This window comes from Actinoplanes sp. NPDC026670 (genome assembly GCF_040638175.1).
GTDB lineage: Bacteria > Actinomycetota > Actinomycetes > Mycobacteriales > Micromonosporaceae > Actinoplanes.
The window spans coordinates 56,832-142,830 of sequence record NZ_JBEZXU010000001.1; the positions used below are offsets into that span (position 1 = coordinate 56,832).

73 protein-coding genes (1 of these 73 running past the window's edge) are annotated in these 85,999 nt (G+C 71.0%); 40 read left to right on the plus strand and 33 right to left on the minus strand.

Going from position 1 to position 85,999, the window contains the following annotated elements:
* On the minus strand, positions 1–263 hold the start of the coding sequence (locus AB0E94_RS00250) for a hypothetical protein (RefSeq protein ID WP_360320010.1). It extends 586 nt beyond the left edge of the window; 263 of the gene's 849 nt are visible here — the first part of the coding sequence; it begins with the start codon at positions 261–263; its stop codon lies off the left edge, out of view.
* 158 nt (positions 264–421) lie between these two features.
* Here AB0E94_RS00250 and AB0E94_RS00255 point away from each other — a divergent pair, with 158 nt between their 5' ends.
* On the plus strand, positions 422–655 hold the full coding sequence (locus AB0E94_RS00255) for a hypothetical protein (protein WP_360320013.1): 234 nt from the start codon (positions 422–424) through the stop codon (positions 653–655).
* A 142-nt stretch (positions 656–797) separates the two neighbouring features.
* On the opposite strand, the gene AB0E94_RS00260 is transcribed toward AB0E94_RS00255, so the two are convergent.
* Positions 798–2,222 carry an FAD-dependent oxidoreductase gene (locus tag AB0E94_RS00260; RefSeq protein WP_360320016.1) on the minus strand — a complete coding sequence of 475 codons (1,425 nt, stop codon included), beginning with the start codon at positions 2,220–2,222 and terminating at the stop codon, positions 798–800.
* Positions 2,223–2,376: 154 nt separating this feature from the next.
* Between AB0E94_RS00260 and AB0E94_RS00265 the strand changes: the two genes are divergently transcribed.
* A complete protein-coding gene (locus AB0E94_RS00265) occupies positions 2,377–3,045 on the plus strand; it encodes a TetR/AcrR family transcriptional regulator C-terminal domain-containing protein (protein ID WP_360320019.1) in 669 nt (222 codons plus the stop codon).
* A gap of 40 nt (positions 3,046–3,085) precedes the next feature.
* Here AB0E94_RS00265 and AB0E94_RS00270 read toward each other — a convergent pair whose 3' ends face one another.
* Entirely contained in the window at positions 3,086–4,222 is a 1,137-nt protein-coding gene (locus AB0E94_RS00270) for an acyl-CoA dehydrogenase family protein (protein WP_360320022.1), read from the minus strand.
* A complete protein-coding gene (locus tag AB0E94_RS00275; RefSeq protein WP_360320025.1) occupies positions 4,222–4,860 on the minus strand; it encodes a TetR/AcrR family transcriptional regulator in 639 nt (212 codons plus the stop codon). Before AB0E94_RS00275 ends, AB0E94_RS00270 begins: the two co-directional genes overlap by 1 nt.
* A 123-nt stretch (positions 4,861–4,983) precedes the next feature.
* Here AB0E94_RS00275 and AB0E94_RS00280 point away from each other — a divergent pair, with 123 nt between their 5' ends.
* From AB0E94_RS00280 to AB0E94_RS00290, 3 genes are all read left to right on the plus strand, one after another.
* Positions 4,984–8,019 (plus strand): crotonase/enoyl-CoA hydratase family protein, encoded by a 3,036-nt coding sequence (locus AB0E94_RS00280; RefSeq protein ID WP_360320028.1) that lies wholly within the window; start codon positions 4,984–4,986, stop codon positions 8,017–8,019.
* 2 nt (positions 8,020–8,021) lie between these two features.
* Complete coding sequence (locus tag AB0E94_RS00285) at positions 8,022–9,644, plus strand: acyl-CoA synthetase (protein ID WP_360320030.1); 1,623 nt, start codon at positions 8,022–8,024, stop codon at positions 9,642–9,644.
* 239 nt (positions 9,645–9,883) lie between these two features.
* Positions 9,884–10,318 (plus strand): DUF6232 family protein, encoded by a 435-nt coding sequence (locus tag AB0E94_RS00290; RefSeq protein WP_360320033.1) that lies wholly within the window; start codon positions 9,884–9,886, stop codon positions 10,316–10,318.
* Between the two features lie 47 nt (positions 10,319–10,365).
* On the opposite strand, the gene AB0E94_RS00295 is transcribed toward AB0E94_RS00290, so the two are convergent.
* On the minus strand, positions 10,366–11,265 hold the full coding sequence (locus AB0E94_RS00295) for a helix-turn-helix transcriptional regulator (RefSeq protein ID WP_360320036.1): 900 nt from the start codon (positions 11,263–11,265) through the stop codon (positions 10,366–10,368).
* A 169-nt stretch (positions 11,266–11,434) separates the two neighbouring features.
* Between AB0E94_RS00295 and AB0E94_RS00300 the strand changes: the two genes are divergently transcribed.
* On the plus strand, positions 11,435–11,620 hold the full coding sequence (locus AB0E94_RS00300) for a DUF397 domain-containing protein (protein WP_360320039.1): 186 nt from the start codon (positions 11,435–11,437) through the stop codon (positions 11,618–11,620).
* 8 nt (positions 11,621–11,628) lie between these two features.
* Here the strand turns inward: AB0E94_RS00300 and AB0E94_RS00305 are convergent, their stop codons facing one another.
* Complete coding sequence (locus AB0E94_RS00305) at positions 11,629–12,252, minus strand: DUF5753 domain-containing protein (protein ID WP_360320042.1); 624 nt, start codon at positions 12,250–12,252, stop codon at positions 11,629–11,631.
* A gap of 163 nt (positions 12,253–12,415) precedes the next feature.
* Here AB0E94_RS00305 and AB0E94_RS00310 point away from each other — a divergent pair, with 163 nt between their 5' ends.
* Genes AB0E94_RS00310 through AB0E94_RS00320 form a run of 3 tightly spaced genes read left to right on the plus strand, consistent with a single transcriptional unit; the run spans position 12,416 to position 15,798 of the window.
* Positions 12,416–14,428, plus strand: coding sequence for a histidine kinase (locus AB0E94_RS00310; protein ID WP_360320045.1), 2,013 nt, complete (start codon positions 12,416–12,418; stop codon positions 14,426–14,428).
* A complete protein-coding gene (locus AB0E94_RS00315) occupies positions 14,428–15,102 on the plus strand; it encodes a response regulator transcription factor (RefSeq protein ID WP_360320048.1) in 675 nt (224 codons plus the stop codon). The genes AB0E94_RS00310 and AB0E94_RS00315 overlap by 1 nt, the downstream gene beginning before the upstream one ends.
* Positions 15,103–15,108: 6 nt before the next feature.
* Positions 15,109–15,798, plus strand: a complete 690-nt coding sequence (locus AB0E94_RS00320; RefSeq protein WP_360320051.1) for a LamG-like jellyroll fold domain-containing protein — start codon at positions 15,109–15,111, stop codon at positions 15,796–15,798.
* 52 nt (positions 15,799–15,850) lie between these two features.
* On the opposite strand, the gene AB0E94_RS00325 is transcribed toward AB0E94_RS00320, so the two are convergent.
* Positions 15,851–16,432, minus strand: coding sequence for a TetR family transcriptional regulator (locus tag AB0E94_RS00325; RefSeq protein WP_360320054.1), 582 nt, complete (start codon positions 16,430–16,432; stop codon positions 15,851–15,853).
* Between the two features lie 130 nt (positions 16,433–16,562).
* On the opposite strand from AB0E94_RS00325, the gene AB0E94_RS00330 reads away from it, so the two are divergent.
* A complete protein-coding gene (locus AB0E94_RS00330; RefSeq protein ID WP_360320057.1) occupies positions 16,563–17,570 on the plus strand; it encodes a YbhN family protein in 1,008 nt (335 codons plus the stop codon).
* Between the two features lie 6 nt (positions 17,571–17,576).
* On the opposite strand, the gene AB0E94_RS00335 is transcribed toward AB0E94_RS00330, so the two are convergent.
* Positions 17,577–18,119 (minus strand): hypothetical protein, encoded by a 543-nt coding sequence (locus tag AB0E94_RS00335; protein WP_360320060.1) that lies wholly within the window; start codon positions 18,117–18,119, stop codon positions 17,577–17,579.
* 72 nt (positions 18,120–18,191) lie between these two features.
* Between AB0E94_RS00335 and AB0E94_RS00340 the strand changes: the two genes are divergently transcribed.
* From AB0E94_RS00340 to AB0E94_RS00350, 3 genes are all read left to right on the plus strand, one after another.
* Positions 18,192–18,758 carry an HAD family acid phosphatase gene (locus AB0E94_RS00340; RefSeq protein WP_360320063.1) on the plus strand — a complete coding sequence of 189 codons (567 nt, stop codon included), beginning with the start codon at positions 18,192–18,194 and terminating at the stop codon, positions 18,756–18,758.
* Positions 18,759–18,822: 64 nt separating this feature from the next.
* Positions 18,823–20,007, plus strand: coding sequence for an MFS transporter (locus AB0E94_RS00345; RefSeq protein WP_360320066.1), 1,185 nt, complete (start codon positions 18,823–18,825; stop codon positions 20,005–20,007).
* Between the two features lie 1,337 nt (positions 20,008–21,344).
* Positions 21,345–21,911 (plus strand): hypothetical protein, encoded by a 567-nt coding sequence (locus AB0E94_RS00350; RefSeq protein ID WP_360320069.1) that lies wholly within the window; start codon positions 21,345–21,347, stop codon positions 21,909–21,911.
* Positions 21,912–21,921: 10 nt separating this feature from the next.
* On the opposite strand, the gene AB0E94_RS00355 is transcribed toward AB0E94_RS00350, so the two are convergent.
* From AB0E94_RS00355 to AB0E94_RS00365, 3 genes are read right to left on the minus strand one after another with little or no spacing between them, the layout of a single operon-like run.
* Positions 21,922–22,692: a hypothetical protein gene (locus tag AB0E94_RS00355; RefSeq protein ID WP_360320072.1), complete on the minus strand. Its 771-nt coding sequence runs from the start codon at positions 22,690–22,692 to the stop codon at positions 21,922–21,924.
* A 16-nt stretch (positions 22,693–22,708) separates the two neighbouring features.
* The gene (locus AB0E94_RS00360; RefSeq protein WP_360320075.1) at positions 22,709–23,581 is read right to left on the minus strand and encodes a hypothetical protein; all 873 of its coding nucleotides are present in this window, start codon (positions 23,579–23,581) and stop codon (positions 22,709–22,711) included.
* A 13-nt stretch (positions 23,582–23,594) separates the two neighbouring features.
* A complete protein-coding gene (locus AB0E94_RS00365) occupies positions 23,595–24,170 on the minus strand; it encodes a DUF4232 domain-containing protein (protein ID WP_360320078.1) in 576 nt (191 codons plus the stop codon).
* Positions 24,171–24,236: 66 nt separating this feature from the next.
* On the opposite strand from AB0E94_RS00365, the gene AB0E94_RS00370 reads away from it, so the two are divergent.
* On the plus strand, positions 24,237–25,454 hold the full coding sequence (locus AB0E94_RS00370) for an MFS transporter (protein ID WP_360320081.1): 1,218 nt from the start codon (positions 24,237–24,239) through the stop codon (positions 25,452–25,454).
* A gap of 67 nt (positions 25,455–25,521) precedes the next feature.
* Positions 25,522–26,316: a PepSY domain-containing protein gene (locus AB0E94_RS00375; protein WP_360320084.1), complete on the plus strand. Its 795-nt coding sequence runs from the start codon at positions 25,522–25,524 to the stop codon at positions 26,314–26,316.
* Positions 26,317–26,919: 603 nt separating this feature from the next.
* On the opposite strand, the gene AB0E94_RS00380 is transcribed toward AB0E94_RS00375, so the two are convergent.
* Together AB0E94_RS00380 and AB0E94_RS00385 are read right to left on the minus strand one after the other, a co-directional pair.
* Positions 26,920–28,203, minus strand: a complete 1,284-nt coding sequence (locus AB0E94_RS00380) for a HAMP domain-containing sensor histidine kinase (RefSeq protein ID WP_360320087.1) — start codon at positions 28,201–28,203, stop codon at positions 26,920–26,922.
* On the minus strand, positions 28,200–28,880 hold the full coding sequence (locus AB0E94_RS00385; RefSeq protein ID WP_360320090.1) for a response regulator transcription factor: 681 nt from the start codon (positions 28,878–28,880) through the stop codon (positions 28,200–28,202). The genes AB0E94_RS00380 and AB0E94_RS00385 overlap by 4 nt, the downstream gene beginning before the upstream one ends.
* Before the next feature lie 101 nt (positions 28,881–28,981).
* Here AB0E94_RS00385 and AB0E94_RS00390 point away from each other — a divergent pair, with 101 nt between their 5' ends.
* Positions 28,982–29,425 carry a hypothetical protein gene (locus AB0E94_RS00390; protein WP_360320093.1) on the plus strand — a complete coding sequence of 148 codons (444 nt, stop codon included), beginning with the start codon at positions 28,982–28,984 and terminating at the stop codon, positions 29,423–29,425.
* Here AB0E94_RS00390 and AB0E94_RS00395 read toward each other — a convergent pair whose 3' ends face one another.
* Together AB0E94_RS00395 and AB0E94_RS00400 are read right to left on the minus strand one after the other, a co-directional pair.
* Entirely contained in the window at positions 29,426–30,421 is a 996-nt protein-coding gene (locus tag AB0E94_RS00395; RefSeq protein ID WP_360320096.1) for a hypothetical protein, read from the minus strand.
* Positions 30,418–30,936 carry a sigma-70 family RNA polymerase sigma factor gene (locus AB0E94_RS00400; protein ID WP_360320815.1) on the minus strand — a complete coding sequence of 173 codons (519 nt, stop codon included), beginning with the start codon at positions 30,934–30,936 and terminating at the stop codon, positions 30,418–30,420. Before AB0E94_RS00400 ends, AB0E94_RS00395 begins: the two co-directional genes overlap by 4 nt.
* Before the next feature lie 100 nt (positions 30,937–31,036).
* Here AB0E94_RS00400 and AB0E94_RS00405 point away from each other — a divergent pair, with 100 nt between their 5' ends.
* The 6 genes from AB0E94_RS00405 to AB0E94_RS00430 all read left to right on the plus strand — a co-directional run bounded on the left by AB0E94_RS00405 (position 31,037) and on the right by AB0E94_RS00430 (position 37,865).
* Positions 31,037–31,642, plus strand: a complete 606-nt coding sequence (locus tag AB0E94_RS00405) for an MBL fold metallo-hydrolase (RefSeq protein WP_360320099.1) — start codon at positions 31,037–31,039, stop codon at positions 31,640–31,642.
* Positions 31,643–31,693: 51 nt separating this feature from the next.
* The gene (locus AB0E94_RS00410; RefSeq protein WP_360320102.1) at positions 31,694–33,868 is read left to right on the plus strand and encodes a hypothetical protein; all 2,175 of its coding nucleotides are present in this window, start codon (positions 31,694–31,696) and stop codon (positions 33,866–33,868) included.
* Positions 33,869–34,124: 256 nt separating this feature from the next.
* A complete protein-coding gene (locus AB0E94_RS00415; protein WP_360320105.1) occupies positions 34,125–34,637 on the plus strand; it encodes a hypothetical protein in 513 nt (170 codons plus the stop codon).
* Positions 34,638–34,650: 13 nt separating this feature from the next.
* The gene (locus AB0E94_RS00420; protein WP_360320108.1) at positions 34,651–34,926 is read left to right on the plus strand and encodes a hypothetical protein; all 276 of its coding nucleotides are present in this window, start codon (positions 34,651–34,653) and stop codon (positions 34,924–34,926) included.
* 72 nt (positions 34,927–34,998) lie between these two features.
* Positions 34,999–36,915, plus strand: a complete 1,917-nt coding sequence (locus AB0E94_RS00425) for a S8 family serine peptidase (protein WP_360320111.1) — start codon at positions 34,999–35,001, stop codon at positions 36,913–36,915.
* Positions 36,916–37,211: 296 nt separating this feature from the next.
* Entirely contained in the window at positions 37,212–37,865 is a 654-nt protein-coding gene (locus tag AB0E94_RS00430; protein ID WP_360320114.1) for a DUF3159 domain-containing protein, read from the plus strand.
* Positions 37,866–37,873: 8 nt separating this feature from the next.
* On the opposite strand, the gene AB0E94_RS00435 is transcribed toward AB0E94_RS00430, so the two are convergent.
* Both AB0E94_RS00435 and AB0E94_RS00440 read right to left on the minus strand, forming a co-directional pair.
* Positions 37,874–38,464 (minus strand): hypothetical protein, encoded by a 591-nt coding sequence (locus tag AB0E94_RS00435; protein WP_360320117.1) that lies wholly within the window; start codon positions 38,462–38,464, stop codon positions 37,874–37,876.
* Entirely contained in the window at positions 38,461–38,982 is a 522-nt protein-coding gene (locus AB0E94_RS00440) for a sigma-70 family RNA polymerase sigma factor (RefSeq protein WP_360320120.1), read from the minus strand. The genes AB0E94_RS00435 and AB0E94_RS00440 overlap by 4 nt, the downstream gene beginning before the upstream one ends.
* Positions 38,983–39,074: 92 nt before the next feature.
* Here AB0E94_RS00440 and AB0E94_RS00445 point away from each other — a divergent pair, with 92 nt between their 5' ends.
* Together AB0E94_RS00445 and AB0E94_RS00450 are read left to right on the plus strand one after the other, a co-directional pair.
* A complete protein-coding gene (locus AB0E94_RS00445; RefSeq protein WP_360320123.1) occupies positions 39,075–41,213 on the plus strand; it encodes a molybdopterin oxidoreductase family protein in 2,139 nt (712 codons plus the stop codon).
* A gap of 496 nt (positions 41,214–41,709) precedes the next feature.
* Complete coding sequence (locus AB0E94_RS00450; protein WP_360320126.1) at positions 41,710–42,369, plus strand: HAD family hydrolase; 660 nt, start codon at positions 41,710–41,712, stop codon at positions 42,367–42,369.
* A 359-nt stretch (positions 42,370–42,728) separates the two neighbouring features.
* Here AB0E94_RS00450 and AB0E94_RS00455 read toward each other — a convergent pair whose 3' ends face one another.
* The 5 genes from AB0E94_RS00455 to AB0E94_RS00475 form a co-directional block, all read right to left on the minus strand.
* Positions 42,729–43,322, minus strand: coding sequence for a response regulator transcription factor (locus tag AB0E94_RS00455; protein ID WP_317787186.1), 594 nt, complete (start codon positions 43,320–43,322; stop codon positions 42,729–42,731).
* On the minus strand, positions 43,319–44,515 hold the full coding sequence (locus AB0E94_RS00460) for a histidine kinase (protein ID WP_360320130.1): 1,197 nt from the start codon (positions 44,513–44,515) through the stop codon (positions 43,319–43,321). The genes AB0E94_RS00455 and AB0E94_RS00460 overlap by 4 nt, the downstream gene beginning before the upstream one ends.
* A 16-nt stretch (positions 44,516–44,531) precedes the next feature.
* The gene (locus tag AB0E94_RS00465; RefSeq protein WP_360320133.1) at positions 44,532–45,269 is read right to left on the minus strand and encodes an ABC transporter permease; all 738 of its coding nucleotides are present in this window, start codon (positions 45,267–45,269) and stop codon (positions 44,532–44,534) included.
* On the minus strand, positions 45,266–46,198 hold the full coding sequence (locus AB0E94_RS00470) for an ABC transporter ATP-binding protein (protein WP_360320136.1): 933 nt from the start codon (positions 46,196–46,198) through the stop codon (positions 45,266–45,268). The genes AB0E94_RS00465 and AB0E94_RS00470 overlap by 4 nt, the downstream gene beginning before the upstream one ends.
* Positions 46,199–46,266: 68 nt before the next feature.
* Positions 46,267–48,219 (minus strand): ATP-binding protein, encoded by a 1,953-nt coding sequence (locus AB0E94_RS00475; protein WP_360320139.1) that lies wholly within the window; start codon positions 48,217–48,219, stop codon positions 46,267–46,269.
* Positions 48,220–48,282: 63 nt separating this feature from the next.
* On the opposite strand from AB0E94_RS00475, the gene AB0E94_RS00480 reads away from it, so the two are divergent.
* On the plus strand, positions 48,283–59,355 hold the full coding sequence (locus tag AB0E94_RS00480; protein WP_360320142.1) for an amino acid adenylation domain-containing protein: 11,073 nt from the start codon (positions 48,283–48,285) through the stop codon (positions 59,353–59,355).
* Here the strand turns inward: AB0E94_RS00480 and AB0E94_RS00485 are convergent.
* The gene (locus AB0E94_RS00485) at positions 59,317–60,039 is read right to left on the minus strand and encodes a GntR family transcriptional regulator (protein ID WP_360320145.1); all 723 of its coding nucleotides are present in this window, start codon (positions 60,037–60,039) and stop codon (positions 59,317–59,319) included. The genes AB0E94_RS00480 and AB0E94_RS00485 overlap by 39 nt on opposite strands.
* 68 nt (positions 60,040–60,107) lie before the next feature.
* Between AB0E94_RS00485 and deoC the strand changes: the two genes are divergently transcribed.
* Both deoC and AB0E94_RS00495 read left to right on the plus strand, forming a co-directional pair.
* Positions 60,108–60,803 (plus strand): deoxyribose-phosphate aldolase, encoded by a 696-nt coding sequence (gene deoC / locus AB0E94_RS00490; protein ID WP_360320148.1) that lies wholly within the window; start codon positions 60,108–60,110, stop codon positions 60,801–60,803.
* Positions 60,804–60,990: 187 nt separating this feature from the next.
* On the plus strand, positions 60,991–61,896 hold the full coding sequence (locus tag AB0E94_RS00495; protein WP_360320151.1) for an aminotransferase class IV: 906 nt from the start codon (positions 60,991–60,993) through the stop codon (positions 61,894–61,896).
* Positions 61,897–62,121: 225 nt separating this feature from the next.
* On the opposite strand, the gene AB0E94_RS00500 is transcribed toward AB0E94_RS00495, so the two are convergent.
* The 3 genes from AB0E94_RS00500 to AB0E94_RS00510 form a co-directional block, all read right to left on the minus strand.
* Positions 62,122–62,580 (minus strand): hypothetical protein, encoded by a 459-nt coding sequence (locus AB0E94_RS00500; protein WP_360320154.1) that lies wholly within the window; start codon positions 62,578–62,580, stop codon positions 62,122–62,124.
* 360 nt (positions 62,581–62,940) lie between these two features.
* Positions 62,941–63,645 (minus strand): HAD family hydrolase, encoded by a 705-nt coding sequence (locus AB0E94_RS00505; RefSeq protein WP_360320157.1) that lies wholly within the window; start codon positions 63,643–63,645, stop codon positions 62,941–62,943.
* 19 nt (positions 63,646–63,664) lie between these two features.
* Positions 63,665–64,126, minus strand: a complete 462-nt coding sequence (locus AB0E94_RS00510) for a cupin domain-containing protein (RefSeq protein ID WP_360320160.1) — start codon at positions 64,124–64,126, stop codon at positions 63,665–63,667.
* Between the two features lie 193 nt (positions 64,127–64,319).
* On the opposite strand from AB0E94_RS00510, the gene AB0E94_RS00515 reads away from it, so the two are divergent.
* Positions 64,320–64,832 (plus strand): flavin reductase family protein, encoded by a 513-nt coding sequence (locus AB0E94_RS00515; RefSeq protein WP_360320163.1) that lies wholly within the window; start codon positions 64,320–64,322, stop codon positions 64,830–64,832.
* A 22-nt stretch (positions 64,833–64,854) separates the two neighbouring features.
* Here the strand turns inward: AB0E94_RS00515 and AB0E94_RS00520 are convergent, their stop codons facing one another.
* A complete protein-coding gene (locus tag AB0E94_RS00520) occupies positions 64,855–65,727 on the minus strand; it encodes a LysR substrate-binding domain-containing protein (protein WP_360320166.1) in 873 nt (290 codons plus the stop codon).
* Positions 65,728–65,931: 204 nt separating this feature from the next.
* On the opposite strand from AB0E94_RS00520, the gene AB0E94_RS00525 reads away from it, so the two are divergent.
* The 8 genes from AB0E94_RS00525 to AB0E94_RS00560 all read left to right on the plus strand — a co-directional run bounded on the left by AB0E94_RS00525 (position 65,932) and on the right by AB0E94_RS00560 (position 74,122).
* The gene (locus AB0E94_RS00525) at positions 65,932–67,233 is read left to right on the plus strand and encodes an LLM class flavin-dependent oxidoreductase (RefSeq protein ID WP_360320169.1); all 1,302 of its coding nucleotides are present in this window, start codon (positions 65,932–65,934) and stop codon (positions 67,231–67,233) included.
* Positions 67,233–68,726 (plus strand): ABC transporter substrate-binding protein, encoded by a 1,494-nt coding sequence (locus AB0E94_RS00530; RefSeq protein WP_360320172.1) that lies wholly within the window; start codon positions 67,233–67,235, stop codon positions 68,724–68,726. Before AB0E94_RS00525 ends, AB0E94_RS00530 begins: the two co-directional genes overlap by 1 nt.
* Positions 68,726–69,682, plus strand: coding sequence for an ABC transporter permease (locus AB0E94_RS00535; protein ID WP_360320175.1), 957 nt, complete (start codon positions 68,726–68,728; stop codon positions 69,680–69,682). The genes AB0E94_RS00530 and AB0E94_RS00535 overlap by 1 nt, the downstream gene beginning before the upstream one ends.
* Before the next feature lie 57 nt (positions 69,683–69,739).
* Positions 69,740–70,597, plus strand: coding sequence for an ABC transporter permease (locus AB0E94_RS00540; RefSeq protein WP_360320178.1), 858 nt, complete (start codon positions 69,740–69,742; stop codon positions 70,595–70,597).
* On the plus strand, positions 70,578–71,375 hold the full coding sequence (locus AB0E94_RS00545; RefSeq protein ID WP_360320181.1) for an ABC transporter ATP-binding protein: 798 nt from the start codon (positions 70,578–70,580) through the stop codon (positions 71,373–71,375). The genes AB0E94_RS00540 and AB0E94_RS00545 overlap by 20 nt, the downstream gene beginning before the upstream one ends.
* A complete protein-coding gene (locus AB0E94_RS00550) occupies positions 71,362–72,189 on the plus strand; it encodes an ABC transporter ATP-binding protein (protein ID WP_360320184.1) in 828 nt (275 codons plus the stop codon). The genes AB0E94_RS00545 and AB0E94_RS00550 overlap by 14 nt, the downstream gene beginning before the upstream one ends.
* Positions 72,186–73,205, plus strand: coding sequence for an LLM class flavin-dependent oxidoreductase (locus tag AB0E94_RS00555; RefSeq protein WP_360320187.1), 1,020 nt, complete (start codon positions 72,186–72,188; stop codon positions 73,203–73,205). Before AB0E94_RS00550 ends, AB0E94_RS00555 begins: the two co-directional genes overlap by 4 nt.
* A 146-nt stretch (positions 73,206–73,351) precedes the next feature.
* Positions 73,352–74,122 (plus strand): alpha/beta hydrolase, encoded by a 771-nt coding sequence (locus AB0E94_RS00560; RefSeq protein ID WP_360320190.1) that lies wholly within the window; start codon positions 73,352–73,354, stop codon positions 74,120–74,122.
* Between the two features lie 872 nt (positions 74,123–74,994).
* On the opposite strand, the gene AB0E94_RS00565 is transcribed toward AB0E94_RS00560, so the two are convergent.
* The 6 genes from AB0E94_RS00565 to AB0E94_RS00590 all read right to left on the minus strand — a co-directional run bounded on the left by AB0E94_RS00565 (position 74,995) and on the right by AB0E94_RS00590 (position 82,141).
* Positions 74,995–75,753: a sulfite exporter TauE/SafE family protein gene (locus AB0E94_RS00565; RefSeq protein WP_360320193.1), complete on the minus strand. Its 759-nt coding sequence runs from the start codon at positions 75,751–75,753 to the stop codon at positions 74,995–74,997.
* A 2-nt stretch (positions 75,754–75,755) separates the two neighbouring features.
* Positions 75,756–77,567, minus strand: a complete 1,812-nt coding sequence (locus AB0E94_RS00570) for an aldehyde dehydrogenase family protein (RefSeq protein WP_360320196.1) — start codon at positions 77,565–77,567, stop codon at positions 75,756–75,758.
* 255 nt (positions 77,568–77,822) lie between these two features.
* The gene (locus AB0E94_RS00575; protein WP_360320199.1) at positions 77,823–78,950 is read right to left on the minus strand and encodes a mandelate racemase/muconate lactonizing enzyme family protein; all 1,128 of its coding nucleotides are present in this window, start codon (positions 78,948–78,950) and stop codon (positions 77,823–77,825) included.
* Positions 78,951–78,953: 3 nt separating this feature from the next.
* Positions 78,954–80,276 (minus strand): enolase C-terminal domain-like protein, encoded by a 1,323-nt coding sequence (locus AB0E94_RS00580; RefSeq protein WP_360320202.1) that lies wholly within the window; start codon positions 80,274–80,276, stop codon positions 78,954–78,956.
* Positions 80,273–81,190, minus strand: coding sequence for a 5-dehydro-4-deoxyglucarate dehydratase (gene kdgD / locus AB0E94_RS00585; protein WP_360320205.1), 918 nt, complete (start codon positions 81,188–81,190; stop codon positions 80,273–80,275). Before kdgD ends, AB0E94_RS00580 begins: the two co-directional genes overlap by 4 nt.
* 63 nt (positions 81,191–81,253) lie before the next feature.
* Positions 81,254–82,141 carry a LysR family transcriptional regulator gene (locus AB0E94_RS00590; protein WP_360320208.1) on the minus strand — a complete coding sequence of 296 codons (888 nt, stop codon included), beginning with the start codon at positions 82,139–82,141 and terminating at the stop codon, positions 81,254–81,256.
* Between the two features lie 104 nt (positions 82,142–82,245).
* Here AB0E94_RS00590 and AB0E94_RS00595 point away from each other — a divergent pair, with 104 nt between their 5' ends.
* From AB0E94_RS00595 to AB0E94_RS00610, 4 genes are read left to right on the plus strand one after another with little or no spacing between them, the layout of a single operon-like run.
* Positions 82,246–83,235: a tripartite tricarboxylate transporter substrate binding protein gene (locus AB0E94_RS00595; RefSeq protein ID WP_360320211.1), complete on the plus strand. Its 990-nt coding sequence runs from the start codon at positions 82,246–82,248 to the stop codon at positions 83,233–83,235.
* A complete protein-coding gene (locus AB0E94_RS00600) occupies positions 83,232–83,684 on the plus strand; it encodes a tripartite tricarboxylate transporter TctB family protein (protein WP_360320214.1) in 453 nt (150 codons plus the stop codon). Before AB0E94_RS00595 ends, AB0E94_RS00600 begins: the two co-directional genes overlap by 4 nt.
* 15 nt (positions 83,685–83,699) lie before the next feature.
* Complete coding sequence (locus AB0E94_RS00605) at positions 83,700–85,394, plus strand: tripartite tricarboxylate transporter permease (protein ID WP_360320217.1); 1,695 nt, start codon at positions 83,700–83,702, stop codon at positions 85,392–85,394.
* On the plus strand, positions 85,391–85,789 hold the full coding sequence (locus AB0E94_RS00610) for a universal stress protein (protein ID WP_360320220.1): 399 nt from the start codon (positions 85,391–85,393) through the stop codon (positions 85,787–85,789). Before AB0E94_RS00605 ends, AB0E94_RS00610 begins: the two co-directional genes overlap by 4 nt.
* Positions 85,790–85,999: the final 210 nt, after the last annotated feature.

Genomic DNA, 85,999 nt, shown 5'->3' on the forward strand with positions numbered 1-85,999 from the left:
CGGGGGCCGACGTTGCTGGCCAGGAAGCAGCTGACGCCCACGGTGTTGCCGGACTCGTCGTCGGCCGCGGTGGTGATCCGGCCGGCCGGGGTGGAGACCACCAGCGGGGCTGCCGGGACGGTGGTGTCCGGCTCCGGCAGTGCGGCGGCCGGCTTCGCGTCGTCGCCGCCGGTCATCAAGAAGAAGACGGTGCCACCGACGGCCAGCAGAGCGGCGGTCAGGGCGACCGGGAAGAGCCAGGAGGTGGAGCGGTGTGCCGACAAGTGCGGTCTCCCCGGGGGCCTTGGGATCGATGCATCAGCATGTATGTCTATGTCCCTGCGGGGCCAGCGTTGCGGCATGATCGTCGGCGGAAAAGATCCGTTCGGCCGACCTGCCCGGGGGTGCAGATCATCGGAAATGGGGCCGGTAGGTTGATCCCATGAGCGATCCAGCGGACGGGCCGGTCACCGCGGCACGTGTGGAGTGGACCGGCGCGCGATACCGGGTTCATCTGGTGCGCGGCAGCGGCGGCGGGATCAGCGTGGTCGACGGCGGGGCGCGGCCGGCTGAGGCGATGGCGGCGCTGACCGCCCGCGGGGTGCCGCCCGAGGACGCGGAGCACTGCGTCCGCGAGGTCGAGCCGGGCTTCCGCGCCACCGGGCCGGCCTCGTAGGAGACCGGCCCGCCAGCCGTCGCTCACCGCGGTATTGCGGGCTGCGAAAGCGCTGTCTGCGACGGCTGGGCCCGCCGGCCGTCGCTCACCCCGGGAATCCGGGTCGCGAGACCGCGGTGAGCGACGGCCGGCGGGCTGCCGGTCAGGAGTCGAAGGAGAACCCGAAGGCGTTGGCCGCCTTCAGGATGAAGCCGTCCCGGCCGCCGTTGCGGTCCGAGCGGGCGATCGCGTTACGGATCACCTGCACGGCCGGATAGAGCACCGGCTCCGGCGGGATCGGCAGCGGCTTCCGTTTGGCCATCTTCACCCGGGTACGGACGGTGTCCCTGCCGTCCAGCAGATCCAGCATCACCGTCGCCCCGTAGCGGGTGGCGGCGACGCCCAGCCCGGTGAACCCGCTGCTGTAGGCGACCTTGCCACCCATCGCGCGGCCCTGGAACGCGGCCAGCTGGGTGCACATGTCGATCATGCCGCCCCAGGCGTGGCTGAACTTCACGTCACCGAGCTGCGGGAACGTCCGCATGAAGTGGTCGGCGAGCCGGGTGAACGTCTCCGGGTTCTGGTCGTGCTCGGGCCGGATCGCCCCACCCTTGTGGTAGACCGCGTCGTAGCCGCCCCACAGGATCCGGTTGTCCGAGGTCATCCGGTAGTAGTGGAACTGCCGCGAGGTGTCCGAGATACCGAACCGCCTGGTCCAGCCGATCTCCTCGACCTGCGCGGCGGTCAGCGGCTCGGTCATCAGCACGTAGTCGTAGATCGGGACGGTCAGCAGCCGGTTGCGCTTGAGCAGCGACGGGAAGCCGTTCGTGGCCAGCGCCACCTTGCGGGCACGCACGCTGCCGGCCCAGGTCGCCGCCCGTACCGTAGCGCCCTGGTCCTTGATGTCGGTGACCGGCGTGTTCTCGAAGATCCGCACGCCCAGGCGCAGGCAGGCCGCCTTGAGACCCCAGGCCAGCTTGGCCGGGTGCACCAGCGCGGCGCCCTCGTGCTGCATCAGGCCGGCCCGGTAGAGCGGCGACTTCACCAGCGCGCCCAGCTCGTCACCGGAGTAGAAGGTGGTGCTGTCGGTGACCGCCTCGCGCAGCTCGTCGACCTGGTGCGGCTCGGTGGCGACGGCGAGGACGCCCTCCTTCTGGAACTCGGCGTCGATGCCGTGCCGGGTCAGGGTGGCCTCGAAACCGGCGAAGTTCTCGGCGGCCAGCGCGTCCAGGATCGGCAGCTCGTCGGCGAAGTGCCGGCGGCCGTTCTCGGTGCCGTGGGTGAGGCTGGCCTCGACGAAACCGCCGTTGCGCCCGCTGGCGGCCCAGGCGATCTCGTTGCCCTCGACCAGCACCACGTCCAGCGACGGGTCGGACTCCTTGGCGATCAGCGCCGTCCACAGCCCGCAGTAGCCGCCGCCGACGACCAGCAGGTCGGCGTCGGTGGAGCCGTTCAGCGCCGGCTGGGGGGCCGGCCGACCCGGGTCCTCCAGCCAGAACGGGGTGCGAGCGGCGCCGGCCAGGGCCTTGCGGATGCGCTGCTCGTCGGTGCGGATCGCCAGATCGTAAGCGGGGGGTGTGACCGCCATGGTGAGTCCCTTCAACTCTCTCGAGACCTCCCGGGTGTCGGCCGATTGGAGATCTCGTGAACAGATGAAACCGTCCCCCGCATGCTTATGTCAATGCGTTGACATAAGAAGCGCCTAAGGTGGTGACGTGCCTGGAACAGAACGTGTGCGCAGCGTGGGGGCCCGACGCCGGAAGACCCGCACGGGTGTGGTGCTGACCGCCGACATGATCGTCGACACAGCTCTGCGGCTGATCGACGCGCCCGGCGGCGACAAACTGAGCGTCCGGCGGCTCGGCGCCGAGCTGGGCGCCGACCCGACCGCGGTGTACCGCTACTTCCGCGACATGGACGCGCTGCTGCTGGCCCTCGCCGACCGGCTGATCGGTGACGCGTTCGCCGAGTTCGTCCCCCGCGAGCACTGGGCCGACTCACTGCGCGACCTGGCCGCCTCGCTGCGCCGGTCGATGCGGCTGCACCCGCGCCTGGCCCACCTGCGGGCCATCCGGGTCACCGCCGGCCCGCACGAGATGCGGGTCGTCGACACCGGCATCGGCATCATGCTGAGCGCCGGGTTCGCCCCGGCCGACGCGGTCCGCCACTACCGCGACTTCGTCGACACCGTGCTCGCGGTGGCCGCCGTCGACGCGGCCGAGCTCACCGAGGAGCAGGAGGCGGCCGAGCAGAAGGCGTGGTCCCGGGTCTACACCTCGCTGCCGGCCGACGGTTACCCCAACGTGCACCTGGTCCGCGAGCATCTGCCGTCGATGTACAACTCGGCCTTCCCCGGCACCATCGACAAGCTGATCGACGCCCTGGTTCAGGCGGCGCCGGAATCCGCGTAGGCGGCGACCGCCTCCGCGAGCCGCCCGCTCCTCGACTGGATCACTGGTAGCCGAACATCTTCGCCGCCAGGTCCACCATGATCTCGGTGGCGCCGGCCCCGATGCCCAGGATCCGGGAGTCCCGGTAGTTGCGCTCGACCTCCGACTCGCGCATGTAGCCCATCCCGCCGTGCAGCTGGACCGCCTCGTCGACGACGTGCTTGCAGGCCTCCACCGCGGCGTTCTTGGCCAGGCAGACCTCACCGATCATCGCCTCGCCGGCGGCGTGCCGCTCGGCCACCCAGCGGGTGTACTGACGGGAGTGGTCGATCCGCATCCGCATGTCGATCAGCTTGTGCCGGACCACCTGGCGGCTGATCAGCGGACGCCCGAACGTCTCCCGGTCACGCACATACGCCAGGGTGAGGTCGAGCGAGCGCTGCGCCACCGAGTAGGCGTGCACCGCCGCGATGATCCGCTCCGACACGAACGCCTGGCCGATCAGCGCGAACCCGAAGTTCTCCGGCCCGACCAGGTTCGCCACCGGCACCCGGCAGCCGTCGAACGACAGCTCCGCGGTGTCCGAGCAGAGCCAGCCCATCTTGTCGAGCTTGCGGGACACCGTGAAACCGGGTGTGCCCTTCTCGATCACCAGCATGCTGATGCCCGACGCGCCGGGGCCGCCGGTACGCACCGCGGCGGTCACGAAGTCGGCCCGGACCCCGGAGGTGATGAACATCTTGGCGCCGTTCACCACGTAGACGTCGCCGTCGCGGACCGCCGTGGTGCGCAGCGAGCCCACGTCCGACCCTGCCTCCGGCTCGGTGATGCCGAGCGCGCCGATCATCTCCCCGGCCAGGGTCGGCCGGACGAACCTGTCGATCAGGCTCTCGTCACCCGAGGCGATGATGTGCGGCAGCGCGATCCCGTGGGTGAAGAGCGAGGCGTGCGCGCCCGACGAGCCGCCCGCCTCCAGGAACGCCTCGGTCGCGACGACCGTGTCGACGCTGTCACCGCCGTCGCCGCCGTGCTCCTCGGCGAACCCGATCCCGTAGAGGCCCGCCTTCGCCAGCTTGGCGTGCACGTCACGGGGGATCTCGCCGGACCGCTCCCAGTCCGGCAGGTACGGGTGGATCTCGCGGGACACGAACTGCTTCATCGAGCCGGCGAGGGTGACGCGTTCCGGGGTCAGGGTCATCAGCTCTCCTTTGAGCGGGCACGTTCGACGAGGGTGGACGGGTCACGGCGGCCCAGCAGGATCGCGGCCGCCCGTTTCCAGCGACGGATGAGCAGCTCACGACGGCCCAGGTCGCCGCTGACGATGCCGGTCATGGCCAGGCCGGTCAGCACCTCGTAGCTGAACTCGACCACGGTCGGCACCCGGGGATCGCCTGGCGAGCTCTCGCTGAGCAGCGTACGGGCCCGGTCGTGCAGAACGGCGAAGATCTCCTTCTCCACCGGCAGCAGGGCGGTCCGCACCTCGGCGTCGGTCCGGGCCGCGTTCCACAACTCGAGCGCCGCCCAGAACAGCGGGGACGAGAAGTGCCGCCAGATGATGTCGATCAGCGCGTCGAGCCGGTCGGTGCCGGCCGGGATCGCCGCGAGCTCCGCGGTCAGCGCCTCGACGCGCCGCCCGGCGATGTGGTGCACCGCGCCGACCAGCAGATCCGCCTTGGTCGGGAAGTGGTGCAGCAGCGTGCCCCGGGGCACGTCGGCGCGGGCCAGGACCTCGGCGGTGGTGGTCTCCGCGTAGCCACGCTCGACCAGGCACTGCAACGTCGCCTCCAGGATCTTGCCCCGGGTGGCCCCGCTGCGTTCGGCCTGCGTTCGTTTCACGACGTTTACCGTACGACTTGACGGTTAGTTGCGTCCATACAGGTTGTTCTCAGAGATCGCCGGGCTCTTGCCGTGACCCAGGTCACCCCCTTACCGTCACGTCAGACTGTTAGGGGAGCGTCGATGCCCGCTGTTGTCCCACCCCGGCTGCGTGCCGGGCTCGCTGTCGTGCGCGCCGCGGCCGGGAGCCTGCTGAGCCGGGCCCGCCCGGAACCGGCCGCACCGCCGGCGGCGATCGAACCGCCCCGCCGGTTCACGCACCCGTGCAGCGTGCAGGTGACCGCCGCGGCCGGGGCGGAGCGGGTGTTCGCGGTGCTCGCCGACCCGGCGCGGATGCCGCAGTGGGTGCTCCAGCACGCCGGATGGATCGACGGCCCGCCGGGTTCATCCCCCTCGTCCGCCTCGCCCGCCTCGCCGGGTTTGTCCCCCTCGCCTGCCTCGTTTGTCGAGGGGGAACGGTTCCGGCAGCGGATCAAGCTGATGGGAGTGCCGAGCGAGGTCCGCTGGACAGTCACCGGGGTGGTGCCGGGCCGGGCCGTCTGGTTCGAGGGCACGGCGCCGATGGGCATCTCGGTCGGGTTCTACCTGTCGGTCACGCCGGCCGGCGACGGATCGGTGATCAGGTTCGACGGCGGAGTCGAAGGCGGGTCGGCGGACGGTCCGCTGGGGGCGATGCTCGCGCGCAATCTCGCGGACGCCATGCGCAAGTCACTGAACGAACTCGGTGCGGTTGCCGCAGCTTCCGGTCGTACCGCCGCGGGGTCCTCGCCGACGTCTCACCCCGGCTCCGGTTCCTCTTCGGCCGGCGCGGCTCGCCCCGGAGCCCCTTCCGCGGCGCCTTCTCTCCCGCAGCCCGGGCCCAAGCCCGCGCCGATCGTTTTCGGTCGCACCGGTGCGGAGATCGATGCCTGGACGCCGGTGATCGTCGGGGTCGGGCAGGTCTCCGACAGGTCCACCGAGCCCGCCGGCGCCGACCCGGTCTCCCTGGCCGTGCGGGCGCTGCGGCTCGCCGCCGACGACAGCAAGAAACCGGAGATCCTTCAAAAAGCAGACCTTGTGGGGTACGTCGCCAGCGTCTCGTGGCTATATCCGGACGGCGGTGCGCTGATCGGAAGTGCGGTAGGCGCGACCCCGGCGCAGACCCTGCAGACCACCACGTTCGGTGGCGACGGCTCGCTCCGGCTGCTCAACGATGTGGCCGCCGTGATCGCTTCCGGTCACGCCTCGATCGCTCTGCTCGGTGGCGCCGAGGCCGCCTCGACCGCTGCGGCCGCCGACCGGTCCGGCGGCGACCTCGACTGGCCCCGGCAGCCGGACGGCACGGCGCCGACCCGGATCGTCGGCGGCGACGCCCCGGCCAACAACGATCCGGAGACCGCGGCCGGTCTGGTCGCGCCGATCCACCTCTACGCGCTGATCGAATCGGCGGTCCGCGCGCGGCTCGGGCTCAGCCCGGCCGAGCATCAGGAGCGGATCACCCGGCTCTGGGCCGGTTACTCGGAGATCGCCGCCGCCAACCCGCACGCGTGGCAGCCGGCCGTGCACACCGCCGCGGAACTGGCCGAGCCGACCGCCGCCAACCGGATGATCGCCGCCCCCTACCCGAAGCTGCTCACCGCGAACGTGCAGGTGAACCAGGGCACCGGCATCATCGTGTGCAGTGCCGCGGCGGCGCAGGAAGCCGGGATCGACCAGGACCGGTGGGTCTTCGTGCACGCCGGGGCGCACGCCACCGACGAGTGGTACGTCACCGAGCGCGCCGATCTCGCCTCGTCGCCCGCGATCAGGGCGATCGGCGACGCTGTTCTCGGACATGCCGGGATCGGCATCGGCGACGTCGAACACCTCGACCTGTACGCCTGCTTCCCATCGGCCGTGCAGATCGCCGCCCTCGAACTCGGCCTGCCGATCGACGACCCGGCGCGGCCGCTGACCGTGACCGGCGGCCTGACCTTCGCCGGCGGTCCGGGCAACAACTACGCCAGCCACGCGATCGCCAACCTGGTGCCGCTGCTGCGATCAGATCCGGACAGCTACGGCCTGGCGACCGCCCTCGGCTGGTACCTCACCAAACACGCCGCGACCGTCCTGTCCGGCCGGCCGCCCCGCTCGGAATACCGCGACATCGACGCCGGCCACCGGCTACGGCGGCCACCGGCGCGCCGGGCGCTCAGTTCGTGGACCGGCCCGGCGGTCCTGGAGGCCTGTACCGTCCCGTACGGCCGCGACGGTACCCCCGAGGCGACGATCATCACCGCGATCACCCCGGACGGCGACCGGGTGGTCCTCCGCCTCACCGGCGTCCCGGACATCTCCGACCTGATGGGCCGGTGGGTGGATGTGGTCGGTACCGCTTTCACCGTCGACGGTGGAGCACGGGCCGAGCTGCCGGCGCCGCCCGAGCCGCCGCTGATCGTGGAGTGGCATGGGGCGGTGACCGTGTTCCGGCTCAACCGGCCCCGGGTTCGCAACGCGATCGATCTGGCCACCGCCCGCGCGCTGGAGAAGGCGATCGACGAGTTCGAGGCCGACCCGGACGCCCGGGTGGCGATCCTGACCGGCTCGGACACCGTGTTCAGCGCCGGCATGGACCTGAAAGCCGCCGCCCGTGGCGAATACCCGGTGACCGAGGGCCGTGGCCTGCTCGGCATCACCGCCCGGCCGCCCGCCAAACCGCTGATCGCCGCCGTCGAGGGCGCCGCCCTGGCCGGCGGATGCGAGCTGGCGCTGGCCGCCGACCTGATCGTCGCCGCCGAGGATGCCGCCTTCGGCATCCCGGAGGTGAAGCGCGGCCTCGTCGCCGCGGCCGGCGGGGTGCTCCGGCTCGCGCAGAGCCTGCCCCGCAGCACCGCCCTGGAACTGGCCCTGACCGGTGAGCCGATGCCCGCGCGCCGGCTGCACGAACTCGGGCTGATCAACCGCGTCACGTCACCGGGCGCAGCGTTCGGCACCGCGCTGCAACTGGCCCAGGACATCGCCGCGAACGCGCCCCTCGCTGTACTGCTCTCGAAACGCATCGTCGACGAACACCGCGACTGGGGCGCCGCGGAGGCCTTCGACCGTCTCTCCGACATCGCCAGCGAGGTGATCGGCTCCGCGGACGCCCAGGAGGGCATCCGCGCGTACGCCGAGAACCGGACCCCCATATGGAAGGGCTGATCGTGAGCGCTCTCGAACATCTGCACGCGGTTCTGCGGATGCATCAGATAGGCATCGTCAACCTCCTGCGCCCGGACCGGCTGATCAAAGCGGCCGGGAACAACGCGAAACTCGGCCCCCAGGCGGCCCTCACCGAGAAGGCCGCCAACGAGCACCCGAACCTGCCCGCCCTCACCGACGAACGTGGCACCTGGACGTACCGTCAGTTCTTCGAGCGTTCGAACGCCCTCGCGCACGCGCTGCGCAAGGTGGACCTGCCGCCGAAATCGGTGATCGGCGTGCTGGCCCGGGACCATCGCGGCCTGGCCCTGGCCATCACCGGCACGGCCCGCGCCGGCCTGCGCCTGGCGATGCTCAACACCGGGCTCGCCGCGTCCCAGCTGGCCGAGGTGATCAAGCGGGAGAACGTCCGGTTCCTGATGTACGACAGCGAGTTCGCCCCCGCCGTCGACCTGTTGCCGGCCGACATCCCGCGCTACCTGAGCTGGGCCGACGACGACTACGAGCGGCCTGCCGGGGTGCTCACCGTCGAGGAGCTGATCGCGGCCGAGCCGACGACCGTGCCGCTGCCGGTCCCGGAGAAGCCCGGTGGTTTCATCATCCTCACCAGCGGCACCACCGGCCTGCCCAAGGGCGCGCCCCGGACCAAGGTGTCGCCGCTGGCCAGCGCCCTGATCGCGGACCGGGTCGACTTCCCCCGGCAGGGCGCCGCGGTGATCGCGTCGCCGCTGTTCCACAGCACCGGCTTCGGCGCCTGGACGGTCGGCCTGTCGCTCTCGAACCACGCGGTGCTGCTGCGGCGCATCACGGCGGAGGGGATCCTCGCCGCGATCGCCGAGCACCGGGCGCACATGCTGGTGGCCGTGCCGACCATGCTGAACCGGATCCTCGCGCTCGGCCCGGACGTCATCGCCAAGTACGACACGTCGTCGCTGAAGACCGTGTTCCTGGCCGGTTCGGCGCTCGCGCCCGAGCTGAGCACCCGTTTCCAGGACGTGTTCGGTGACGTGCTGTACAACGTGTACGGCTCCACCGAGGTGGCCGTCGCGTCCGTGGCCCAGCCGCACGAGCTGCGCAAATCACCGGGAACCGTGGGAAAGCCGCCGGTCACCGTGCATGTGGCGCTCTACGACGCCGAGGACAAGCCGGTCACCACGGTGGGGGAGAAGGGGCGGATCTTCGTCCGTACCGGCATCCCGTTCGAGGGGTACACCGACGGCCGGCACAAGCAGGTCATCGACGGTCACATGGCCACCGGCGACCAGGGGCACTTCGACGAGGACGGCCTGCTCTACATCGACGGCCGCGACGACGACATGATCATCTCCGGCGGTGAGAACGTCTACCCGCTCGAAGTGGAGAACCTGCTCGCCGAGCGGCCGGACGTGATGGACGCCGCGGTCATCGGGGTCGACGACGCCGACTTCGGCACCCGGCTGCGCGCCTTCATCGTGCCCAGCGAGGACTCCGCCCGGGATCCGCAGGAGATCCGTGACTTCGTCCGGGCCAACCTGGCCCGTTACAAGGTGCCGCGGGACGTGGTGTTCGTCGACGATCTGCCGCGCAACCCGACCGGCAAGCTGGTGCGGCGGGAGCTGCCGACCGGCCCGCTCGACGAGGCCTGACACCGGTGTCGTTGCGACCCGCCCGTGCGGGTCGCAACGGCGCACGGATCGCGATTTCGGGAACAGGCCTTCCAACTATCACTTAACGGGCGGTTGGCTAGCCGTACAAATATCAATTAAACGGTCTTATCTCCTTGTCTGCACGACGCAGATAGCTATGCGCTGACGGGAAGGCGTCGAGTGCCTGTTGCTGACAGCTGAATCCCTGCTCACGATAGGTGGCAGGGAAGGTGGTCACCATGGCACTCAGGCCGGAGATCTGGGTCATCGTCTACTACCGCGGTCCGGGCATCGTCGTCACCAGTCACTACATCGAGACCGGGGAGGCACGGCACCGCATCCGCGACCTCCGGGCGATCCGCCGGGCCGAAGCCGCCGAACGGTACGCCCACCTGCTGGCGCTCGGCTTCGGGGTGGTGGAGGTCGGCGTGTCCGCCGGTCTCGCCGTCGCCTACGGTTCGGCGCTCGTCATCGTGGCCGGACTGATCGCCGCGGCGGCCACGGCGGCCGCCCTGATCCTCCGTGAGCGGCGTGACGCCCGGTGGGCGACCCTGGAGGCGACGAGCGGCAACCGCCGGGTCGTCCTCTACCGCTCTCGGAGCACCCGGGAGTTCCAGCGGGTCCGTCGCGCGGTGATCCGGGCGGTCGAGGCCGATCGTGACCCCCGCCCGTGACCCTCTCGCCGGGCCGGACGAGACCCGGCCCGGCGAACTGGTGAGGCTCAGGCGCCGGGCAGGGCGGCCCGCCTCGCCCGAATCACCTCCAGCGCGTCCTCGCCGGTCAGCCCGTACCGGAGAAGGTCCTGGAAGATCGTGTTGAAGAGGCCGGTCTGCTCCTCGTCGGTGGTCAGCGAGTCGGTGCCGGCCGCGGTCTCCACGAACAGCACGTCGCCGTGCTCGGAGCCGGCGAACTGCAGCAACTCGAAGATGCCGCCCACCCCGGAGTGATGTGCCAGGTTCAGCGGGGTCACCCCGAAGGTGTAGGTGTCGCTCTGCGCCGCCAGCGCCAGTAGGTGGTCGAGCTGCCGGCGCAGCACATCCGGGCCACCGAGGGGCCGGTGCAGAACCGACTCGTCGATCACCGCCACGATCCGTGGCGCGCCCGGCTGGCCGAGACGCTCCTGGAACGCCCGCTGCCGGTCCATCCGGAGTTTCACCTTGGCCAGCACGTCCTTGTCGCCCGGACTCCGGCGCATGGACAGCGCGGTGACCGCCGCGGCGTACTCCTCCGTCTGGAGCATGCCCGGCACGAACAGGGCCTGCCAGATGTTGATGACCGCGGCCTCGTGCTCGAATGCCACGAATCGCTGGAAGTCGCCGGCCAGCCGATACCTGCTGTACCACTGACGCGTGCGGGACGCCTGCGAGAGCCGTGCCAGCGTGTCGACGAGGCTCTTGTCCTCGACGCCGTAGAAGCGCAGCAGGGCCCGCACCTCCAGCGGCTGCACGGTCACGTCGCCGCTCTCGATCCGGTTCAGTTTCGACAGCGACCAGCCGGTCAGCTCGGCCACGGTCGCCGGGGACAGCTCGCTCGCCTCCCGCAACTCCCGCAGCCGTTGCCGGACCAGGTGCCGGGCGATCGTGGGGCCCACTTCCACCGGGGGGTCAGCCGACGTGGCCACGACCGGTCCTCCCGGAATCTGCAAGATGCAGGTGGCGATTTTCCATCCGCGAAACCCTATCGTACGGACCGGTCTGTGCCTGATTGTGCGAGTCATCCACAGGTCTGGATTTCCGGTACTGTGTGTGGTTGATCGGCTCCACTGAGGTGCTTGATCTACGGGAGGCGTCATGACTGACCCGGATCTGCTCACGTGGCGAACGAGTCGTAGAAGCAGTGGTGGCAACTGTGTCGAGGTCGCGGACCATGGCGGGTCGGTCTTCGTACGGGACTCCAAGAACCCCTCCGGACCGATCCTGGCCTTCGACGTCGCGGCCTTCCGGATCTTCCTCGCCGACCTCCGGCAGCGCCCGTGAGGCCGGCCTCATAGCTCGTCGCTGATCTTCTCCAGCAACTGCCGGGCCTCGGAACCCGTCACCGACGACGCGGCGAGGCCCTCCACCAGGGTCCGGTGGGCCAGCGCGCGCTCCTGATCGGACACGACCAGCTCGTCGCCGGCGGCGCCCTCGAAGAAGAGCGCGGCCTGGCCGTCGGCGGCCCCGTGCACCTCGAACGAGCCGGTCTGGCCCGGGTAGGCGCCCGCGCCGAAGGGGACGATCGCCAGCTGAACGGTCTCGCGCCGGGAGAGCTCGATCAGGTGGGCGATCTGGTCACGCATCACCGCGGCGCCACCGACCCGGCGGCGGATCACCGACTCGTCGATCACGGCCACCAGTCGCGGCGGGTTGGGCCCGTCGAGCCGCTCGGCGAAGGTGGCGGCGCGGCGCATTCGCACGTTCACCCGCTCGGTCAGCTCCGGGTCGTCTTTCGGCAGGCCGGTGATCCCGCCGAGGATCTCGGCGGCGTAGTCCCGGCTCTGGAGCAGCCCGGGAAGGTGCAGAGGCTGATTGAGGAAGATCTGGGCGGCCTCCCGTTCCAGCTCGATGAGCTGGCTGAAGGCTTCCGGGCCGCGGGTGTCGTGCGCCTTTGCCGAATCCCCGGCACTCATCATCGTCAGTCTCCTCGTTTGTCCGGCCCGGTCGAGTCTAGGCCGACGGCGCTCAGCAGGTAGCGGAACGCAGGTTACAAGATATGCCCGATTCTGTGGCATCGGCCTGAGGACGAGCGCGGGTCAGGCGTCCGGAGGGACCGTCCCGCTAGAGTCTGCGGTCATGGCCAGGTGGATGCTTCCCGGACTGCTCGTCGTGGGTCAGCTCCTCTACTGGCCGTTGCTGCCGCTGATCGGTGGCGACCCGGTCGGGCCGCTGGCTGCGTTCGTCGTCGCCGGGGCGTGTCTGCTCGCCGGGGGCGGGCTCGTGCAGCGCCGGGAGAAACCACTGCCGGCCCTGGTCGCGGTGCTGGCCGGCAACGTCATCGCGGTTCTCGGCGCGCCCGTCGACGCGCAGTGGATCGAGGTCGGCGACGCCCTGATGATCCTCGCGATCACCCCGTACGTCGCGCTGTTCAGCGTCGCCGTGCACGCCCCGGGCCGCCTGCTGCCGGCCGCGTTCGCCGCCGCCGTCGCCGAGCAGGCGCTCGCCTCCGTGGTCCAGGACGGGGAGCCCGGCGTCGACTGGACCTACCAGGCGCAGATGCTCGCGCTCGGAGTGCTGCTCTACGGGCTGGTCGTCCTGTTCGGACGCCGCCGCCGGCGGTTCCACGCCGAGCGCGCCGAGGCGGCCCGCCGGCTGGACGCCGCACGGCAGGCCGGGCTCGGCGCCGCCGACACCGAGCGCCGCCGTCTCGCCCGTGAGCTGCACGACGTCACCGCGCACCACCTGACCTCGATCGTGGTCAACTCGTCGGCCGCCGAGATGCTCGGTGACCAGCGGCCCGAGCTGCGGGCCGAGGCGCTGGACTTCGCGGCCCGCACCGGGCGGGAGACGCTCGACGCGCTACGCCGGCTGGTCGCGATCCTGCCGGCGACCGTGGGACGCGACGACACCCCGTCGCTCGGTGACCTCGCCGACGGCTTCCGGGCGCTCGGGCAGCGGATCACCGTCGAGCTTCCGGACGGCGATCCGCCGCCGGAGCGGGCCGCGGCGGTCTACGGCATCGTCCGGGAGGCGCTGACCAACACCCTGCGGTACGCCCCAGGCGGTCACGTGCTGGTCCGCTACACCACGACCGAGCTGCTGGTCGAGGACGACGGCGGCGCCGCGCAGGTCACCGGGCTCGGCGGCGGGCGCGGGGTGAGCGGGATGCGGGAGCGGGCCCAGTCGCTCGGCGGGGACTGCACGGCCGGGCCCCGCGCGGGCGGCGGCTGGCGGGTGCACGTCGTCCTGCCGGGCGAAGGCGGTGCCGTACGTACGGCGTACCCCTGGCTGCGGGGTCAGGTTGCGGCCTCGGCCGCTCTCGTCTTCCTGTTGATCCTGGTGCAGGCCGGCATCATGACCGTCGCCGGCGAGGACGGCCTGCCCCGGACGGCGGCCGCGCTGATCCTGCTGGCCCAGGTGGTGCACGCCGTCCCGTTGCTGTGGCGGCGGCGGAGCGCGTGGTGGGCGTTCGCCGCGGTGGTGCTCACCGGCCTGCTCGGGCCGCTGCTGGTGGTGCCCGGCCCGGTCCCCGCCGAGTACGGCTACCTGCTGCTGTTCGGCTGTGCCGTCGACTTCGCGGCGATTCACGCGGTGGCCGCCCGTGGCGCCCGCCCCGGCCTGAGCTGGCTCACGGTGCCGGCCGGCGCCGGGGCGCTCGCGTTCGTGATGGCCGTGCTCCTGGCCGTCGACGACTCCGACAAGGAGGTCGCGCTGAGCGGGGCGGGCGAGCGGGTGGCGTTCGTGACGGTGATGACGCCGCTGATCGCGATCCTGTTCGCGATTCCGGCCGCCGCCTGCTGGGGTCTCGGTTTCGCCGGTCGCCGGCGCCGGGACCGGCTGCGCGAGCGGGAGGCCGACGGGCTGGCCACCGAGCTGGAACAGGCCGCTTTCCAGGCCCTGCTGGAGCGCAACCGGATCGCCAACGGCCTGCACGAGGACGTGCTGCGGCACGCCGCCGAGGTGCCCGGCGCGGCCGAGCGCGGCGATCTGACAGGTGTGCTGGCCGCCGCCCGCCGGGCGCTGACCGCGATGCGGTCGTTGCTGGACGGGCTGGGTGGCCGGGCCGAGACAGCCCCGACACCCGCTCCGGCGCCGGTCTCCGGCCCGGCATCCGCTCCCACGGAGGTGACGTCATCGCGGTCCGAGTGATGGTCGTGGACGACCAGGTGATGGTCCGGGCCGGGCTGGCCGCCATCGTCGGCTCACAGCCCGGCCTGGAGGTGGTCGGCGAGGCGGGCGACGGGGCGGCCGCGGTCGAGATGGCCGGCGCGCTGCGACCCGACGTGATCCTGATGGACATCCGGATGCCCGGTGTCGACGGGCTCACCGCGACCGCCCGGCTCACCTCCGGGCCGAACCCGCCCCGGGTGCTGGTGCTCACCACGTTCCACCATGACGCCTACGTCTTCCAGGCGCTCCGGGCCGGCGCGTCCGGGTTCCTGCTGAAGGACTCCGAGCCGGCCGAGCTGGTGGCCGCGGTCCGTACCGTCGCCGCCGGTGACGCCATGCTCAGCCCGGCGGTGACCCGCAGCCTGATCGACGCGTTCGCCTCGGGCGCGGTGTCCGCCGCGCCGGAGGCGGACCCGCGCATCGAGGCGCTCACCCCACGCGAACGGGACGTGCTGATCGCCGTCGCACGGGGACTGTCCAACGCTGAGATCGGCGTGCAGCTCGGCATCACCACGGGCACGGTGAAGGTGCACGTCAACGCCCTGCTCGGCAAGATCGGGGTGCGGGACCGGGTGCAGGCGACGATCGTGGCCTACGACACCGGTCTGGTCAGCCCCGGTCCCCGACACCCGGGCGGCGGCCCCGGCGTTTGACCGGGTGTGAGGTTCTGCCGTCAGCTCCTGGTGATCGCCCTGCTGCTCACCGTCGCGGTGCTCGCGCGCCGGCCGGTCCCGCCGCCCGTGGTGACGATCGCCGGGTACGGCTTCGAGGGCGCCCAGCCGTGGGGCGACCTCACCCCGTTCACCGGTAATCAGGCCCGGATCCGGTTCGTCGCGCACGACGCCGGGCAGGCGGTGCAGTTTCCGCCGCCGTGCCGCCGGGAGCCCTGCCCGCGGCTGATCCTGCGGGTGCTGAGCCGGCCGGCGCTGAACCCGGGGCGGGACCTGTTCAGCTTCGGCGCGACCGTGCGCCTGTCCCCGCGGCACACCACGGACGGGCAGAACGTGCTGCAGAAGGGTTACGCGGCCGAGGGCAGCCAGTACAAGCTCCAGATCGACGGCACGGCCGGGCAGCCCAGCTGTGTGCTGGTCGGCGAGGACTCCCGGGCCATCCACGTGGCCCTCGCCGACGTGGGGGTGGCCGACGACGGCTGGCACACTCTCGCCTGCCGGCGTGGCCCGGACACGCTGACCATCCTGGTCGACGGGGCGCCGCGGGCGGCCGCCCCGATCCCGCCGGCGCTGCGTGTCGACAACGCCATGTCACTCAACCTGGGCGGCAAGAGCGCGCACGCCGACAACGACCAGTTCCACGGCGCGGTCGACGACGTCTGGATCACCAAACCCTGATCAGGGCCGCTTGAGCAGCGCGTCGATCAGGGCCGCTTGGGCATCACGTCGATCAGGGCCGCTTGAGCAGCGCGTCGATCAGGTCGCGCAGCGGCGGCACGAGATCCTCGGCGGTGGCCGAGGCCAACGGCTCCAATCCCGATTTGGTACGCAGGAGCGCGATCCCGGTCGCAGCGGCCAGCACGATCTGGGCGCGCAGCAGCATCTCCTCGTCGTCCTCGGGCCAGCCGGCGGCGACGGACAGCCGCTGGCCGTAGGACCGGAGCAGGTCGAGCCGGATCCGGTCGGCGGACTCGTCACCCGAGGAACGCAGCAGCAGCACGAGGTGGTGCGGCAGGCCCTCGGTGCACGGGCCGGCGATCTGCCGGGCGATGGCCTCCGGGGTGCGGCTCAGCGGTGTGTCGCCGTTGGTCCGGCGGACCTCGTCGACGCTGCTGGTCAGGCACGCCTCGAAGAGACCCTCCTTGGATTTGAAGTACCGCGAGATCAGGGCCACGTTGACGCCCGCGTCGTCGGCGATGTCGCGCACCGTGGTGGCGGCATAGCCGTCCCTGGTGAACCGTTGCAGGGCCGCTTCCAGCAACAACTGCCGGGTCTTGGTGGCGTCTCGGCGGCGCGGTGAAGTCGCTGCCACAGCCCTCCTTCCATTCTGTTGTGCCAGCTTATCCGGCGTGTTGATGTGACGTAAACGTCTGTTGACCAACTATGCCGTACGCCGGTACGGTTTTTAAGTCAACATCTGTTTACCAAGTACGGGACCGCGCATGACCACCCTCGTGGAGAAGGCGCCACCACGACGGATGCCCCGGATGCCCTGGGCCGTCGCGGTGGTCGTCGCCGCCGTCCTCGGCGCCGAACTGGCCCTCGGCTGGCGTTCCCTGGCCGACGCCGTCGCCCACCTGCGTACACCGCATCTCGGCTGGCTGGCCGCCGCGCTGCTCGCCGAGACCGCCGCCATGCAGGCCTACGCCCGGATGCAGCGGCACCTGCTGCGCTCGGCCGGAGTCCGGGTGTCGATGCTGCGGCACATGGCGCTCGCCTACGCCGCCCACTCGCTCAGCGTCACCCTGCCCGGCGGGCCGGCGTTCTCCACCGCGCTGAACTACCGGCAGATGCGCCGGTTCGGGGCCTCGCCCGCGGTCGCGTCCTGGTGCATCGCGCTCTCCGGGATCCTGTCCGCGGCCGCGCTCGCCGTCATCACCGCGTTCAGCGCCGTCACCACGAACGGCGCCCCGGACTGGCACACCTTCGCCGCCCTGGCCGTCGCCACCCTGCTCGCCACCATCGGGGTCCGGCGGCTGGCCCGGCACCCGGAGAGCCTGACCACCGTCACCCGGCCGGTCCTGATCCTGGTCAACCGGCTGCGGCGCCGGCCCGCCGATCACGGGCAGGACCGGATCCTGGGCTTCTTCGACCAGCTGCGGGCGGCCCGGCTCACTCCCGGGCACGGGGCCGGCGCGGTCACCTTCGCCCTGCTGAACTGGCTGCTCGACGCGGCCTGCCTGTGGTTCTGCTGCATCGCCGTCGGGGGCGGCACGATCAGCGCCGGGCAGCTGCTGCTCGCCTTCTGCGCGGGGATGGCCGCCGGGACGATCACCATCGTTCCCGGCGGCCTCGGCATCATCGACGGCGCCCTGATCCTCGGCCTGATCGCCGGTGGCATCGGGACCGAGATCGCGATCGCGGTGGTCGTCCTCTACCGGCTGATCACGCTCGGCTTCATCATCGGCATCGGCTGGCTCTCCTACCTGGCGATCCGCCCGTCCCGCTGACCCCGGTCAGGCGAAGTCGCGGTACTTCAGCTTGGCCCGGCGGCCGTCCGGGTGGTGCCAGACGATGCCCTCCTGCTTCGGGTGCGCGAGCAGCCAGGCACGGAGTCCGGCCAGGTCCCGAGGGACTTCGAGATGCTCCGCCTCAGCGTGAGCGACGAGCGCGTGTCCCCGTACGTCCTCGGGATTGCCGTTGATCTTCTCCCCGATGAGCTCGTAGGTGCCGGGCTGCCTCGCCTGCGGCGACCCGGCGACCGCCTCGGCGTGACAGCGGGCATAGCTGGACTGTGCGATCGGTTCCCAGCCGACGGTCTTGCCGGTGTTCTCGTCGGTCATCACCGGCCGGTAGCCGGGCGGCCGGGTGCGCCCCGGCCGGACCTCGCGCCGCGCCCACCAGATACCGTCCTCGTCGAGGAGCACGCAGGTTCCGTCGTATTTACGGGTGGCGATCCCCTCGCCGTCGAGAACCCACTGGCAGACGGGGTTGGCCTCGGGCAGCACGCGCTTCCGGTCCTCCGGGTCGCGCTGGAACAGCGTGGGAATCTTCTCCATGAACGTCATCTTCTCAGCGAGACAAAACGGATTTCAGGTTCCGTTCATCTATGATCATCGATAATGTGGCGCATGCGAACCCTCTCCCTCCGCCTTGTGGTGACCACCGTCGCCGCGGCCCTGGTCACCGGTGTGGCCGCCACCCCGGCGCACGCCGCGGCCCTGCCGTCCCGGGCCGTCTGGCTGGCCGACGTCCAGGCCGTCACCGACCAGGCCGCCGCCTACCTCGACGGGCGGCTCCCGGACTCCGGCATCCGCGCGGCGATCGTCCTCGACATCGACAACACCGCGCTGCAGAGCAAGTACAAGCCGTACGACGCGACGCCCGGTGTGCTCGCGCTCGCCCGGCAGGCCCGCGCCGACGGGGCGGCCGTGTTCTTCGTCACCGCCCGCCCGGAGATCATCGAGGCGGCCACCGAACTCAACCTGAGCATCGTCGGATACCAGTGGACCGACATCTACACCCGGCCCACCTTCGACTTCTCCGACAACCAGACCCTGAAGACCAAGGCCCGCACCGACATCGAGAAGCGCGGCTACACGATCGTCGCCAACGTCGGCAACAGCGCCACCGACCTGGGCGGCGGCCACGCCGAACGCACCTTCAAGCTGCCCGACTACGACGGCCAACTGGACTAACCCTCGGCTCGGGCCCGGCGGAGGTCCCCCGCCGGGCCCGAGCGCTCCCCGCTATCGTTCGCTGGTGACCGCTACCGAGGGCCAGACACTCCGGCAGCTCGGGCCCACCGTCTACCTGCCGTCCGCGGTCTTCTCCACCGGCATCGGCGCGGTCGCCCCGGTCATCGTGCTCACCGCCACCGGTCTCGGCGCGTCCCCGGCAGTCGCCGCGGTCGTCGCCGGGCTGCTCGGGCTCGGCCAGATCAGCGGCTCCCTCCCGGCCGGAGTGCTGATCTCCCGGGCCGGCGAGCGGCGCACCATGCTCTTCGCGTCCGCGTTCGCCGTACCCGCCCTGCTGGCCTGCATGTTCGCCTCGAACGTGCTGCTTCTCGGCACGGCCGTGGCCCTCCTCGGCGTGTGCGGCTCGGCGTGGGCGCTGTCCCGGCACGCCTACCTCACCGAGGCGGTCCGCCCCGAACTCCGTGCCCGCGCCATGTCCACCCTCGGCGGCGTGGGCCGGATCGGCACGTTCACCGGCCCGTTCCTCGGCGCCGGCGCCATGCACCTGGCCGGACTCGACGGCGCCTACCTGGTGGCGATCGCCGGCGTCAGCCTGGCCACCGTGGTCCTCGTCGTGCTGCCACCCGTCCCGCACGACCGCGCGACCCCGCCCGGCGCCGAACGCCCCACCCTGTGGGCGGTCATCCGCACCCACCAGCACACCCTGCGAACCCTCGGCTCCGGCGTCCTCCTGGTCGGCGCCCTGCGCGCGTCCCGGCAGACCATCCTGCCGCTGTGGGGTGTCTCACTCGGCCTGTCACCGGCCACCATCGGCCTGATCTACGGCGTGTCCGGCGGCATCGACATGCTGCTGTTCTACCCGGCCGGCAAACTCATGGACCGCTACGGCCGCCGCGCCGCCGCCGTCCCCGCGATGACCATTCTCGGACTCGCGCACCTGCTGCTGCCGTTCGCCGGCGGCGCGGCCGGCCTGACCCTCGTCGGCGTGCTGATGGGCCTCGGCAACGGCCTGAGCGCCGGCCTCGTCATGACCCTCGGCGCGGACGCGTCACCGTCATCCGGCCGAGCCGAGTTCCTCGGCGCGTGGCGCCTGTGCTCCGACATCGGTCAGGGCGGCGGCCCCCTCCTGATCGGCGCCATCACCGCGGCGGCGACCCTCGCGACAGCGGCCATCACCGTGGGTGGTTCCGGTCTCCTGGCCGCCTACCTGCTGAATCGGTGGATAAAACCCCCGCGGCCGTACGCCTGAAACCACCCCCAACCGCACCATCCCGTCCCGCGGTTCCCACGCGACGCAGGCCAACCGTCCCGGCCGACAAGCGACCGCCGGGCCGAATGCGCCCCTCACCGCCACCTGCCTGCTGCCCCGTCGCTGCCCGTAGATCTTGCACGAATGTGCACCCTCGCGCCGATCTTGCAGCTCTTTCCATACCCCAGCGGGAAAAGTGCCGCAAGGTCTCCGAGGTGTAGTCGACCTTGCACGACAAACCACACCCAGACGTGAAGAAACGTGCAAGATCGCCGCCAGCGTGGACTCGACTTTCGTACTTTTGGTTCCCCTTCGCCGCACGCGGTGTTCCGGCGTCGGCGAGGCCCGTCATCCCGCATCTCATCCACCGGCTGGGGCGGGCCTGAACCGCGCACCGCAAGATCTACTTTCGCGTGGGTGCCGTACCGGGTGCGGTCTCCTTGGGGTTGCGCGGCCGGGCTCGTGGAGGTTGCTGCGACGACGGGAGCACACGTTGGCGTTACGTGTGCCGGCGTCTTCGCTGGGGCGTGGATGAACGCACGCGATCGGCCCAGCGCGTGCGCCTACCTTTGTCGGGGCGACGATGAGCGATCACGATCGGCCAACGTGTGCGCTGACCACCGCCATCGCCATCGCCATCGCCGGAACAGGGAACGCGGACGAGTCCTTACCGGCGGATCCTGCCGCAGCGATGGATCTTGCGTCACTGTCGGCCGGCATGCAGTCGCAATACTGCCGGGGCTGAAGTCCGCGACCGGTGTGATCTGCGGAGGCGGGGCCGGGCAGCGGTTCACAAAGTGCGAAAGTCGAGCGTGGAGAATCGTGCAAGATTCACAAGACAACGTCGATGCCGAAAAACTCGCAGACACGATATTTAGCCCAAATCGGCACCCCGGTTTCAAGCTGACGGGTGCAACAGCCCGAAGCGGAACGGGAAACTGCCGCACGGCGGATGGCTTGACCGCGGACCCGGCGAAAGTCATGGAGACGGTTCCCTGGCGGGGATGAGCGCTCACGGTCGGAAGCGGCTGATTCCCACGTGGAAACGCAATGCCGCACGGTTAGGACGTTCTGTCCCCCGCGGACCGCAGTGACTCGCGTGGTGACATACGGCGCGATTCGGACCGCAGGTGTCCACGCGGTTCGCGGGGGTTCAGCAGTGTGGAGACGTATGGCTCGCTTTGGACCGTAGGTGTCCACGCGGTTCGCGGGGTTCAGCAGTGTGGTGACATGTGGCGTGTTTCGGGCCGTAGGTGTCCACGCGGTTCGTGGGGTCGGCCTGTGCACGGTGGGGGTCGGGCTTTGGCGGGTGGCGGGGGTGGGGCAGACTGCCGCGGGTGGCTGAGGAACTCGGGTCGCACGCGGACCGGATGCGGGCGCGGTTTCTGGCGGCGGCGGAGACCGGGGCGCCTGAACCGTGGGGCGATCGTGTCGTGGTGGCCGTCGGCGGGCTGCTTGGAGTGGGGTTCGCGAGTGACCCGGACAGTGGGCGTGACCTGCTGCTGGTGGGTTCCGGTAGTGGGCTTGGGCTGCTCGATGCGAAGGGTGTCCGGGTGGCTCGGGAGTACGACGACGAGCAGGGCTGGCCGGATGGTGAACTGACCTGTCCGGGGATCGGGCCGCTGTCCGGGGTGCGGGTTCGGATGGCCGGGCTGCACGGTGGCGGGCTGCATGCCGTGACTTCGGACGGCTGGGGCGTGGAGGTGGTCGGGCCGGACTGGCCGCACCACCGGGTGCTGCTGTCCGCGCCGTGGCAGAGCCCCTGGAAGGGTGAACACAGGGAGACCTGGTGGCACGTCTACCACTCGAAGCACATGCCGTTGCGGGCGGCCGGATTCTCGCCGACCGGCCGCACCCTCGCGATCGCGGTGGGCAGCGACGTCACCTTGTGGAGCCGCCCCTGACCCCGCCGGGTCAGGGGGTGATCAGCAGGCCTTCGCCGATCAGCTGGACGTCGGGGACGAGGTCGTTCGGGGTGTAGGGGACGATGGTCAGGGCACGTTCGCCGTTGATGCGGAGCTGCTGGCCCGGGCTGAGGACGTGGCCCTCGGCGAGCATCCCGGCCAGGTGGTTGAGGATCTGGGCGGCGTCGCCGATCCCGTCCTGCGGCACGCCCATGACCAGGTCCGGGCGACCGAATTTGAGCATGCCCCGGGTGTGCACCGCATGCCCGAAACCGGGGGTCTCCTCGCTTTCGGCGACCACACTGATCTCCCGCAGAACCGTGAACGGGCGGTGCGGGTCCAGCGCGGCGATCGACGACGCGAGCGACCAGTCGTGGGCGATCACGTCGAGCACCGCGGTGGCGCCGGCCCGGGACGCGGCCGCGGCGACTGCCCAGGCGAGTTGCAGGTGGGTCAGGTCGGCCGGGTCCGGCCTCCGCACCTGGATCGAGTAGCAGCAGGTCGCGTCGTCGATCAGCCGCAGATCGGGGAGTTCCCGCGCGGCCAGATCACGCAACGGCCCGCTACGGAACCCGTCGACCCACTCCGGGTTCTCCGAGTGCCGGTGCAGGCGTACGTCGAGCGCGTCGACAGGCGCCCCGGCCGGAACCACACCGGTGAGGTCGAGGCCGGTCAGCACCTCGTCGTCGGCGCAGACGACCAGCAGCACCGCGGCTTCCCGATTGGAAGGGCCGGACGGGCGATGAGCGGGCCGCGACCAGGGCTCGACACGAGAATCCACCCGCCCATCCTGTCACCTACCCGGTGAGTCCGGTCGCCTCGGCGAATCGGATGACCCCGTCCCGGCCCAGGCGGATGGTCCGGTCCCAGTAGACGTCCAGGATCCGGCCGTCGCCGAGGTCGACCCGCATCTCGCCGCCGTCCCGGTTCTTCCGGTAGCGCCCGCTCAATCCACCGACGATGACCGGCTCGGCGTCCGGGAGCGGCTGGAGCCGGTCCGGTGACCTGGGCAGATAGGCGCAGATCCCGGACGGCGGGACGGCCGCGGCCGCGGCTTCCGGCGACGCCAGGCACATCATCCACGGGCTCTGCTGCTGGAGGGTGAGGCCGGGCGGCACCTCGGCGAAATCGAACGGAGCCGGCGACGACACGGACCCGGGCCGCAGCCCGCGGGCGAACTCCAGGATCTCGTCCTCGGTCGTGTTGCCGTCGACCATCAGCCAGCGGCTGTCGGTGAGCTGCCAGACCACGCCCACGGAGTTCGGCGCGGTGCGCACGGTCGCCGGCCGCCCGCCGACGTCGGCCGGATGCTCCTCGACGAGGTCGATGCTCCATTTCGGGCTCTGCCCGGCCACCGTCACGCTGATCATCCGGCCACCGGCCGAGAATTCCGCAGTCATCTGCGGGCCGCTGACGAAGATCTGCGGCTCGCCGGCCGGTTCGGACGGCTCGAACGGGAACACCGGCGCCGCCCAGCCCGGCGGATCCCACCGGGGTGGCGGCTCGTCGCGCAGCAGCCGCGGCACGAACACGAGCAGGCCGACCACCACCGCGATCGCCCCACCGGCGGCCAGCAGCCGGCGCAACCGGATCTCACCCGGCGTCAGGTCGCTGTGCTGCTCCTCGTCGGCCGGTTGCACGGCGTCGCCGAGCTCGGCATAGCTGCCCACGGTTCCTCCCCGGTCAGGGCTCGCTGACCCACGGGCTGATCGCGACCTTGCCGGTGTTGCCGGCGTCGACATGCAGGGCGAGCAGGTGCTCGGGCAGCCCGTCGGCCGCGGCGACACGCAGGAACTCACCGATCGCCACCGTCTCGCTGTCGGTCGTCAGGTTGCGCCACACCAGCAGCGCGGTCGCCGACGCGCCGGGCGCGATCGTCACCTGTTTCGGCTCCACCTGCCACGGCGGCAGGACGGTGACCTCGCCGACACCGTGCAGGACACGCAGTTCGAGCGGCTTGCGATCCTCATCGAGGACCTTCAAAACCGGATAACCCTTGATCTGGTACGGCTTCCCGCCGCAGTTGCGCAGTTCGATACCGACGGCGCGCAGCCCGGACGCGGCGTCCTGACCGCCGATGGAGATCATCAGCCCGTCGATGCATCGGGCCACCGGATCGGCGGTGCGGGTCACGGACTGCGACGGCGCGGGCCGGGCCGGGGTGGACCGGCCGGTCTCGGGGCTGGTGCCGGGCGCCGCGCACCCACTGAGCAGCAGTCCGGCGAGCAGGGGCAGCGGGGCGATACGACGGATATTCATTGGTACCGCGCAGGATAGCCGGATTACGGTGTCCGCCGTGGTCCCGTTCATCGAGGTGTGTGCCGGTTGAGTCAGCAGCGCGTCTACTACCTGCTGACCGCGGTGTCGGGTTTCCTGTGGACGTTCGCGTTCACGCTGCTGCTCGTCTTCCACGTACGGGTGGCGGAACTGTCACCGGTCCAGCTGGTGCTCGTCGGCACCGTCATGGAGATCACCTGCTTCCTCGGCGAGGTGCCGACCGGGGTGCTCGCCGACGCACGGTCGCGGACTCTGTCCGTACAGCTGGGACTGATTTTGATCGGTCTTTCCCTGCTCTTGCAGGGTGGTCTTCCGGTGTTCGGCTGGATTCTCGCGGCGCAGGTCGTGTGGGGGATCGGGTACACGTTCACGTCCGGGGCGATCGAGGCGTGGATCGCCGACGAGGTGGGGGAGGCGCAGCTCACGCACGTTTTCCTACGCGGCGAGCGGCTCGAGTTGGGTGCGATGGTCCTCGGTTCGGTGGCGGCCGGCGCGGTCGGCGTGTTCGACCTGCGGCTGCCGATGCTGCTCGCCGGCGGCGGCTACCTTGTGCTCGCGTTCGTCCTGGTGGCGCTCATGCGGGAACCGCACTTCACCCCGGCCGCCGCGGACGAACGGCTCACCTTCGGGCTGATGCGGACCACCCTGGCGGCCGGGCTGCGGCAGGCCCGGGAACGGCCGCTGGTTCGTTCGTTCCTGCTGTTCAGCCTGTTGGTGGGGTTGTCCGGTGAGGCGTTCGACAGGTTGTGGACGGCGCACCTGTTGCCGTCGCTGCCGGACGTGTGGCCGGCGGCGGTCTGGTTCGCCGGGCTCGCCATCGTCGGCCAGCTGATCGGGCTGGCCGCGAACTACGCCGCCGAACGAGCCGGCCTGACCCAGAACGATCACCCGGCCCGGCTGCTCGCGGTGCTGACTGTCGTGCAGGTCGCCGGGATGGCCGCGTTCGCTCTCGCCGGGACGCTGTGGGTGGCGGTCGGCGCGCTGTGGGCCCGCAACGCGGCGGGCGCGCTGTCCGGGCCACTGCAATCCGCCTGGCTCAACCGGGGGATCGACTCGTCGTCGCGGGCCACCGTGCTCTCCGTCAACAGCCAGTTCGACGCGATCGGGCAGGTGGTGGGCGGGCCGCCGCTCGGCGCGCTGGCCGGGCGTACCTCGATCCCGGTCTCGTTGCTGGTGTCGGCCGGGCTGCTGGCGCCGGCCGCGTGGATCTTCGCCCGGCTGGAACGGCGTTATCCCGGCCTTAACGTTCACACAGCGCGCCCATAGCGATCTTCCCGCGATTGTTCTCCCTGTCCGGAACACCGGACGGACGAACCACCCGAGGGGGAGAACGATGAAGGTCAAGAAGAACGTCGCCGCCGTGATGATGACTGCCGGCCTGCTGGCGGCGCTGGGATTCGGGGGCGCGGCCCTCGCTTCCGCCGACGACAGCCGTCCCTCCGCCGCCGCCTCCCCATCACCGTCGGACGACTCGGCGAGCCCTTCAGTGTCAGCCGGCGCTGACGATTCGGCGAGCCCGTCCGATTCGCCGAGCCCGTCTGATTCGGCCAGCCCGTCCGCGTCGGCCGGTTCGGGCGACTCGGCGCGTCCGTCGTCCTCGGCCGGCGCCGCGGTGACCGCCGAGCAGGCCAGGGGGATCGCGATCCGGGCGGCCGGCGGCGGCCGGGTCGAGTCGATCGAGCGGGAGACCGAACACGGCCGTCTCGTCTGGGACGTCGACGTGATCGTCAACGGCGTCGAGCACGACGTCGACGTCGACGCCGCCACCGGCCAGGTGACCCGCCACCGCACCGACGACGACCGGGGTCGCGGCCGGGGCAGCGACGACAAGAGCAGCAGCACCCACCGCAGCAGCGCCACCGACGACAAGGGCGGCCAGCGGTCCCGAAGCAGCGACGACAAGGGTGGCCGTGGCCGGGGCGGCGACGACAAGGGCGGCGATGACAAGGGTGGCCGGGGTCGGGGCAGCGATGACAACGGCGCGGACGGCCGCGGTCGCGGGAGCGACGACAAAGGCGGTGACGACAAAGGCGGCCGAGGCGGCGATGACAAGGGCAGTGACGACCGCGGTCGCGGGAGCGACGACAAGGGCGGCGATGACAATCGCGGCCGGGGCAGCGACGACTGACTTCTGAATCCGGCTACCCCGATCCGGCCCCGCATCCAAGCGGGGCCGGTGGGAACCCCGTGACCAGACGGCCTCGTGACCCTCGGATGCCTTATGGAGTCTTCTGCGCAGCCACCTCCGCTTGAGAAGGACAGCCCTCAGGCGGAAGACGTCTCCTCGGCCGGCAACTGTTCCCCGGCAAACTGCTCGTCGCCCGGGGATCTTGTACGAATCTTCACCCTCGCGCCGATCTTGCAGCCTTTTCCGCGCCCCGACAGGAAGAAAGCTGCAAGGTCTCCCCGGCGTAGAAGACCTTGCACGACAAATCACGCCCACACTTGATCAATCGTGCAAGATCGCTGCGCAGGTGGAGAACCGTGCAAGATCTACAAGGCTGACGGGGGCCTACTCCTCTGTGAAAAGGACATCTCCGGCTTTGGCCCGGCGCCTCAGTCGCATGCGGGACGGTTCGGTAGTCCGAAGGCTGGTCGGGAAGACATCGCATAGCAGAGGGATCGAACCCGGATACGGCGAAAGTCCTGAAGACTCTTCCCCGCCAGGCGAAACCTCACGAGATCTGTGGGGAGGGACACCGCGCCCCGTCACAGATCGGGTGCGGGTGGGTCAGGTGGGCGGCGTACCGGGGAGGGTCAGGTGGATGGACGCGCCGCCGGCGCCGGGGGGACTGGTCTCGAAAGTCGTGGCTATCTGGCGGGCTATGTCCAGGCCCAGGCCGGTCGAGTCGCCGCCGGAGGTGCCCCGGGCCGTGGGGAAGGCGGCCGGGAAACCCGGACCCTCGTCGGCGACCGTGAGGGACGCGCCGCCGCCCGGGTGGGCGGCCAGGCGAACCGACAGCGCCGTCCCGTCCGGGGTGTGCGCGAACACGTTGCCGAGCAGGGCGTCCAGTGCCGCCGCGAGGTCGTCGGCGGCGACCGCGACCGGGGCCGGGCCGGACGGTAGTTCCTGGTGCAGGGCGCGGCCGGTGTCCTCGGCGAGGACCGCCCAGAACGCGACCCGTGCCGCCACGACCGCAGTCGCGTCGCAGCCGGCCGCCGCGGCGGCCGCGGCAGTTGCGGCGGTGGGCGAGTCGGCGCGGCGGGTCTGCTGGATTACCGCGGTCACCGCCCGGGCCAGCTGGTCGGCGGCGGCCGCGACCCGGGCCGACTCGTCGGGGTCGCGCAGGGACTCGGCCTCCAGCCGGAGGGCGGTGAGCGGGGTGCGCAGGCGGTGGGACAGGTCGGCGACGCGTTCCCGTTCGGCGGCGAGCAGGTCCTGGATGCGGCCCGCGAGATGGTTGAGCGCGCCGGCGACCTCGCGCAGTTCGGGTGGCCCGGCCGGGTCGGCGCGGGCGGTGAGTTCGGCGCCGGCGAGGCGGTGCGAGACGGCGGAGAGCTCGGTGATCGGGCGGATGATGGTGCGGGCCAGCCGGTCGGCGACGAACAGGCCGAGCAGCACGAGCGTCACCCCGAGCCCGGCGAGGGTGGCCCAGGCCCGGGTGACGCCGCGGGTCAGTTCGGCGTCGGTGACCAGGGTGCGGATCACCACGGTGGCGCCGGTCGCGCCGACGACGGGCACCACCAGTTCCTGGCCGGCGGTGGTGGTGACGGTCAGCGACCCGTGTTCGGCGGCGGCGAGGAGCACGGCCGGGGTGGGCGCGGCGGGTGTGCCGAGGACGGTTCCGTCGGGCAGGAAGACCGTCACCGGCACGGTCTGCGCCTCCACGGTGAGCCGGAGCGCCCCGACGTCACCGGTGGCGGCCAGCGGAACGATCGACTGGACCACGTCGTCGGCCCGTCCGAGCGCCCGGTCCTGGGCGACCTGCCGGACCAGCACCGCGAGCGGCACCAGGAAGGCCAGCAGCACGAGCACCGTGGTCGCCGCGACCAGCAGCGTCAGCCGGGCTCTCACGCCGGCTCGCTGAGTTTGACGCCGACCCCGCGGACGGTGTGCAGGTAGCGGGGTTCCTGCGCGGTCTCGCCGAGTTTGCGGCGCAACCAGGACAGGTGCACGTCGACGGTCTTGTCGGCGCCGCCGTACGGCACCTGCCACACCTCACTGAGCAACTCCCGTTTGGTGACCACCTGCCCGGCCCGCAGCGCCAGGTGGTGCAGCAGGTCGAATTCGCGCGGGGTGAGTTCGACGGTTGTCCCGTCCAGGGTGACGGTGCGGGCGGCCGGGTCGATGCGCAGCCCGCCGACGTCGAGCACCGGGCTGGTCTCGGTGCTGCCGCCGCGCCGCAGCACCGCCCGGATCCGGGCGTCGAGCTGGGCGGCGGTGAACGGTTTGACCACGTAGTCGTCGGCGCCCGCGTCGAGCAGCCGGACCATCTCGGTCTCCTCGTCGCGGGCGGTCGCCACGATCACCGGGATGCGGCTGACCGCCCGCAGCATGCGCAGCAGCTCACGCCCGTCGAGGTCGGGCAGCCCCAGGTCGAGGACGATCAGGTCGGGCCGTTCGGCGAGGGCGGTCTGCAACCCCTCCATCGCCGCGGCGGCGGCGGCCACCGCGTGCCCGCGTTCGCGCAGGGCCCGGAGCAGGGTGGTACGGATCGCCGGGTCGTCCTCGATGAGCAGGAGTCTCGCCACGGCTGCACGGTAGCCGCTGGACCGTACCGAAATGCCGTTCTTAACCTTCCCTTAGCGGTGTCCGGTGCCCGCCTTAGCGTCCGGCGGCGGATAGTGACCGGGTGCGTCTCCTCGACCGGCTGGGCCGGCTTCCCCTGGTCATCGTCCTCGGCTGGATCGTCGCGGCGTTCCTCGCGGTGATGGTCGGTGTGGTCGGGATCGGCCTGGTCGGGTCGGGGCTGCTGACGTCGCGGCCGGGTGACCCGGTCAGTGAGGACGAGGTGCGGCGGGCGCTGGAGGAGACGGTCCGGCCGACGAGCGCGGCGCCGTCGGAGACCTCCTCGCCGCCGGTGGCCACCACCAGGTCGTTCCGGACCGACGGCGGGACGGTGGTCGCCGAGTGCGGGCGGATCGTCTCGATGTCGCCGGCGCAGGGGTTCGAGGTGCACGAGCAGGACGACGACGAGGGCGAGTTCCGGGCCTTCCGGGGGCGTGACCGGGTGAAGGTGGAGCTGACCGGATGCGCTCAGGGCCTGCCGCTGCTGCGGACTCGCGAGGACGACTGATCAGCTCGGGGGCAGCCAGGAGGTGTCCGGCGCCGGCCCGAGGACGATCTCGTTCGTGATCCGGATGAGTTCGGTGCGGCTCACCTCGTACCCCAGGCCGATTTTGATCCGAAGAATGCGGCCGCCACCGAGGTCGACCGTGGCGAATGCCGAAAAAGTGGGACATGTTTTTTCGGCTCCGGGCAGGTCGGGGCAGCCGACGTTCGGATCGCCGAGGTAGACGGCCCCGGGCAGGCCACGCAGGGTCGCGGGGGTGCCCTTGGACGTGGACCACTCCCAGACCAGTTCGGCCTCGATCATGTTCAAAGCCTCGGGTGACCCGTCCACCCGGATCGCCTCCCGCCACCGATCCGCGGTTCCGCTCAGTTCGGCGCGGACCGGGCGGACGAAACGCGCCGGAAGCCAGCCGAACGACAGCGACACCACCGCGACCGCACCGGGATCGGGCACGATCGACGCCGCCACCTTCCTGGCCACCGCGCCGTCGGAGTCTGTCCGGGGCACTGAGACGCTGACCACCAGTCCGTCGCCGACCTCGACGAACACCTTGCCCGGCCCCTGGTGGGCCCACGCCTGGCGGCCGCCCAGGATGACGGATTCGAACCCGGCCGGGTCGAACTCCGACCGAGGAGTGACGAACAGCAGGATCCGGTCGTCGCCGCGCTGCCAGGTGCGGGTCTGTGTGGCCGGGCCGGCGCTGGAGCGGCTGACCTCGACGAATCCGGCCGGCAGCCAGGCCGGCCGATAGCTGATCGGTGGCTCGGCCGAAGGTGCGGGGGAAGGGGCTACGGCCGGCGCCTGGGGGTTGTGCGGGCGGGGCCACAGCGCCACCGCGCCGGCCACCCCGGTGACCGCCGCGGCCGACGCCACGAGCAGTCCCCGGCGCTGCCGGTGGGCGCGGGCGCGGGCCGTGATCCCGGCCGCCACCGGTCCCGGATCGTGCGCCCGGCCGGCGATCGTGGACAGCACGTCGCGGAGCATGTCTTCGTCCCTCATCGGACCTCGGCCTCCAACCGGAGCTTGGCCAGCGCGGTCGACGCCTGTGCGCGTACCGTCGACGCCCGGCTTCCCATCAATTCGGCGATCTCGTCGAACGTGTGGCCCTCGAAGTAGCGCAGCACGATCACCGCCCGCTGCCGGGCCGGCAGCGCGCCCACCCGGCGGACCAGTTCGTCGCGTTCCTGCCGTTCGGCGAGCGGGTCGATCGCGGCGGCCCGGGAGTCGAGCTGCTCGTGGGACATCGGGACGACCCGCCCCCACCGGCGCCTCAGGGACAGGAACTCGTTGAGGACCATGCGTTTCACGTACGCCTCCGGCTGGTCCATCGCGGCGATCCGCCGCCACCGTGCGGAGACCCGGACCATCACCTCGCCGACGATGTCGTCGGCCTGATGCGGGTCACAGGTGAGCACGGTCGCGTAGCGCAGCAGCGCCCCGAGACGTGCCGCCACGAACTCGTCGAACGAACTATTTTCAACGTGGCGAGGCCGCGCCTGCCGTTCGCATTCCAGCGACCGCGAGCCTTCCGGCTCGATGCCAGGTTGAAAATGGTTCGCAGACATGCCCTAGTAACGCTCCCGGATGCGAAAGTGCTTAGCGGACAATCGGAGAATGCTGCGTGTGGATCACGGTGTCGTCTCCGGCACCTTCAGCCTGGACGGTCAGACCTTCGACGTCGACAACAACATCTGGGTGGTCGGCGACGACGAGGAATGTGTGGTGATCGACGCCCCGCACGACGTGGACGCGATCCTCGAGGTGGTCAGCGAGCGCCGGCTGGTGGCGATCGTCTGCACCCACGCCCACGACGACCACGTGCGGGTGGCCCCGGAGCTGCGCGACCGGACCGGCGCGCCGATCCTGCTGCACCCGGCGGAGTGGCCGCTGTGGGAGCTGACCCACGGCAAGGACGTGTGGTGGAACATCGATCTCGCCGACGGCGCCCGCATCCAGGTCGGCGGGTCGACCCTGGAGGTGCTGCACACCCCCGGTCACGCGCCGGGCGCGGTCTGCCTCTACTCGGCCGAGCTGGGTCAGGTCTTCACCGGTGACACCCTGTTCAACGGCGGTCCGGGCGCGACCGGCCGGTCCTACTCCGACGCCGATCTGATCGTCGAGTCGATCCGCAAGCGGCTGTTCGCGCTGCCGCCGTCGACGGTCGTGCACACCGGACACGGCGACGACACGACGATCGAGGCGGAGGCCTCCCGGCTGTAGTCGACGTTTCCCCCTACCATCGGCAGCACTCGCCGACGGAGAGGGGTGTCGATGTCCGACCGCGGTCGTCTGCTGCGTTCACTGTTGACCGCGGACGTGCTCCTCCGGGTGGCCGCGGTGGTGCTGGCGGGTCTGATCGTGGTGCGGTCGCTGCTCGCCGGCGCGGCCGGTTTCTGGTCGATCGTGCTGGTCCTGGCCTCGGCGGCGGCTCTGTGGGCGCTGCTGAGGCTGGGCACGCGGGTGCGTACGGCCCTGTCCGGCGCAGCGGTCGACGCGCCCAGCCTGCCGGCCTTCATCGCCGACCGTCCCCGGTCCCGGCTGGCCGCGACCCTCGGTCTGCTGGTGCTGGTCGTGCACGCCGGGATCACCGGGTACGTCGGGGTCTGGACCATCCTGGTGACGCTGGCGCTGGTGGTGATCGCCACCCTGCTCAGCCCGAACCTGCGGCTGGTCCTGGTGCTCGGCACCACGGCTGTCGTCTTCGCCGCGGCGACGGTCTTCGTGGCCACGTTCTTCCAGGGCAGCACCGAGGCCCGCGCGCTGGCCGTGTCGCTGGCCGCGGTGATCCTGCCGGTGCTGGTGTCGGACAAGCTGGTCGGCCTGTTCAAGCAGCCCGCCCTGACCATCACCCACCAGGCGGTGCTGGCGGTGCTGACCCTGCTGCTCGGGTATCTCGGCTGGACCCGGGCCGACTGGCTGCCGGGTGTCATGCACGACTGTTACACGCTGCCCACCTCGACCGGCATCACCGTGCTGCGGGCGACCGCCGACGGCAGCCGCTGTTACGGGCTGCTCGACACCGCCGACGCCGGGGTGTTCGCGGCGACCGCGTTCGGGCGTGACCCGGTCACCACGAAGCTCGAACGTGCCATCCTCGACGCGAACGAGCCGCTGGCCGAGGGTGACCTGACCGTGGTCTGGCTGGGCGCGCTCTCCTGCGACCCGCCGCCCGGTGGCGGGACCGGCTGCGCGGACGGCCGTGACTACCCGTCCGAGCGGGACCAGTTGCGGGCCATGCTGTTCGCGCAGAAACACATCGCGGACACCACCGAACACCATCTGCATGTGGTGATCGCGGACGCCACCCAGGACGTCCGGCACGCCGGCGACATCGCCAAGATGATCATCAAGCAGCGCGACGCCCTCGGCGACCGGCTCGTGGTGATCGGCGGCGGCGACAGCCGGGACACCACGCAGAACGCGATCGACAGCCTGCTCGCCGCCGGGATCCCGTTCATCGCCCCGAACCTGCTGGCCGACTTCGGCGCGCCCGGCCGCCCGTTCGTCGACCGGCCCGGCTATCTCCAGCTGGCCCCGCCGAATCTGGAGTACGCGAGGGACACCGCGGAACGCCTGGCCGACGAGTTCCCGGACGGCTACCGGCTCGACATCTACCAGCAGCCCAACGCCACCGACTTCTACACCACGTCGCTGGTCAACGACCTGCTGGCCGCCGTCGACCCGAACGACAAGGCGAGCACCAGGCACCTGCCGGCCCTGGACCGGATCGACGAGACGATCTGCGACGGCGCTCCCGGCCCGCCGACGGTCATCTACTTCGCCGACCGCTGGACCAGGTTCGCCGACTTCGTCCAGCGGATCAAGGAGGTGTGCGGGCACGCCCGGCCGCGCCTGGTGATCGCGGACGGCTCGGTCAGCCGGTTCATGGCCAACTATCAGATGCGCGCGGTGAGCATGGCCGACTTCCCGGTCGACTACTACGTCGGCGGTCCCGGCTGTTCCGCGCTCACCGACCCCTCGCTGGACATCCTGACCAGGCAGATCGAACACTTCCACGACCTGTTCGGGATGGCCCAGGGCGAGCGTTTCACCTGCGCCGACCGGGCCCCCGAGGCGGCCGCCAGCGGCGAACTGCGCGACGCCTGCACCCTGGACGCCGCCGCCAAGTCGACCAGCCAGCCCTGCCACCCCAACGACCTGGGCGGGTTCCTGCTGCCGGCCTGGGACGCGGTCCTGCTCGCCGACGCGCTGCTGCCCGCGGCCGGGCGCGACAGCCGTCCCCCACCCGCCGAATACCTGGCCGGCCTCAAGATCAGCGGCCTCCAGTTGTCCACCAAGGGCTCGGTCGCCACGGTCGCCGAGGGCCGCCTCGTCGAGGCCACCGTCCCGGTCCTGCTCTGGCACGTCGACCCGCTCAACGACCCGGCCCGCGTCTGGGAGCGGCCCAGCCCCACCCTGCTGCTTCCGGCGGAGAAGACCCCTTAGCGGGTACGGCCACCGCTCCCCGCCGGACCACGCCGTCCCGGACCACGCCGCGACGCGGTCCGGGCTTGCGGCCTCCAGCGCGGGCGCCGGGCTGAAGCCGCTGGTCACCGGACGGCGCGTTCAGTGTCCTCGTCAGTTGAGGCCGCCGCTGAGTTTCCCGAACTCCCATGACTCCCCGAATTGTTTCGATTACGTTGCGTTTCGGCACGCGGGCGGGTCATCGGGGATCCGCCCGCAGACCGAGGGGAGAAACACCATGAGCACGGCTACGTACGCGCCGACCAATCCGGCGACGGCACTCGGCGATCCGATGCGCTCCGCTCTCGGCGGGCAGTTCCTCGGCGCGACGTACGGTCCGGGCTTCGGGCTCGACCCGCTGATGGGCCAGTACGGGCAGCAGGTCCCGCAGTTCGGCCAGCAGGCCCAGTACCCGTTCCAGCAGGTTCCGCAGTTCGGCCAGCAGGCCCAGTTCCCGTTCCAGCAGCAGCACCACCTCCAGTACGCCATCGCGCAGCACGTCCAGCAGGCCATCGCCAACCAGGTGCAGCAGGCACAGATCCAGCAGGCGATCGCCCAGCAGGTCCAGCAGCAGCAGATCCAGCAGGCCATCGCCCAGCAGGTCCAGCAGCAGCAGATCCAGCAGGCCATCGCCCAGCAGGTCCAACAGCAACAGATCCAGCAGGCGATCGCCCGGCACTGGCAGCAGGGTCACCCCGGCGCCCTGTACGGCAGCTTCGGCTCGCCGTACGGCCAGCAGATGTGGAACTGACCCGGAGCCGGCCGTGACCTACCTCAGCACGATGCCGTTCGGGCCGATGACGGAACCAACCGTCGAAGCGATGCGGCAACCGGCGGCCGCGAGCATTCAGCGGTGCTACCGCTGGCTGGAGGCGGCCTCACCGGTCCTGCCGCAGGTGGCGGCCCTGGCGCCGGGCCTGGTCACGGCAGTTCAGCAGTACGCGGCACAGCAGTACGCGGCCAGCCTGCACCAATCGGCCGCGGTGCTCCAGACGGTGCAGCATCTGCGCGCCACCGTACCGGGGCTACCCGCTCTGTAACGCATCGAATCACCGCGGCCGGATCCCGTACCACCGGGTCCGGCCGCACCCCAATCGAACCGGAGCTGGACCATGACCGACCACAACTCCGCCGTCCCGGTCGGCTCGCGGCGCGAGCGCTACCTGGTGGCGCCGCTCGGCGCCCCGCCCGAGGCCGACCGCTTCTTCACCAGGCTCGGCGAGGACTCCGCCACCACCGTGCACCGCGTCGTCACCACCGTGCCCAGTTTCGCCGTGGTGGACATGGACGCCGACCGGGCCGCCATGCTGACCGCCTCCGGCGCCGCCCACGTCGAACCGGACCTGCCGCTGCGCTACGCCGGCCCGATGCCCGACCACGGGGTGATGCCGCCCGGCGAGGCCGTCCGCGTCCCGTTCCTGGTGACCGGCAGCGACGGCCGCCCGCTCGAGGGCGCCGAGATCTACCTGATGAGCGAGACCTTCCTGCTGCGCGGGGTCACCGGCCCGGACGGCACGGTGACGATCGAGACCCCGTCCGGGGTGCTGCACGCCATGGACGGGGTGCACGTCAAACCCCGCCAGGACTACTGGGCGGTGTGGCTGGGCCGGCCCGCCCTCACCGTCGACCACCCCAACCTGGTGACCTGCCCGTCGTTCGCCGAGACGTTCCCGGGGTTCCCGCAGCGGCCGCTGGACGGCTGGGCGCGCCGGGCCATGCGGTTCGACGCGCTGCCGCCGACGTTCCGCGGTGACGGGGTCCGGATCGCGATCGTCGACTCCGGCGCCTCCGTCGAGCACCCCGACCTGGCCGGCCGGGTCGTCGGCGACCGAGACCAGTGGGCGGACCCGGTCGGGCACGGCACCCACGTCGCCGGGATCATCGGCGGCGCCGACGACGGCCACGGCATCGTCGGTGTCGTCCCGGAGGCGGTGCTGCACTCGTGCCGGATCCTGCCCGGCGGCCGGTTCAGCGACCTGATCGAGGCGATCGACAGGTGCATCGCCGACCAGATCGACGTGATCAATCTCAGCCTCGGCAACGCGCAGCCGTCACTGCTGGTGGCCCGCAAGATCGAACAGGCCCGCCAGGCCGGGATCGCCTGCGTGGCGGCGGCCGGCAGCACCGGCGGCCCGGTGATGTTCCCGGCGTCGCTGCCGACGGTGCTGGCGGTCGCGGCGATCGGCCGGCTCGGCGACTACCCGCCGGAGAGCTATCACGCCACCCGGGTGTACGGGGTGCCGACCGTCGACGGCTACTTCTCCGCCTCGTTCACCTGCCACGGGCCGGAGGTCGACGTGTGCGCGCCGGGCGTCGCGATCGTGTCGTCGGTGCCGGCCTCCGGGTACGCGGCCTGGGACGGGACGTCGTTCGCGGCCCCGTACGTGACCGGGCTCGCCGCCCTGTTGCTGGCCCACCACCCGGATTTCCGGGGCCGGTTCGCCGGCCGGGACGGCAACCGTGTCGACCGCCTCTTCGAGCTCATCCGGACCAGTTGCCGCCCGCTGGCCCTCGGCGATCCGACGCGCAGCGGCGCCGGCCTGCCCGACGCGGTGGCCGCCCTGGGCCTGATCCCACCGGTGACGACGAGCCCGCCCGCACACCCGATCCTGGCCGAACTCTGGACCATGATGGCCCAGTCCGGCCTGATCCCGGTGGCCGTCCCCACCGTCGGCCACCCGCACTTCGCCCAGCTGGGCACCCCGATTGGCGCCGGTATGGGCTCCCCGATGGGTGCCGGTATCGGTTCCCCGATGGGTGCCGGTATGGGCTCCCCCATCGGAGGTCAGATGGGCGGGCCGTTCGGAGGCCACCCGGGCGGCCTGATGGGAGGCCACATGGGTGCGCCGATGGGAACCCACCCGGGCAGCCCGACGGGGTATCCCGGACATTTCGACGGTTCCGATTCGAGCCGGGACGGCGACCAGAACAGGCCGAGCCGGATCACCCTCACCGCCCCGGCCGGTGAGCCACTCGACCCGCTGCGGGCCGCCATGCGTTCAGCCGGCCTGCTCCCCAAGAACCGCTGAAGATCAAACCCCGGCTGGCTCCCACGGCCGTCTCGAGCGCACCGAGACAGCCGTGGGAGCCAGCCGCCGTTTGCGTGGGCCGGAGAGAGCGTTCACGACCAGCCGGTGACCAACGGCTTCAGCCCGGCGGTCGCGTTTCGGCCCGGGGACGGGCCTGCGTCGCGGTCAGCTTCGATCGGGTTCGGGTAGCCGTACCGGAAAGATCGGGAAGGAAGGGTGAGAGAAACGCCTACCTGACGTCGACTGGGGTGGAGGCGCGGGTTAGGCTGCCCTAACCTCTTCAGGGGCGGGTGGACATGGCGCAACCGGAATCGCTGGCGGAGTTGCTGAACGGGCGGCGGGCCGCGGTGGACGCGTCGTTGCCCGCGGTCGGGTTCGTGGTGGGCTGGCTCGCCTTCGGCGACTCGATCTGGGCGGGTGCGATCGCCGCCGTGATCGTCGCGATCGGGCTGTCGGCCTGGCGGCTGCGTAAAGGCGACAAACCGCGTGCCGTGCTGATCGGGCTGCTAGTGGTGTGTGTCGCCGCGCTGATCGCCCTGTACACCGGCAAGGCGGAGAATTTCTTCCTGCTTCAGCTGCTCAGCAACGGGGCCAGCGCCCTCGTCTGGATCATCAGCATCGTCGTCAGGTGGCCGCTGCTCGGGATCGTGGTCGGCACCGTGCTCGGCCAGCGGACCAGGTGGCGGCGTGACCCGGCGCTGCTCAAGGCATATTCGCGGGGCAGTTGGGTGTGGGTCGCGCAATATGTGATCCGGGTGGCCGTGTTCCTGCCGCTCTATCAGGCCGGATATCTGGCGGCGCTGGGCACCGCGCGGGTCGTGCTGTCCGGGCCGCTGGTCGCAGCATGTCTGGCGGTGAGCTGGTGGGTGATCCGCCGCAACCTGCCGGCGGACCACCCGGGCCTGCGTCACCCGGTCATCAACGAGCCGGCCGAGAAGACCGCCTCATAGATGCCGGCTCAGAAGGCCGCCTCGTAGAGTTCGCGCAGGCCGATCGAGTCGGCTTCGCCGCTGTAGCCGCAGATCATCACGGTGCCTTCGGCGGCGGAGACCAGGTAGGTCTTTCCCGTCTCGAACTTCCCGCTGCCGAGCATCGTCTCGGAGCTGTCCCCGGCCTGCGCGACGACGACGTCATCGGCCGTCGCACCGCGGAACACGTGCGACACCTTCAGGGTGACCCGGCCGTTGTCGATCAGTGCCACGGTGCCCTCGAAGGCGAAGTCGGCGGACGTGGCGAGTTGCTGTGGCTGTGGTTCCCGGCACTTGGCCTGCACCCCGGTGGCGGTGAGCTCGACGACCTTGGCCGGCCGGGGCGACATCGCGATCGCCGGTGTCGGAGCCGGAGTCGGTGTGTCCGTCCTGGTCACCGCCCATGCGGCACCGCCGGCGATCAGTACCAGGGCGGCAGCGACGGGCAGCGCCCACTTGTTCGAGCGGCTGGACATGGTTTCCTCCACGAGATGCGCGACCTGGGCGGGGGACGCCGGTTCCAGCGAAGCGGCCGGGTCGGCACTCCGCAGTCGGGCCCGCAGATCGTCGTCGTCGGTCACGGCCGGCTCCCCTCTGTCGACTCCTCATGTCCGGAAGAGGTCATGGTCTTTCGGAGTTTCTCCTTGGCCCGGTGCAGCCGGATCGAGGCTGCGTTCGCGGTGATCCCGAGGGCGACGGCGATCCCGGCCGGCGCCAGGTCCTCCCACGCCCACAGCCGCAGGATCTCGGCTTCCTCAGGCCGCAGGCGGCGCAGCGCCGCGGCGAGTTCGTCGTCGGCAGGCGCCGGCCCGTCGACGACCTGTGGCGGCGGGTCGAGCCGGGTGATCCGGGCGAGCAGCCGGAACTGGCGGCGCTGCCCGCGTTCGGCGTTGGCCAGGCAGAGGCGGGCCACCCCGTACGCCCAGGGCAGGTGCTCGGCGGGCATCTCGTCGAACCGGCGCCAGCAGATCAGCAGCGTCTCGGAGAGCACGTCGTCGGCGGTCGCCGGGTCGGTGCGCCGGGCCAGGTAGCGCCGGACGGCGTCGATCACCGCCGGCGCCAGGGTCTCGAACCGCGCCCGGCGCGAGTCGACGTTCACGAGGTCCACCCTGTCTCATGTCCGGCACCGGGGGTGTTCTTTCACGGTCGGTGCAACGATACTGACCGGTAACCCAGCGTCGGGAGAGAACCATGCGGACCGCGTACCGGACATGCCCGTTCTGCGAGGCCGCCTGCGGTCTCGAGCTGACCGTCGACGGCGACCGGGTGACCGCCGCCCGCGGCGACCGCGAGCACGTCTTCAGCCACGGTTTCGTCTGTCCCAAGGGCGCGACGTTCGCGCAGCTCACGCACGATCCGGACCGCCTCCGGCAGCCGCTGGTCAACGGCCGCGAGGCGTCCTGGGACGAGGCCTTCGACGCGGTCCGGGCAGGTCTTCGCCCGATTCTTGAGCGGTACGGGCCGAACGCGCTCGCCGTCTATCTCGGCAACCCCAACGCGCACACCATGTCGGGCGGGCTCTACGTCACCCCGCTGCTGCGTGCGCTCGGCAGTCGCAACGTCTATTCGGCGAGCACCGTCGACCAGATGCCGAAACACGTGTCGTGCGGCTACCTGTTCGGCAATCCGCTGATCATTCCGGTGCCGGACGTGGACCATACCGACTTCATGCTGATCCTCGGCGCGAACCCGTGGGAGTCGAACGGCAGCCTCGCCACCGCCGCCGACTTCCCCGGCCGGCTCAAGGCGCTACAGGCGCGGGGCGGCCGTTTCGTGGTCGTCGACCCGCGCCGCACGGTGACCGCCGCGCACGCCGACGAGCACCTGTTCATCCGGCCCGGCGCGGACGCGTACCTGCTGTTCGGCATCGTGCACACGCTGTTCGCGGAGAACCTGGTCGACCTGGGTGACATCGCCGGGCACGTCAGCGGGATCTCCGCGGTGAAGGAGCTCGCCGCCGGCTTCGACCCGGAGGCCGTCGCCGCCGCCTGCGGGATCCCGGCCGACCGGATCCGCGGCCTGGCCCGTGAGCTGGCCGCCGCCCCGACCGCCGCCGTCTACGGCCGGATCGGCACCTGCACGGTCGAGTTCGGCACCATCGCGAGCTGGCTCGTCGACGTGATCAACATCCTGACCGGCAACCTCGACCGGCCCGGCGGTGTGATGTTCCCGCTCGCCCCGCACCTGGCCGACGAGGCCAAACGCGGCAAGGGGTTCCGGGTCGGGCGCTGGCACAGCCGGGTTCGCGGGCTGCCCGAGGTGAAGGGTGAGCTTCCGGTCGCCACGCTGGCCGACGAGATCGAGACACCTGGTGACGGGCAGGTCCGCGCGCTGCTCACCATCGCCGGGAACCCGGTGCTGTCCACCCCGAACAGTGGCCGTCTCGACCGTGCCGTGGCCGGGCTGGACTTCATGGTCAGCGTGGACCCGTACCTGAACGAGACGACCAGGCACGCCGACGTGGTGCTGCCGCCGACCGACGCCGCCCGCAAGGGACACTACGACTTCTCGTTCCTGGCGCTGTCGGTGCGCAACTTCGCGGCGTACTCCCCGCCGGTTCTGCCGCCCGATCCGGCGGTACCCGACGAGTGCGACATCCTGGCCCGGCTCACGCTGATGGTCTCCGGCCAGCCGGACGGCGACCCGGCCCTGCTGCACGACTTCCTGCTCCAGCAGGCCCTGGCCAAGGCGCCGGCCGAACTCCACGACCAGATCACCGGCGACCACCCGGCCGAGCGTCTTCTCGACGTGGCACTGCGCACCGGGGCGTACCGGCTCAGCCTGCGACAACTCCTCGACAACCCGCACGGAATCGACCTCGGCCCGCTGCGGCCCCGTATCCCGGCGGTGTTGCGGACCCCGTCCGGGACCGTCGAGCTCGTCGTGCCGGCGCTGGTCGAGGAGACCGCCCGCCTGCACGCCGCGCTCGGCCGCCGGCACGACGAGCTGGTTCTCGTCGGCCGCCGCCACCTGCGCTCCAACAACAGCTGGATGCACAACGTGCCGGCGCTGATCAAGGGCCGTGACCGGTGCACGCTCCAGGTCAGCCCGGCCGACGCGGGCCGGCTGTCGCTCACCGACGGCGAACCGGCCCAGGTCACCTCGCGGGCCGGCTCACTCACGGTCCGGGTGGAGGTCACCGACCGGGTGATGCCGGGCGTCGTCAGCCTCCCGCACGGCTGGGGCCACGACGCGCCGGGCACCCGGTTGTCGGTCGCCGCCACCAGCCCCGGCGTCAACTCCAACATCCTCACCGACGAGCTGATCATCGACCCGCTCTCCGGCAACAGCGTCCTGAACGGCATCCCCGTCTCCCTGAAACCCGCCTGACGCCCCCACCCCATCCTTCGCCGCCCACCCCCACCCGTTTCACCCGCCACCACTCTTTCGTGCCGCCCTTCGCACGTGCCTCCAACCTTCGCCTTGGATGGCCGTCCAGGCTTTGCCGGGAGCGGACCGCCGAGGGCGCATCCGCTGGCCGGAGCGGTGGTCAGCGCACACGTTCGCCGATCGTGTGCGCCTGCTTCGCTCTGACGGGGACGTGCGCACACGTTGTCCCCTCTGCGTGCCCCTGTCGTCGTTCCGACGAGGGTGAAATCGCACGTTGCCGCATTGTGTGCGCTGGTCGTCGCGCCGGCGACCACGCCGGGCCGAGCGCCGGCGACCACGCCGGGCCGAGTGCCGGCGACCGCGCTGGGCCGAGTGCTGGTGGCCGCGCTGGGCCGAGTGTTGGCCGCCGCATCTGGCCGAAGGTCGGCGGCCGTCATCGTGGAAGTCCAGGAGATCGTGACGCTTTTTCGTCGGAGATGGGACCTAAGCTGACGGCATGATCCGAGCGGTGGTCTTCGATGTCGGCGAGTGCCTTGTGGACGAGACCCGGATCTTCGGGGAGTGGGCCGACTGGATGGGGGTGCCGCGGCACACGTTCTCGGCTGTGTTCGGTGCGGTGATCGCCGCCGGGCTTGATCATCGGCGGGCGTTCGAGCTGCTGCGGCCGGGGTTCGACCTGGCGGCGGAGCGGGTCAGGCGAGCGGACGCCGGGCAGGCCGAGGGGTTCGGCGAGAGCGATCTCTATCCGGATGTGCGGCCGGCGCTCACCGCTCTGCGTGCCGCCGGACTGTGGGTGGGGATCGCGGGGAACCAGCCGGTCCGGGCCGGCGGCGATCTGCGGGCACTCGACCTGCCGGCCGACATGATCGGGACGTCCGAGGACTGGGGTGTGTCGAAACCGGACATTGCGTTCTTCCACGCGGTCCGCCAGCGGGTGCCGTTCGGCCCGGAGCAGACGCTTTACGTCGGCGACCGTCTGGAGAACGACGTGCTCCCCGCGGCGGCGGCGGGTTTCCGGACGGCGCTGATCAGGCGTGGCCCCTGGGCGCACATCCACCAGGACGACCCCCGCGTGGAGCTGGAAACGACCATGCGGATCGACACCTTGGCCGACCTGCCGGCGCGGATCAAGGAGTTCAACACGACAGCCACCTGACCGCCGGTCGGCACGCGGCTGCACGGCCTGGTTCGTGTGCCGGGCCGTGGTGCGGTTCGGACCGTAGGTTGGCACGCTCGGGTTTGTGCCGAGCCGTGGTGCGATCCGGACCGCAGGTTGGCACGCGCGGGTTTGTGCCGGGCCGTGGTGCAGTTTGGGCCGTAGGTCGGCACGCGGCTGTGCGGCCTGGTTTGTGTGCCGGGTCGTGGTGCGGTTCGGACCGTAGGTTGGCACGCTCGGGTTTGGGGGTGGGCACGCAACCGGCCCGGCGGGCGCGTTTCGGTCTGGGGCCGGGAGACGTCGCGTGGTGGCCAGGGGAGGGGTGGGTTGCGGGTGGGGGCGGCCGACGCCGTACCGAATCAGATCCATCCCATGCGCTGGGCCTGGTGGATCGCGGTCAGCCGGTTGGGCGCGCCGAGTTTGGTCATCGCGTTCGAGAGGTAGTTGCGGACCGTGCCCTCGGTGAGATGCAGCCGGGTCGCGATGTCGGCGACCGAGGCGCCGGAGGCGGCCAGGGAGAGGGTGTCGCGTTCACGGTCGGTGAGCGGGCTTTCGCCGGCCATCATGGCCGACGCGGCGAGTTCCGGGTCGAGGTAGCGGCCGCCGGCGTGGATGCGGCGGATGGCTTCGGCGAGTTCGGCGCTGGAGGCGTCCTTCGGGATGAAGCCGCGCACCCCGGCGGCGATGGCCCGGCGCAGGTAGCCGGGCCGGGCGAACGTGCTGAGGATGAGCATGGCACGGCCGGGGAGCCGTTCGGCGACGGTGAGCCCGTCGAGGCCGGGCATCTCGATGTCCAGCACGATCACGTCCGGGTCGTGCGCGGTGACGGCCGGGATCACGTCGTCGCCGCGGCCGCACTGGGCGACCACCGTGAGGTCCTCCTCGAACTCCAGCATCATGGCCAGCGCCTCCCGGATGAGGTGCTGGTCGTCGGCGAGCAGTACCCGGATCATGCGGTTTCCCAAGGTGGAGCGGACGGTGCGGAGGGTGCGGCGGCCCCGGCGACCCCGGACGGTGCGGTGGCTCGGACCAGGAAGCGGCCGTCGCCGGTGGGCTGGGCGGTGAGGGTGCCGCCGACGGCGGTGAGCCGTTCGGCGAGACCGGCCAGGCCGGTGCCGCCCTGGTCGACGGCGGGGCCGGCGCCGTCGTTGACGACTTCGAGGACCGCGGAACCGTCGGCGGCCCACAGGGTGACCGTGCACCAGCTGGCCGAACTGTGCCGCAGAATGTTCGTGGCGCTCTCCCGGACCACCCAGGCGAACGGCCCGGCCGCCTCCGGGCCGACCGCGCCGTCCGGCAGGTCGACCTTGCAGCGGACGCCGTCGGCCTCCAGGATGGCCTGCACGCTGGCGATCTCGGAGGCCAGGTCGAGGATCCGGTACCCGCGGACCGCCGACCGGATCTGGCGCAGGCTGTCCTGGGCGAGCGCACGCACCTCGGCCATCTGCGCGGCGGCCCGGTCGGTGTCGATGGTGGTGAGCTTGCCGGCCAGTTCGCTTTTCACGGCGATCACCGACAGGCTGTGGCCGACCAGGTCGTGCAGGTCACGGGCGAACCGCAGGCGTTCCTCGGTGACCGCGAGCCGGGCCTCGGCGTCCTTGCTGTGGTGGGCCTGCTCGGCGAGGTCGAGGATCCAGATCCACAGCTTGTTCGCCCACGGCAGGGTCAGGCACATGACGCCGTAGATGACCGCGTAGGCGCCGATCGGCAGCGCCTGCGGGCCCGGGTTGACGAACCCGACGGTGATGCCGACGGCGGCGGTGCCGAGCGCCAGCAGGACCGTGATGATCCGGTTGGTGCGGACCGTGACCAGGCTGACCCAGGCGATCGCGATCATGCCCCAGCCGGCCGGGTTGGCGTCCTGCGCGATCAGGATGGTCAGCACGGCCGCACCGGAGATCGTGGTGTCGATCCGGCTGCGGCGGGCCAGCCGCGGCCAGAAGATCGACACCGCACGGAGCAGCCGGACCATCGACCACGTGAAGACCACCATCGCCGCGAGCGCCACGGCCACCCGGGGACCGGACAGCCGGTTCTCGGTCGCGTAGAGGCTGAGCCCGGCGAGCGCCCCGAACCAGGCCAGGATCAGGCTGAAGCTCAGGCTCCACATGGTGATCCGCTGGGCCCGCTGGATCGCGCCGGTCATGTCGACACCCTAGCTTTCAGCCGCGCCGCGGGTCCCAGCGGAAGAACCGCCGGGCCAGGACCGCGGCCACGGCCACCCAGGCGGCCAGCACACCGAGCGACGTCCATTCGAAGCCGGCGCCGTAGCCGGCCCGCACCAGGTCGGCGATCGGGGTCAGCGGCAGGTACTCGGAGATCTGCTGGAGCCGGTCCGGGAAGGCGCCGGCCGGCACGATCACCGGGGACAGGATCAGGCAGACGAGCATCACCGGTACGGTCGCCAGCTGCGCCAGCTCACCCGACGAGCTCAGTCCGGAGATCGCCATCGACAGCAGCGCGAACACGGCCGCCCCGCCGAGCGCCGCGATCAGCACGAGCAGTGGGTTGCCGGGCAGCCCGAAGCCCATCACCACGAGCGCGACCCCGACGGCGAGCGCCTGGAGCAGGTAGACCGCGGTGGCGCCGGCCGCGCTGCCGCCGAGGATCGCGGTTGCCGACGCCGGCCCGCCGAGCAGCCGCTTCAGGACGAGCTCCTCACGGCGGCTGGTGTAGAAGCCGGCCAGGTTCACCAGCGGGGCGAACATCAGCAGCCCGGCGATCTGTCCGGTCAGGATGAACTCGACGGCGTCGCGGTCGCCCTGCCCGGCGCTGAACACCAGGAACGCGGCGACACCGAGCGGCATGAGCACGGCGTTGGTGAGGGCCGACCGGTTCCGGAAGATCATCGTCAGGTCGAGGCGGGCCAGCCGGTAGATGTGCGCGAGGTCGGTCTTCACTGGTTCTCCACGATGCTCAGGAACACGTCTTCGAGGGAGGCGGGGCGGACCGACAGCCGGTCCAGCGTGACGTTCTGCGCGGCGGCCCAGGCCAGCAGCGTCGCCACCGCCCGGTGGGCCCGGCCGTCCGGGTCGCCGTCGGTGACCGTCCAGCGGGCGGCCGGGTGGCCGTCGGTGACGGCGACCTCCGGGGGCCGGCCGTCGAGCCGGGGCAGGGCGTCGATCGGGGTGTGCGCCGGAACCCGGAAGGCGATCCGGTCCCCGTGCCCGGCGACCACCTCGGGCACCGTTCCGGCGATCCGGATCTCACCCCGGTGCATGATCGCGATCCGGTCCGCGAGCCGTTCGGCCTCTTCCAGGTAGTGGGTGGTGAGCAGCACGGTGGTGCCGCCGGCGACCAGCTCCTGGATCAGCTTCCAGGTGGCGATGCGGGCCTCCGGGTCCATGCCGGTGGTCGGCTCGTCGAGGAACAGCACCTCGGGCCGGCCGACGATGGCGAGCGCCAGGTCGAGGCGGCGCTTCTGACCGCCGGACAGTTGCCGTACCGCGGTGCCGGCCTTGTCGGTGAGGTCGACCCGTTTCAGGGCGTCGGCCCGGGAGATCGGGTGGGCGTGCAGGTCGCGCCAGAGGTCGACGGTCTCGGCCACCGTGAGGTCGCCGATCAGGCCGCTCTCCTGGAGCATGATCCCGACCCGGGGCCGCAGAGCCTTCCGGTTCCGGTACGGGTCCGCGTCCAGCAGGCGCACGCTCCCCGAAGCGGCCGGCCGGAACCCCTCGAGCACCTCCATGGTGGTGGTCTTACCGGCCCCGTTCGTGCCGAGCAGGGCGAACAGCTGCCCGCCGCCGACGCTGAAGTCGATGCCCCGTACTGCTTCGAAATCCCCGTACCGCTGGCGGAGGCCGTCCACTTCGATCGTCTGTGTGCTCATGCATCAATGGTTCGCGATCCGGACCGTGGCGGGCAGTCGCCGGAGTCAGCGATCAGCCATGACAGATGTCATGTGACATCGTGGCGAACACACATCGTGTCGAAGACTTTGTGCAGCAGATCCCCGCTGGTGAACGGCTTCTCGATGAAGGCGATCCCGTCGTCGAGCACGTGGGTGGTGCCGAGCAGCCCGTTGCTGTATCCGGACATGAACAGCACAGGCATGTCCGGATGCTCGGCACGGACCAGTTCGGCCAGTTTCGGCCCGGTCATCTCCGGCATGATCACGTCGGTGAGCAGCAGGTCGCAGCCGTGTTCCTGGAACACCCGCAGCCCTTCGGCCCCGTTGGCGGCGATCCGGACCTGATACCCGCCGTTCGACAGGATCCGGGTGATGATCCGGGCCAGCGCCACCTCGTCCTCGACCACGAGCACGGTCCGCCCGTCCCCTCGTGGCGGCGCGTCGGTGCGGGCCGCCGGCGGGGTCGCCCCGGCCGCCGCCGAGATCGGCAGGTAGATCCGGAACGTGGTGCCCACCCCCAGTTCGGAGTAGACGTTGATGCTGCCGCCCGCCTCGGCGACGATGCCGTACACGGTGGCCAGGCCCAGCCCGGTCCCGCGGCCGCGCGGTTTCGTGGTGAAGAACGGCTCGAAGATCCGCGCCGCGGTCTCCGGCGCCATGCCCTCCCCGGTGTCGCTGACCAGCAGCCGTGCGTACGTCCCGCCCGGCAGTGGTGGCTGCATGTTCAGCTCCTCGCCGTCCAGGGCGGCCACGTTCGCCTCCAGCACCACGGTTCCGCCGTCGGGCATCGCGTCCCGCGCGTTGATCGCCAGGTTCAGCAGGATCTGGTGCACCTGGCCCGGGTCGGCGTGCACACACAGCGGCGCCGGCGCCGGCACCGCGATCAGCGTGATGTGCTCGCCGATGGTGCGTTCCAGGACGGCGTGCACCTCGGCGATCGCCCCGTTCAGGTCGACGTCACGCAACTGGATGGTGTCGCCGCGGGTGAACGTGAGCAGCTGCCGGGTCAGGCTGGTGGCCCGGTCCACCGCGGTCCGCACGTGCGCCAGGTCGGCCTGCACGTGCGGCAGGTCCCGGGTCTCGTCGATCACGAAGTCGGTGTAGTTCGCGATGATCGCCAGGATGTTGTTGAAGTCGTGCGCCACCCCGCCCGCCAGGTTGCCCAGGCTCTCCATCCGTTTGGCCTGGTCGCTGCGTTCCTGCACGGCGCGCTGGCGTTCCGCGGCCTCCTTCTCGGCGGACACGTCCCGGGCGATCACCGACACCCCGATCACCGCGTCGGCCTGGTCGGTCACCGGGGTGACGGTGAACGCCGCCTCGACCGGGCGGCCGTCCTTGCGGAGGCGGCGTCCCTCGTACGAGAAACTGCCCTCCCCGGCCCGCATCCGCGCCAGCATGTCCGCCTGCTGCCCGGCGCCGTCCGGGCCGGCCAGCAGCGAGGCCGGCTGGGCCAGTGCCTCCGCGGCGGTCCAGCCGAAGATCCGTTCGGCGCCGCCGTTCCACGCGTTGATCGTGCCGTCCGGGGTGAGCCCGATGATCGCGTCGGCGCTGTCCTCGACCACGGTCGCCAGCGTCGCCTGGTGCGCCTCGGCCAGGTCCCGGGCCGCCCGCTCGCGCGCGTCGGCCTCGTCCAGCCGCATCTGCCCCCACGGGTCGACGTAGATCGCGCCCTTCTGCAGCAGCACGCCGTACCCGCGGCGCAGCGTCCAGTAGTAGATGCCGACCGCCGCCGTGCACGCGTCCCAGAGCGCCGACGCCGCCGACCAGGCCGGGCCGGCCTGGTGCACGTGCGTCTCCCGCAGCACCACCAGCGCCTGGAACGCCATCACCGAGTGGAACCCGTGGCCGACCGCGCAACTGAAGAAGATCAGCGCGGTGGCGGTGGCGAGTTTGTTCGAGCCCAGCTGCCCGGCCCGGTGCACGGGTACCACGATCGACACCATGATCGCCGCATAGGCGACCATGATGAACAGGTTGGCCAGCAGGAACAGTTGCGGCACGTCCTCACGATCGGACGCGCGCGTGACGAACTGAGGGTTGCGTCCGTCGATAGGCTGATGATCATGACGCTGACCGATGTGCTGACCCGAGCCGCGACCATCGCACCAGGTCAGGGCATCGTTCACGCGGACCGGTTCGTCAGCTACGCCGAGCTTTTCGCCGACGCGCTGCGCATCGGCGGCGGCCTGCGCGAGGCGGGCGTGTCCCCCGGCGATCCGCTTCCGATCGTCGCCGACGACGGGGCGGACTTCCTCGGCCTCTTCTGGGGCGCGGTGTTTGCGGGCGCCGTACCGGTGCCGCTGCCGCCGGAGCCGAACCGCCTCGCCGCCGTCTGGCGTCACCTCGACGGCCCGCCCCTGGCGGGCGACACCGCGACGCCCGGCGGCACCTTGCTGTCCCCCCGCGACCTGCGGTCCGCGTTGCCGTTGACAACCCCTCATCCGGTACGGCCGGACGACCTCGCCTTCCTCCAGTTCTCCTCCGGGAGCACCGGAACGCCCAAAGGTGTCGAACTGACCCACGCCAACGTCCTCGCCAACCTGGGACAGAGCGCTCAGGCCGGGGCGCTGACCAGTGACGACGTGTTCGTGACGTGGATGCCGTACTTCCACGACATGGGCCTGATCGGCACCCACCTGGCCCCGTTGTACGCCCGCTGCCGCCAGATCCGGATCAGCCCGCTGGCGTTCGCGAAGCGCCCCGCGCTGTGGCTGGCCACCGCCTCCCAGCATCGGGCGACCGTGCTGTCCGCCGCGAACTTCGCCCTGGCCCTGGTCAACCGCCGGGTCCCACAGCCGGACCTGGACGGCCTGGACCTGACCAGCGTCCGCCTGCTGATGGTCGGCGCCGAACCCATCTCCCCTTCGGTCTGGCACACCTTCGCCACCCGACTCCGGCCGGCGGGCCTGCGCCCGGGAGCTCTCCAGCCGGTGTACGGCCTGGCCGAGGCCACCGTCGCGGTCGCGTGCCCGCCACTCGGCGAGCCCGCCATCCCGGTGACCCTGAGTCGGACGGCCCTCTCCCGAGGCGTGGCCCTCCCCGCCCTTCCCTCCGGCCCCGCGTCCTCAGCCACTGCCGGGGACGACTCGCGGGTGGTCGCGCTGATGGACGTCGGCTATCCGGTGCCGGGCTGTGAGCTGCGCATCGTGGACGATGCGGGGAAGGTGCTGGAGGACAGCCTCGTCGGCCATCTCCAGGTGCGCGGCCCGAACGTCACCCGCGGCTACCACCGGGACCCGGCCGCGACGGCGGCGGCCTTCGACGGCGAGTGGCTCCGAACCGGCGACATCGGTTTCCTGAGGTCCGGCCGCCTGGTGGTGACCGGCCGCCACAAGGACGTCCTGTTCCTCAACGGCCGCAACTTCCACGCATCCGATCTGGAAGAACTGGCCGCCGCAACCCCGGGCCTGGCCGCCGGCCCGATAGCCGTGGTCGGCGCCACCGACCCGGCCACCGGCCACGAACGGGTAGCCGTCTACCTGTCGATCCCCGCCGTCCGCCCCGACCCGGCGGGCCTGCCCACCCGGGTCCGGGCCCGGATTGCCGAGGCCCTGGCCCACGACGACATCCGGGTGGAGGTCCTGCCGAACGGCGCCTTCACCCGGACCACCAGCGGCAAACTGCGCCGCCACCCCCTACGCGAACGCCTCGCCACCTCCCTGCCCCACCCCGGCTGGCCGTCACCGTCGTCCGGGCCGGCGGACGACAGCGGTGAGAGCCAGCCGGGTCCGGTGGCGGGGGCGGGGGCTCCGCTCGGACGGGCTGATGTGGAGCGGGTGGTCCGGGAGATCTGGGCACGGGTGCTCGGCGTTCCGGAGGAGGCGATCGGGCCGGATGATCGATTCCTGGCGATCGGTGGATCCTCGCTGCGGGCCCTGGAGGTGCTGGCGGGGCTGGAGGACGCGTTCGGCCGTACCCTCGATCCGGCGATGCTCCGGGATTGCCCGACAGTTCCGGCTTTCGCGGATCGGCTGCTGGCCGCCCCCGGGCGTGAAGTCGCCGGGGAGCCGAGCGGTCCGGCGCCGGCGGCCGCTGATCAACGGCTGGCGGTCATCGGGATGGCGTGCCGGTTCCCGGGGGCGGACACGCCTGAGGAGTTCTGGGCGAACCTGCTGGCCGGGCGGGACAGCGTCACTCCGGTCGGCCGATGGCCCGGGGGCGGGCACGGCGCCTTCCTGACGGATCCAGCCTCCTTCGACGCCGGATATTTCGGGATCAGCGAGGACGAGGCGCGACTGCTGGACCCGCACGCCCGGATCTTCCTCGAGCTCGCCCACGAAGCCCTGGAACGATCCGGCTACGCCGGCCCACGCCGCAGATCCCGCAAGATCGGCGTCTTCGCGGCCGTCGGCGAAAGCGGCTACCAGGAGATCATCGCCGGGAACCAGGCGACCGGGTCCCACGCGCTCACCGGGAGCCTGCGTAACCTGATCGCCGCCCGGGTTGCGCACCTCCTGGACCTGCACGGCCCGGCGATAGCCGTCGACACCGCCTGCTCCTCGGCTCTGGTGGCGTTGCACCTGGCCCGGCGCAGCCTGACCGCCGGCGACTGCGACCTCGCGATCGTGGGCGGCGTCAACCTGAACCTGACACCCACCGGCGAGACCCTGCTGACCGCCGCGCAGGCGCTGTCGCCCACCGGCCGATGCCGGGCGTTCGACGCGGACGCGGACGGGTTCGTGCCGGGGGAGGGTGGGGCGGCGCTGGTTCTGACCAGGTTCGCCGATGCCGGCGAGGATCAGATTCTTGCGGTGGTACGCGGCAGCGCCGTCAACAACGACGGCCGTTCGTTGAGTCTGATGGCGCCGAATCCGCTGCTGCAGCGTGAGGTCATCGCGGACGCGTACCGTGAATGCGGGGTTGATCCGGCCGTGGTCTCCTATGTGGAGGCGCACGGCACCGGCACGGCGGTGGGTGACCCGATCGAGGCGCGGTCGCTGGCGCACGCGTTCCCGCCGCGGCCCGACGGCCGTGCCCGGATGCTCGGTTCGGTCAAGACGAACATCGGTCACCTGCTGAATGTGGCCGGCCTGCCCGCGCTGGTGAAGGTGATCCTGGCGCTGAAGCACGGGGAGTTGCCGCCGTCCCTGCACCACGACCGGCCGTCGCCACGGTTCGATCTGGCCGCGGCCGGGTTCGAGGTGGTCACCGAACGACGCCCCTGGCCGGGGCCGCGGACGGCCGGCGTGAACGGTTTCGGCTTCGGCGGAACGAACGCCCACGTGATCCTGGAAGCGGCCGGCAGTGTGATCGGCAGTGGGGTCCGGCACGAGCCGAAGGACGGGCCACACCTGCTGACCCTGTCCGCCCGGTCCGGTCCGGCACTCCGGGCGGCGGCCACCCGACTGGCGGCCCACCTGCGGGAACATCCTGAGCTACCACTGGCGGACGTCTGTGCCTCCGCGTCGGCCGGGCGCGACGAGGCCCCGTACCGCATGGCGATCCTGACCGAGAACGACCTCGCCGAGCAGCTGGCCGTGGCGGAACCCGGACCGCCGCCGGCCCGCCCGGCCCGGGTGGCCTTCCTGTTCGCCGACCAGGGCGCCCAGCGCCCCGGTCAGGGCGCTGACCTGTATGCCACGGCCCCTGTGTTCCGGGCCGTCCTGGACGAGGTGTCGGCCGCGACAGGTCCGGTGGCCGGCCGTTCGCTTGTCGACTGGTGCACCGACCCGGCCATCCCCGAGTCCGATCTGGCCCACACCGAGGTGACCCGGCCGCTGGTGGTCGCGTTCGCGGTGGCGCAGGCCGCACAGTTGATCGCCTACGGCATCCAGCCGGCGACCGCGGCCGGCGACGGTCTCGGCGAACTGGCCGCGGCCATGACCTCGGGCCGGCTGACGGCGGTGGAGGCCGTCAGGACGGCCGCCGGACCGGACCGCCCGACCGCCCACCCGGCCCGTTTCGAGGACACGATCGACAGGTTGCGCGCGGACGGCTTCGGCCCGATGGTCGAGGTGGGTGCGTCGGTCACCCTTTCCTCCGCGGTCCGCGGAACGACGGTCCGCCCGGCTGGGAACGACGCGTCCGCGCTCCTGCGGACGGTGGGTGCCCTGTGGTCGGCGGGCGCTTCCCTGGACCGCACCCTCCTGGACGCCGGAACCCGTCGGGTGGACGTGCCGACGTACCCCTTCCAGCGCCGCCGCTACTGGATCACCGACCCGCCCGGCCCGGCGCTGTCGGTCCCGGCCTGGACGCCGTCCCCGCTGCCGCCCGCCGCGGCGCCGATTCCCGCGACGGTCGTCGTCGCTGGTTCCGGCGATCCCGCTGACGCCCTGGCGGCGATCACCGCGACCCCCCGGGACGGCTTCCTGCTGCTGGTCACCCGCGACCTGTTCGCGACGGGCGACAACCCTCCGGACCCCCGGCATGCGGTCTGGTCCGGCTTGGCGATGGCTTTCGCCGACGAAAACCCGGATGCGAGGGTACGGCTACTCGATCTCACCTCCGCCGACCCGGAGGCGTCCCGTCGCTTCGCTCTGCGACAGGAGGCCGACAGCCCACCCCGTCCAGGCCTGGCCGAACTCGTGGCCTGGCGAAACGGCCGCCGCCTGACCCGCTCGTTCACTCCCGTGGCGTCCACCGAACCGTTGATCCCACCGGCGGACGGCAGCTACCTGATCGTCGGCGGCGCCGGTGCGGCCGGCGCCGAGATCGCCCGCCACCTGGCCCGCCGTGGCCGGCCGACGTTGCTGCTGGCGGGCCGTTCCGCCGAACCGGCCGCGCTCCTGGCCGAACTCCGCGAACTGGGCGCGACCGCCGACTACCGCATCGCCGACGTGACAGTCGAGGAGGACGTCACGGCCCTGGTGGCGGACCGCCACTTCGACATCGTGATCCAGGCCGCCGGCGTGGCCCGGCCGGGCAGCCTCCGCGCGAAGTCCGCCGCGGAGATCACCGCCGGCCTGTCCGCGAAGGTCCACGGAACGATCCTGCTGACCCGCGCCCTGGCCGACCGCAGTCCACTGGTGATCGCGCTGTCCTCGATCTCGTCGGTCCTCCCGGGGCTGGCCGGCGCGGTGGGCGACTACGTGGCCGGCAACGTCTTCCTGGACACGTTCGCAGCCACCGAACAGGCAGCCGGCCGCCGATTCGTCACGGTCAACCTGCCCGTCCTGACCGGAGGCGGCCTGGCCACCGGACACGGCCTGCTCCCACCCACCGGCGCCCTCCCCCTGAACCAACTCCCAGAAACCTTGTGGGCCGCCGCCACCCTGAACACCCCCCAGGTCCTGGCCACCCCCACCACCGAACTCTCGCCCGGGGCGACCGCGACGGCCTCGCCGGGGGCGACCGCGACGGCGTCGTCCCGGGTGGCTGCGGTGGCGTCGCCTGGGGTTACCGTGATCGTGGCGGCCGAAGTGACGGCGAACGCAGCGTCGGCCGAGGTGACCGCGGCCGAAGTGACGGCGAACGCGGCGTCGGCCGAGGAGACCGCGGCCGAGCGGGACGAGTTGGTGGCACTCGTGCGGGAACTGCTGGCCGGCCCACTCGAACGGGAACCCGACTCCATCGGCCTCGACGAGCCGTTCCTCGCTCTGGGCCTCGACTCCCTGACCGCCGTCGACCTGGTCAAGGAGCTGGAGGAACGCCTCGGCCGAACCCTGTCGACAACGCTGTTCTTCGAGCACCGAACGGTCGGCGAGCTGACCGCCCACCTGGCCCCACCAACGGCCAGCCGTCGCTCAGCCACCGAATCCGCCCCGCAGAACCTCGCTGAGGTACGGCCAGCCGTCGCTGACGGCGGTTATGAGGGTGCCGAAGGGCGCGTGAGCGACGGCTGGGTGGTTGGTTGTGGTGCGGCGGGCGGGCAGGTTCGGCGAGCCGTCGCTGACGGCGGTTATGAGGGCGCCGAAAGGCGCGTGAGCGACGGCTTGCGGTCTTTGGGGTTTCCGTTCAGTCCGGTGCAGCGGGCGTTTGTGACCACGGGACGGCTCTATCCGGAGGTGCCGGCCTATGCCTGTGTCGGACAGACGCTGGCCGGGGCGGTGGACGCGGAGCGGTTGGCGCTTGCGTTCGCTGAACTGGAACGCCGCCATCCGATGTTGCGGGTCCGGTTCGGTCCGGGAGGCCAGTACTTCGCCGCTCCGGTCGACGGCTGGCCCGGGTGGTTCACCGTGGTTGATCGGCTGGCTCGCACCGCTGTCTCCGACGGCTCGCGACAGCGGTCAGAGCCGGCCGGGGGTACCGGCGTGGACGCGGAGTGGGAGGTGGAGCTGCGGAACCGGACGTTTGATCTTGAGCGCGAAGGGCCGGTTCGGGCTGTGCTTGCGGTCGGGGGCGGGGCGGCGCGGCTCGTTGTCGTGGCGCACCATGCGGCGGCTGACGGCTACAGCCTTGCGGTTCTGGGGGACGAACTGTGGGCGCTCTATGGCGGCGGTGAGCTGGAGGCGGCGCCGGCGGCTACCTTTGCGGAACACGAGACTGCGCCGAGTGAGGCCGATATTGATCACTGGCGTGCCGAGTTGGCGGGGTATCCGCGACTTGCCCTGCCGTTCGACGGGGAGGTCGATGGTGAGCCTGGTGGGCCGTACCTCGTACATCAGGAGGCTCTTGATCCGGAAGTGAGCCGGCGGCTGGCCGAGACCGCGCGGCAGGCCGGGGTCTCGCTCTTCCATCTGTTGCTCGCCGGGTATGTGCGCTGCCTGGCACGTTGGAGCGGGCAGAGTGACGTGCCCGTCTCGGTGGCGCGGGCGGGCCGGGCGAGCCGGCTGCCGGGTGTCGACCGGATGGTCGGGCCGTTCGCGGACACGCTTCCGGTGCTGGTGCGGGTTCGGCCGGGGGAGAGCGGCGCCGAGCTGGCCGGGCGGATCCGGGAGTTGTGGCTGACCGCTGAGCAGCACGGTTCGGTGTCCACTATTGATCTGGCTCGGATGCTCACTGCGGATGGGGCCGGGCCACGGACGGCGAGCCCGGCAAGTTTCAGTTTCGCCCGGTTCCCGAATGCCGGGGCGACCGCGGCGGGTGTCCTCGCCACGACCGCGGCAACGGCGTCCGCGGCCACCCGGCTCGGTCTGGTGTGTTTCGAGGCGCACGGCACGCTGCACTTCTCGTGGAACCATCCGGCGGCCCTGTTCACCGAAGCGACCATCAGGCGTCTCGCCGCCGAGCACCTGGCGGAGATCATCGCGCTGGTGGAGCAGGGCGCGGAGCCGAGCGCGGAGCCGAGCGCGGGGCAGGGCACGGGGCAGGGCGAGGGGCGGCGCGCCGGGGTGGTCGAGCGGATTCGGGCGCAGTGTGGCCGTACCCCCGATGGGATTGCCGTTCTGAGCGACGGCGTGCCGCTCAGCTATCGCGGGCTGGATGCCGCGTCGGATCGCCTCGCGGGCCGGCTCGTGGTCGGCGGCAGCCGCCGGATCGGGCTGCTGACCAGCCCGGGAGCGGCCACGGTGATCGGTGTCGTCGGGATTCTCAAGGCCGGCGCGGCGTGGGTGCCGATGGACGCCGCGCACCCGCCGGCCCGGATCGCGGGGCTGCTCGCCAGGGCCGGGGTGACCGAGGTCGTCCACGACTCCGGGACGCGGGCGGTCGCCGAAGCGCTCGGGGCGGCGTTCACACTGGTGGACGCCGAGGCGGCGGGCGAGACGCCGCCGCTGCCGGATCGGGTCGAGAGCGGTGACACTGCGTACATCATCTTCACCTCCGGTTCGACCGGGCGGCCGAAGGGTGTGGTGGTCGGGCACCTGGCGATGGCCGGCTATCTGGATTGGGCGATCGATGCTTTCGGTTACCGGGCGGATGATCGGCTCGCGCAGACCGCGTCGATTTCCTTCGATGCTTCGGTACGGCAGATCCTGGCCCCGTTGCTGGTCGGAGCAACTGTCGTGGCCTGGAATCGGGACACGATCCGGGATCCGGAGTTGCTCGTCGAGCTCCTGGCCCGGGACCGGGTGACGGTGTGGAGTTCGGTTCCGACGTTGTGGGAGCGGCTGCTGACCGCCGCCGAGCAGAGCCGCCCCGACCTGTCCCGGCTACGCTGGGTACACGTCGGTGGGGAGGTGCTGTCGCCGGCGCATGTGCGGCGATGGTTCGACCTGCTCGGTCCGGGACAGCGGATCACCAACCTGTACGGACCCACCGAGACCACGATCAACGCGACCTGGCACCTGATCACCGAACGGCCGGCCGACGACGTGACGCGCCTGCCGATCGGCCGCCCGGCCGGCGGGGCGGAGATCGAGATCGCCGGGCCGGACGGGGAGATCTGGATCGGCGGCGCCGGACTGGCCGACGGCTATCTCGACGACCCGGAGCAGACCGCGGCGGTGTTCGTGGCACGGGACGGCCGGCGCTGGTACCGCAGCGGCGACCTCGGGACCCTCGACGCCGACGGGGTTCTCTGGTTCCGTGGGCGCGCCGACGACCAGGTGAAACTGCACGGGTACCGGATCGAGCCGGGCGAGGTCGAGGCGGTGCTGCGGCAACATCCGGAGGTGGTACGGGCGGCGGTCCTCGTCGACGGTGGCCGGCTCGTGGCATGGGTGCAGTCGTCGTCCGTGGACGGTCCCGCGCTGCGGGCGTACCTGGCCGGGCTGCTGCCCGGATATCTGGTGCCGTCCCGGTTCGAGGTGGCGGGGGAGTTGCCGCTCACCGCCGCCGGGAAGATCGACAGGTCCGGCCTGCGGGCCGGGCCGGCTGTCGCGGAGCCGGGTATCACGGGGACCGCGACCGAACGGCTACTCGCCGAACTGTGGTCCCGCCAGCTCGGGGTCGCATCGGTCCGGCCGGAGGACGACTTCTTCGCGCTGGGTGGGGACTCGATCGGCGTGCTGGAGCTGTTCGCGAGCCTGAGCGAACACCGGCCGGCACTGCCCCGGCCCACGGTCCTCTACCGGCATCGCACCCTGACCGCGCTCGCGGCCGTCATCGACGCGACGACCGACGGCGAGACGACTCCGGCCGGCACGTCCGGCGGCGACTTCGCGGTGACCGCCACCCAGCGTGGATTCCTGCTGGCCGACGCGTTCGGGGCGCCGTCGACCTGGCTGGCGGCGCCGCGCCTGCACGGGCCGCTCGATGTCGAACGCTTCCGGCGGGCGGTGGCGGTGCTGGTCGCGCGGCATCCGATGCTGCGGACCGTCTTCCCCCGGGACGCGCGGCCGCCGGTGCAGCGCGAGCTCCCGTCGGTGACACCTGTCGTCGGCTACGAACCCGCCCCGCGACCGCTCGACGAGGAACTGGCGGCCGAGCGGGAACACCGGTTCGACCCGGCGCAGTGGCCGCTCGTCCGGTTGCGGCTGCTCCGCTACGGGCCGGAGGAGCACGTCCTGATGGTGCACGCGCATCATCTGGCCGGGGACGGCTACAGCGTGGCGCTGCTGATGCGGGAACTGCTCGCCGTCTACGACGGTGGCCGGCTCGAACCGATCCGGGCGACATTCCGGGAGTACGTGTCGCGGTTGGCGGGAATGCCGTCCGAGATCGCCCCGCACGACGGTGGCCCGATCCGCGTCGGCGGGGCGATCACCACCGCCGGGTTCACCGTGCGCGACACCGCTGGCCTGCGGGAACTGGCCGCCGCTGCCGGGGTGACCCCGTTCGTGCCGGTGCTGACCGCCTACCACCGGGCGCTCGCGTCGGTGACCGGCCGTCCAGACCCGGTGATCGGCGTCGCGGTGACCGGGCGTGATCACGCGATGGCCGACCTGGGCCGGGTCTTCGGCCCGTGCGCCACCGCGATCGCCGTCCGGCCCGGCCCCGGAGCGGGCCCGGCGGAGGTGTCGGCAGCCGTCATCGATGCCCGGACCAGGACGTTCACCGCGCCACAGGGGTGGCGGCACTTCTTCACCTACCTGGACTTCGGTGCGCTCGGCGCGGTCCGGGGTGAGACGCTGCGCCTGGCCTGGGACGACACGGACGCCGAACTCGCCGTCCCGCCGGGGACCGAGGTGCTGCTCGCGGTCCGCCCGGTCGGCGGGGGACTGCGCCTCACGCTCCGTGCTCGCCTGTCACAGTCGGTCACCGACGAGCTGGCCGCCGCCATCGCCGCCGACCTGGCCGCCCCCGCGGCTGTCCCGGACCGCGATCTTGTCCGCCGGCCCACCGAATCCGGTGGAGCAGCGGCCGAGATCCGCGGCGGTACGCCCTTGACCGCCGGACTTGTCGGATATCTGCCGGTGCCTGAGCAGGTCACCGCGTTGCCCGAGGCGGTTCGGCGGCTCCTGCCCGCGCTGGACCGGGAGACCATCCGCCGGACGATCTTCCCGGACGGGCGGGCACGACTGCTGGAGACCGTCGACACCCCGCTGGGCCGGTCCGGGTTCGTCGCGGTGCCCCGCTTCGCCGACGAGCTGGGGAGCCCCGGCCTGGCCGAACACGTCGCCGAAGCCGTCGATCTGGCCGCTGGGCAGGGGGCGCGGACGGTCTCGCTCGCGGGAATGATTCCGGCCAACACGAATTACGGGGCGGCCGTTTCCCCGTACCGCCGAAGCGACGTGAACCTCACCACCGGCCATGCGGTGACCGCGGCCGCGGTGGTCCGAACCGTTCTTGCGGCCCTGGCCGCCCGCGACCGCAAGCTGCCGGACAACGTCGTCGCCGTCCTCGGTCTGGGTTCGATCGGCACGTCGTCGCTGAGCCTGCTGCTGGCCCGCGCCGAAGCTCCGGCGGGCCTGATCCTGTGTGACCTGCCGGCCGCCGCGCCGCGCCTGCGCGAGCTGGCCGCGAGCCTGGACGTCCCGGCCGAGGTGGCGACGAGCGCCGACGCGGTCTACCGGGCCGACGTGATCATCGCGGCGACCAGCAGCGGCCCCCGCACGCTCGACGTGGACCGGCTACGTCCGGGCACGATCCTGGTCGACGACTCGTTCCCGCACTGTTTCGACACGTCCCGCGCCCTGGCCCGGATGCGCACCCGCGGCGACGTCCTGATCGTCGGCGGTGGCCTGCTGGACTGCGGCCGGACCGTCCGGACCGCGGCTCCCGGACTGCCGGCGATCGACCGTCACCTGCCGGGGACGATCGCGTCGTGCCAGCTGGAGTCCCTGCTGCACGCCGCCGTACCCGGGTTGCCGCTGCTGGACGGCCCGGTACGCCCGGAGCAGGCGGCCGCCTACTGGAACGCGCTCGATCACGCCGGGATCGAGGCCGCCCCGCTGCACCTACTGAACGAGAGGCTCGACCCCGAACGCGACGTCTAGCCGGTAGCGGTCGCCGGCGTACCGGGACTCGCTGAGCTCGAGCGGCCGCTCGTTCTGGTCGAGGATCAGCCGTTCCTCGATCAGCAGCGCCGAGCCGACCGGGACGCCCAGCTCGTGCGCGTCCTCCTCGGTGGCCGCCTCGGCGCGGATCGTCGACGTGCCGTGCACGGGGGTGTGACCGAGTTTGACCAGTGCCTCGTGCACCGAGCGGGACAGGTCGGCGGCGAGCAGGTCGCCGACCGTGCCCGGGTACATGGCCCGCTCGAACGCGATCGGCTCGTCGTCGGCGAACCGGACCCGGTGGATCGCGAACACGTCGCCCTTACGCAGGCGCAGCCGGGTCGCCTCGATCGCGGTGGGCGGGCGCAGCTCGGCCACGACCACCTTGGCCCATGGTCGTTTGCCCTGCTTGCGGATCTCCTCGCTGAGCCGGATCAGGTGGTCGGCGCGGCGTGGCCCGCTGGGCACGGCGACGAACGTGCCCCGCCCCGGCGCACGGTAGACGAGACCGTCGTTGACCAGCTGGGTCACGGCGGCGCGGGCGGTCATCCGGCTGACGCCGTGCTCGCGGGCGAGCTCCGGCTCGGACGGCAGCGGGTCGTGTGGCCGGGACTTCGCGATCTGTGCGCGCAGCGCCTGTTCGATGCGGAAGTAGCGCGGCGAGAAATCGGGATCCCCGGACATGACGCACACCCTACCGACACCTCCAGACTGTCTAGACAACCACCTGTCTAGACAGCTAACGTCCAGCCATGAACTTCACCGTGCCGCAGATCGCGAAGATGATCGACCACTCCATCCTCCGGCCCGAGTTCACCCTGGAAGACCTGCGCGAAGGCTGCGCGATCGCCAAGAAGTACGACGTCGCCTCGGTGTGCGTGCGCCCGTGCGACGTGACGGTCGCGGTCGATCTGCTGCGCGGCACCAACGTCATGGTCGGCACCGTCGTCGGCTTCCCGCACGGCGACACCCCCACCTCGGTCAAGATCGCGGAGACCGAGCTGGCCGTGCACCAGGGCGCCAAGGAGATCGACATGGTGCTCAACATCGGCTGGCTGCGCTCCGGCGACATCGCCGCCGTCGAGCACGAGATCGGCCTCCTCGTGAAGGCCGCCGGCACCGCGCACGTCAAGGTCATCCTCGAGACGGCGTACCTCACCGACGAGCAGAAACTCGCCGCCTGCTGGGCTGCCGAGCGCGCCGGCGCGGCGTTCGTGAAGACCTCCACCGGCTTCGCCCCGAAGGGCGCCACCATCGACGACCTCGCGCTGATGCGCTCGGCCGTCTCCCCGCGGGTGCAGGTCAAGGCCTCCGGCGGGGTGCGGACCCTGGACGCGATGATCGCGATGGCCGGCGTCGGCGTGACCCGGTTCGGCACGTCCGCCACCAGCGAGATCCTTCAGGACCTGGCCCGCCGGCAGGTCTCGGTCCCCGGTGGGCGGGCTTAGACCTTTCTGCGGTACGGACGAGCCGGCCCTGACCCGAACTGGGCCGGCTCGTCAACGCCCCGCCTCCCGCGTTCCGCCGCCTGCCGCCGCTCCCTTTCGCGATCTTGTTGACTTCGGTCGCACTTGTCTCGCGGAACTTCACAAGATCGCCGCGGGTGGGCCTTCGTCGCGCCGGTAGGCTGGGCCGATGCTTCAGCGGTACGACGAGCGCAACGCCGGCATCCAGTACTGGGTCAACGGGAATCTGCTGCACCGTGACCAGCCCGGCCTCTCCCCGTTCGACTCGGTGGTCCAGGGCGGTGACGCGGTCTGGGAAGGCCTGCGCCTCTACCGGGGCGCGATCTTCGGGCTCACCGAGCACCTGGCCCGGCTCCGGCGGTCGGCGCTGGCCCTCGGGTTCTCCGACATCCCGTCCGCCGACACGATCATCGAGGCGATCACGGCCACGCTGCGGGCCAACGAGATGGTCGACGGGGTGCACATCCGGCTCACCCTGACCCGCGGGGTGAAGGTGACGAGCGGCATGGACCCGCGGCTCAACCGGGCCGGGCCGACCCTGATCGTGCTGGCCGAGCACAAGCCTCCGGTCTACGACACCGGCGGGCTCACCCTGGCCACGTCGAGCATCCGCCGCCCGGCCCCGGACGTGCTCGACCCGAAGATCCACCACAACAACCTGATCAACTCGATCCTCGCGAAGATCGAGGCGAACGCGGCCGGCGCCGACGACGCCCTCATGCTCGACCAGCGGGGTTTCGTCGCCGAGACGAACGCCACCCACCTGTTCGCCGTGACAGACGGCCGCCTGGTCACCCCGACGACCGCCGCCTGTCCGGAAGGGATCACCCGCCAGACGGTCCTCGACCTCGCCGTCCGGCACGACATCCCGGCGGTGGTCCGTGATGTGTCGCTCACCGAGATGTACACGGCCGACGAGGTGTTCTGCACCGGCACGATGGGCGAGATCGCCGCGGTCACCACGATCGACGGCCGCCGCATCGGCGACGGTTCGGTGGGTCCGCTGACCGCCCGGGTCGCCAAGATCTACCAGGAGCACGCCGCCGCCAACGGCGTCCGCCTCCTCGACGCATGACCCCACACCACGCCTGACCGCGTCGCGTCGTGCTGCCACCACCGGATCCGGCGATGCCTGACCGCGTCGCGTCGTGCTGCCGCCACCGGATCCGGCGATCTTGCGAGTTCCCGGGCGTTGTCATCTTGCGAGTTCTCGGGCGCTGCCGAGTCTTCTGCGGCGCCGAGACTCGCAAGATCAGCGGGAGTTCGGGTGGGAGTTCGGGTGGGAGTTCGAGTGGGAGTTTCAGCGGGAGCTGATGCCCAGCGCGGCCAGGAGTTCGGTGAACGTCTCCTCGGCGAAGGTGTTCTTCGCGGACAGCGCCGCCCGGACCGCATCCGGTTCCGCGTTCAGGCCGGCCTCAGCCGACCAGGCGACGGCCAGTCCGGCGATCTCGTCCGGGGTGTGCGGCAGCGGCGGGGCGCCGAAGGCCTCGGCGTTGTCGGGGTGCAGGTAGGCGGCCCAGCCGACACCGGCCGGGCTGAGCGCCTGAACGTGGGCCATGTCGCTGTCGAGCACCACCGCGACCAGCGCAGGCGCCCCGGTCTCGCCGACCACCTCACTCAGGGCGGCGCTCTCCGGGAAACCGTCGAGCTGCAACTCGTGCCAGCCGCCGGGGAATTCCTTCTCCCAGAGCACGGCCAGTCCGCCGAGCGCCGCCGGCCGCCCGGCCTTCGCCACGTAGATGCCCCCGCTGTACCCCATGCCAGTCCCCTCGATCGATGGATGCGAAATCATCGCACGCCACCGAGGACCGCCAGCCGTCGCTCAGCCCGGTAATGCGCCCCCGAAAGGCACGCTGAGCGACGGCCGGGGCGGTCGGCCGTCGTTCACGGCGGTTTTGCGGTGCGGGAAGGCGCGCTGAGCGACGGCTGGGGTGGTCGGCCGTCGTTCACGCTGGTTTTGCGGTGTGGGAAGGCGCGCTGAGCGACGGCTGGGTGGTCGGCCGTCGGTTACGGCGGTTTTGCGGTGCGGATAACCGTGCTGGGCGACGGCTGGGGTGGTCGGCCGTCGTTCACGGCGGTTTTGCGGTGCGGATAACCGTGCTGGGCGACGGCTGGCGGGCTACAGGCGGTGGGTGGCCAGCTCGTCGTAGAAGGGGAGGGCGGCCTCGACCAGGGGACGCAGCCGCTCCGGAACGTCGGCCCGCGCCGGGTTGTAGGGGGCGAAACCGGTCGACGCGTGCACCGAGGCGTACCAATGTGGCGCCCACACGCCGTCCTCCGGCCGCGGACCCGGCGCCCACGACAGCATCGCCGGGTCGAAGGCGAAGCCGAGGCCCTCGCAGAGAAGCCGCAGCGTGCGCTCGGGATCGCGGAGCACGTCGGCGGAGTCGACCACCGGCCCGCCGAAGGTGCGGAAGATCTCCACCTGCTGCGGGTAGCCGAGGTCTTCGAGGGTCGGTTCGCCGCGCACCTTCGCATATGACGCCACCACGTGCGCGGGGTCGCGGATGAGGAACGCGTGGGTGAGTTTGCCCAGCCAGTCCCGCCCGATCTGCGGTAGCAGGTGGTGGGTCATGTGCTTCTGGTAGAAGACGGCCGGGTCGCCGGGGAGCGGGCCGGTGATGGCGTCGGCGACGTCCTCCCAGCGCTGCGGCTGGGAGGCGAGGATCTCGTCACGGCCGGGGTGGACGAGGCCGGTCGCGGCGAGGTAGTGGGCGTACAGCGGCTCGTCGGAAACGACGGTGTCGGCGCGCGAGCCGAAGCTGCGCATCATCGCCGTGGATATGTTGCGGGGACCTGACCACATCGCGACCCGGATCGTCATGCCCCCATCGTCACACCTGTTACAGCTGCTGTGACTCCGACGAGCCGATCGCGATCGGGCCCACCCATTTCAGGTCGGGGACGTTGACGACGATCGCCTCCTGCGTGGTCCGGGAGATCACCACGACGGCCTCGTTGTCCGGGTCCGGGTTCTCCTCGCGGTGCGGCACCCACGGCGGTACGTAGATGTAGTCCCCGGGTTTGGTGTCGACGCGGATCTCGCCCTTCTCCTCGTCGAGGAAGACGAACGACGGGTTGCCGCTGACCACGTAGATCGCGGTCTCCGATTCGCCGTGGTGGTGGTTGCCGGAGTTGGTGCTCGCGGCCACGTGCGTCTGTCCCATCCAGAGGTTCCGGCTGCCCACGGTGGCCCCGCTGATGGCCTCGACGCGGCGCATCCCGCTGGTCTGCGCGGTGTGCCCACTCAGCGAGTGGGAGGCGATGTGGTGCAGCCGCTGGTGGAACGGATCGTAGTCGCTCATGCCCGCATCCTGGGCCGTCAACCCTGTTTATGTCAATGAGATCCTATCGGTTTACTAGGATATGGGAAGCGGGTTGACGGGCCGTGCTGTCACAGAGCACCGTCGGTGGTGCGAACCTGGCGGCGCGTGACCTCGGGCATCACGTGGCGCCTTCGCGGAGGCAGCACCTGTTGCGACACGATGGAGGCCCGTCATGACCCTGCAAGCCGTCCCCGCCGATACTGTGGACGCCGAACTCTTCCGGCAGCTCCTGCGCCGGCACGCCGCGGCCGTCGTCGTGATCACCGCGCCCGGTGAGCCGGCCACCGGATTCACCGCGACCTCGTTCACCTCGGTCTCGCTGGACCCGCCGCTCGTCTCGTTCTGCCTGGCCAAATCCGCCTCGGCCTGGCCCGCGGTGGCGGCCGCCGACACCGTGGCGGTGCACGTGCTCGGGCAGGAGCAGGAGCATGTGGCGCGCACCTTCTCGACCCGTGGGATCGACCGGCTGGCCGAGCACGGCGCCTGGCAGCCCGGTCCCGGCGGGGTTCCGCTGCTCGACGGCGTGCTGGCCCGCCTGGTCTGCCGGGTGGTCGACCGGGTCGAGGCCGGCGACCACACGATCGTGCTGGCCAGCCCGCTCAGCGGTGAGCACGGGCTGGGCGAGGCGTCCACCCCGCTCGTCTACCATTCCGGCCGCTATGTCGCTCTCGATCATGGCGAGTGACAGCGCTGGCCGGAGGTGGCCCTCAGTGATGGTGAACAGCGTTCGTCAGGATCTTGGTCAGCGCGGTGGCCGCGCCGTCGACCAGGTCGGCCGGCAGGCCGCGGCGAGGCCAGACCGACAGTTCCAGGGGTCGCGGCAACGGCAGGTCGGCGCGGGCGGTCAGCCCGTCCGGACGCTGGCCGAGCGTGGCCATCAGGCCCACCCCGAGGCCGGCGCGGACCGCGGCCTGAACCCCGGCCAGGTGTGCGGCCTCGGCGCCCACCTCGGTCGGCACCTGGTGGGCGGAGAGCGTCTCCAGGGCCAGGCTGCGGATCGCGCACGGCGCGTCGAAGCACACCAGTGGCACCGGCTCACCCGGCGCCGGCGATGTCCAGCCGGGTGCTGAATACCAGGTCAGGTGCAGTTCCCCGACGGTCCGGGCGTCGCTCTCGTGTGCCGGGCCGAGCAGTAGCGCCAGGTCGATACGGCCCTCCTGAAGAGCGGTCCGCAACTGGGCGCCCCGGTCGATCCGGAACCGGATGCGCCGCTCCGGGAAGGTGGCGGCCAGCGCGGTCGTGAGGTCGGGCAGCAGCTGGGCCGCGGCGTGCTCGGTCGACCCGATCACCAGCGTCCGTTCGCCTTCGACGTCGAAGGCGCCGAAGGCGTGCAGGGCCTCGTCGTGCAGGGCCAGGATCCGCCGGGCGTGGTTCAGCAGGGCCTCACCGTCGCTGGTGAACCGGGAACCGCGGCCGTCGCGTTCGACCAGGGCGCGGCCGAGGGCGGTCTCCAGGCGGCGGACGTGCTGGCTGACCGCGCCCTGGCTCAGGTGCAGCGACGTGGCTGCGCGCTGGAATCCACCGCAGTCCGCGACGGCGACGAGGCTGCGCAGCGGAGCGATGTCGAGATACCGACTCATACCTATCAGTCTACTAGGAATTGATTAACGAGCGTGATGGCTTGTCATCACGATCTCTCCTTGGACGTCCGAGCCGGAGCCTGCCGATACTGAAGCCGGCGCCGCCGCCCGAGGCGCCACAACCCCCTCGATGTTTCAGCGCCGGCGAACGGCGTACCCAAGAAAGGCCGTTAAATGTCTAAAAAGACCCTTAAATTGGGGGCGGTGTTGCTCGGTGTGGGCGGACCCGGCCAGCATCACACCTGGTTGAGTCCGGAGATCCCCGGCGACGCCAGCGTCGACATCCGCTGGTACATCGCCCGTGCCCAGCAGGCCGAGGCGGCGAAGTTCGACCACGTCTTCATCGTGGACAGCCAGTTCATCACCCCGGATTCGCCGAACCACTACCTCAATCGGCTCGAACCGCTGACCCTGCTGTCCGCGCTGGCCGTGCACACCACCAACATCGGGCTGGTCGGCACGCTGACCACCTCCTACAACGACCCGTTCAACGTGGCGCGCCGGCTCGCCTCGCTCGACGTGATCAGCGGGGGCCGCGCGGGATGGAACGTGGTCGCGACCGGGGACGGCGGGACCGCCGGCAACTACGGCCGCAAGGAGCACTACGACTACGCGACCCGGTACGGCCGGGCGCTGGAGCACGTACGCGTCGTCCAGGGTCTGTGGGACTCCTACGAGGACGACGCCTTCCCGCGCGACAAGGAGCGCGGGGTCTTCTTCGACAAGAGCAGGCAGCACGCGCTCAACCACATCGGTGAGCACTTCCAGGTGGTCGGCCCGCTGAACCTCCAGCGTTCCCCGCAGGGGCAGCCGGTCATCTTCCAGGCCGGCGACTCCGACGAGGGCCGTGACCTGGGCGCGAGCATCGCCGAGGCGATCTTCACGCACGCGCAGACGATCGAGGAGGGCGTCGCCTTCGCCCGTGACATCCGTAGCCGGGCCGCCGCCAAGGGCCGCGATCCCGAGCACGTCCTGATCGTCCCGGGCATCAGCCCGATCATCGCGGACACCGACGAGCAGGCCCGCGAGAAGGAGGCCGCCGTCATCGGCGGCAAGAGTTTCGACCGGGCGCTCAAGGAGCTGGGCCGCCCGTTCGGCTGGCACGACTTCACGCAGTACGACCTGGACGCGCCCTTCCCGGAGCTGGGTGACCTGGGTGACCGCAGCTTCCGTACGCACGCCGAGAAGATCAAGAAGCTGGCGAAGGACAACGACTTCACGCTGCGCCAGGTCGTGGAGCACACCATCAACTCGCGCCGCTCCCCGTTCACCGGATCCCCGCTCACCGTGGCGAACGAGATCCAGAGGTGGTTCGAGGCCGGCGCCTTCGACGGCATCAACCTGACCGTCACCGTGCCCAGCGAGTTCGCCCGCTTCATCGACGAGGTGCTGCCGATCCTGCGCGAACGCGGCGTCGCCCGCACCGAGTACGAGTCGGCCACCCTGCGCGGCAACCTCGGCCTGCCCGTCCCCCAGAACATCCACACCACCGCGAAGGCAGCCTGATGAGACGCTTCACCCTGGCCGTGACCACGCTGGTGCTCGCGCTGTCCGGTTGCGCCGGAGGGGCCGCCGGCGATGCGCTCGACGAGTCGACTCTGCGCTGGGCTGTCACCCTGCCCGCCCACTGGGACCCGGTGGTGTCCGGCAGTGGCGCGCAGTTCCGCATCCTGTCGCTGGCCTACGCCTCGCTGACCGAGATCAACGAGAAGGGCGAGGCCGTCCCGAGCCTGGCCGAGAGCTGGGAGTACAACGACAAGGGTGACCAGATCACCTTCCACCTGCGTAGGGGCCTGAAGTTCAGCGACGGCGAGCCGGTGAACGCGGCCGCGATCAAGGCCTACCTGGAGCGGGCCAAGACGCAGAAGGACTCGGCGCTCTTCGGTGACCTCACCTCGATCAAGACGGTCACCGCCGCCAGCGACACCGACGTGGTGATCGACCTGACCCAGACCGACTTCCAGATCCCGCTGCTGCTCGGCGAGCGCGTCGCGCAGATCCCCAGCCCGAAGGCGGCCGCCGACCCGGCCGCGCTGGACAAGAACCCGGTCGGCGCCGGCCCGTTCGTGGTCACCGAGAACGTCCCGGGCTCGCACGTCTACCTGAAGAAGAACCCGGACTACTGGGACGCCGCCAACATCAAGATCGACAAGGTGGAGCTGCTCTCCGCCCCGGACGCGGCGACCATCGTCTCCGGCGTGCAGACCGGCGTCTACGACCTGGCCGGCCTGACCCCCAACCAGATCAAGGCGGCCGAGGCGTCCAAGCTGGACGTCGTCATCCAGCCCGGCTACAACGCCGCGAACATCAGCATCAACATCAACAAGAAACCCTTCGACAACCCCAAGGTCGTCGATGCGGTGCGGCATGCGACCAACCGCCAGGAATTCGTCGACAAGGTCACCTTCGGATCCGGTACGGCCACCGACCAGCCGTTCCCGAGCAACTACCTGGCGTACGACCAGCAGTCGGCGAACCGCTGGCCCTACGACGTGGCGAAGGCGAAGGCACTGCTCGCCGAAGCCGGCTACCAGCCCGGTGACATCCAGGTCGACCTGGTCATCCCGGCCCAGCAGACGGCCGCCGAGATCATCCAGTCGCAGCTCGGCGCGGCCGGCATCACGGTGAACATCAAGGTCGACCCGAACTGGGCCACCCCGTTCTTCGCCAAGGACCTGGCCCTGTCGATCTACGGCACCACCGGCCGTGAGTCGCCGGTGCAGACCCTGACCGCGCACTTCGGCCCGAACGGCCCGCTGAACCTGAGCACCCCGTACCAGCCGGCCGGTTTCGAGGCCGCCGTGGCGACCGCCCGCAGCACCCCGCTGGACTCGCCCGACTACCAGAAGAACCTCCAGGCGGCGACCCGGGCCGGCCTGGAGAGCCAGGCGCTGGTCTTCACCTACTCGCAGCCCAACCTGTTCGTGAAGAGCCCCAAGGTGTCGGACTTCGCGCCGATCCCCGGCCAGCTCCACTGGACCGGACTGACGGTCGGCTGATGAAGGGCCTGCTCAGCGGTCTCGTCCGTACGATCGCCATCTTCGTTCCGGTCTTTCTGGTCGCCACGTTCGTGACGTTCGCGCTGCGGGCGCTGAGCGGGCTCTCCCCGGCTCACCTGCAACTGGGTGAGTCGGCCACCCCGGAGACGGTGGCCAAGATCGAACACGAGTGGGGGCTCGACCGGCCCTTCCTCACCCAGTACTTCGACTGGTTCTCCCAGGTCCTGAAAGGTGATCTCGGCGTCAGCTGGTTCAACGGCGCCGACATCTCCCGGCTGCTGTTCGAGGGCGCGATCATCAGCCTCTCGGTGGCCGGCCTGGCGCTGATCATCGGGGTCGTCTTCGGGTTCGGGTTCGGCGTGCTGGCCGCGGCCCGCCGGACCACCTGGGTGGACCGGGCGATCACCGGGTTCATGACGTTCATCTCGGTGATGCCGTCGTTCGTGGTCGGCATCGCCCTGGTCGTGGTGTTCGCGGTGGCGCTCGGCTGGTTCCCGTCGGCCGGCTACATCCCGGCCGAGCGCGGGTTCGGCGTGTGGCTGGCGCACCTGGTGCTGCCGGCCGTCGCGCTCAGCTTCGACACGGTCTCCGACGTGGCACGTCAACTGCGGTCGGGGCTCGTGGCGGCGTACCGGGAGAACTATGTGACCGGCGCGATCGTCCGCGGCCTCAGCCCCCGGCGGATCTTCTTCCGGCACGTCCTGCGCAACGGCATGGGCCCGGCGCTGACCGTCCTCGGCATGAAGTTCCCGAACCTGCTCGGCGGCGCCGTCGTCACCGAGTCGATCTTCGGGATGCCGGGTTTCGGGCAGTTCGCCGCCGACTCCGCGCAGCGCGGTGACGTGCCGGCCGTCCAGGGTGTCCTGGTCGTCTCGGTGGTCCTGGTCGTCGTCTTCAACCTGCTGGTCAACGTGATCCTGGTCCGGGTCACCCCGGCCTCGGCGAGAGGGGTCTGACATGGCCCGCATTCCGGCCCGGGCCGCATCCCCGGCCGAGCGCGAGAGGGGTCTGACATGATCCGCCGGATCCTCCAGCTGCCCAGCGGCCGGATCGCCGTCGGCATTCTCGGTTTCATCGTTCTGCTGGCCGCGATCGGGCCGTTCCTGGCCCCGTACGACCCGCTCGAAGGCGGCGCCGACATCCTCGCCGGCCCGTCCGGCGCCCACTGGCTCGGCACCGACTACCTGGGCCGCGACGTCGTCAGCCGGCTCCTCGACGGTTCCCGGATCAGCGTCCTCGGTTCGATCCAGGTGTCGCTGGTCGCCCTGGTCGCCGGGGTGATCCCGGGCATCCTGTCGGTCTACCTCGGCGCGGTCTTCGAATGGGTCACGCTGCGCCTGGCCGACACGCTGATCGCGTTGCCGTTCCTGGTCTTCGCGGTCGCCGTCACCGCCCTGCTCGGCAACGGCATCCCGCAGGCCATGTTCACCGTCGGCATCCTGATCTCGCCGCTGTTCTTCCGGGTCTCCAGGGCCGCGACGCTGTCGGTGGCCCGCTCCCCGTACGTCGAGGCGGCGATCATCGCCGGCGCCTCGGTCGGCTGGGTGGTGCGCAGACACGTCTGGGTCAAGGTGCTACCGCCGATCGCGGTGGCCCTGGCCAACACCACCGGCATCGGCTTCGTGGTGGTGTCCAGCCTGACCTTCCTCGGCATCGGCGTGCAGCCGCCCGCGCCGACGTGGGGCGGGGTGCTCGCCGCGGACCTGGGCTATCTCAGCTTCCGGCCGTGGGCGCCTCTGGTGCCGACCGCGCTGATCATGGCCACCGTCTGGGCCTGCAACTCGCTCGCCGACGCGATCCGCGACGTGACCGGCGAGGCCGGGCGCGCCCTGCTGCTGAAGAGGAGTGCCGATGTCCGTGCTCGCGCTTGACCAGGTCCGGATCCGCAACGACGTGGACGGCCGGGAGATCGTCCGCGGGGTCTCCTTCACTCTCGAACCCGGCGGTGTCGTCGGCATCGTCGGCGAATCCGGCAGCGGCAAGACCATCACCTGCCGGGCCGCGCTCGGCATCCTGCCGGAACACTTCCGGATCGCCGGCGGCCGCATCGACCTCGACGGCCACGACGTCGCCACGCTCACCCCGAAACAGTGGACCGGGCTGCGCGGCTCCACGATCAGCGCGGTCTTCCAGGACCCGGCCTCCTACCTCAACCCGTCGCTCACCGTGGGCTCGCAGGTCGCCGAGGTGGTCCGGGTCAAGCTCGGCCTGCGGCGGCGCGCCGCCCGCCTCCACACGATCGAGCTCCTGGCCGCCGTACGCCTCGGAAGGTCTGTTTTTGATCAGTTTCCGCACGAGCTCTCCGGTGGCATGCTGCAACGCTCGCTGATCGCCGCCGCGATCGCCGCCGAACCCAGGGTGCTCATCGCCGACGAAGCCACCACCGCCCTCGACGTCACCGTCCAGGCCGAGATCCTCGACCTGCTCGCCGACCTGCGCGACGACACCGGCCTGGCCCTGGTCGTGGTGTCGCACGACCTCGCCGTGGTCGCCCAGTTCTGCGACGAGGTGCTGGTCATGCGGGACGGCGAGGTGGTCGAGCAGGGCCCGGTCGAGAAGATCCTCTACCACCCCGAACACGAGTACACCCAGCTCCTCATCGCCGAGCACGAGTCCTACGGGTTGGAGCGCTACCTTGTCTCTTCTTGAGATCACCGGCCTCGACGTCCACTACCGGCGCCGCGCCGGCCGGCTGCACGCGCTGCGCGGCGTCTCCCTCAGCCTCTCGCCGGGCGAGACGGTCGGAGTCATCGGCGAGACCGGCTCCGGCAAGTCGACGCTGGCCCGCACGATCCTCGGCCTGGTCCGCCCGAGCGCCGGGAAGATCGTCGTGGACGGCGCCGACGTCGCCGCGTTCAAGCCCAGGCAGTGGCGTGAGCTGCGACGGCGCGGCCTGGTCCAGTACGTCTTCCAGGATCCGCTGAAGAGCCTCGACCCCGACCTCACCATCGCCGAGTCGCTGGCCGAGCCGTTGCGGATCCAGGGCTCAGCCGGCATCGACGACAAAGTGCACAAGATCCTTCATCGGGTACGGCTGGACGAGTCCCTCCTCGACCGGCTCCCCGGCGAGCTCTCCGGCGGGCAACGGCAACGTGTCGCGGTGGCCCGGGCGCTGATCACCTCGCCCCGGCTGATCCTGCTCGACGAGCCGGTCAGCGCGCTGGACTCGGCCAACCGGGTGCAGGTGCTCGAACTGCTCAAGGAACTACGGGACGCGGGCACCGCCCTGCTGTTCATCTCGCACGACCTCGGCTCGGTGGCCGGCGTCGCGGACCGGATCGCGGTGCTCTACCAGGGGGAGATCGTCGAGGACCGGCCCGCCTCCGCGGTGATCAACGAGCCGGCTCACCCGTACACCAGATTGCTTGTCAGCTCTGCGCCCACCCTGCGTTCCGCGGCGGCCGGCCGGGCCGCCCGCGGTGAGTTGCGCACGCTCTTGGACCTCGAAGGAGCCCCGGTATGACGTCCCCCCGATTCCGTCTCGGATTTCTCACCCACGTGCAGGGGCGGGGGCCGCTGTCCGAAACCTATCGGCGGGCTCAGGAACTGTTCGTGGTCGCCGACGAACTCGGCTTCGACGTCGGCTGGGTCGCCCAGCATCACATTCCGTTGCACGGTGGCGGGCTGTCCTCGCCGTGGCCGTTCCTGGCGCACGCGGCTGCCCGTACCAAACGGATCCGGCTCTCCACGGCCATCACCATCCTGCCGCTGGAGAATCCGATCCGTCTCGCCGAGGACGTCGCCGTCGTCAACACGCTCAGCGGCGGCCGGGTCGAGATCGGTGTCGGCAGTGGTTCCGGCCCGGTCGAATACGCGGCCCTCGGCGCCGACTTCGAACGCCGCCGCGAAATCACCACGTCCTCGTTCGACCTGCTGCGCCGAGCACTACGGAACGAGGAGGTCGGGACGCCCGGTTTCACCGTTCAGCCGCCGCTGACCGACGATTTCACCGAGCGGGTCTGGCAGGCGGTGTTCAGTGCGCAGGGGGCTGCCTACGCCGCTGACGCCGGTGCGAATCTGCTGCTCAACCGGGCCACCTACGGGTACACCGAGAACACCGACGACGTCCAGCGCGGGTGGGCCGACGCGTTCCTCGCCGCCTGGAACCAGCCGCGTGCCCCACGGATCGGCATTTCCCGGTTCGTCTTTCCGGCGGCCGACAAACGGACGGCGCTCGCCCAGATCGAATCCGGGGTGCTGCGCGCGGCCCAGAACTTCGTCGACCGCGGCTCGTTCCCGGCCGGTCAAAGTAGCGACGAATATCTGCGCCGGTTCCACGCCTTCTACGGCCATCCGGACGAGATTGTGGCCGCTTTCCAGCAGGAGAAGGTCCTGCCGGTGGCCACCGATCTGATCACCCAGTTCAATCCCGGCATCCCCGATTTCGACGCCGCGGTGCGAGCTCTCGAACTCATCGCCACCGAGGTCGCCCCCGCCCTCGGCTGGAAACCCTCCCACACAAACGGCGGCCCGAAATGACAATCCCGACCCCTGATTCCTCCTTTTCTGCGCTGTCTTCTTCCGCGCCTTCCGCTTCGTCGGCGTCTTCCGGGTCTTCTGGTTTCTCCGCGCCTGCGGCGTCTTCTGGTTCGTCCGCGGATTCCGCTTCGTCTGCGTCCCCTGGGTTGCCTGCGGCCTTCGCTTCTTCGGCGGGCTTCGCCGAGCATCTGCCTCCGGCCGGGCTCAACATCCGCGGTACCGTCGTCGTCGTTCCGGGGCGTGGCGAGAGTCCGCTCAGCTACGCCCGGCTGGGCCGCCGTCTGGCGGCCGACGCCTACCACGTCCGGATCGTCACGGCGCCGCCCGTCCAGGCCGGCGGTCTGGCGACCGCACTCGAGTCCCTCACGGCGGCGATCACTGCGGCAACCCCCGATGCGGTACGCCCACTCGTGCTCACCGGCTCCGACACCGGCGCGGCGCTGCTCGCGGCACTGCTCGCGACACTGTCCGCCACCATCCGCCCGGACGCTGTGGTGCTGGCCGGACTGCCCGGACACGACCTCCGCCACGAAGGCAGCTGGGACGACGAACTCGACGCCCGCTCCCACTGCCCGGTACATCGCGGCGTGCTGACCGACGACACCGCCGTGACCAGGGGAGCTCTCGCCTCCCCGGTCCCGGCCGACCTGCTCGACGCTGCTTACGGGAGCGCTTCGGACGTACCCCATCTGCTGTTGACCGGCGAAGCCGACCCACTCGCCGACCGTGACGCGCTGACCCGCCTGGCGAAATCGCTCCCCACCGCGCGTCTGGCCACCGTGCGAGGCGCCCACCACGACGTACTCAACGACGTCTCACACCGCTCGGTAGCCGCCGAGATCATCACTTTCCTGGAGGCAGTCCGAGACGGGTTCCCGCCCCGCCCGTTCCTCCAAACCGACTCCACCACCTGGTAACTCCCGCGCTCCCTCCCGCCCGCCCATCCGCCCATCCGCTCTCCCATCCACCCATCCGCTCACCTGCCCATCCGCTCACCTGCCCATCCGCTCACCTGCCATCCGCGCGTCCGCCCATCCGGCCGCCCCGTCTAGTCACCCGCCCGGTGATCCACTCGCCCGCCCATCCGCCCCGTCCCTTCCGTTCACCCGCCGCCCATCCATCTGCCCGCCCATCCACCTGTCCGCCCGGTCGCAGCCGCGACCGGTGCCCGAGCCTTGACATCGTTGGGGGTTCCGTCGCCCGCTTCAGAGCTCGCGTCATCAGGTCCGCGTCTGCGAGTCACTGTTCACCTGGCTCGATGGGGCTCTCAGCACATCCGTTCCAGCCAAGCCATTCCTGCATCGGGTGGGCGAACCGCCCGTCGATGTTCACTCGACGCGCCTGCCACCAGGTGTGGGTTCGGTTGCCGTCCCAGAAGGCCGGCAACTACGCCCACGCCAGCACCGGCATCCCCCACCACGATGCCGCAGAACCGGACCAGTGCTGAACTCCTCCGGAAACCCGATGGCCCCGAGCGAACCAGGGCTCGCGATGAACGACAACCAGATCGCACAATCACCGACCGCGTGCGTCCGTCGTCGCTATCACGTTGACCAGGCCTCACGATCGGTGCAACGTGTGCTTTCACCTTCGCGATCACGACGACCAGCGCACGCAGTCGCCCAATGTATGCTTCCGTCTTCGTTATCGGGACGTCCGACAGCCCTGTCAACGGCGGAATAGAACCAGCCTCAGGCCGCCGTCGACAAGCCCTGGTAGCAGCCCGTCCGGACCTGATCGATCCAGTGTGGATGAACCGCACGATCGGCCCGAAGACGATGGCGGCGGGTTATGGGGTGCCGGCGTCGTGCCAGAGGTAGGCGGCGAGGCCGAGGGCGGCGACGGCGATGAGGATGCGCAGCGGGCGTTCCGGGGTGCGGCGGACCAGGGCTGGGCCGATCCAGCTACCGATCAGGCAGCCGATGCCGAGCAGTGCGGCGGCGGTCCAGTGGACCGGGGCGATGAAGGCGTACAGGATCGCGGCGGCGGCGTTCGAGGCGGCGAGGACGACGCTCTTCACGGCGTTGGTCACCGCCAGCGGCTCGACCATCGACATGGACATGACGGCCAGCATCAGGACTCCGGCCGCCGCCCCGAAATAGCCGCCGTAGATGCCGATCAAGAAGATCGCCAGACCGAGCGGCGGCTGCGCGAACCGCCCCTTCGGCCGGGTGTACCAGCCGCGCAGCTGATCACGCATCAGCAGGACGACCGCGGCCAGGCCGATCAGCACCGGCACGATCCGTTCGAACACCGCTGACGTCGTGTTCATCAGCAGAATCGCACCGGTGGTGCCGCCGAGCAGCGCGAACACGCTCTGCTGGAGAATCCGCCGGCCCTGGCCGCGCAACTCCGGCCGAGACCCGGCGGCCGACCCGGCGCCGCTGGCGAGCAGACCCACCGAGTTGGTCACGTTGGCGGCGATCGGTGGGAGCCCGACAGCGAGCAACGTCGGGTAGCTGATCAGCGAAGCCAGCCCCGCCATCGAACCCGTCAAACCCGACCCGACACCCCCGGCCACGAGCAGCACCGCATGATCGAATTGCACCCTCAGAGTCTCGTGCGAAACACCCCGTCGATCCGCCGTGGAACGCTGTCGTATTCGTCACGCAGCTCGGATGGAAGTAGCTCGGCTGGCGCGTTCTGCCAGGTCACCGGCCGCAGGAACCGGCGGATGGCGGTTGCGCCGACCGACGTGTGCTGAGTGTTGGTGGCCGGCCACGGCCCACCGTGATGCTGAGCCCAGGCAACCGCGACGCCTGTGGGATAGCCGTCGTAGACGAGGCGACCGGTGCGCGACCGGAATCGGCGGGTCAGTTCGGCCGGCAGGTCGGTCTCGCCGGGACCCCGGTGCACGGTGGCGGTCAGTGAAGGCGGCAGCCCGGCGATGGCCGCGAACAGCTCCGCCTCATCGGACCATCGGGCCGCCACAGTGACAGGCCCGAAGCACTCCTCGGTCGCCTCCGGCGGAAGCGCCGCGGCCGAGGCGGTGAACAGCAGTGGCACGGCCCGGCCCGGCAGGCCTGCCACGGTTTCGCTCCGGGCGCCGTTCGCCGCCGGACCGAGATCTCCAGCGGTGGCTGTGGAAGCCGGAGCATCCGCGTCGGCATTGCCCGGGAACCGGGGCATGGCTGAGTCGCCGGCGATGGAGGCGGTGCTGCTGACCGTGCTCGGGCCACCGTTGACCGGTTGGCCGGTGGCTGTGGAAGCTGGAGCATCCGCGTCGGCATTGCCCGGGAACCGGGGCATGGCCGGGTTGCCGACGGTGGAAGCGGGAGTATCCGCGTCGGTGTTGGCCGGGAACCGGGGCGTGGCCGGGTCGCCGGCGGTTTCGGGCGCGGACGTCGCCGTGTCGCCCACAGCTGCGGCGAGTGCTGAGGTGCCGCGCTGGTAGGCGGTGGCGATGCCGGCGTTGAGCATCACCATCGGTTCCAGGGCGGCGATCGCCTCCTGGACGGCGGTCACCAGACGGTCGCCGGCCGGGCCGGTGGGGACGAACAGCAGGCCGGGCTTTGTGCAGAACTGGCCGGCCCCGAGAGTGAACGAGGCCGCGAACTCGGCGCCGATCTTCTCGGCCCGGTCGGCGGCGGCCGCTGGGGTGACGATGACCGGGTTGAGGCTGCTCAGTTCGCCGTAGAAGGGGATCGGCTCGGGGCGCTGCTCGATTATCGCGAGCAAGGCCCGCCCACCGGTGACCGAGCCGGTGAAGCCGACCGCCCGGATCGCCGGATGGGCCACCAGGTCGGCGCCCGCCTGCAGGCCGTGCACGATGCCGAACGTGCCGTCCGGGGCGCCGGCCTTCCGGGCGGCCTCGGCGAGGATGTCGTAGCAGAGTTGCGATGTCGCCGGATGCGAGTGGTGTGCCTTGAGCACCACCGGGCTGCCCGCCGCGATGGCCGACGCCGTGTCTCCACCGGGAACCGAGAAGGCCAGCGGGAAGTTGCTGGCGCCGAAGATCGCGACCGGCCCGATCGGCACGAGCATCCGGCGCAGGTCGGGGCGTGGCCCCATCGGAGTATCCGCGGGGTGATCGATCGTGGCTTCCAGGTATCCGCCGTCGCGCAGCACCTCGCCGAAGAGTCGCAACTGGTAGCAGGTGCGGCTCAACTCGCCATTGAGCCGGGCGGCCCCGAGCGCTGTCTCCCGGTCGGCGACCTCGACGATGCGGTCCCGCTGCTCCTCCAGCGCTGCGGCCAACTCGTCGAGCAGTGCCGCTCGCCCCTCACGGCCCAGGTCCTCGAGCGGGCCGGCGGCAGCGAGCGCGGCCGAGCAGATCGCGCTGACCTGTTCGGTCGTGGTCTCCTCGGCGACTGTCTCCACGGTCGTGCCGCTGCGCGGATCGATGCTGGGAACGCCGGTCATGCTGTGCCCTCCACGAAATCGGGGTCGAGGCCGGGCCCGCTGCCCAGACACATCGGAGTTGCCGTCGCGTGTCCCAGTCTGGTCCGAAGGCGCTGCGGTGCGCCACGCGAACGCTTCACCAACCGGGCCTCGGACGACCGTGGTTTCGTCATCGCCGGACCGGTGAACGCCAGGCCGTCGGGGGCGTGGCGAGCGGCGGCGGGTTGCGGCGGCCGGCTGAGCCGTTCGGCGCGGTGGCCGGTGCCGGCCGGGCAGTCATGCCGGAGCGCCGATGTCGGCTCGGTCGACTGTCCACTTGCGGGCTTGGTCGCTGATGGTCACGCCGAGGCCGGGCCGGCCGGAGAGGTGGATGCGCCCGTCGCGGATCTCCAGGCGTTCGTCGAAGAGTGGGTGCAGCCAGTCGAAGTGCTCGATCCACGGCTCGTGGGGGTAGGCGGCGGCCAGATGGGCGTGGATCTCCATGGCGAAGTGTGGCGCCATGATCAGGTTGGCGTGTTCGGCGAGGCCCGCCAGTCGCAGGAACTGTGTGATGCCGCCGATCCGGGGCGCGTCCGGCTGGATGATGTCGACGGCGCCGTGCCGGATCAGCTCGTGGTGCTCGGCCACGCTGGTCAGCATCTCGCCGGAGGCGATCGCCGTGTCCAGACTGCGGGCGAGTGCCGCGTGCCCCTCCGCGTCATAGGCGTCGAGTGGCTCTTCGATCCAGACCAGCCCGAACTCCTCCAGCGCTCGTCCGATCCGCTGAGCGGTGGGCCGGTCCCACTGCTGGTTGGCGTCGACCATGAGGGGTGTCTCGTCGCCGATGTGCTCACGGACGGCCCGGACCCGGGCCAGGTCGACCGCGGCCGACGGATGCCCCACCTTGATCTTGATGCCGCCGATCCCGGACGCCAGCGACGCGCTGGCATTGGCCAGCACCTGCTCGATCGGCTCGTGCAGGAATCCGCCGGAGGTGTCGTAGCAGCGCACCGAGTCGCGGTGGGCGCCGAGCAGCTTGGCCAGCGGCAGTCCGGCCCGTTTCGCCTTGAGATCCCACAGGGCCACGTCGATCGCCGCGATCGCCTGGGTGGACGCCCCGCTGCGGCCGACCGAGGCGCCGGCCCACACGAGCCTGGTCCAGAGCCGCTGGATGTCGCTGGGGTCCTGGCCGAGCAGGTCGGGCGCCACCTCACGGGCGTGCGCGAACTGGGCCGGCCCGCCGGCCCGCTTGCTGTAGCTGAAACCCACACCCTCCAGACCGGACTCGGCACGGATCTCAGCGAAGAGGAACGCGACCTCCGTCATCGGGCGCTGCCGCCCGGTGAGCACCTTGGCGTCACTGATCGCGTGTTTCAGCGGCAGCGTGACGGACGAGAGGGTGATACCTGCGATTCGGTCAGTCATGAGTCACCGCACCAGACAGGGGCGCTTGGGATCGAAGCGCCAACCGGGTAGGAGGTACTGCATGGCCGCGGTGTCGTCGCGACCGCTGAGCCCGTGTTCCAGGTAGAGCTCGTGGGCCGCAGCTAGGGCGTCACGGTCGAGGTCGACGCCGAGCCCTGGGGTCGACGGCACGGCGATGGCGCCGTCACGGATCGCGAACGGCTGACGGGTGAGCCGCTGGCCGTCCTGCCAGATCCAGTGCGTGTCGAGGGCGGTGATCTCACCGGGCGCCGCCGCGCCGACGTGCGTGAACATCGCCAGCGAGATGTCGAAGTGGTTGTTCGAATGCGAGCCCCAGGTCAGCCCGAAGTCGTGACAGAGCTGGGCGACGCGGACCGATCCCCGCATGGTCCAGAAATGTGGGTCGGCGAGCGGGATGTCGACGGCGTGCGCGCGCACCGCGTGGGCCATCTGCCGCCAGTCGGTGGCGATCATGTTCGTCGCCGTACGCAGCCCGGTGGCACGCCGGAACTCGGCCATCGTTTCCCGCCCGGACAGGTCGCCCTCGGCGCCGACCGGATCCTCGGCGTAGGCGAGCACCCCGTGCAGGTCACGGCAGAGCGCGATGGCGTCCCTCAACAGCCAGCCGCCGTTGGGATCCAGCGTGATCCGCGCGTCGGGGAACCGCTCGGCCAGGGCGTGCACCGCCTCGACCTCCAGTTCGCCGGCGAACACCCCGCCCTTGAGCTTGAAATCGCGGAATCCGTAACGGGCCCGGGCGGCCTCGGCGAGCGTGACGATCGCCGACGGGGTGAGGGCGGGCGCGCGACGCAGTCGCTCCCAGTCGTCGGCCGGACCGTCCTCGTGCCGGTACGGCAGGTCGGTCCGGGACGTGTCGCCGACGTAGAAGAGGTAACCGAGCACGGGCACGCTGTCGCGTTGTCTGCCCTCACCGAGCAACTCGGCGACCGGCACTCCGAGGTGCTGGCCGAGCAGGTCGAGCAGCGCTGACTCCAGTGCGGTCACGGCGTGGACCGTGACGCGCAGATCGTACGTCTGAAGGCCCCGGCCACCGGAATCCTGGGCGGAGTGGATCTCGGCGAAGCTGCGCAGCAGCGAGGCGAACTCGGCCACGGGCCGGCCGATCAACAGCTCACCAGCGGTTTCGAGGGTACGGCGGATCGCTTCGCTCCCGGGCGCCTCGCCCAGGCCGGTGCGGCCCTCGCTGTCGGTGAGGACCACGACGGTACGTGTGAAGAACGGCCCATGAGCACCGCTGAGGTTGAGCAGCATGCTGTCGTGCCCGGCGACCGGCACCACCTCGACGCGCTCGACGGTGGGCTTCATGATCTGACCTTCTCGATCAACCGGCTGAGGTCGGAGCGCTCGCCCTCGGTGAGGTCGGTGAGTGGTGGCCGCACCCGCCCGCCGTCCCGCCCGACCGCGGTCAGCCCGGCCTTGATGATCGAGACGGCGTAGCCGCGGGCCCGGTCACGGATGTCGAGGTAGGGGATGACGAAGTCGTTGAGCATCCCGTAGACGGCGACCCGGTCCTGGGCGCGCACCGCGGCGTAGAAACGCAGCGCGAACTCGGGCAGGAAGTTGTAGAGCGCCGACGAGTAGGTGCTGACGCCGAGCTGAAGCAGCGGGAGCGCGAACGTCTCGGCTGTCGGCAGCCCGCCGACGTAGATCAGCCGGTCGCCGACCCTGGCGTAGGTGCGGGTCATCCGCTCGATGTCGCCGATCCCGTCCTTGAGGCCGATCAGCGTGGGGTTTCGGTCGGCGAGAGTCGCGACCGTGACGTCCTCGAGGACGGCGTTGGCCCGGCTGTAGACGATCACGCCCAGCCCGGTGGCCCGGCAGACCGCCTCGACGTGCGCGATCAGGCCGGACTGGCTGGCCTCGGTCAGGTATGGCGGGAAGAGCAGGATCCCGGCGGCTCCGGCCGTCTCGGCGGCCTGTGCCTGGGCGACCGCCTGCGCGGTGCTGCCGGTGGCCGGCGCGATCACCGGGACCAGCCCGCCGACCTCATCGACGGCGGCCCGCACGACCGCGTCGATCTCGGCGCTGGTCAGGGAGAATCCCTCGCCGGTGCCGCCGGCGGCGAACAGGCCGGCGACGCCGTGGCTCGCCTGCCACGCCAGGTGTTCCCGGTAGCGCGGCTCGTCGAAGGCGAGGTCGTCGTCGAAATGGGTCACGGGGAACGAGAGGAGGCCCGAGGCGAGCCGGGCGGCCAGGTCGAGAGGGGGAATCCGGTTCACGAGGCAACCGTAGGAACCGACGGTGATGCCTGTCCAAGAGTGTTTCGGCATCGATTGATACCGTCAGTGCATCATGAAGCTGAGGGCGGAGATCGCCCGTGGCAGCGCCGGGTTGTCGGAGTTCCGCGGCCAGAGCACGTGCAGCTCGACCGGCTCCGGGATGGGCGTGTCGATCAGCAGATACCTGACGTGCGGCACCGAGATCATGCCCGCGGACTCCGGCACGAAGGCCACGCCACGGCCGCGGGACACCAGCCAGAGCATGGTCATCACCTGGCTCACGGTGTGGATGATCCGTTCCTGCGCCAGCGGCACCATGCTGACGACGAGGTCGTAGAAGTACCGTGCCTTCTGCTGGGAGTGGAAGATCAGCGGCTCGCGGACCAGATCGGCGGGAACTACGGGCCGGCGCAGATCGGCCAGTGAATGGTCCTCGTGCACCGCCAGGAGCAGCGCCTCCCGGTGCAGCAGCCGGGACTCGAACAGCTCCGGATCGAACGGCGGCCGGGCCAGCCCGAGATCGATGTCGCCGGCGGACAACGCGTCGATCTGCTCGCGGGTGACCATCTCGAACAGCTCGATGTGCACCTCCGGCAGCTCCAGGTTGAGGTAGTCGAGGATCCGGCCCAGGTGGCCGAACGTCGAGGCCGAGGTGAAGCCCAGTTTGAGCACGCCGCGCATGCCGGACGAGACCCGCTGGGCCAGGGCCGGAGCGGCCTCGGCGATCGCCAGGATGCGGCGGGCCTCGTTGAGGAACGCGTGGCCGGCCGGAGTGAGCCGGACCCGGCGGTTGTCCCGCTCCAGCAATTGCACCCCGACAGCGGCCTCCAGCTTCTGGATCTGCCTGCTCAGTGGGGGCTGGGTCATCCGCAGCCGGATCGCCGCCCGGCCGAAGTGCAGTTCCTCGGCGACGGCGATGAAACCCCGTAGCTGTTCGAGGGAATACGTCATACCGTCAAGGTATCAATCGATGCACTAATTGGCTTGGACATGCATTACTGGCCGGTCATAGGCTCGCGGCACCAGTGACCCCCCTCACAAGCGGGAGATTCCCGATGAAAATAACGCTCCCCGCGATCGGCCTGACCGGCCTGCTCGTGCTCGCCGGCTGCGGCGGCAACCTCGGCTCCAGCGGCGACAGCGGCTCCACCGCCGCCTACCCGGAACGGGCCGTCACCCTGCTGATCGGCCAGGACGCCGGCGGCAGCACCGACCTCATCGGCCGTGCCCTGGCCGACCCCGCCAGCAAGGACCTCGGCCAGGCCATCACCGTCCAGAACCGGCCCGGCGCCAACGGGGCGGTCGCGGCGAAGGAACTGGCCGCCGCCAAGCCCGACGGCTACACGGTCATGGTGTTCGTCGGCTCGCTCGCCTACATCACACCCCTCGCCGTGCCCGCCGACCAGGCCGTCGACATCAACAACTACGAGGTCGTGACCGGCATCTCGCAGGACGACTTCGTCCTCATCGCCAATCCGCAGACCGGGTTCAAGACCGTCCAGGACGTCGTCGCCGCCAAACGGCCGATCAAGTTCGCCACCACCGGCGTCGGCACCGGCAGCCAGCTCACCCAGACCCTGCTGTTCGCCCAGGCCGGTGTGGACGCCACCGCCGTGCCGTTCAACGGCGGCGCCCCGGCGCTGACCGCGGTCCTCGGCGGCCAGGTCGACGTGGCGGCGGTGCAGCTCGGCGAGGCGAAGGAACAGATCGAGGCGGGCAAGGCGGTTCCGCTCGTCACGTTCGCCACCCAGCGCCCCAGCTACATGCCGGATACCCCGACCGCCACCGAGGCCGGGTTCAACGTGCCGGTCCAGCAGTCCCGGGCGATCGTGGCGCCGAAGGGCACCCCCAAGGAGGTGGTGGACCGGCTGCGGACGGCCTTCCAGAAGGGGTTCGCGGATCAGGCGTACAAGGACTTCAACACCAAACGGCTGCTGACCGCGAACGAGGTGGACGGCGCTGCGCTGCTCCAGCAGTGGAACGGTTCGCTCCAGACGTACCGTGACCTGGTGGCCCAGCACAAGATCGACCTGAGCGCCAAATGACCACCGAGCCCGCTGACGACCGGCCGCCCGCGGCCGGTCCGTCGGCCAACCTGATCGCCGCCGTCGTCGTGATCGCGTTGGGCGGTGCGGCGGTCGTCGGCGCCGCCGGGCTCGGATCCGGTCCGGGCACCTGGCCGACGGTCGTCGGCGTCGCCCTGGTGATCCTCGGCCTGATTCTCGCGGCGCAGGCCCGCCGCGCCGAGCCACCCGAGCGGTTCACCCGCAGCAGCCTGCTGGTCGTCGCCGCGGTAGCCAGCATGATCGCCTTCGTCGCGGTGATCGCCACCATCGGCTTCGAGATCCCGACCGTGCTTCTCGCCTTCGTCTGGCTGCGCTTCCTCGGCCGGGAGAGCTGGCGGACGTCCATCGCCGTCAGCCTCGGCATCGTCGTCGTCTTCTACGCGTTGTTCGTCGGCGCGCTCGACGTCACCATCCCCCACCTGTTCTGATCCCCTGGAGGACCGTTGTCCTCGGTCATCGACGGCTTCGCGGTCGTTCTCGAACCCGCGAACCTGCTCTACTGCCTCGTCGGCGTCGTCATCGGCATGCTCATCGGCGTCCTGCCCGGTCTCGGCCCGGCCGCCACCATCGCGATCCTGCTCCCCATCACCTTCGGCCTGGAACCGGTCACCGCGGTGATCATGCTGGCCGGGATCTTCTACGGCGCCCAGTACGGCGGCACCGTCACGTCGGTCCTGCTGCGGCTGCCCGGCGAGGCGTCGTCCGTCGTCACCGTGTTCGACGGCCACGCCCTCGCCCGGCAGGGCCGAGCCGGCGCCGCCCTCGGCATCGCCGCCATCGGGTCCTTCATCGGCGGCACCCTCTCCATCGTCGCGCTCACTCTCGTCGCTCCGATCGTCGCCGGGTTCGCCCTCGACTTCGGTCCACCCGAGTACACCGTGCTCGCGCTGCTCGGCATCATGCTGGTCAGCACGATCAGCAGCGGTGGCCGGATCCGCGCCCTCACCGCCGCGGCGATCGGACTGCTGCTCGCCACCGTCGGCCGTGACGACTTCACCAGTGCCGAGAGGTTCACCTTCGGCAACCTGTCGCTGGCGGACGGCATCGACTTCGTACCCATCGCGATGGGCCTTTTCGGTCTCGGCGAGATCCTCTACAACCTGGAGGAACGCCACCGCGCGGTGCAGGCGCCCACCAGGGTCACCAACGTCTGGCCGAGCCGCGCCGACCTGCGGCAGTCGTCCGGCGCGATCGGCCGCGGTTCGGTCATCGGGTTCGTCCTCGGGATCCTGCCCGGCGGCGGAGCGGTCCTCTCCTCAATGGCCGCCTACGCGCTGGAGAAACGCCGCTCCAAACACCCGGAACGTTTCGGCCAGGGCGCCATCGAGGGCGTCGCCGCGCCGGAGACCGCCAACAACGCGGCCGCGACCTCGTCGTTCATTCCGTTGTTGTCACTGGGCATCCCGGCCAACGCGACCATGGCGGTGATCTTCGGGGCGCTGCTCATCCAGGGGGTCACGCCCGGACCGCAACTGGTCACCGAGCATCCGGAGCTGTTCTGGGGCGTCGTCAACTCGATGTATCTCGGCAACGTCCTGCTGCTGATCATGAGCATCCCGCTGCTCGGCGTCTTCGTCCGGATTCTGCGGGTACGAGCGGCGGTGCTGGCCCCGATCACCGTGCTGATCACCCTGGTCGGGGCCTACACGGTCAACAACAGTATCTTCGACATCGGGCTGGTGATCGGGTTCGGCGTCCTCGGCTATCTGATGAAGAAGGCCGGCTTCGACCCCGGCCCGATGGTGCTGGCGTTCGTCCTGGGCAGCCTGCTGGAGACGTCGCTGCGCCGCTCGCTGCTGCTCTTCGACGGTGACCTCACCGGCTTCCTGACCCGCCCGATCTCCGGCGTCCTCGCCGCCGCGTTCCTCGCGGTGATCCTGCTGCCCCTGGCCCGGACACTCCTCCGCCGACGCCACCCCAAGCCATCCAGGGAGGCCGAGGGCCAGGCGGACTCGTCCCTCCCGGCCGAGGGCCAGGCGGACTCGTCCCTCCCGGCCGTCGGGCCGGAAGGGTCGGCAGAGCCGGCCGGCCGTTCTGTACCGAATGTCGTTGGAGCTGCCGGGGGAGACCAGCGGAGAGCCGGTCCCGTGTCCCAGCAGACCGTTCGGCGTGATCCCAATCCTGAGGAGTCGGAATGACCGTCCTGGTCGGATATCTCCCTACCGTGGAAGGCGAGGCGGCCTTCGCTGCGGCGCTCGACGAGGCAGCACGCCGATCCGAGTCGGTCCTACTGGTCAACTCGCCACGTGATGGCGCGCCAGTCAGCGCGGACGTCGCCGCGCCTGACGATCTTGCAGCGTTGGCGGGGAGGGCTGCCGAGGCCGGCGTGTCGCTGGAGATCCGGCAGGCTGCGCATACGGGTCAGTTCGCCGATGTGCTTCTGGAGATCGCTGACGACACCCGAGCCTCGGTGATCGTCATCGGTCTTCGCCGGCGGAGCCCGGTGGGAAAGCTGTTCCTGGGCAGCACCGCACAACAGATCCTGCTGAACGCCGACCATCCGGTGCTGGCGGTCAAACCACTGCGCCGATGACCGTTCACCGATCAAGATCGGACAAGATCGGCATTCGGTACGGGACGGTCGTGACGTCTGTCGAGTCGCCGATCGGGGCGGAACAGCTGCCGCGCAGTGGATCCGGGTGTGGGGACGGGCGGTTCCACCGCGTGGCGGGAGCCGGGTGTGGGGGCGGGCGGTTCCACCGCGTGGCGGGAGCCGGGTGTGGGGGCGGGCGGTTCCACCGCG

Excerpts from the sequence above, each read along its gene's own strand:
- AB0E94_RS00255 (WP_360320013.1), top strand. The coding sequence starts at position 422 with ATGAGCGATCCAGCGGACGGGCCGGTCACCGCGGCACGTGTGGAGTGG.
- AB0E94_RS00260 (WP_360320016.1), bottom strand. The coding sequence starts at position 2,222 with ATGGCGGTCACACCCCCCGCTTACGATCTGGCGATCCGCACCGACGAG.
- AB0E94_RS00270 (WP_360320022.1), bottom strand. The coding sequence starts at position 4,222 with ATGACCCTGACCCCGGAACGCGTCACCCTCGCCGGCTCGATGAAGCAG.
- AB0E94_RS00280 (WP_360320028.1), top strand. The coding sequence starts at position 4,984 with ATGCCCGCTGTTGTCCCACCCCGGCTGCGTGCCGGGCTCGCTGTCGTG.
- AB0E94_RS00290 (WP_360320033.1), top strand. The coding sequence starts at position 9,884 with ATGGCACTCAGGCCGGAGATCTGGGTCATCGTCTACTACCGCGGTCCG.
- AB0E94_RS00300 (WP_360320039.1), top strand. The coding sequence starts at position 11,435 with ATGACTGACCCGGATCTGCTCACGTGGCGAACGAGTCGTAGAAGCAGT.
- AB0E94_RS00305 (WP_360320042.1), bottom strand. The coding sequence starts at position 12,252 with ATGAGTGCCGGGGATTCGGCAAAGGCGCACGACACCCGCGGCCCGGAA.
- AB0E94_RS00310 (WP_360320045.1), top strand. The coding sequence starts at position 12,416 with ATGGCCAGGTGGATGCTTCCCGGACTGCTCGTCGTGGGTCAGCTCCTC.
- AB0E94_RS00315 (WP_360320048.1), top strand. The coding sequence starts at position 14,428 with ATGGTCGTGGACGACCAGGTGATGGTCCGGGCCGGGCTGGCCGCCATC.
- AB0E94_RS00330 (WP_360320057.1), top strand. The coding sequence starts at position 16,563 with ATGACCACCCTCGTGGAGAAGGCGCCACCACGACGGATGCCCCGGATG.
- AB0E94_RS00335 (WP_360320060.1), bottom strand. The coding sequence starts at position 18,119 with ATGGAGAAGATTCCCACGCTGTTCCAGCGCGACCCGGAGGACCGGAAG.
- AB0E94_RS00340 (WP_360320063.1), top strand. The coding sequence starts at position 18,192 with ATGCGAACCCTCTCCCTCCGCCTTGTGGTGACCACCGTCGCCGCGGCC.
- AB0E94_RS00365 (WP_360320078.1), bottom strand. The coding sequence starts at position 24,170 with ATGAATATCCGTCGTATCGCCCCGCTGCCCCTGCTCGCCGGACTGCTG.
- AB0E94_RS00375 (WP_360320084.1), top strand. The coding sequence starts at position 25,522 with ATGAAGGTCAAGAAGAACGTCGCCGCCGTGATGATGACTGCCGGCCTG.
- AB0E94_RS00395 (WP_360320096.1), bottom strand. The coding sequence starts at position 30,421 with ATGAGGGACGAAGACATGCTCCGCGACGTGCTGTCCACGATCGCCGGC.
- AB0E94_RS00405 (WP_360320099.1), top strand. The coding sequence starts at position 31,037 with ATGCTGCGTGTGGATCACGGTGTCGTCTCCGGCACCTTCAGCCTGGAC.
- AB0E94_RS00410 (WP_360320102.1), top strand. The coding sequence starts at position 31,694 with ATGTCCGACCGCGGTCGTCTGCTGCGTTCACTGTTGACCGCGGACGTG.
- AB0E94_RS00415 (WP_360320105.1), top strand. The coding sequence starts at position 34,125 with ATGAGCACGGCTACGTACGCGCCGACCAATCCGGCGACGGCACTCGGC.
- AB0E94_RS00425 (WP_360320111.1), top strand. The coding sequence starts at position 34,999 with ATGACCGACCACAACTCCGCCGTCCCGGTCGGCTCGCGGCGCGAGCGC.
- AB0E94_RS00430 (WP_360320114.1), top strand. The coding sequence starts at position 37,212 with ATGGCGCAACCGGAATCGCTGGCGGAGTTGCTGAACGGGCGGCGGGCC.
- AB0E94_RS00445 (WP_360320123.1), top strand. The coding sequence starts at position 39,075 with ATGCGGACCGCGTACCGGACATGCCCGTTCTGCGAGGCCGCCTGCGGT.
- AB0E94_RS00450 (WP_360320126.1), top strand. The coding sequence starts at position 41,710 with ATGATCCGAGCGGTGGTCTTCGATGTCGGCGAGTGCCTTGTGGACGAG.
- AB0E94_RS00455 (WP_317787186.1), bottom strand. The coding sequence starts at position 43,322 with ATGATCCGGGTACTGCTCGCCGACGACCAGCACCTCATCCGGGAGGCG.
- AB0E94_RS00460 (WP_360320130.1), bottom strand. The coding sequence starts at position 44,515 with ATGACCGGCGCGATCCAGCGGGCCCAGCGGATCACCATGTGGAGCCTG.
- AB0E94_RS00470 (WP_360320136.1), bottom strand. The coding sequence starts at position 46,198 with ATGAGCACACAGACGATCGAAGTGGACGGCCTCCGCCAGCGGTACGGG.
- AB0E94_RS00480 (WP_360320142.1), top strand. The coding sequence starts at position 48,283 with ATGACGCTGACCGATGTGCTGACCCGAGCCGCGACCATCGCACCAGGT.
- AB0E94_RS00485 (WP_360320145.1), bottom strand. The coding sequence starts at position 60,039 with ATGTCCGGGGATCCCGATTTCTCGCCGCGCTACTTCCGCATCGAACAG.
- deoC (WP_360320148.1), top strand. The coding sequence starts at position 60,108 with ATGAACTTCACCGTGCCGCAGATCGCGAAGATGATCGACCACTCCATC.
- AB0E94_RS00495 (WP_360320151.1), top strand. The coding sequence starts at position 60,991 with ATGCTTCAGCGGTACGACGAGCGCAACGCCGGCATCCAGTACTGGGTC.
- AB0E94_RS00500 (WP_360320154.1), bottom strand. The coding sequence starts at position 62,580 with ATGGGGTACAGCGGGGGCATCTACGTGGCGAAGGCCGGGCGGCCGGCG.
- AB0E94_RS00505 (WP_360320157.1), bottom strand. The coding sequence starts at position 63,645 with ATGACGATCCGGGTCGCGATGTGGTCAGGTCCCCGCAACATATCCACG.
- AB0E94_RS00510 (WP_360320160.1), bottom strand. The coding sequence starts at position 64,126 with ATGAGCGACTACGATCCGTTCCACCAGCGGCTGCACCACATCGCCTCC.
- AB0E94_RS00515 (WP_360320163.1), top strand. The coding sequence starts at position 64,320 with ATGACCCTGCAAGCCGTCCCCGCCGATACTGTGGACGCCGAACTCTTC.
- AB0E94_RS00520 (WP_360320166.1), bottom strand. The coding sequence starts at position 65,727 with ATGAGTCGGTATCTCGACATCGCTCCGCTGCGCAGCCTCGTCGCCGTC.
- AB0E94_RS00530 (WP_360320172.1), top strand. The coding sequence starts at position 67,233 with ATGAGACGCTTCACCCTGGCCGTGACCACGCTGGTGCTCGCGCTGTCC.
- AB0E94_RS00535 (WP_360320175.1), top strand. The coding sequence starts at position 68,726 with ATGAAGGGCCTGCTCAGCGGTCTCGTCCGTACGATCGCCATCTTCGTT.
- AB0E94_RS00540 (WP_360320178.1), top strand. The coding sequence starts at position 69,740 with ATGATCCGCCGGATCCTCCAGCTGCCCAGCGGCCGGATCGCCGTCGGC.
- AB0E94_RS00545 (WP_360320181.1), top strand. The coding sequence starts at position 70,578 with ATGTCCGTGCTCGCGCTTGACCAGGTCCGGATCCGCAACGACGTGGAC.
- AB0E94_RS00555 (WP_360320187.1), top strand. The coding sequence starts at position 72,186 with ATGACGTCCCCCCGATTCCGTCTCGGATTTCTCACCCACGTGCAGGGG.
- AB0E94_RS00570 (WP_360320196.1), bottom strand. The coding sequence starts at position 77,567 with ATGACCGGCGTTCCCAGCATCGATCCGCGCAGCGGCACGACCGTGGAG.
- AB0E94_RS00575 (WP_360320199.1), bottom strand. The coding sequence starts at position 78,950 with ATGACTGACCGAATCGCAGGTATCACCCTCTCGTCCGTCACGCTGCCG.
- AB0E94_RS00580 (WP_360320202.1), bottom strand. The coding sequence starts at position 80,276 with ATGAAGCCCACCGTCGAGCGCGTCGAGGTGGTGCCGGTCGCCGGGCAC.
- AB0E94_RS00590 (WP_360320208.1), bottom strand. The coding sequence starts at position 82,141 with ATGACGTATTCCCTCGAACAGCTACGGGGTTTCATCGCCGTCGCCGAG.
- AB0E94_RS00595 (WP_360320211.1), top strand. The coding sequence starts at position 82,246 with ATGAAAATAACGCTCCCCGCGATCGGCCTGACCGGCCTGCTCGTGCTC.
- AB0E94_RS00600 (WP_360320214.1), top strand. The coding sequence starts at position 83,232 with ATGACCACCGAGCCCGCTGACGACCGGCCGCCCGCGGCCGGTCCGTCG.
- AB0E94_RS00610 (WP_360320220.1), top strand. The coding sequence starts at position 85,391 with ATGACCGTCCTGGTCGGATATCTCCCTACCGTGGAAGGCGAGGCGGCC.